At 63.6% G+C, this 112,681-nt stretch carries 101 protein-coding genes, 2 tRNA genes, 1 pseudogene and 1 riboswitch (1 of these 105 running past the window's edge); of the genes and pseudogenes, 56 read left to right on the forward strand and 48 right to left on the reverse strand.

The genetic code is table 11. The annotated features are described in order from the left end of the window. The first annotated feature begins 41 nt into the window (after positions 1–41). The 3 genes from cgtA (at position 42) to ABNP31_RS03615 (ending at position 2,938) form a co-directional block, all read left to right on the forward strand. Positions 42–1,268, forward strand: a complete 1,227-nt coding sequence (gene cgtA, locus ABNP31_RS03605; protein WP_025337634.1) for an Obg family GTPase CgtA — start codon at positions 42–44, stop codon at positions 1,266–1,268. Positions 1,269–1,353: 85 nt separating this feature from the next. Beyond that, complete coding sequence (gene proB, locus ABNP31_RS03610; protein ID WP_025337635.1) at positions 1,354–2,472, forward strand: glutamate 5-kinase; 1,119 nt, start codon at positions 1,354–1,356, stop codon at positions 2,470–2,472. A 22-nt stretch (positions 2,473–2,494) separates the two neighbouring features. Next, the gene (locus tag ABNP31_RS03615; RefSeq protein ID WP_085617292.1) at positions 2,495–2,938 is read left to right on the forward strand and encodes a CreA family protein; all 444 of its coding nucleotides are present in this window, start codon (positions 2,495–2,497) and stop codon (positions 2,936–2,938) included. Positions 2,939–3,064: 126 nt separating this feature from the next. Here ABNP31_RS03615 and mksF read toward each other — a convergent pair whose 3' ends face one another. The 3 genes from mksF to mksB are packed head-to-tail and all read right to left on the reverse strand — an operon-like array spanning position 3,065 to position 7,882. Further along, entirely contained in the window at positions 3,065–5,899 is a 2,835-nt protein-coding gene (mksF, locus tag ABNP31_RS03620) for an Mks condensin complex protein MksF (RefSeq protein WP_015268901.1), read from the reverse strand. Beyond that, entirely contained in the window at positions 5,896–6,603 is a 708-nt protein-coding gene (mksE, locus tag ABNP31_RS03625) for an Mks condensin complex protein MksE (protein ID WP_025337638.1), read from the reverse strand. Before mksE ends, mksF begins: the two co-directional genes overlap by 4 nt. After that, entirely contained in the window at positions 6,593–7,882 is a 1,290-nt protein-coding gene (gene mksB / locus ABNP31_RS03630) for an Mks condensin complex protein MksB (protein ID WP_024086237.1), read from the reverse strand. The genes mksE and mksB overlap by 11 nt, the downstream gene beginning before the upstream one ends. Positions 7,883–8,167: 285 nt before the next feature. On the opposite strand from mksB, the gene ABNP31_RS03635 reads away from it, so the two are divergent. From ABNP31_RS03635 to ABNP31_RS03650, 4 genes are all read left to right on the forward strand, one after another. Next, positions 8,168–8,953: an energy transducer TonB gene (locus tag ABNP31_RS03635; protein ID WP_085592576.1), complete on the forward strand. Its 786-nt coding sequence runs from the start codon at positions 8,168–8,170 to the stop codon at positions 8,951–8,953. Beyond that, a complete protein-coding gene (rimI, locus tag ABNP31_RS03640) occupies positions 8,950–9,405 on the forward strand; it encodes a ribosomal protein S18-alanine N-acetyltransferase (protein ID WP_025337640.1) in 456 nt (151 codons plus the stop codon). The genes ABNP31_RS03635 and rimI overlap by 4 nt, the downstream gene beginning before the upstream one ends. A 52-nt stretch (positions 9,406–9,457) precedes the next feature. Further along, positions 9,458–10,096: a carbonate dehydratase gene (can, locus tag ABNP31_RS03645; RefSeq protein WP_025337641.1), complete on the forward strand. Its 639-nt coding sequence runs from the start codon at positions 9,458–9,460 to the stop codon at positions 10,094–10,096. 185 nt (positions 10,097–10,281) lie between these two features. Continuing rightward, complete coding sequence (locus ABNP31_RS03650; protein WP_085592580.1) at positions 10,282–10,857, forward strand: D-Ala-D-Ala carboxypeptidase family metallohydrolase; 576 nt, start codon at positions 10,282–10,284, stop codon at positions 10,855–10,857. On the opposite strand, the gene ABNP31_RS03655 is transcribed toward ABNP31_RS03650, so the two are convergent. Then, positions 10,797–11,714: a LysR substrate-binding domain-containing protein gene (locus tag ABNP31_RS03655; protein ID WP_085665088.1), complete on the reverse strand. Its 918-nt coding sequence runs from the start codon at positions 11,712–11,714 to the stop codon at positions 10,797–10,799. The genes ABNP31_RS03650 and ABNP31_RS03655 overlap by 61 nt on opposite strands. A 246-nt stretch (positions 11,715–11,960) precedes the next feature. Here ABNP31_RS03655 and ABNP31_RS03660 point away from each other — a divergent pair, with 246 nt between their 5' ends. After that, positions 11,961–12,575, forward strand: a complete 615-nt coding sequence (locus ABNP31_RS03660) for a LysE family translocator (RefSeq protein WP_238067248.1) — start codon at positions 11,961–11,963, stop codon at positions 12,573–12,575. Between the two features lie 98 nt (positions 12,576–12,673). Here the strand turns inward: ABNP31_RS03660 and ABNP31_RS03665 are convergent. After that, positions 12,674–12,750, reverse strand: a tRNA-Met gene (locus ABNP31_RS03665). Positions 12,751–12,881: 131 nt separating this feature from the next. Then, positions 12,882–13,442 (reverse strand): annotated as a pseudogene (locus tag ABNP31_RS03670) (FecR family protein); the annotation flags it as partial. 182 nt (positions 13,443–13,624) lie between these two features. Here ABNP31_RS03670 and ABNP31_RS03675 point away from each other — a divergent pair. Then, positions 13,625–14,839 (forward strand): MFS transporter, encoded by a 1,215-nt coding sequence (locus ABNP31_RS03675; RefSeq protein WP_085665086.1) that lies wholly within the window; start codon positions 13,625–13,627, stop codon positions 14,837–14,839. 406 nt (positions 14,840–15,245) lie between these two features. After that, the gene (locus ABNP31_RS03680; protein ID WP_025337647.1) at positions 15,246–16,403 is read left to right on the forward strand and encodes an MFS transporter; all 1,158 of its coding nucleotides are present in this window, start codon (positions 15,246–15,248) and stop codon (positions 16,401–16,403) included. A gap of 173 nt (positions 16,404–16,576) precedes the next feature. Here ABNP31_RS03680 and ABNP31_RS03685 read toward each other — a convergent pair whose 3' ends face one another. From ABNP31_RS03685 to ABNP31_RS03695, 3 genes are all read right to left on the reverse strand, one after another. Further along, positions 16,577–19,045 carry a TonB-dependent siderophore receptor gene (locus tag ABNP31_RS03685; protein ID WP_085665085.1) on the reverse strand — a complete coding sequence of 823 codons (2,469 nt, stop codon included), beginning with the start codon at positions 19,043–19,045 and terminating at the stop codon, positions 16,577–16,579. A gap of 96 nt (positions 19,046–19,141) precedes the next feature. Beyond that, positions 19,142–20,098, reverse strand: coding sequence for a FecR domain-containing protein (locus tag ABNP31_RS03690; RefSeq protein WP_085665084.1), 957 nt, complete (start codon positions 20,096–20,098; stop codon positions 19,142–19,144). Beyond that, entirely contained in the window at positions 20,085–20,600 is a 516-nt protein-coding gene (locus ABNP31_RS03695) for a sigma-70 family RNA polymerase sigma factor (protein WP_085617313.1), read from the reverse strand. Before ABNP31_RS03695 ends, ABNP31_RS03690 begins: the two co-directional genes overlap by 14 nt. A 172-nt stretch (positions 20,601–20,772) precedes the next feature. Here ABNP31_RS03695 and ABNP31_RS03700 point away from each other — a divergent pair, with 172 nt between their 5' ends. The 3 genes from ABNP31_RS03700 to ABNP31_RS03710 all read left to right on the forward strand — a co-directional run bounded on the left by ABNP31_RS03700 (position 20,773) and on the right by ABNP31_RS03710 (position 25,074). Further along, complete coding sequence (locus tag ABNP31_RS03700) at positions 20,773–21,399, forward strand: DNA-3-methyladenine glycosylase family protein (protein WP_085665082.1); 627 nt, start codon at positions 20,773–20,775, stop codon at positions 21,397–21,399. A 148-nt stretch (positions 21,400–21,547) separates the two neighbouring features. Continuing rightward, positions 21,548–22,606, forward strand: coding sequence for a bifunctional DNA-binding transcriptional regulator/O6-methylguanine-DNA methyltransferase Ada (gene ada / locus ABNP31_RS03705; RefSeq protein WP_085665081.1), 1,059 nt, complete (start codon positions 21,548–21,550; stop codon positions 22,604–22,606). Between the two features lie 56 nt (positions 22,607–22,662). Next, positions 22,663–25,074 (forward strand): DUF3772 domain-containing protein, encoded by a 2,412-nt coding sequence (locus tag ABNP31_RS03710; protein WP_238067250.1) that lies wholly within the window; start codon positions 22,663–22,665, stop codon positions 25,072–25,074. A 114-nt stretch (positions 25,075–25,188) separates the two neighbouring features. Here the strand turns inward: ABNP31_RS03710 and ABNP31_RS03715 are convergent, their stop codons facing one another. The 6 genes from ABNP31_RS03715 to ABNP31_RS03740 all read right to left on the reverse strand — a co-directional run bounded on the left by ABNP31_RS03715 (position 25,189) and on the right by ABNP31_RS03740 (position 32,074). Further along, a complete protein-coding gene (locus ABNP31_RS03715) occupies positions 25,189–26,406 on the reverse strand; it encodes a DUF3422 domain-containing protein (RefSeq protein ID WP_137162964.1) in 1,218 nt (405 codons plus the stop codon). A 188-nt stretch (positions 26,407–26,594) separates the two neighbouring features. Beyond that, entirely contained in the window at positions 26,595–27,716 is a 1,122-nt protein-coding gene (gene fic / locus ABNP31_RS03720) for a protein adenylyltransferase Fic (protein ID WP_085665078.1), read from the reverse strand. A gap of 264 nt (positions 27,717–27,980) precedes the next feature. Next, positions 27,981–28,226: a hypothetical protein gene (locus ABNP31_RS03725; protein WP_024086246.1), complete on the reverse strand. Its 246-nt coding sequence runs from the start codon at positions 28,224–28,226 to the stop codon at positions 27,981–27,983. A 420-nt stretch (positions 28,227–28,646) separates the two neighbouring features. Further along, positions 28,647–30,077: an aldehyde dehydrogenase family protein gene (locus ABNP31_RS03730; RefSeq protein ID WP_238067252.1), complete on the reverse strand. Its 1,431-nt coding sequence runs from the start codon at positions 30,075–30,077 to the stop codon at positions 28,647–28,649. A gap of 13 nt (positions 30,078–30,090) precedes the next feature. Then, the gene (locus ABNP31_RS03735; RefSeq protein WP_046616768.1) at positions 30,091–31,590 is read right to left on the reverse strand and encodes a purine-cytosine permease family protein; all 1,500 of its coding nucleotides are present in this window, start codon (positions 31,588–31,590) and stop codon (positions 30,091–30,093) included. Between the two features lie 94 nt (positions 31,591–31,684). Then, positions 31,685–32,074 carry a YybH family protein gene (locus ABNP31_RS03740; RefSeq protein ID WP_085665076.1) on the reverse strand — a complete coding sequence of 130 codons (390 nt, stop codon included), beginning with the start codon at positions 32,072–32,074 and terminating at the stop codon, positions 31,685–31,687. Positions 32,075–32,553: 479 nt separating this feature from the next. Between ABNP31_RS03740 and ABNP31_RS03745 the strand changes: the two genes are divergently transcribed. Further along, positions 32,554–33,573, forward strand: coding sequence for a transporter (locus tag ABNP31_RS03745; protein WP_024086247.1), 1,020 nt, complete (start codon positions 32,554–32,556; stop codon positions 33,571–33,573). Positions 33,574–33,588: 15 nt separating this feature from the next. On the opposite strand, the gene ehuA is transcribed toward ABNP31_RS03745, so the two are convergent. From ehuA to ehuB, 4 genes are all read right to left on the reverse strand, one after another. After that, on the reverse strand, positions 33,589–34,383 hold the full coding sequence (ehuA, locus tag ABNP31_RS03750) for an ectoine/hydroxyectoine ABC transporter ATP-binding protein EhuA (protein WP_075046875.1): 795 nt from the start codon (positions 34,381–34,383) through the stop codon (positions 33,589–33,591). Between the two features lie 59 nt (positions 34,384–34,442). Next, positions 34,443–35,099, reverse strand: a complete 657-nt coding sequence (gene ehuD, locus ABNP31_RS03755; protein WP_137162968.1) for an ectoine/hydroxyectoine ABC transporter permease subunit EhuD — start codon at positions 35,097–35,099, stop codon at positions 34,443–34,445. Then, entirely contained in the window at positions 35,096–35,755 is a 660-nt protein-coding gene (gene ehuC / locus ABNP31_RS03760; RefSeq protein WP_015268921.1) for an ectoine/hydroxyectoine ABC transporter permease subunit EhuC, read from the reverse strand. The genes ehuD and ehuC overlap by 4 nt, the downstream gene beginning before the upstream one ends. A gap of 62 nt (positions 35,756–35,817) precedes the next feature. Further along, entirely contained in the window at positions 35,818–36,672 is an 855-nt protein-coding gene (ehuB, locus tag ABNP31_RS03765) for an ectoine/hydroxyectoine ABC transporter substrate-binding protein EhuB (RefSeq protein ID WP_085665074.1), read from the reverse strand. 239 nt (positions 36,673–36,911) lie between these two features. On the opposite strand from ehuB, the gene ABNP31_RS03770 reads away from it, so the two are divergent. The 14 genes from ABNP31_RS03770 (at position 36,912) to ABNP31_RS03835 (ending at position 53,470) form a co-directional block, all read left to right on the forward strand. Then, a complete protein-coding gene (locus ABNP31_RS03770) occupies positions 36,912–38,306 on the forward strand; it encodes a PLP-dependent aminotransferase family protein (RefSeq protein ID WP_350013400.1) in 1,395 nt (464 codons plus the stop codon). A 214-nt stretch (positions 38,307–38,520) separates the two neighbouring features. After that, a complete protein-coding gene (gene eutB, locus ABNP31_RS03775) occupies positions 38,521–39,492 on the forward strand; it encodes a hydroxyectoine utilization dehydratase EutB (RefSeq protein ID WP_238067254.1) in 972 nt (323 codons plus the stop codon). Between the two features lie 31 nt (positions 39,493–39,523). Beyond that, complete coding sequence (gene eutC / locus ABNP31_RS03780) at positions 39,524–40,516, forward strand: ectoine utilization protein EutC (RefSeq protein WP_137162971.1); 993 nt, start codon at positions 39,524–39,526, stop codon at positions 40,514–40,516. Positions 40,517–40,552: 36 nt separating this feature from the next. Next, the gene (gene doeA / locus ABNP31_RS03785; protein ID WP_350013015.1) at positions 40,553–41,743 is read left to right on the forward strand and encodes an ectoine hydrolase DoeA; all 1,191 of its coding nucleotides are present in this window, start codon (positions 40,553–40,555) and stop codon (positions 41,741–41,743) included. A gap of 3 nt (positions 41,744–41,746) precedes the next feature. Then, positions 41,747–42,766 (forward strand): N(2)-acetyl-L-2,4-diaminobutanoate deacetylase DoeB, encoded by a 1,020-nt coding sequence (gene doeB / locus ABNP31_RS03790; RefSeq protein WP_025337669.1) that lies wholly within the window; start codon positions 41,747–41,749, stop codon positions 42,764–42,766. Between the two features lie 36 nt (positions 42,767–42,802). Beyond that, positions 42,803–44,269, forward strand: a complete 1,467-nt coding sequence (locus tag ABNP31_RS03795) for an NAD-dependent succinate-semialdehyde dehydrogenase (RefSeq protein WP_350013016.1) — start codon at positions 42,803–42,805, stop codon at positions 44,267–44,269. 12 nt (positions 44,270–44,281) lie between these two features. Next, on the forward strand, positions 44,282–45,667 hold the full coding sequence (locus ABNP31_RS03800; protein WP_085665070.1) for an aspartate aminotransferase family protein: 1,386 nt from the start codon (positions 44,282–44,284) through the stop codon (positions 45,665–45,667). 124 nt (positions 45,668–45,791) lie between these two features. Beyond that, positions 45,792–46,412 (forward strand): isochorismate family cysteine hydrolase YcaC, encoded by a 621-nt coding sequence (gene ycaC, locus ABNP31_RS03805; protein ID WP_010951959.1) that lies wholly within the window; start codon positions 45,792–45,794, stop codon positions 46,410–46,412. Positions 46,413–46,642: 230 nt separating this feature from the next. Then, on the forward strand, positions 46,643–47,461 hold the full coding sequence (gene ppk2 / locus ABNP31_RS03810; RefSeq protein WP_350013017.1) for a polyphosphate kinase 2: 819 nt from the start codon (positions 46,643–46,645) through the stop codon (positions 47,459–47,461). 35 nt (positions 47,462–47,496) lie between these two features. Next, positions 47,497–48,693 (forward strand): monovalent cation:proton antiporter-2 (CPA2) family protein, encoded by a 1,197-nt coding sequence (locus tag ABNP31_RS03815; RefSeq protein WP_238067256.1) that lies wholly within the window; start codon positions 47,497–47,499, stop codon positions 48,691–48,693. A gap of 39 nt (positions 48,694–48,732) precedes the next feature. After that, entirely contained in the window at positions 48,733–49,830 is a 1,098-nt protein-coding gene (locus ABNP31_RS03820) for an AI-2E family transporter (protein ID WP_350013018.1), read from the forward strand. Between the two features lie 13 nt (positions 49,831–49,843). Further along, complete coding sequence (locus ABNP31_RS03825) at positions 49,844–51,364, forward strand: TolC family protein (protein ID WP_350013019.1); 1,521 nt, start codon at positions 49,844–49,846, stop codon at positions 51,362–51,364. Then, positions 51,361–52,458: an HlyD family secretion protein gene (locus ABNP31_RS03830; RefSeq protein ID WP_350013020.1), complete on the forward strand. Its 1,098-nt coding sequence runs from the start codon at positions 51,361–51,363 to the stop codon at positions 52,456–52,458. Before ABNP31_RS03825 ends, ABNP31_RS03830 begins: the two co-directional genes overlap by 4 nt. Further along, a complete protein-coding gene (locus ABNP31_RS03835; RefSeq protein ID WP_350013021.1) occupies positions 52,448–53,470 on the forward strand; it encodes a DUF2955 domain-containing protein in 1,023 nt (340 codons plus the stop codon). Before ABNP31_RS03830 ends, ABNP31_RS03835 begins: the two co-directional genes overlap by 11 nt. A gap of 89 nt (positions 53,471–53,559) precedes the next feature. On the opposite strand, the gene ABNP31_RS03840 is transcribed toward ABNP31_RS03835, so the two are convergent. The 15 genes from ABNP31_RS03840 to ABNP31_RS03910 form a co-directional block, all read right to left on the reverse strand. Next, positions 53,560–55,272 carry a SulP family inorganic anion transporter gene (locus ABNP31_RS03840; protein WP_085665064.1) on the reverse strand — a complete coding sequence of 571 codons (1,713 nt, stop codon included), beginning with the start codon at positions 55,270–55,272 and terminating at the stop codon, positions 53,560–53,562. Between the two features lie 283 nt (positions 55,273–55,555). Further along, the gene (ychF, locus tag ABNP31_RS03845) at positions 55,556–56,656 is read right to left on the reverse strand and encodes a redox-regulated ATPase YchF (RefSeq protein ID WP_013970895.1); all 1,101 of its coding nucleotides are present in this window, start codon (positions 56,654–56,656) and stop codon (positions 55,556–55,558) included. A 24-nt stretch (positions 56,657–56,680) separates the two neighbouring features. Next, the gene (gene pth / locus ABNP31_RS03850) at positions 56,681–57,265 is read right to left on the reverse strand and encodes an aminoacyl-tRNA hydrolase (protein WP_008099045.1); all 585 of its coding nucleotides are present in this window, start codon (positions 57,263–57,265) and stop codon (positions 56,681–56,683) included. A 79-nt stretch (positions 57,266–57,344) separates the two neighbouring features. Next, positions 57,345–57,938, reverse strand: a complete 594-nt coding sequence (locus ABNP31_RS03855; protein WP_013970896.1) for a 50S ribosomal protein L25/general stress protein Ctc — start codon at positions 57,936–57,938, stop codon at positions 57,345–57,347. A 121-nt stretch (positions 57,939–58,059) separates the two neighbouring features. Further along, a complete protein-coding gene (locus ABNP31_RS03860; protein WP_003247410.1) occupies positions 58,060–59,001 on the reverse strand; it encodes a ribose-phosphate pyrophosphokinase in 942 nt (313 codons plus the stop codon). 47 nt (positions 59,002–59,048) lie between these two features. After that, positions 59,049–59,123, reverse strand: a tRNA-Gln gene (locus ABNP31_RS03865). A gap of 20 nt (positions 59,124–59,143) precedes the next feature. Beyond that, positions 59,144–60,004 (reverse strand): 4-(cytidine 5'-diphospho)-2-C-methyl-D-erythritol kinase, encoded by an 861-nt coding sequence (gene ispE / locus ABNP31_RS03870; protein ID WP_075043753.1) that lies wholly within the window; start codon positions 60,002–60,004, stop codon positions 59,144–59,146. 3 nt (positions 60,005–60,007) lie between these two features. Continuing rightward, the gene (gene lolB / locus ABNP31_RS03875; protein ID WP_085617355.1) at positions 60,008–60,625 is read right to left on the reverse strand and encodes a lipoprotein insertase outer membrane protein LolB; all 618 of its coding nucleotides are present in this window, start codon (positions 60,623–60,625) and stop codon (positions 60,008–60,010) included. 4 nt (positions 60,626–60,629) lie between these two features. Beyond that, positions 60,630–62,351: a tetratricopeptide repeat protein gene (locus ABNP31_RS03880; protein ID WP_085665063.1), complete on the reverse strand. Its 1,722-nt coding sequence runs from the start codon at positions 62,349–62,351 to the stop codon at positions 60,630–60,632. Positions 62,352–62,538: 187 nt separating this feature from the next. Next, entirely contained in the window at positions 62,539–63,264 is a 726-nt protein-coding gene (locus ABNP31_RS03885) for a phosphocholine cytidylyltransferase family protein (protein WP_085665062.1), read from the reverse strand. Then, on the reverse strand, positions 63,261–63,863 hold the full coding sequence (locus ABNP31_RS03890) for a type 1 glutamine amidotransferase (protein WP_024086258.1): 603 nt from the start codon (positions 63,861–63,863) through the stop codon (positions 63,261–63,263). Before ABNP31_RS03890 ends, ABNP31_RS03885 begins: the two co-directional genes overlap by 4 nt. Further along, on the reverse strand, positions 63,860–66,220 hold the full coding sequence (locus tag ABNP31_RS03895) for a PEP/pyruvate-binding domain-containing protein (protein WP_350013022.1): 2,361 nt from the start codon (positions 66,218–66,220) through the stop codon (positions 63,860–63,862). The genes ABNP31_RS03890 and ABNP31_RS03895 overlap by 4 nt, the downstream gene beginning before the upstream one ends. Positions 66,221–66,279: 59 nt before the next feature. Then, a complete protein-coding gene (locus ABNP31_RS03900) occupies positions 66,280–67,590 on the reverse strand; it encodes an ATP-grasp domain-containing protein (RefSeq protein WP_350013023.1) in 1,311 nt (436 codons plus the stop codon). 12 nt (positions 67,591–67,602) lie between these two features. After that, positions 67,603–68,220 carry a CDP-alcohol phosphatidyltransferase family protein gene (locus ABNP31_RS03905; RefSeq protein WP_085665060.1) on the reverse strand — a complete coding sequence of 206 codons (618 nt, stop codon included), beginning with the start codon at positions 68,218–68,220 and terminating at the stop codon, positions 67,603–67,605. Positions 68,221–68,243: 23 nt separating this feature from the next. Next, positions 68,244–69,437: a hypothetical protein gene (locus tag ABNP31_RS03910; protein ID WP_350013024.1), complete on the reverse strand. Its 1,194-nt coding sequence runs from the start codon at positions 69,435–69,437 to the stop codon at positions 68,244–68,246. An 804-nt stretch (positions 69,438–70,241) separates the two neighbouring features. Here ABNP31_RS03910 and hemA point away from each other — a divergent pair. The 6 genes from hemA to ABNP31_RS03940 all read left to right on the forward strand — a co-directional run bounded on the left by hemA (position 70,242) and on the right by ABNP31_RS03940 (position 75,587). Further along, the gene (gene hemA, locus ABNP31_RS03915; protein WP_085587332.1) at positions 70,242–71,519 is read left to right on the forward strand and encodes a glutamyl-tRNA reductase; all 1,278 of its coding nucleotides are present in this window, start codon (positions 70,242–70,244) and stop codon (positions 71,517–71,519) included. Further along, positions 71,516–72,598 (forward strand): peptide chain release factor 1, encoded by a 1,083-nt coding sequence (prfA, locus tag ABNP31_RS03920; RefSeq protein WP_013970909.1) that lies wholly within the window; start codon positions 71,516–71,518, stop codon positions 72,596–72,598. The genes hemA and prfA overlap by 4 nt, the downstream gene beginning before the upstream one ends. Further along, positions 72,598–73,428 (forward strand): peptide chain release factor N(5)-glutamine methyltransferase, encoded by an 831-nt coding sequence (gene prmC, locus ABNP31_RS03925; protein ID WP_350013025.1) that lies wholly within the window; start codon positions 72,598–72,600, stop codon positions 73,426–73,428. The genes prfA and prmC overlap by 1 nt, the downstream gene beginning before the upstream one ends. Then, positions 73,422–74,177 carry a molybdopterin-synthase adenylyltransferase MoeB gene (locus ABNP31_RS03930; protein ID WP_025337684.1) on the forward strand — a complete coding sequence of 252 codons (756 nt, stop codon included), beginning with the start codon at positions 73,422–73,424 and terminating at the stop codon, positions 74,175–74,177. The genes prmC and ABNP31_RS03930 overlap by 7 nt, the downstream gene beginning before the upstream one ends. After that, positions 74,170–74,967: a glutamate racemase gene (murI, locus tag ABNP31_RS03935; protein ID WP_025337685.1), complete on the forward strand. Its 798-nt coding sequence runs from the start codon at positions 74,170–74,172 to the stop codon at positions 74,965–74,967. The genes ABNP31_RS03930 and murI overlap by 8 nt, the downstream gene beginning before the upstream one ends. A gap of 101 nt (positions 74,968–75,068) precedes the next feature. Then, positions 75,069–75,587: an acyloxyacyl hydrolase gene (locus ABNP31_RS03940; protein ID WP_025337686.1), complete on the forward strand. Its 519-nt coding sequence runs from the start codon at positions 75,069–75,071 to the stop codon at positions 75,585–75,587. Positions 75,588–75,710: 123 nt separating this feature from the next. Here the strand turns inward: ABNP31_RS03940 and ABNP31_RS03945 are convergent, their stop codons facing one another. The 5 genes from ABNP31_RS03945 to ABNP31_RS03965 all read right to left on the reverse strand — a co-directional run bounded on the left by ABNP31_RS03945 (position 75,711) and on the right by ABNP31_RS03965 (position 80,783). Next, complete coding sequence (locus ABNP31_RS03945; protein ID WP_085665057.1) at positions 75,711–76,409, reverse strand: SDR family oxidoreductase; 699 nt, start codon at positions 76,407–76,409, stop codon at positions 75,711–75,713. Next, positions 76,406–77,848, reverse strand: a complete 1,443-nt coding sequence (gene phrB / locus ABNP31_RS03950; protein ID WP_238067263.1) for a deoxyribodipyrimidine photo-lyase — start codon at positions 77,846–77,848, stop codon at positions 76,406–76,408. The genes ABNP31_RS03945 and phrB overlap by 4 nt, the downstream gene beginning before the upstream one ends. After that, the gene (locus ABNP31_RS03955; protein ID WP_085665056.1) at positions 77,839–78,738 is read right to left on the reverse strand and encodes a MerR family transcriptional regulator; all 900 of its coding nucleotides are present in this window, start codon (positions 78,736–78,738) and stop codon (positions 77,839–77,841) included. The genes phrB and ABNP31_RS03955 overlap by 10 nt, the downstream gene beginning before the upstream one ends. Next, entirely contained in the window at positions 78,728–79,696 is a 969-nt protein-coding gene (locus ABNP31_RS03960; protein WP_025337690.1) for a YbgA family protein, read from the reverse strand. The genes ABNP31_RS03955 and ABNP31_RS03960 overlap by 11 nt, the downstream gene beginning before the upstream one ends. Positions 79,697–79,796: 100 nt before the next feature. Beyond that, positions 79,797–80,783: an NAD(P)/FAD-dependent oxidoreductase gene (locus tag ABNP31_RS03965; RefSeq protein WP_025337691.1), complete on the reverse strand. Its 987-nt coding sequence runs from the start codon at positions 80,781–80,783 to the stop codon at positions 79,797–79,799. A 187-nt stretch (positions 80,784–80,970) separates the two neighbouring features. Between ABNP31_RS03965 and ABNP31_RS03970 the strand changes: the two genes are divergently transcribed. Then, complete coding sequence (locus ABNP31_RS03970; protein ID WP_085665055.1) at positions 80,971–81,876, forward strand: TIGR01777 family oxidoreductase; 906 nt, start codon at positions 80,971–80,973, stop codon at positions 81,874–81,876. Between the two features lie 13 nt (positions 81,877–81,889). Beyond that, positions 81,890–82,903 (forward strand): ferrochelatase, encoded by a 1,014-nt coding sequence (gene hemH, locus ABNP31_RS03975; protein WP_085587348.1) that lies wholly within the window; start codon positions 81,890–81,892, stop codon positions 82,901–82,903. Positions 82,904–83,020: 117 nt separating this feature from the next. On the opposite strand, the gene ABNP31_RS03980 is transcribed toward hemH, so the two are convergent. Both ABNP31_RS03980 and upp read right to left on the reverse strand, forming a co-directional pair. Further along, positions 83,021–84,295, reverse strand: a complete 1,275-nt coding sequence (locus ABNP31_RS03980; protein WP_025337694.1) for a uracil-xanthine permease family protein — start codon at positions 84,293–84,295, stop codon at positions 83,021–83,023. A 2-nt stretch (positions 84,296–84,297) separates the two neighbouring features. Continuing rightward, on the reverse strand, positions 84,298–84,936 hold the full coding sequence (upp, locus tag ABNP31_RS03985; RefSeq protein WP_011532223.1) for a uracil phosphoribosyltransferase: 639 nt from the start codon (positions 84,934–84,936) through the stop codon (positions 84,298–84,300). Between the two features lie 161 nt (positions 84,937–85,097). Between upp and ABNP31_RS03990 the strand changes: the two genes are divergently transcribed. From ABNP31_RS03990 to ABNP31_RS04005, 4 genes are all read left to right on the forward strand, one after another. Beyond that, positions 85,098–85,655 carry a hypoxanthine-guanine phosphoribosyltransferase gene (locus tag ABNP31_RS03990; RefSeq protein WP_003256346.1) on the forward strand — a complete coding sequence of 186 codons (558 nt, stop codon included), beginning with the start codon at positions 85,098–85,100 and terminating at the stop codon, positions 85,653–85,655. A gap of 2 nt (positions 85,656–85,657) precedes the next feature. After that, a complete protein-coding gene (locus ABNP31_RS03995; protein ID WP_025337695.1) occupies positions 85,658–86,131 on the forward strand; it encodes a WbuC family cupin fold metalloprotein in 474 nt (157 codons plus the stop codon). Positions 86,132–86,318: 187 nt separating this feature from the next. Beyond that, positions 86,319–86,789, forward strand: a complete 471-nt coding sequence (locus ABNP31_RS04000) for a hypothetical protein (protein WP_025337696.1) — start codon at positions 86,319–86,321, stop codon at positions 86,787–86,789. Between the two features lie 68 nt (positions 86,790–86,857). Continuing rightward, complete coding sequence (locus ABNP31_RS04005; protein ID WP_015268954.1) at positions 86,858–87,148, forward strand: PA4642 family protein; 291 nt, start codon at positions 86,858–86,860, stop codon at positions 87,146–87,148. A 177-nt stretch (positions 87,149–87,325) separates the two neighbouring features. On the opposite strand, the gene mqo is transcribed toward ABNP31_RS04005, so the two are convergent. Beyond that, entirely contained in the window at positions 87,326–88,834 is a 1,509-nt protein-coding gene (mqo, locus tag ABNP31_RS04010) for a malate dehydrogenase (quinone) (protein WP_025337698.1), read from the reverse strand. A gap of 600 nt (positions 88,835–89,434) precedes the next feature. After that, on the reverse strand, positions 89,435–89,668 hold the full coding sequence (locus tag ABNP31_RS04015) for a hypothetical protein (protein WP_238067265.1): 234 nt from the start codon (positions 89,666–89,668) through the stop codon (positions 89,435–89,437). 146 nt (positions 89,669–89,814) lie between these two features. On the opposite strand from ABNP31_RS04015, the gene ABNP31_RS04020 reads away from it, so the two are divergent. Together ABNP31_RS04020 and ABNP31_RS04025 are read left to right on the forward strand one after the other, a co-directional pair. After that, complete coding sequence (locus tag ABNP31_RS04020; RefSeq protein ID WP_013970929.1) at positions 89,815–90,399, forward strand: YajG family lipoprotein; 585 nt, start codon at positions 89,815–89,817, stop codon at positions 90,397–90,399. Between the two features lie 197 nt (positions 90,400–90,596). Then, positions 90,597–90,857 (forward strand): hypothetical protein, encoded by a 261-nt coding sequence (locus ABNP31_RS04025; protein WP_013970930.1) that lies wholly within the window; start codon positions 90,597–90,599, stop codon positions 90,855–90,857. Positions 90,858–90,973: 116 nt separating this feature from the next. Here the strand turns inward: ABNP31_RS04025 and ABNP31_RS04030 are convergent, their stop codons facing one another. Further along, complete coding sequence (locus ABNP31_RS04030) at positions 90,974–92,140, reverse strand: 1-acyl-sn-glycerol-3-phosphate acyltransferase (RefSeq protein ID WP_085665052.1); 1,167 nt, start codon at positions 92,138–92,140, stop codon at positions 90,974–90,976. 125 nt (positions 92,141–92,265) lie between these two features. On the opposite strand from ABNP31_RS04030, the gene ABNP31_RS04035 reads away from it, so the two are divergent. The 4 genes from ABNP31_RS04035 (at position 92,266) to ABNP31_RS04050 (ending at position 94,339) form a co-directional block, all read left to right on the forward strand. Further along, positions 92,266–92,448: a CPXCG motif-containing cysteine-rich protein gene (locus tag ABNP31_RS04035; RefSeq protein WP_012270508.1), complete on the forward strand. Its 183-nt coding sequence runs from the start codon at positions 92,266–92,268 to the stop codon at positions 92,446–92,448. After that, positions 92,448–92,708, forward strand: a complete 261-nt coding sequence (locus ABNP31_RS04040) for a putative signal transducing protein (protein WP_025337701.1) — start codon at positions 92,448–92,450, stop codon at positions 92,706–92,708. Before ABNP31_RS04035 ends, ABNP31_RS04040 begins: the two co-directional genes overlap by 1 nt. A gap of 15 nt (positions 92,709–92,723) precedes the next feature. Further along, a complete protein-coding gene (locus ABNP31_RS04045) occupies positions 92,724–93,344 on the forward strand; it encodes an SOS response-associated peptidase (protein WP_350013026.1) in 621 nt (206 codons plus the stop codon). Between the two features lie 179 nt (positions 93,345–93,523). Further along, positions 93,524–94,339: a M48 family metallopeptidase gene (locus tag ABNP31_RS04050; RefSeq protein WP_350013027.1), complete on the forward strand. Its 816-nt coding sequence runs from the start codon at positions 93,524–93,526 to the stop codon at positions 94,337–94,339. A gap of 126 nt (positions 94,340–94,465) precedes the next feature. On the opposite strand, the gene ABNP31_RS04055 is transcribed toward ABNP31_RS04050, so the two are convergent. The 3 genes from ABNP31_RS04055 to ABNP31_RS04065 all read right to left on the reverse strand — a co-directional run bounded on the left by ABNP31_RS04055 (position 94,466) and on the right by ABNP31_RS04065 (position 97,336). Then, positions 94,466–95,050, reverse strand: a complete 585-nt coding sequence (locus ABNP31_RS04055) for a TMEM165/GDT1 family protein (protein WP_013970934.1) — start codon at positions 95,048–95,050, stop codon at positions 94,466–94,468. A gap of 87 nt (positions 95,051–95,137) precedes the next feature. Then, positions 95,138–95,278: riboswitch (yybP-ykoY riboswitch) on the reverse strand. A 39-nt stretch (positions 95,279–95,317) separates the two neighbouring features. Continuing rightward, entirely contained in the window at positions 95,318–96,316 is a 999-nt protein-coding gene (locus ABNP31_RS04060; protein WP_085617379.1) for a class I SAM-dependent methyltransferase, read from the reverse strand. Positions 96,317–96,370: 54 nt separating this feature from the next. Continuing rightward, the gene (locus tag ABNP31_RS04065) at positions 96,371–97,336 is read right to left on the reverse strand and encodes a 2-hydroxyacid dehydrogenase (protein ID WP_085665049.1); all 966 of its coding nucleotides are present in this window, start codon (positions 97,334–97,336) and stop codon (positions 96,371–96,373) included. 312 nt (positions 97,337–97,648) lie between these two features. Here ABNP31_RS04065 and ABNP31_RS04070 point away from each other — a divergent pair, with 312 nt between their 5' ends. The 10 genes from ABNP31_RS04070 to ABNP31_RS04115 all read left to right on the forward strand — a co-directional run bounded on the left by ABNP31_RS04070 (position 97,649) and on the right by ABNP31_RS04115 (position 110,732). After that, the gene (locus tag ABNP31_RS04070) at positions 97,649–99,331 is read left to right on the forward strand and encodes a fatty acid--CoA ligase (RefSeq protein ID WP_085665048.1); all 1,683 of its coding nucleotides are present in this window, start codon (positions 97,649–97,651) and stop codon (positions 99,329–99,331) included. 331 nt (positions 99,332–99,662) lie between these two features. Further along, on the forward strand, positions 99,663–101,549 hold the full coding sequence (locus ABNP31_RS04075; protein WP_085665047.1) for a DUF1302 domain-containing protein: 1,887 nt from the start codon (positions 99,663–99,665) through the stop codon (positions 101,547–101,549). A 25-nt stretch (positions 101,550–101,574) separates the two neighbouring features. Further along, positions 101,575–102,939, forward strand: a complete 1,365-nt coding sequence (locus ABNP31_RS04080) for a DUF1329 domain-containing protein (RefSeq protein ID WP_075043774.1) — start codon at positions 101,575–101,577, stop codon at positions 102,937–102,939. Positions 102,940–103,277: 338 nt separating this feature from the next. Further along, on the forward strand, positions 103,278–105,995 hold the full coding sequence (locus ABNP31_RS04085; RefSeq protein WP_085665045.1) for a LuxR C-terminal-related transcriptional regulator: 2,718 nt from the start codon (positions 103,278–103,280) through the stop codon (positions 105,993–105,995). Positions 105,996–106,153: 158 nt separating this feature from the next. Then, on the forward strand, positions 106,154–107,761 hold the full coding sequence (locus tag ABNP31_RS04090) for a response regulator (RefSeq protein WP_025337710.1): 1,608 nt from the start codon (positions 106,154–106,156) through the stop codon (positions 107,759–107,761). Continuing rightward, a complete protein-coding gene (locus ABNP31_RS04095) occupies positions 107,758–108,450 on the forward strand; it encodes a sensor histidine kinase (protein WP_025337711.1) in 693 nt (230 codons plus the stop codon). Before ABNP31_RS04090 ends, ABNP31_RS04095 begins: the two co-directional genes overlap by 4 nt. A gap of 168 nt (positions 108,451–108,618) precedes the next feature. Then, a complete protein-coding gene (locus tag ABNP31_RS04100) occupies positions 108,619–108,897 on the forward strand; it encodes an AbrB/MazE/SpoVT family DNA-binding domain-containing protein (protein ID WP_003259615.1) in 279 nt (92 codons plus the stop codon). Then, a complete protein-coding gene (locus tag ABNP31_RS04105; RefSeq protein ID WP_075043777.1) occupies positions 108,894–109,241 on the forward strand; it encodes a type II toxin-antitoxin system ChpB family toxin in 348 nt (115 codons plus the stop codon). The genes ABNP31_RS04100 and ABNP31_RS04105 overlap by 4 nt, the downstream gene beginning before the upstream one ends. A gap of 18 nt (positions 109,242–109,259) precedes the next feature. After that, positions 109,260–109,904: an MBL fold metallo-hydrolase gene (locus tag ABNP31_RS04110; protein ID WP_085665044.1), complete on the forward strand. Its 645-nt coding sequence runs from the start codon at positions 109,260–109,262 to the stop codon at positions 109,902–109,904. 108 nt (positions 109,905–110,012) lie between these two features. Then, entirely contained in the window at positions 110,013–110,732 is a 720-nt protein-coding gene (locus ABNP31_RS04115; RefSeq protein WP_013970946.1) for an OmpA family protein, read from the forward strand. Positions 110,733–110,857: 125 nt separating this feature from the next. Here ABNP31_RS04115 and pta read toward each other — a convergent pair whose 3' ends face one another. Beyond that, positions 110,858–112,681: the 3' portion of a phosphate acetyltransferase gene (gene pta / locus ABNP31_RS04120; protein WP_085617390.1), read on the reverse strand. Its footprint extends 264 nt past the window's final position; 1,824 of the gene's 2,088 nt are visible here — the last part of the coding sequence; its start codon lies beyond the right edge, outside the window; its stop codon occupies positions 110,858–110,860.

A 112,681-nucleotide genomic window follows, 5' to 3' on the forward strand; every position in this document is an offset into this window, starting at 1 on the left:
TTCAGGTATTCAACTCGCCAGTAGGCGAGAGGCGGTTTTGAATGAAGTTTGTTGACGAAGTATCCATTCGGGTCAAGGCCGGTGACGGTGGCAACGGTTGCATGAGCTTCCGTCGCGAGAAGTTCATCGAGAACGGTGGCCCCAACGGTGGTGACGGTGGCGACGGTGGTTCGGTGTACATGATCGCCGACGAAAACCTCAACACCCTGGTCGACTATCGCTACACCCGTCACCACGAGGCCCAGCGTGGCGCCAACGGCGGCAGCACCGACTGCACCGGCAAGAAAGGCGACGACCTGTTCCTGCGTGTGCCGGTCGGTACCACCGTGATCGACGCTTCCACCCAGGAAGTGATCGGTGACCTGGTCACCCCGGGCCAGAAGCTGATGGTCGCCCAGGGCGGCTGGCACGGCCTGGGCAACACCCGCTTCAAGTCCAGCACCAACCGTGCACCGCGCCAGACCACCCCGGGCAAGCCAGGTGACCAGCGTGACCTGAAGATGGAAATGAAAGTGCTGGCCGACGTCGGCCTGCTGGGCCTGCCGAACGCCGGCAAGAGCACCTTCATTCGCTCGGTTTCGGCCGCCAAGCCGAAAGTGGCCGACTACCCGTTCACCACCCTGGTGCCGAACCTGGGCGTGGTCAGCGTCGACCGCTGGAAGAGCTTCGTCATCGCCGACATCCCCGGCCTGATCGAAGGTGCTTCCGAAGGCGCCGGCCTGGGTATCCGCTTCCTCAAGCACCTGGCGCGTACCCGCGTGCTGCTGCACCTGGTGGACATGGCGCCGCTGGACGAAAGCAGCCCGGCTGATGCCGCCGAAGTCATCGTCAACGAGCTGACCCGCTTCAGCCCGTCGCTGGCCGAGCGTGAGCGCTGGCTGGTGCTGAACAAGGCCGACATGGTCATGGAAGACGAGCGCGACGAGCGGGTCAAGGAAGTGGTCGAGCGCCTGCAGTGGGAAGGCCCGGTCTACGTGATTTCGGCCATCTCCAAGCAGGGCACCGAAAAGCTCAGCCACGACCTGATGCGCTACCTCGAAGACCGCGCCGACCGCCTGGCCAACGACCCGGCCTACGCCGAAGAGCTGGCCGACCTCGACCAGCGTATCGAAGACGAAGCCCGTGCCCAGCTGCAGGCCCTGGACGACGCCCGTACCCTGCGCCGTACCGGCGTCAAGAGCGTGCACGACATCGGCGACGATGACGGTTGGGACGATGATTTCGAGGACGACGAAGACGGCCCGGAAATCATTTACGTGCGCGACTGACCGGTTGCAGTACACTAAACGCCGCTCTTTGGAGCGGCGTTTTTGTATCCACGGTATCTACAGATTCGACATAGGTTGGAAGAAGATGCGAAGCAAGGTGACGGGCGCCAAGCGCTGGGTCGTGAAGATTGGCAGTGCTCTGCTGACCGCCGATGGCAAAGGCCTCGACCGCGGTGCCATGGCCGTTTGGGTCGAGCAGATGGTCGCGCTGCGTGAGGCAGGCGTGGAGTTGGTACTGGTCTCCTCCGGGGCCGTGGCTGCCGGCATGAGCCAGCTGGGCTGGACGTCGCGACCGAGTGCGATGAACGAGCTGCAGGCGGCTGCCTCGATCGGCCAGATGCGCCTGGTGCAGGCCTGGGAGTCGAGCTTCGGCGAGCACGGCAAGCACACCGCGCAGATCCTGCTGACCCATGACGACCTGTCCGATCGCAAGCGCTACCTGAACGCCCGCAGCACCCTGCGCACGCTGGTCGACCTGGGCGTGGTGCCGGTGATCAACGAAAACGATACCGTGGTTACCGACGAGATCCGCTTCGGCGACAACGACACCCTGGCGGCGCTGGTGGCCAACCTGGTCGAGGCTGACCTGCTGGTGATTCTCACCGACCGCGATGGCATGTTCGATGCCGACCCGCGCAACAACCCCGACGCCCAGCTGATCTACGAGGCCCGCGCCGACGACCCGGCACTGGACGCCGTGGCCGGCGGTACCGGTGGCGCCCTGGGCCGTGGCGGCATGCAGACCAAGCTGCGCGCCGCGCGCCTGGCAGCCCGTTCCGGTGCTCACACCATCATCATCGGTGGCCGCATCGAGCGCGTGCTGGATCGCCTCAAGGCTGGCGAGCGTCTGGGTACCTTGCTGTCGCCCGAGCGCGGCATGCTTGCCGCGCGCAAGCAGTGGCTTGCCGGCCACCTGCAGACCCGTGGCACCCTGGTGCTGGACGCCGGTGCCGTGCAGGCGCTGCGCCAGGCCAACAAGAGCCTGCTGCCGGTTGGCGTGAAAACCGTGCAGGGCAGCTTCCGCCGTGGCGAGATGGTGGTGTGCGTCGGCCCGGACGGCCATGAAGTGGCGCGCGGCCTGGCCAACTACAGCGCCCTGGAGGCGCAGAAGATCATTGGTCAGCCGTCGGATGCCATCGAAAGCATCCTGGGCTATATCGCGGAGCCTGAGCTGGTGCACCGCGACAACCTGGTTCTGGTCTGAGGGCGCGCACGTGCTGAAAAGGATGATTGCCGTGGCGGCACTGGCGTTGCCGATGCTGGCCGGGGCCGAGGAAATCGGCCAGGTGTCCACCGTGTTCAAGTTCCTCGGGCCAAATGACCGTATTGTGGTCGAGGCGTTCGACGACCCCAAGGTCGAGGGCGTGACCTGCTACCTGTCGCGGGCCAAGACTGGCGGCGTGAAGGGTGGGTTGGGGCTTGCGGAGGACCGGGCGGAGGCATCGATTGCCTGTCGTCAGGTCGGGCCGATCAACTTCAAGGGTGAGCTGAAGGATGGCGAGGAAGTGTTCAAGGAACGCACCTCGCTGGTGTTCAAGACCATGCAGGTGGTGCGCTTTCTCGACAAGAAGCGCAATACGCTGGTGTACCTGGTGTACAGCGACCGCATGATCGAAGGCAGCCCGCAGAATGCGGTGACCGCGATTCCGATTCTGCCTTGGGCTCATTGATAGCCTGGTAGATCCTGGGAGGCCTTTGGCCTCCATCGCGACACAAGGCCGCTCCTACAGGGGGACGCGAATCCCTGTAGGAGCGGCCTTGTGTCGCGATAGGGCCGCAAAGCGGCCCCAATTACCTCAGGCCAATTCCTCGGCCTGATGATCCTCACGCACAACCGCCTTCACCTCATCCCGACGGCTGATGAACTTCCAGTCCGCCTCGTCGATGTAAATGCCATTCGGCCCGCTGCCACCTTCCAGGTCGATCGCCACGCGCGCAGACACCTGCGGCTTCACGCTCGCCAGGATCGGCACGAAGCCCAGCTGCAGGCTGGTTTCCAGCAGCGCAGCCTGGTTGCGTTCGTCGATGTCCGCCGCTTCGTCCAGGTAGTACGGCAGGCGGATGCGCCCGGCCAGGTCGCGGTCCATCAGGTGCAGCAACAGGTACATGTTGGTCAGCGCCTTGATGGTCATGGTGGTGCCGTTGGATGCCGCGCCGTCGATGTCGGCATGGATCACTGGCTGGCCGTTGACCTTGGTGATCTCGAACGCCAGCTCGAACAGGTCCTTCAGGCCCAGCTGGTTGTGGTTGGCTGCCACCAACCGTGCCAGGTATTCCTTGGCCTCTTCGTTCTTGTTGTCCTGCTCGGCGCTCTGGGTCAGGTCGAACACCGACAGGGTTTCGCCTTCTTCGTACTGACCGGCGCTGTGGATGATCTGGTCGATGTGCTTGAGCGCTTCCTTGTTCGGCGCCAGCACCACGCGGAAGCTCTCCAGGTTGGATACCTGGCGCTTGTTGATCTCGCGGTTGAACAGGGCCAGCTGGTGCTCGAGGCTGTCGTAGTCGCTGCGGATGTTGCGCAGGGTCCGGGCGATGTCGGTGACCGCGGCGCGGCGGGCCTTGGCCAAGGTCAGGGCTTCGTCGGTGCGGTGCGCGTAGGCATTCACCAGCAACTGCAGGCGGCGTTCCATGTCGTCTTCGCTGTCGAACTTGGCCACGCCTTTCAGGCGCACCTGGGCGTACAGCGCCTCGATCTGGTTGTCCACCCGCTGCAGGCTCTGCCAGCTGTCCTGGTAGTCGTTGAGCAGTGGCAGCAGGTTGTCCATCGAGTCGTCGATGGCTTCCATGTACGGCGTGCCGTAGGGCAGGTCGGCCGGCAGCAGCTGGCGACGGCGCAGGGCGTCTTCCAGGGTGCGCTGCTTGGCCTCGAGGTCGCCGATCTGCCGGCCGACCAGTTGCAGCTTGGCCGACAGCTGCTGGACGCGTTCGGTGAAGGCGTCGCTGGAGCGCTTGAGTTCGTCCTGCGCGGCTTCGAGCTGCGACAGCTGCTCCAGCTTCTCGGGCTCTTCGGCGGCCAGGGTTTCGCTGCGGCGGAAGTCTTCCAGCGCTTTCTGCGCGTCCAGTACTTCCTGGTACAGGGCCTCGGTCTGCGCCTTGGAGGCGGAGCGGTCGGCAGCCACGGCTTGCTGGGTCTTGAGCTGCTTCAGCTCTTTTTCCAAGCGCTCTTTCTGGTCACGCAGGGCCGCACGGTCGGCCAGGGCCTGCAGCGCCGGTGGGTCGATGTGCGACAGGTCGATGGACAGGCCCGGGGCTTCGAAGCGTTCGCCCTTGAAGCCGTCGAGTACCGCTTCCAGCGATTTTACCCACAGGTCGCTGTCGTCCAGTTCGATACCGCGGTCACCCAGCGGCAGGCTGAACAGCGCGCCATTGAACAGGCGCATCAGACGGTCGACGTCCTGCTGCGAGAACTCTTCACGCAGGCGGGCGTAGCTGTTGTTGTCGGCGTGGTCGAGCTGCTGCTTGACCTGCTTCAGGCGCTTTTCCAGGTCGCGGACGCGTTCGTCCAGGTCTTCGGCGCTGAACTGCCGCGACTGGGCCAGGGCGCCGGCCAGTTCGTCGTGGGCGTCCTTGGCCGCCAGCAGTTGCTGCTCCAGCACCTTGACGTCATCGACCAGGGCGAAGCGGTGCTTGAGCACCGACAGCTCGCCCAGCCAGCGCTGGATACCGGTGATTTCACGCTCCAGGCGCATCAGCTCCTGAGTACCGCCACGCTGGTCGTTCTGCAGGCGGTCCTGCTCGCCACGGTAGTGCTCGGCCTGGATCACCAGCTCTTCCTTGCGCGCCATGGCGTATTCCTGCCAGGTGCCCAGCAGGGTGTCGAGCACTGGCGAAATGCGGTGCAGCTTGCCGCGCAGGATGTCGCGCTGGGCCACGCCACCGGCCAGGGCCTCGACCAGCGGGCCGGCGGCGACCAGGGCGTTGTAGTCCTGTTCCATGCGGCGCACGTCGCGGAAGGCTTCCTCGCACGCGGCGATATAGTCGACGCTGCCAGAGCGCAGGCTGTGCTCGAAAGCGTCGAGGAACAGCTGCTTGAGCTTGGCGGCGGTGATTTCGCGCATGTGCAGCAGGTTGATGAACAGCGCGCGGAAGGTTTTCAGGCTTTGCTCGCTGGTCGAGCGCAGCGGGATCATGGTCAGGTCCAGCGGCACCGAGGTGTGGCCACCGACCAGCAGACGACGCAGTTCGTCCGGCTTCAGCTCGTAGGCCTTGATCCCCAGGCGCTCGAGGTTGGTGAACAGCTCTTTCTGGCGCAGGCAGGTGTCGTTCTTCTGGTAGTGGGCCAGGTCCAGTTCGCCCTTGTAGGCAAAGAACTGGTGACCGAAACCGCCGCCCGGGCCGCGGCCGACAACGCCGATGACGTGCGGGCCGTGGGGCAGGCTCAGTTCGCAGAGAATGTACGAGGTGTCGCTGGCGAAGTAGAAGCGGCGCGACTGCTCGAGGCTGTACTTGCCGAAGCTCATGTCCGACATGCGTGCCAGGATCGGGAACTGCAGGGCGTTGATCGACGCCGATTTACCCAGGTTGTTGGCGCCGTATACCGACAGTGGGTGCTCCAGCGGGAACAGGCCAAGGCTGTAGCCGGCGGTGTTGAGCAGTGCGAAGCGGCGGATGCCGTAGCGTTCCTGGCTCATGCGTCAATCTCCTGTTGCTCTTCGCGGATCGCCCGGGCCAGGGCTTCCTCTTCGCTTTCTTCGCCCTCGAAGGGGGTGAGGTCGAGCGGGTCGTCGGTGCGGTTGAGTTCTTCGGGGCTTTCTTCCTCGACCAGTACCGGGGTCGGCAGCGGCAGGTCGCTGTGCAGGGTGGCTGCCAGGTCGCGGTCCTGCTGCACGGCCAGGCACACGTCGAGGAAGCGATGCATCGGCGGCAGGAAGCGGTAGATGCCGCCTTCCTCGAAGGCGAAGCCGAGCTGGGTCATGCGGCGCAGGATTTTTTCTTCCAGCTCGTCCACGGTCTGCACTTCGGCCTGCAGGAACAGGTCGCGGTACTTGTCCAGCAGCGAGGGCAGTTCGTCACGGCCGATGCTGCCGCCATCGAGCACGGCCATCGGGTCGCGGCCCTGGTCGGCCAGGTGTTCGACCAGGATGAAGGTGAACAGCGACAGGCGCTGCGCGGTCTTGTTGACCTGCGCGGCGGTCATGTCCGGCACGAAGTAGTAGAAGCCACGGGTGTCGCACACCAGTTCGAAGCCCAGGGCCTTGAACAGGGTGCGGTACTGGTCCTGGAAGTTCGACAGCTGGGCGTACAGCTCGGGGTCGCGGCGGCTGACGTGGAAGCCTTTGAACAGCTCGCGGAAGATCGGCGCGAGCTGGGACAGTTCGGAAAGATCAAGATGCATGGGCTGGGCTCGCGTTGGATTCGGTAGGCGCGCTGGCGGCGTCTTCGCGGCTGGAAGTCAGGGCGAACGAGCGCAGGCTGACCAGGTGTTCCTGGGTGATGTACTCGCGGCGGTCGAGGCGTTCGCGCTTGAAGCGCTTTTCCCGCGACAGGCGCGAGAACCAGTACAGCAGCTCGTCGGTGGCGCCTTCGGGTTCCTGCTCCAGCAGCCAGACCATCAGGTCGGGCAGCGGCAGGGCCTGTTCGCAGCGTTCGGCCATTTCCTTGACCGTGCGCGGTGCACGGGGCAGGGCGCCGGACTGGGTCTTGTGGGCCTTGGGGAAGCGCGCCGGCTTGGGCTCGAAGCGGGCCAGGGCGTAGACATAGGCCTCGACCTGGCTGGCGCTGCCGAGGAAAGTGCTTTGCGGGCGGGTGAACATCGGCATGGCCGCTTGCGGTACGGCGTCGATGCCCTTGCGCCGGATCACCGACAGGGCCAGTGCGGCGCCACGGGTTACGGCGTTGTGCCGGCGGGCTTCTTCACGCAGCGGCAGCAGCAGTTCGCGGGCGTGGCGCAGGGTCAGCTGGGCGCTGGTCTGCATTTCCAGGATGCGCGCGTGGGTGCGCAGCAGCATGTCGTCGTCGACCAGGTGGCCCAGGCGCGCCTGTTCGCCCAGCAGCTTCAGCAGCACGGTCTCGACCTTGCGCACGCCCTGTTCGAAGGCGCCGTCGGCGTTGACCAGCTGGATCATCGGCTCGACGTACTCGTCCCAGGTCGCCAGTACTTCGGCATAGCGCTGGCGCAGCGGGATCTGGCGGTTGCTGGTCTTGGCCCGCTCGGCCACGGCCACCAGTGCCTGTTCGTCGTTGTCGAGCTTCTTCAGTACATCGCGCACGCGCATGTCGAGCAGGCGCAGCTGGCGCGCCAGGTCGTCGCTGTCGCGGTTGTCGAAGGCGTCCTGGATATGCCCGGCCAGGCGTTCCAGGTGGCGCAGGTAGGCTTCGATCTCCAGGCACAGGCCCAGCCGGTGTTCGCGGCGCAGGTAGGCGAGGAAGTCGTGGATCTGCGCGTTGAGCTCGAAACGGTTCGGGCTCTTGGCCACCGGGACCAGGATATCCAGGCGGATCCACACGTCGAGCAGCTGGGTGATGTCCTGCGGGGTGCTCTCGACCTGCTGGCGGGCCACATGCTGACGCAATTCGACCAGGCTCAGGGTGCCCTGGTCGAAACGCTCGCACAGCGGCTCGATCAGGGCCCAGTGTTCGGCTAGGGCGCGCAGGACGCGCTTGGGTTCGATCATTGGCTTCGACTCGTTGCCAAGAAAAAGGGGGCGATTGTACTGCATCCGGGGGGGAGGTTTTCACCCCTTGGTCTGTAATGAGAGATAACCTTTGTCGTTGTAGGGGATTCACTGGCCCTTTCGCGGGTGAACCCGCTCCCACAGGGCCTTGCACAGTACCGGTGGGAGCGGGTTCACCCGCGAAAGGGCCAGTACAGGCAATAAAAATCCGCCGACCAGTTGCGGCACTCGAATGCCAACGGCGTTAGAATGGCCCTTTGTCTTCGCCCCTCGGAAACCCGCCACTTGCTCACCGAACCCCGTCGCCGCGCCTACCTTTCCGCCATGCAAGTGGTGCACTGGCTGCCGCGCGCCGAACTGCCGTTCGCCGCACCGTCGCGGCCCGAGCTGCTGCTGCCGGTGGCACCGGTCGAGGACCTCGATTTCGACGTCAGACCGGCACCGGCTGCCAACGAGGCGCCAGTCACCCCCCAGGCCCGCTCCGGCGAGCGGCCGAAAATCGAGATTCCGCGCCCGGGCAGTGCGCCCAAGCCGGCCGCCAAGCCCGCCGAGGCCGAGGAGCAGGCCGCGCCACCGCGCCCGGCCCCGGTGCCACCCCCGCGCTTCTCGTTGCAGTTGCTGCGAGCCGGCAGCTGCCTGCTGCTGGTGGAGTTGGCCACCGGCCAGCCGTTCCAGAGCCGCGACCCGTCCTACCTGCTGCTCAAGGACATGCTGCGCGCCGCCGGCCTGCCCGACGCCCCGCAGATCATCGGCGAGCCGGTACGCTGGCCGCTGCTGGTGCGCGGCAACATGGACCAGGGCCCGGAGGCGGCGCGCGATTTCGTCCAGGGCTTTGTCCAGGCGCGCCTGGAAGACGCCCCGTGCACCTGCCTGTGGCTGGTCGGCCTGCCGGCGCTGCGCTTTGCCGCCAATGTCGACGGCGAAGCCTATTACCAAACCCTGAAGCTCGAGGGCCTGGGCGAAGCCTGGGCCTTGCCGGGCCTTGAACTGTTGATGGACGAGCCGCAGCGCAAGGCGGACGTCTGGAAAGCCATGCGCCAGCTGATGGCGCGCTGGAAGAGCGTTGAATGAGTGACTCGATCAGCTTCCGCCCGATGACCGAGGCGGATCTGGATGCCGTACTTAAGATCGAATATGCCGCGTTCAGTCATCCCTGGACCCGCGGGATCTTTCAGGATGCGCTCAAGTCGTACGAAGTCTGGCTGATGTTCGACGGCCAGCAGCAGGTGGGCCATGGCGTGATCAACGTTATCATCGACGAGGCGCACCTGCTCAACATTACCGTCAAGCCGGAAAACCAGGGCTGCGGCCTGGGCCTGCGCCTGCTCGAGCACCTGATGGCCCGGGCCTACCAGCTCAATGGCAGGGAGTGCTTCCTGGAAGTGCGCGCCAGCAACCAGTCGGCCTATCGTTTGTACGAGCGCTACGGTTTCAACGAAATCGGCCGCCGCCGCGACTATTACCCGGTTGCCGGTGGCCGTGAAGACGCCCTGGTGATGGCCTGCACCCTGCTCGAGGACTGACCTTGCAGGGGCTGGCGCTGTCACGCAGGCAAACCCTGATGAGGCAACGACCATGCACGACCTGCAGGAACTGATCGACAACAACGCCCGTTGGGCTGACGCGATCAACCAGCGCGACCCCGACTTCTTCGCCAAGCTGGCCCGCCAGCAGACTCCGGAATTCCTCTGGATCGGCTGCTCCGACGCCCGCGTGCCGGCCAACGAAATCGTCGGCATGCTACCGGGTGATCTGTTCGTCCACCGCAACGTTGCCAACGTGGTGCTGCACACTGACCTCAACTGCCTGTCGGTGATCCAGTACGCGGTGGAAGTACTGAAAGTGCGGCACATCCTGGTCACCGGCCACTACGGTTGCGGTGGCGTGCGCGCCGCCATGCAGGACCGTCAGCTGGGCCTGATCGACGGCTGGCTGCGCTCGATTCGCGACCTGTATTACGAAAAGCGCGCCGAGCTGGCCAAGCTGGACAACGAAGAGGCCAGGGTCGACCGCCTGTGCGAACTGAACGTCATCCAGCAGGTGGCCAACGTGGCTCACACCAGCATCGTGCAGAACGCCTGGCACCGTGGTCAGGAGCTGTCGGTGCATGGCTGCATCTATGGCATCAAGGATGGCCGGTGGAAGAGCCTGGACACCACCATCAGCGGCTTCGCCCAGCTGCCGCCGCAGTATCGGTTGCGGGCGTTGGAGTAGTAACGTTTACCAGTTTGACGCGGCCCCTTGTAGGAGCGGCCTTGTGTCGCGAGCGGGCTGCGCAGCAGCCCCGGCAATATCAGCAGCGAAGCTGAAAATCTGGGGCCGCTTCGCAGCCCGTTCGCGACACAAGGCCGCTCCTACAAGGGGGCGTATAGCAGTCTCCATGCAGGGATGGTCAAGGAATGAAAAAACTGCTTCTGGCTGCAAGCCTCCTGATAACGGCCACTGCCCACGCCGACGAACGCGACCTGTGGATGTTCGCCCAGTGGGCTGGCGACCATCACACCCGTCCCTTCCGTGAAATGCTGGTGGATGCCCGCCTTTACGGCATAGTGCCTATCCATCAGCTGCTGCGTTCGGCTTCGGACTGGAAGCTGTGCCACGCGTCCCCCTTCGCCGTGCCGCCTGCCAGCAACTGGCCGGCAGTGCGTTCTACGCTCTCGCTGATCAAGGCGCTCGACGACCAGGGCATCCTGCGCCAGTTCGAGGTGGTTTCGGCCTATCGAGACCCACGCCTGAACGTCTGCGCCGGCGGGGCTGCCAACAGCGCCCATACCCGGGCCTTCGCCGTCGATATCTTGCTACCCGACTGGGCGGACCCCAACCCGCTGTGCCGTTTCTGGCAGCAGTATGGCCAGGCCTGGAACATGGGCCTGGGGCGCTATCCGTCCGGGCGGATTCATGTGGATACCGCGGGTTACCGCACCTGGGGTGGTGACGGCCGTGCAGGTTCGTCGTTCTGTATCAAGCCCAGATGAGCCAGGCAGCTCCTGCATTCGCCCATCACCCACGTGGCGAAGCGCTGGCGCTTGCCTTCGTCTTCCAGCGGCTGAGGGCTGAGCAGGTGGTAGGCCGAGCCGTCACGCACAAAGCCGAACGGCGCCTGCAACTGACCGCTGTCGAGTTCGTCGCGCACCATGAGGGCTGAGGCCATGGCCAGGCCCAGGCCGGCGCTGGCGGCCTGAATCGACAGGTAGAAGTGCTCGTAGTCGCTGCGCTCGGTATGCCGGGCCTGCTGGCCGCTCAGGCGCAGCCAGTCGGGCCAGGCGCCGGGGCGGGTGGCGCTGTGCAGCAGGCGTTGGCCTTCAAGTTGGATGGGGGCGGTGGGATGGCAGACCGGGCCGATCCATTCGTCGCAGATCTTCTGGTTGTACAGCTGCTTGTCCCAGTGGAAGTCATCGCGGCGAATTGCCAGGTCGACACCACTGCGGGCGAAGTCCAGTGGCCCGCCTGCGGCCACCAGGTGCAACTGCAGGTCGGGATGGGCGGCATGAAAGCGGGGCAGGCGCGGGATCAGCCAGCGCATGGCGATGGTCGGCTCGCACGACAACACCAGAACGTTGTCGCGGGCCTGTTGTTGCAAGCGCTGCACGGCGCCTTCGAGCTGCTCGAAAATCGCCTGGGTGGTGCCCTGCAAGGCACGGCCGGCAGGGGTGAGGAAAATGGCCCGGTTGCGGCGCTCGAACAACTCCACACCAAGGCTTTCTTCAAGCAGGCGCACCTGGCGGCTGACTGCGCCATGGGTGACGTGCAGGTGCTCGGCGGCGCGCACGAAGCTTTCGGTTTCGGCGGCGATGTCGAAGTAGCGGAAGGCATTGAGTGGCGGCAGTTTCATGGCATCCCTGTTTGCCTGTACTGGCCTCTTCGCGGGTAAACCCGCTCCCACAAGGACTTCACCAAACCTGAGGGCGGCGCATCACCTGTGGGAGCGGGTTTACCCGCGAAGAGGCCAGCACAGGCGCTATGTATCTGTGAAGAAAACTATCAGATTTGCCTCACTATAAATCGATTTTTCCTTGGCTATAAGCTCTCGATAATTACATGGTCTGTGCATTTCCATCGCCTATCGAGAGCCACCAGCATGAGCGAACTCATTGCCGTCGCCCTGTTCACCCTGCTTGCCGTCATCAGCCCCGGTGCCGACTTCGCCATGGTCACCCGCAGCAGTTATGCACAGGGCCGCAAGGCCGGGCTGGCTGCTGCCGTGGGCATTGCCCTGGGAGTGCAGGTGCACGTTCTGTACACGGTGCTGGGCATCGCGGTGATCATCAGCCAGAGCCCGGCTCTGTTCCTGGGCATGAAAGTGCTGGGCGCGGGTTACCTGGTCTACCTGGGTTACCAGTCGCTGACCAACACCCGGCGCATCAGCCTCGACGGGGTTGCCGCATCCGCAGCCAGCGTAACACAGGCCCTGCGCACGGGCTTTCTGACCAACGCCCTCAACCCCAAGACCATGCTGTTCGTCATCAGTGCCTTCACCCAGGTGGTGCAGCCTGGCAGCTCGCTGGCGCTGGATTTTGCCTACGGCGCTTTCATGTCCGTTGCCCACTGGCTGTGGTTCAGTCTGGTGGCGGTGTTTTTCTCCAGCACGGCATTGCGCAAGGCGATGATCGAGCGGCAAAGGCTGGTGGACCGGGTAATCGGCCTGGCGCTGATCGGGTTGGGCCTGGCTGTGGCGGTGACCGGCATGCGTTGAGGTAGCGATTGCATGCCCTGTGGGGGAGGGGCGGGCCTGTGGTATTTTTCGCAGGCAAAGAAAAAGGGCTTACCTTGCGGTAAGCCCTTCGTCTTGTTTGGTGGCTACACAGGGACTTGAACCCCGGACCCCAGCATTATGAATGCTATGCTCTAACCAACTGAGCTATGTAGCCGATGGCGCGCATTATTCTCTTGAACGGCCCCCCTGTCAACACTCATTTCAAAAAAAATTTGCACGCTTTCAAAAACTTAGCGGCCAGGCCCCCGGTTCTGCTTTGCCCAACGGCATGTCGTCGGCTTTCTACTGCCCGTTGCGCCAGCCATCGGTGCCCTTGAGGTCGGCTTTCTGTAACGGGCCGATACGCCCGCCATCGAAGGTTACCCGCTCGCCCGCCGATACAAGGCGCTGTTCGCCACCCTGGATAACCATGGCCTTGCCACTGAACACCACCAGTTCGTCATGCCCGGCATGGCGGGCGACCTGCAGGCGGGTACCGAACACCTGGATGCGCGCATCGCCCACTGTCACCTCCATGGCCCGGCCGTCGAGCATCACTTCCAGGTATACCCGGCCCTGCACCAGCTGCAGCTGGCGCGTGCGGCCGCGCAGGTTGGCGTTCATCGCGCTGGCGCTGCCCAGGTGCAGGGTGGTGCCATCGGCCAGGCGGATGCTGCGGCGTTCACCTGCATCAGTGTGCAATTCGCTGCCCAGGCGCTGCATCAGCGGCCAGTACAGGTAGGCTGCAGCGCCTAACCCCAGCAGGAATAGCAGCGCCAGCCATTTGCCCATGTGGCTGCGGCGCGTGTTGATCTGCCGAGGGCGGGGGCGGTCAGGCTGCAGCTGATTGGCGAGCATCTGGCTCATGGGTTCGATCTGCTCGCGATAGGGGCCGTTTCGCCCAACGATGACAGGGGTATGGGCTAAGGATGCTAATTATATTGATAACCATTTTCAAGTGCGTCACGACAGAGAGATAAAAAAGGTAGCTATGTATCTATTTGTTTCCCGATAATCGGATCCCAAACTGCTGACGGAGATTCAGGCACATGGCTATCAGTAGCGCCTCCACGGCGCCCACCAGTGCGGCGGCGAGCCAAGCCACGCCGCTGGTGATGCGTATCATCGGTTTCTGCGCCCTGGCGCACCTGATCAATGACCTGATCCAGTCGGTGCTGCCGGCGATCTACCCGATGCTCAAGGCCAACTACGACCTGAGCTTCGCCCAGATCGGCATGATTACCCTGACGTTCCAGATCACCGCCTCGCTGCTGCAGCCTTGGGTCGGCTTTTTCACCGATCGCCGACCGGCGCCGAACCTGCTGCCGCTGGGCACCCTGTGTACTCTGGTGGGTATAGTGATGCTGGCCTTCGTCGGCAGCTTCCCCATGATTCTGCTGGCCTCGGCGCTGGTGGGGATCGGTTCGTCGACCTTCCACCCGGAAACCTCGCGTATTGCGCGCCTGGCCTCGGGCGGGCGCTTCGGCCTGGCCCAGTCGACCTTCCAGGTCGGCGGCAACACCGGCTCTGCGCTGGGCCCACTGCTGGCGGCGGCCATTGTCATTCCGTTCGGCCAGAGCCACGTGGCCTGGTTCGGCCTGGCTGCGCTGTTCTTCCTCGGCGTCACCCTGATGCTGCGTAGCTGGTACAAGGAGCACCTCAACCAGGCCAAGGCGCGCAAGGCAGTGCAGGCGACCCACGGCATTTCCCGCGGGCGGGTGGTCGCGGCGCTGATCGTGCTGGGCCTGCTGGTGTTCTCCAAGTACTTCTACATGGCCAGCTTTACCAGCTACTTCACCTTCTACCTGATCGAGAAGTTCGATGTGTCGGTGGCCAGCTCGCAGCTGCACCTGTTCCTGTTCCTTGGTGCGGTGGCGGCAGGTACCTTCTTTGGCGGGCCGATCGGTGACCGCATCGGGCGCAAGGCGGTGATCTGGTTCTCGATCCTCGGCGTGGCGCCGTTCACCCTGGTACTGCCGTATGCCGACCTGTTCTGGACCACTGTGTTGAGCGTGGTGATCGGCTTTATCCTGGCTTCGGCGTTTTCCGCGATCGTGGTGTATGCGCAGGAGCTCGTGCCGGGCAGCGTGGGCATGATTGCCGGGATCTTCTTCGGGCTGATGTTCGGCTTTGGTGGCATCGGTGCAGCCTTGCTGGGGTATGTGGCGGACCTGCGTGGCATCGAGTACGTGTACGAGCTGTGTTCGTTCCTGCCGTTGTTCGGATTGCTGGCGGTGTTCTTGCCAAGTACCTGCAAGCGCTGAGGTTGCCGGGGCTGCTTTGCAGCCCATCGCGACACAAGGCCGCTCCTACAGGGGACTGCGTACTGTTGTAGGAGCGGCCTTGTGTCGTGAAAGGGCCTCGTAGAGGCCCCCAGGGCAATTGACGAGCCAACCTGCGGTGGCCTAGAGTCCGCTTTTTCCCAACCACCTGCGTAGTAGTCAAAGCGATGTGCCGTAACCAGTCCCTGCCAAACGCCCGCCAGCCTGCCTTCCAGGCCCTGCGTCGAGCGTGGCCGAGCGATACGGTGCTCAAGCGTCGCCGCAGCGTGCTGTTTGCCTTCACCTTCTCGCCACACCTCGCCTGAACTGATCTGCGCTTTCGCGTCGCTCGCCACCCTGGCGTGCGCGCCTGTGTCTGCACGTCTTTTCGGTTTGCAAGGAGTGGTACATGAACATGCGTTTGCTGGCGGGCCTGTTGTTCGCCGTTTCGGTCGTGGGTTTCAGTTTGGGGGCCAGCCTGCCGCTGGTGTCGTTGCGCCTGCATGAAGCCGGTGCGAGCACTCTGGAAATCGGCATCATCTCGGCCATCCCCGCTGCGGGCATGATGCTCTCGGCGTTCCTGGTCGACGCCTGCTGTCGCCACCTCACCCGGCGCACCATCTACCTGCTGTGCTTCAGCCTGTGCACGCTCAGCATTGGCTTGCTCGAGTCGGCGTTCGGCTCGCTGTGGCTGCTGGCGTTGTTGCGCCTGGGCCTGGGGCTGGGCATGGGTATCGCCATCATCCTCGGCGAGTCGTGGGTCAACGAACTGTGCCCGGAGCACAACCGCGGCAAGATCATGGCCCTGTACGCCACCAGCTTCACCGGCTTCCAGGTGCTCGGCCCGGCCATGCTGGCGGTGCTGGGCGCCGACAGCCCGTGGATCACCGGTGTGGTCACCGCCTGCTATGGCCTGGCGCTGCTGTGCATCGTGCTGACCGTGCCCAACGACCATGTGGAACATGAAGAGGGTGAAAAGAGCTTCGGCCTGGCCGGTTTCTTCCGTGTGGCGCCGGCGTTGTGCGTGGCGGTGCTGTTTTTCTCGTTCTTCGATGCCGTGGTGCTGTCGCTGCTGCCGGTGTATGCCACCAGCCATGGCTTTGCCGTGGGCGTGGCGGCGCTGATGGTGACCGTGGTGTTTGCCGGTGACATGTTGTTCCAGTTGCCGCTTGGCTGGTTGGCCGACCGGGTGGAGCGCACCGGGCTGCACCTGGTATGCGGGCTGCTGGCGATGGCGATCGGTATCGGCCTGCCCTGGCTGCTGAACCTGACCTGGCTGCTGTGGCCGCTGCTGGTGCTGCTGGGCGCCGTGGCAGGGGGCATCTATACGCTGGCGCTGGTGCTGATCGGGCAGCGTTTCAAGGGGCAGGACCTGGTTACCGCCAATGCCAGCGTGGGCTTGCTGTGGGGTGTGGGTAGCCTGGTCGGGCCGCTGGTCAGCGGTGCGGCGATGGATGTGGCGCCGCATGGTCTGCCCATCGCGCTGGCGCTGATGGCCGGGTTGTTCGTGTGCTTTGCCCGGCAGTCGTACCGGCGCGCGGGGCGGTTGCGGGCGGTGGCGGACTGACGTCCTCCAGGGCTGCGCGGTCCCTGTAGGAGCGGCCTTGTGTCGCGATAGGGCTGCAAGGCAGCCCCGGCGATGTCTGCGGCGCTGCTGAGTCCCGGGGGCCGCTTTGCGGCCCTATCGCGACACAAGGCCGCTCCTACAGGAATGGTGCCAGCCGGTCAGGCAAATGCCTGTCAGAAACTCCCGCGCAAGGTCACCGACACATTGCGCGGCTCCCCCCAGTAGTACCCCGTCGCCGTGGTACCGATCTGCCGGTAGTACTTCTTGTCGAAGATGTTGTTGGCGTTCAGTTGCACTGAGTAGTTGTCGTTGATGCGATAACCGAGCATGCCGTTGTACACCGCATACCCCGCCTGGGTCGCCTTGGCCGTGCCGCTTTCGGAATAGATGTCGCTCTGCGCCTGCACGCCGCCGCCAATGGTCCAGGCATCCAGCGTGCCTGGCAGGCGGTAGCTGGTGAACAGCCGCAGCATGTGCTCCGGGTCGGTGGTGCGGATCGCGTTGCCATTGGTGGCTGCCGAGTTCTTCAGGTACTCGGTGGTGTTGTAGGTGTAGCCACCGGTGACCTGCCAGCCCGGCAGCACTTCGCCGGAAATCTCCAGGTCGATGCCCTCGCTGCGGCTCTTGCCCGAGGCGATCTTGCAGCGGCCGGTGGTGCCGTTGCAGCCGATCTCCGTGGACATGTCATCCACCGGCGTACCCACCTGGTTGATACGGAAAAACGCCAGGCTGGTGTTCAACCGGCCATCGTAGAACTCGCCCTTGATGCCCGTTTCGTAGGCTTCGCCGATGATCGGGTCGAGCACCGAGTTGTTCTTGTCCACCACTGTCTGCGGGCTGAATATCTCGGTGTAGCTGGCGTACACGCTGAAGTTGTCATTCAGGTCGTAGATCAGCGCCGCGTACGGCACGATCTTCTCATCGACGCTGAACTTGCCGTTGGCTCCGGTGTTGTTTTCCTGCTCGTAGTCATACCAGTTGGCTCGCGCGCCGATGATCGCGGTCAGCGGTTCGGCCAGCGAAATGCGCCAGGTGGCGTGCGCGGCTTGCTGGGTGGTACGGGTGCGCACCGGGTGTGCGGTGATGTCGATGTCCGGCTCGGGCAGGCTGGTTTTCGGGTCCCAGTAGCGGATGTCGTACAGCCCGGAAATTACCCGGTTGGTGGCCGAAGCGTAGGAATCGTTGCGAATCCGTTCGACGCCGACCATCAGCTCGTGGGTGCGGCCAAACAGGTCGAACGGGCCGTTGAGGGTGGCGCTCAGGTTGTTCTGCAGGCTCTCGCCGCCGTCGCCTTCGGTAACCTGGTATTGCATCAGGTACGGGTTGCCGGTGGGGTTCAGGTTGGCCGGTGCGCGCTCCATGTAGGTTTGCTTGAAACCATGGTCGTCCAGCTCGAAGTGGGTACGCAGGGCCATCAGCTTCAGCGTCCAGTCGTTGTCGAAGCGGTGTTCCAGTTCGGCAAAGGTGTTCAGGTTGCTGCGGTCCCAGCGGTTCCAGTCGGCGCCCAGGTAGGTGCTGCGGCCGAAGGGCAGGGGGGCGCCGCTGGCATCGGCGGGCAGGTTGCCCCAGGCGCCGGTGGCGTCGAGCTTGGTCCACTCGACACCGGTGGTCAGCGTGGTGCTGTCGTCCAGGTCGAAGGCCAGCGAGCCGCCGAACGCTTCCTTGCGCTCCATGCGCGAGTCCTGGAACAGGTCGCGGTCGTCATGCACGGCGATCACCCGCCCGCGTACGTTGCCGGTTTCGGTCAGCGGGCCGGAGATATCGGCCACATAGCGCTGGGCATTCCATGAGCCCAGGGTCACGCTGCCCGTAGCCTGGAAGTCATGGGTCGGGCGCTTGCGCACCAGGTTCACCGTGCCCGACGGGTTGCCGGCGCCACGCAGCATGCCGGTGGCGCCGCGCAGCACTTCGGCGCGGTCGATGAACGCCGAGTCGGTCTGGATGAACGAACCGCCACCGCTGCTCTGCACCACGGTGGCGCCGTCATACTGGATGGCATCGATGGCAAAGCCACGCGAGTAGTACTGCACCCGCTCGCTGTCGGTGTAGTTGACCACCACGCCGGGTGTCTGCTCCAGCAGGTTGGTCAGGTTGGTGATGTTCTGGTCATCGATGCGCTGGCGGGTTATCACACTGACCGATTGCGGGGTATGGCGCAGGGTTTGCGGCATCTTGCCGATGGTCACTTCGCCGGTAGTGTAGGAGCCGGTGTGCTCGGTGGTTTCGCCCAGGCGGTCGCTGGAAATGCTGGTCGCACCTAGCTCAAGGGCGTTTCCCACATCCAGCGCCGGGATCAGCAGGAAGCTGGTTGCGCTTTCCTGCTGGACCTGCACGTTGCTGCCCTGCAACAGGATCGATAGTGCCCCTGCACTGTCATGCCGGCCCTGCACGCCGCGGGTGGTCTTGCCCTGCAGGCTGTTCGCGTCGAACGACAGGCTCAGGCCGCCCTGGCGGGCCAACTGGTCCAGCGCCGGGGCCAGCGGGCCGGCCGGGATGTTCCAGTCGGTCTGCTGGCTCTGGCTGGCCACTGCAGCCTGGGCCATGGCCGGGAAGGCACCACCAGCTGCCAGGCCAAGGCCGAACACGGCCGCGCGCACGGCACGGCGCAGCCTGTCGTTGCGAGGGGAACACGGGGCAATCATGAAGCGCTCCTGAAGGTTGTGAAGACCACTTTTCGGGTTTTGTTCCTTCAGGCCGGACGAGAATGAGATTCCACCTCATTTATTTTCGGAAATTTTTCAGGCCGCACCGATGCTCACCCAATAACGCGTGCGGTAGTCGACCCGTACCGGCAGGCTGCGGGTGAGCAGCTGCAGGATCTGCGCGGTGTCAGCCAGCTGGTAGGTACCGGACACCTTCAGGTCTGCCACTTCCGGGGCACAGCGCAGCAGGCCCGGGCGGTAACGCGCCAGCTCGGCGATGAACTCGCCCAGCGGCATCTGTTGCACGCTGAGCACGCCGTCGGTCCAGCCCCAGGGGTCGCCGTGCAGCGTCACCGCCTGGAAGCTGCCGCTGGCCCACACTTGCAAGGTTTCGCCTGGCAGCACCCGACGTGGCGAGGCCGAGGTGGGGAACAGCGTGACCTCGCCCCGGCGTACCGCCAGCAACAGGCCCTGGTCGTTCTCGCGCAGCAGCAGTTGGCCGTCGAGGGTGGCCAGTTGGCCAATGCGGGTGCCGATGCGGAACGGGCGGTTATCGTTGGGGTTGCTGTCCAGGCTCACCTCGCCACGCACCAGTTGCAGCCGGCGCTGCTCGGCGCTGTAACGCAGGTCGATGGCGCTGGCGGTATTGAGCTGGATGCGGCTGCCATCGCTGCCTTGCAGCTGGCGGCGTTCGCCGGTGGCAGTGCTGCTGTCGGCCAGCAGCTGGGGTATGCCCAACGGTTCGCGCGCGGCCCAGCCCAGGCTGCCGCCCACGGCCAGCACGGCCAGCAGCTTGAGGTGGTCGCGGCGGCTGATGCGCTGGCGCTGGCTGCTATCCAGAGTGCGGCGGCTCAGGCCCTTGGGCAGCCCGGCCAGTTCGTCACTGAGGTGGCTGACCCGCTGCCAGGCCAAGGGGTTGTGCGGATGGCTGGCCAGCCAGTGCTGGAACTGCTGCTCGATACGCGGGCAGGGGCTGTCGAAGCGCAACTTCACCAGCCAGTCGATGGCCTGGTCGACCTGCGCCTGCGCGGGCGCGTTGTCAGGCGTCGGCATAGCGCAACCGGTAGCAGACGCCCAGGGCCTTGGCCAGGTCCCGCTCGACGGTGGCCCGCGACACACCCAGGCGCAGGGCGATCTGCACGATGCTCAAACCATCGAGCTGAGCCAGCAGGAATGCCTGGCGGGCACGCGGTTTCAGCTGGTGCAGGGCACGGTCGAGGCGCGCCAGGGTATCCAGGATGACCAGTCGATCTTCTTCGCTGGGCACTTCGGCTTCGGGGAGGTGAGCCAGGCTTTCCTGGTAGGCCCTCTCCAGCGCGCGGCGGCGGAACTGGTCGATCATCAGGCCACGGGCGATGCTGCTGAGGTAGGCGCGTGGCTCCTTCAGCGGCGAAAGCTGGCGGGCCCGCAACAGCCGCACGAAGGTATCCTGGGCCAGGTCGGCGGCGTGCTCGCTGCAACCTACCCGGCTGCGCAGCCAGCCGCTGAGCCAACGGTGGTGGGCCTGGTAGAGCAGAGCGACCTCGGTCGGCTTGAGCGTGTCGTTGATCTGCATCTTGGCGAAGGCCCGGTCCTGTGGATATATGCGATTGTGAATAGTTCTCAATTCTATGCGGGGACGATGGCGCGGAGCAATGGCACGCCAGGAATTAGCCGCGCAAGAACCGGCGTTTGCCCGATGAACGGCTGCGCTAAGCTGGACCTGCAATCGACTTGATGGAGGTGCCATGATCCGGGCCGACCTTTCGCCTGACGCGTACCGCGAGGCCACCGAATACCTGGCGGCGCTCGACCCGGACTGGTCGCGGCATATCGCGGCGACCGGGCCTTGCCTGCACCAGGCTACTCCGGGGCGTGAGCCTTACGAAGTGCTGGTACGGGCGATTGCCTACCAGCAACTGCATGCCCGTGCTGCCGAGGCAATTCTTGGGCGCTTGCTGGCGTTGTTCCCGGAGGCTGCGTTCCCAGGGCCGGAGCAGTTGTTGGCGGTTACACCAGAAACCATGCGCGCCTGTGGTTTTTCCGCGAGCAAGATGGCGACGATCCAGGGTATTGCCCAGGGCCGGCTGGATGGCCTGGTGCCGAGCCGGGACGAGGCACTGGCCATGGCTGACGACGCGTTGATCGAACGGCTGGTGGCATTGCGCGGGGTAGGGCGGTGGACGGTGGAGATGTTGCTGATCTACAGCCTGGCGCGTTCGGACGTTCTGCCGGTCGACGATTTTGGCGTGCGCGAGGGGTATCGGCGGCTGAAGGGGCTGGACAAGGCGCCGACGCCGGCGCAAATGCGTTCGCTGGGTGGCGGCTGGCGGCCATACCGTACCGTGGCGGCCTGGTATCTGTGGCGGGCCTGAGGTCTTGCACCGCCTGTGCCGGCCTCTTCGCGGGTAAACCCGCTCCCACAGGTACTGCATAGACTTACAAAGCTGTGGAAGTACCTGTGGGAGCGGGTTTACCCGCGAAGAGGCCGGCACAGGCAACAACCTATCTGGACATTTACCAATGAACCCCTACACCACCCCCGACCAACGCTGGCAAGCCGTAGAATCCCGCGACACTACCGCCACCGGCCATTTCGTCTACGCCGTGCGCACCACCGGCATCTACTGCCACCCCGGTTGCAAATCGCGCCTGGCCAAGCGAACCAACGTCGAGTTCTACGACACCCCAGCCGCCGCCGAAGCCGCCGGCTACCGCGCCTGCAAACGTTGCACCGCCACCACCAGCGCCAGCGCCACCCGCCACAGCCAGCTGGTCACCCGCGCCTGCCGGCTGATCGAAGCCAGCGACCCCGCGCCCAGCCTCGATCAACTCAGCGCCCAACTGGCCGTCAGCCCTTTCCACCTGCACCGCCTGTTCAAAGCCGAAACCGGCCTCACCCCCAAGGCCTACGCAACCGCTTTCCGTGCCCGGCGCCTGCGCGCGCACCTGGAAGATGGCCAGCGCTCTGTCACCGATGCCATCTATGACGCCGGCTACAACTCCAACAGCCGTTTCTACGAAAGCGCCGACCAGCGCCTGGGCATGCGCCCGCGGCAATACCGCGCCGGCGGCGCCGGGGCAACCATCCACTTCGCCCTCGGCCAGTGCTCTCTGGGCGCGATCCTGGTGGCCCAGAGCGAGAAGGGCATTTGCGCGATCCTGCTGGGCGACGACCCCGAGGCCCTGCTGCGCGACCTGCAGGACCAGTTCCCCAGGGCCCACCTGGTCGGTGGCGACAGTGCCTACGAACGATTGGTCGCCGAGGTGGTGGGCTTCGTCGAAGCCCCGGCGCTGGGCCTGGCCTTGCCCCTGGATGTGCAAGGCACTGCGTTCCAGGAGCGGGTGTGGCAGGCCCTGCGCGAGGTGCCGGCCGGCAGCCGGGTCAGCTACACCGACATCGCCGAGCGCATCGGCGCGCCCAAGGCAGTGCGTGCGGTGGCCATGGCCTGCGCGGCCAACCACATCGCTGTGGCCATCCCTTGTCATCGGGTGGTGCGCCGCGACGGCGACATCAGCGGCTACCGCTGGGGCGTCGAGCGCAAACAGCAACTGCTCAAACGAGAAACGGCACTCTCCTGATTGCCTGAAGCCGCGTAGAATCCCCCGCCAAATCGAATTGTAAAGAGGAATATTCGATGAGGCGTGTCAGCCTTGCCCGTTTTTGCCCAGGCCTGATGGTTTTCATGGCCTTGATGCTGGCCATTGCCAGCCCGGCCTGGTCGGCCCCGGCCACGCCGCTGTCCAATCTGGCGGTTGCCGAAGCGAACGTGCTGGATGAAAACGCCAGCATCGAGCAGTTGAGCGATCGACTGGACCAGATCCGCCAGGGTGTCACCAGCGAGGCCAACGACGATCTGCTGTCGCAACTGCGCCTGGGCGCCATGCAGGTCCAGCGCCAGGCCGATGCGTTAAGTGCCCTGCGCACCACGGATGTGGAGAAAGTCGACGACAAGCTCAAGGTCATCGGGCCGCTCCAGCCGGACGAGGCCGCCACCCTGACCCAGCAGCGCAAGGAGCTGGAGGCCGAGAAGAAGGCCTTGGTAGCCCAACGGGACCAGGCGACCAAGCTGACCCAGTCGGCCCGCGACCTGTCCACGCAAATCGTCAACCTGCGCCGCAGCCAGTTCAACTCGCAGATCACCAGCCGCGCGGCCTCACCGCTGAGCCCGGCGTTCTGGCAGAGCATCATTCGCCCCACCCAGGACGACGTGGCACGCCTGCGTGACCTGCGTGGCGAGACGGCCGATGCCATCGGCAGTGCCTTCAGCGCCGAAAATCGCTGGCTGTTCATTACCAGCCTGGTGGCGGCAATCCTGGTCTGGACCTTGGTGCGCCGCGTGCTCGAGCGCCTGCTGGCCGACGCCATGGTCAGCTGGCTACCCGAAGGCCGCCTGCGCCGCAGCGCTTTGGCGCTGGGCGTGAGCCTGGCAACCCTGGGTACCATCGCCGGTTCGGTCTCGCTGCTGCGATGGGGGCTGGAGAGCAGCGCCGAGCTGGGCGCCGATATCGCCAGCCTGGCCAACCATGTACTTGCCCTGGTGGTGTTCAGCGCCTTCATCACCGGCCTGGGCCGCGCCATGCTGATGCTGCAACGCCCGTCCTGGCGCCTGCCGCCGATTCACGACGAAGTCGCCAGCGCCCTGGGCTGGTTCCCCAAGGTGCTGGCGTTGGCGCTGATGGTCATGATGACCATGGAACGCATCAACAGCGTGATCGGTGCCAGCCTGGCGCTGACCGTGGCGGTCAACGGCCTGACCGCGCTGGTAGTGGCGGTTACCTTCGCCGGTGCGCTGCTGCGTTACCGCCGCACCCTGCGCAAGCATGACCTGGAGCGCCCCACGGGCCTGGCCGGGCTGATCCCGTTCGTGATGGTAATCTGGCTGACGCTGATCCTGCTGGCCCTGCTCGCCGGTTACCTGACACTCGCCTACTTCCTCACTGCCAAGCTGCTATGGGTCAGCCTGGTGATCACCTGTGCCTACCTGCTGACCACGTTCTTTGGCGACCTCTGCGAAACCCTGCTGTCGCCCCGCCAACCCGGCGGCCTGGCGCTGGCCTCGACCCTGGGCCTGGCGCCGCGTCACCAGGCCCAGGCCAGCACTATCCTGGCCGGCATCGGCCGCACCGTGGTGCTGTTCCTGGCGTTGTTGCTGGCACTGATGCCATCGGGCACCAGCCCCAGCGAGCTGCTACTGAGCCTGGGTGATTGGGACGAGACCGGCGGCAAGCTGCTGGGCAACATGAACATTGTCCCCCAGGACATCCTGTTGGCGGTGGTGATGTTCCTCGGCGGCCTGTTCGCCATCCGCGTGGTCAAGCGCTGGCTGAGCGATCGCCTGCTGCCGGAAACCGACATGGACGCCGGCATGCGTGCCTCGCTGGTGACCCTGGTGGGTTACCTGGGCTTCATCTTCCTGGCCATGCTGGTGATGTCGACCCTGCGCATCAACCTCACCAGCCTGACCTGGGTGGTCAGTGCCCTGTCGGTGGGTATCGGTTTCGGCTTGCAGCAGATCGTACAGAACTTCATCTCCGGCCTGATCCTGCTGACCGAGCGCCCGGTCAAGGTGGGCGACTGGGTCAGCCTGGCGGGCGTCGAGGGCGACATTCGCCGTATCAACGTGCGCGCCACCGAGATCCAGATGTCCGACCGCTCGACGGTTATCGTGCCCAACTCGCAGTTCATCTCGCAGAACGTGCGCAACGTGACCATGGGCAATGCCCTTGGCGTGGTCGGCATTACCCTGACCATGCCGCTGGAGACCGATGCCAACCGCGTGCGTGAACTGCTGCTGGCGGCTTACCAGGAGCACGAGGCGATTCTGGATGCGCCGGCCACCTCGGTCACCTTCAAGGACCTGACCAGCAGCGGCATGGTGATAGGTGTGAGTGGTTACGTGGCGGGGCCGCGGCAGGTGTCCGGTACGCGCAGTGACCTGTTGTTCACCATTCTTGGGCGCCTGCGTGATGAAGGTATTGCCCTGTCGTCGCCGCAGAGCATGGTGTTGGTGCAAGAGAATGCACGGCCGGCTGACGAGCCGGTGTGAGCATCGGGGGCTGCGTTGCAGCCCATCGCGACACAAGGCCGCTCCTACAGGAAATGTGCAGTCCCTGTAGGAGCGGCATTGTGTCGCGATAGGGGCGCAAGGCGCCCCCAACCCTCAATGCTGCTTGGCCTGCCTGATCCTCAGCAAAATCACCAGCAACACCAACAGCACAGGCGGCGCCATGGCCAACAGCCCATCCCGCGCCGTCAGCCCCAACCCCAGCACATTCAGCCCGCCATACAGCAGCTTGAACAGGTTCAGCAGGTAGTAGGTGATGGCGATGATCGACAGTCCCTCCACCGCCCGCTGGATCTTCACCTGGGCATCGGCCCGGGCGTTGAGGCTGCGCAGGATCTCGGCGTTCTGTTCTTCCATCTCCACTTGTACCCGTGCCTGCAACAGGTCGCCCAGGTTGGCCACATTCTTCGCCAACTGCTCCAGGCGCTGCTCGGTGGCCGCGCAGTAGCGCACGGTCGGTTTGAACCGGCGTTCGATGAACACCCCCAGGCGCTGGCAGTCGCCCACATGGCTTTCCCGCAGCTCGCCCAGGCGCTCGAACACCAGTTGCGCATAGGCTTGCGTGGCGCCGAAGCGGTGGCGGGTCTTCACCGTGCGGCTGACCACCTGGCGTGACAGGTGGGCAATGGCCTCCAACAACCCTTTGGAATCATGGCCATCGACCCCGGCACTGCGCTCCGAGAGGCTGACCAGGGTCTTGTCGAAGGCATCCAATTCCTGGCTCAGGTCCTTGGCCGTGGTCAGCGTCAGCGAGGCCATCATGCGGTAGGTCTCGATCTCCAGCAGACGGCGGATCATGCGGCCCTGGCGGTAGGCATTGAGGCGACGGTTGATGAACAGGAAGCGGTTGGTGCCGTCCTCGGTCAGGCGAAAATCGCTCCACACCACCGCATCGCCACCGCCGACGCAGGAGCCGCACGGGTCCTTGAAACCGTAGTGGGGCAGGTCCAGTTCCTGTTCGTCACGGACCAGCACCTGCACCGCGTTGATCACCTGCGCCGCTTGCGGGGCGATAGCCTCGGCCAGCACCGGCGGCAGCGTTTGCCACTCGGTGTCGGCGGCAGTGCAGGGCACCACCAGGGTCAGGGTGAAGAACTCGGTGTGCCGTTCCCACTTGAACGGATGGCCATCCAGGCGGGTGATGCCTTGGGCGGCAGCAGTGTCCAGGGCATCCGGGCAGCAGCGTTGCAGCAGTGCCGCACAGGCAGCATCGCCGCCGAGCAAGGCCAGGTGGAAGACATGCGCCGGGCCGTCGAAATACAGCGACGGGCGGGCGTGCAGTTCGTTGTGCAAGGCGGTGCGTTGAGGGTGCATGGGTGGTCCGGCCTGGTGTTGTGATTGTGGGGGTACCAGGAAGTGGGACTTTGCGGGGGGAGGGGAAAGTCACGCGGGTGCAGAGTTTTGTGTCGCTTGTGCCAGCTCTTCGCGGGCTTGCCCGCGAAGAGCCGCAAAGTGGCCCCGGTATCCCGCCTTACTACCCAATCCAATATCGGATGGGGTGATCATTCGTAATATCTGAATTCGTTGCTGTCACGGACCAGCAGCTGCATCAGCTTTGGATGAATGAACAGCTTTTCTCTGCCTACTTGCATCTCCTGCAAGACGCCTATTCCCGCCAGATCTTGTAGATAGCGTGATGCGGCCTGTCGCTGAGCGATCTGCTTTTCAACGATGTTGCCAATACGGCAATAGGGCTGTTCAAAAATGACATCGACCAGCTCGCGCGAGTAGATTTTAGGCAATCGCTCGCGTACATATTGAGTGGTGTGCTCGGCAAGGCTGCGGATAGCGGTGATCTTGGCGCTTGTCCATCTAGCGGTTTGCTCGACCGCACTCAACATGTACAACAACCAAGGCTCCCAGGCTTGTTCTCGCGTAACATCAAGTAGCAGTCGATAATAGTCGTTGCGATTGGCGATGATAAAACGGCTCAGGTAAAGGATGGGCAGGTTCAACAGACCTTGCTCAATGAGAAACAGAATATTGAGCACGCGACCGGTACGACCGTTGCCGTCGGAGAATGGGTGAATAGCTTCGAACTGATAGTGCCCCACGGCCATGCGCACCAGAGGGTCCAGCTCGGTTTCGTTGTGCAGGAAACGCTCCCAATTTGCGAGCAAGTCGCGTAGATGGCTTTCACCTTCTGGCGGCGTATAGATGACTTCGCCCGTGCGGTCATTGGCGAGCTGTGTGCCTGGAACACGGCGTACGTCCATGTTCACGCCTTTCAGCGTACGACAGATCTCGACTGCTGTCCCAGTGGACAGGGGGCGTTCGGAAAGTGACTGGAAACCACGATACAGAGCGGTTCGGTAGCGCAGCGCTTCCTTGGTGGCGGGGTCTGCATGTCCGTCACTATCTTGTGCGTGTTGAAACAACATGTCAGTCGTTGTGACGATACTTTCGATTTCCGAGCTGTCTTTGGCCTCCAGTAACGGTAGGGTGTTGATCAACATCGTCTGGTTCGGGATCAGTTCAGCGGCCTGTTTCAGCTCCCCCAAGGCTGTACGTGCTTCGATGCAGCGTTTGAGCACTGCCCGTGTTTCCAGTTCAGCGGCTGGTGGCAAGGCAGGAAGCTGATTGAACGGTTTGCCGGCCTGCCAGGGTAGGTGGGAAGCAGTCATACACGAGCGCCTGATCGGAAATGAATGTGTCGCTATTTTGTGATTTCAGCGACACGTTTTGTCAATGTGTCGCTGCCAGCGACATGTTTACCAAACGTGTTCTCGAAATGGTATTTTTGCGACATATCCTGTGAAGCCTGTACCGGCCTCTTCGCGGGCAAGCCCGCTCCCACAGGTACGGTGCTGCCCTTCAGGCCTGCGCTATCCCTGTGGGAGCGGGTTTACCCGCGAAGAGGCCGGTGAGCCCGGCATCAATTCCAGGCCTTACTCGCGGTTCAACAGCAACTGGTTGAGCGCCCGGGTCATTTGCACGTTATGCACGGTATTGACCAACAACCCGATGCCCGGTTCGCCAGCGTTGGCGCAGATGTATTCGTCGAGGGTGTCCTCGATGCCAAGCAGCAACTGCGAGACGTATCGCAGTGCCTCGGGTGAGGGCAAGTCGTTGTTGATGGTGTAGAACGGGCGGGAGCCAGGTTTTACAGGTGGATCGGGCACAAGTTTATTCATTGCGTTTCCCTAGGTCGGTCAGGAGCTACCACCCCATTCCCTCTCACAGGATCGGGTGGCAGCCGTACGCGGGGTGAGAGACCGGAGACCTAGGAACCCGGCCAGGACCAAGCCTGCCCGCGCACAGCTACCGTTGAGGTTGCAACCAGATCAGCACGGGCTCTCACACCCGGTCGCCATTTGTGACGACCCAGGGAAATTAGCCCTGATGCACCTGTTCAACAACAGAGAAACGGCTGCGGCGCGGGTAGGATAATTCCCAAGCTACTTCCAGCTGAAGCATTTGGTTTCAGGTTGGGAAAAGTCTTACATCTGAGGGGGGCAAGGCGAGGGCTTCGCCCTCGATCGCCGGCAAGCCAGCTCCCACAGGGATGGCACATGGCTTGCCGGCGAAAGGGCCGCAAAGCGGCCCCGGAAATCTCAACCCAGACAACGCGTCACATGCTTGACCGATTGGTAGGCCGACAACCCCCAAGGCCCCAGCTCACGCCCGATTCCGCTACCCTTGGTGCCACCCCACGAGGTCTCGACGAACACCGCCTGCACCGAGTTGATCCACACATGGCCAACCTCCAGCGCATCGGCCACCCGCTCGGCGCGCTCCAGGTCGGCGGAGCACACCGTAGCCACCAGCCCGAAGCGGCTATCGTTGGCCTCGGCAATCGCCTGTTCCTCGGTCCCAAAGCGACGCGCGCACAGCACCGGGCCAAAGATTTCCTCGGTCCACAGGCGGCTGTCTTTCGGCACATCGGCATACAGCGTCGGGCTGACGAACCAGCCATCACGGTCCAGCGCCTTGCCACCGGCCAGGCACTGCAGGCCTTCTTCCCGCGCCGTGGCAAAGTAGCCGGCCACCTTCAGCCACTGCGCCTGGCTGGTCAGCGGCCCCATGTCGACCTCTTCGGTCAATGGATTACCGACCCGTAGCTGTTCCAGTGCGGCCTGCAAACGCGGCAGCAATGCATCGGCAATGCCGTCCTGCACCAGCAGCCGCGAAGTGGCCGAGCACATCTGCCCGGCGTTCCAGGTAATGCCGGCGACGATCCACTCCACCGCCTGGCCCACGTCGCAATCATCGAACACCACGATCGCCGACTTGCCGCCCAGCTCCAGCGTCACCGGCCGGCACTGCGCCGAAGCGCTGCGCATTACCTGGCTACCGACACTGTTGCTGCCGGTGAACGACAGCTTGTCCAGGCCATTGTGGTTGCTCAGCGCAGCACCGGTCTCGGCCTTGCCGTTGACGATGTTCAGCACCCCGGGCGGCAGCCCCAGGGCATCGGCGATCTGGCCGTAGGCCTGTTCGATCAGCGGGGTGACTTCCGATGGCTTGAGCACCACGGTGCAACCGGCGGCCAGGGCCGGGGCGAGCTTCCAGGCGCTGGTCACCAGCGGGAAATTCCACGGCACGATCAGGCCGACCACGCCCACCGGTTCCAGGCGGGTGCGAGCGCTGAAACCCGGTGCAGCCAACGGCACATCGCGGTTCTTCGATGGCAGTTGCTCGGCCAGTTCGGCGTAGTAGCCGAAGGTGGCGATGGCATCGTCCAGGTCGATTTCCGCCTCGTGACGTGGCTTGCCGTTGTTGCGCATCTGCAAGGCGATCAACGCTTCGCGGCGCTGCCCGAGCTGTTCGGCAAAGCCGCGCAGGTAGGCGGCGCGTTCGCTGGCGCTGGTGTTTTTCCAGGCGGGCAGGGCGCCACGGGCAGCGGTCACTGCCTGGTCTACCTGGGCGACGCTGGCGGCCATCAGTTCGGCAAACGGTTGCCCAAGGGCCGGGTCATTGACGCTGATGCAGTCGCTGCCCTGGCCTTCGACCCAGCGGCCGGCAATGTAGTGGGAAGTGGTCATGGTCGTTTTCCAGTCAGGCCATTTCGGCGGTGGTTACCGGCGTGTGCGCGGTACTTTTGCAACGCACCCAACGCGGGCCCTGGGGGCCATACACGCCGGCAGGTTCGGGGAACAGGTTGAGCAGCAGCAGGTACAGCACGCCGGCCAGCCCCAGGGTGACCGGCAGGCTCAGGTCGATGCCGCCGGCCAGGTCGCCCAGCGGGCCGACGAACTGCCCTGGCAGGTTGACGAAGCACAGGCCCACCGCCGCGCTGGGGATCCACGCCCCCATGCCGCGCCAGTTCCAGCCATGCAGGAACCAGTAGTGGCCGCCACGCTGGCCGCGGGTGAACACCTGCAGGTCGTCGGCATGGTAGAAGCCGCGGCGGGTGATCAGGCCGAGGATCATGATCACCATCCACGGGCTGGTGCAGGTGATGATCAGCACGGCGAAAGTTGACACGCTCTGCACCAGGTTGAAGGTGAAGCGGCCGACGAAGATGAAGCCGATCGCCAGCACGCCGATCAGCAGTGTGGCGCCGGCACGGCTGAGCAGGCGTGGGAACACGCTGGACATGTCCAGGCCGGTGCCGTACAGCGCCGTGGTACCGGTGGACATGCCGCCGATCACCGCAATCAGGCACACCGGCAGGAAGAACCAGCTTGGCGCCACCGCCAGCAGGCCACCGACGTAGTTGTTGGCGGCGATGTAGTCCGGCGCCTGGGTGGCCACCAGGGTGGCGGTGCACAGGCCGAACAGGAACGGGATCAGTGTCGCGCCCTGGGCCGCGATCACCGCCAGCATGATGCGCGCCTTGGGCGTTTCACGCGGGATGTAGCGCGACCAGTCGCCGAGGAACGCACCGAATGACACCGGGTTGCTCATGGCCAGGATCGCCGCACCGACGAATGCCGCCCAGAAGCCCGCCTGGCCGAGGTTTACGCTGCCCGCATAACCGGCGTCGAACGGCCCGGCAAAGGCAACGATGCCCAGCAGGAACAGCAGGCTCGAGGCCCACACGGCAATCTTGTTGACCCACAGCATGAAGCGGAAGCCGAAGATGCACACCACCAGCACCAGCACCGCGAACAGGCCATAGGCCAGGCCCAGGGTCAGGTCGGTTTCCGGCAGGCCGGCCAGGCGTTTGGCGCCGCCGACCAGGGCGTCGCCCGAGCTCCACACCGACAGCGAAAAGAACGCCACCGCGGTGAGCAGCGACAGGAACGAACCGACGATGCGCCCGTGCACGCCAAAGTGCGCCCCAGACGACACCGCGTTGTTGGTGCCGTTGAGCGCGCCGAACAGGCCCATGGGCGCAAGGATCAGCGCGCCCACGCCGACGCCGAGCAGGATCGCCCACACACCGGCCTGGAACGACAGCCCGAACAGCACCGGGAAGCTGCCCAGCACGGCCGTGGCGAAGGTATTGGCGCCGCCGAAGATCAGGCGGAACAGGTCCAGCGGGGAGGCGTCGCGTTGATCGTCGGGGATCTGTTCGACGCCGTTGGTCTCGATACCGGTCGAGTGGCTCATGGTGATGCTCCAGCGCGGTTGTTGTGGGCCGGCGCAGTACGCGGGCCTTATTGTGGGTGCGATGGCAGGGCGGCAGGGCCGCGTAAATGGATGATCAGGCCGGCGATACGACCGACAGGTGCTCGTGGCAGGCCAGCCACCTTTCGCCGTGGCGGCGGAAGACGATGGTCTCGCGCTCGCTCAACTGGTGTTCTTCGCCGGCGATGCGGATGTGCGTGGCCACATCATGCATGAAGATCGCCACGTCACCTTGCAGGCTCACCTGGACATTGCCCGATTCGCAGGCGAGCACCGCAAACCCGTCGGCCTGCCACTGGGCCCAGAGTTGCTCGTAGGCATGGCGCGACAGCAGCGGTTGCGGCAGGGTGTGGAAAAGGAAGGTGGCGTCTTCGCTGAAGCAGGCGAAATAGCGAGCAGTGTCGTTGCTGGCGAACGCCGCAACGAGGTCGGCGGCGGCTTGCCGTACCTGGAGTGTCTGGTCCACGGGAGTGGCCTCACGGTTCTTGTGATTGTGGTGAAGCGATTCTGGTGGCGGTTGGCGAGGGGAAAAATCGCTGCGGGCAAATAATCAGTTCAGGAATTTGTGAAGTGATGGCTGCGCTTTCTCAGGTTTCGCGCCGCGCATCATGTGGGAGCGGGCGTGCCCGTTCTCATAAGGCTGCACATAACTCATTGAATTAGCAGGGACCCTGTGGGAGCGGCTTTAGCCGCGAACACCGGCGCAGCCGGTGCCAGGCACCGCGTTGGATTCTTCGCGGCTAAAGCCGCTCCCACAGGGGATTGCGCCAACTTTTAGAATTTGAGCAAGACAGTTGCTCCCACAGGGTATGCGGACCGCTTGTGAATTCGGCTCTCTACGCGACAGCGCAGCCCAAAGGGCTTTCAGCTATCCAGCTGTCATCTGACTGCAACGAATATTCCGCAACCTTTCTGCCATCTCCCCGTGCCTCATTGCGAGTTCGAATGGGCCATCCCGCGCTGCATCTGCCACAGGACCACGACCTGTTCGGCCTGCTCTACGCCTTCGCCTTCCGCCCTGGCCAGCCGGGGCGCGAAATCGATTCGGCGCAGTTGTTGCGCACGCTCGGCCAGCCGCTGGAACCTGGCGAGTTTCTGTGGGTGCACCTGAACCTGGCCCACGCTGCCTGCGAACGCTGGCTGCGCACCCACCTGCAGTTGCCCGAAGCCTTCTTCGAAACCCTGCGCGAAGGTTCGCGCTCGACCCGTATCGAACACGCCGACTCGGCGCTGCTGGCAGTGGTCAACGATGTGGTGTTCAACTTCGGCCTGGTGTCCTCGGACATCTCCACGCTGTGGGCCTGCGCCAGCAGCCAGTTGCTGGTGAGCGCGCGGTTGCAGCCGCTGCATTCGGTGGACAAGCTGCGCTCGTCGGTGAAGCATGGCGAGCGCTTTCATTCATCCATCGAGTTGCTGGTCCATCTGTTGCGCGACCAGGGCGATGTGCTGACCCAGATCGTGCGTGAAACCACCACCAGCGTCGACCGCATCGAAGACCAGTTGCTGTCCCAGCGCCTGAGCGACAACCGCGCCGAACTGGGCAGCATGCGCCGGGTGCTGGTGCGCCTGCAGCGCCTGCTGGCGCTGGAGCCGGGGGCGCTGCTGCGCCTGCTCAACCGGCCGCCCGACTGGCTGCAGGAACAGGACATACGCCAGCTGCGCGCGGCCACAGAAGAGTTCACCCTGGTGATCAGCGACCTCACCGCCCTCGGTGAGCGGATCAAGCTGCTGCAGGAAGAAATCGCCGCCAAGCTCAACGAGCAGACCAACCGCACCCTGTTCACCCTGACCGTGGTGACCGTGCTGGCGCTGCCCATCAACATCATCGCCGGTTTCTTCGGCATGAACGTCGGGGGTGTGCCGCTGGCGGAAAACCCCCACGGCTTCTGGGTGCTGGTGGCGCTGGTGGCGACCTTCACCGTGCTGGTGGGGCGCTGGGCGTTTCGCAAGCGGCGCGAGTACTGACGCGACAATCGTCGGTCAGTTCGCCTCCCGCACTGCACTGAGGAACGCCCGGGTCCGCTCCTGTTGCGGGTTTTCGTAGATCTGCGCCGGCGTCCCCTGTTCGTGGATCTGCCCCTTGTAGAAGAAGCACACCCGATCCGCGAACTCCCTGGCAAAGCCCATCTGATGCGTCACCATCAGCATGGTCAGGTTGTGCTCGCTGCCCAACCGGCGGATCACGTTCAGCACCTCGCCACACAATTCCGGGTCCAGCGCCGAGGTCACTTCGTCGAACAGCATCACCTTGGGCCGCATCGCCAGCGCCCGGGCAATCGCCACGCGCTGTTGCTGGCCACCGGACAACTGCGACGGGTAATGCTCGAACTTGTTGCCCAGGCCAACCATCTCCAGCAGCTCGGCAGCCCGTTCGCGCGCCTCGGCCGGCTTCACGCCCAACACCTGGACCGGGGCCTCGATCACGTTCTGCAAGGCACTCATGTGCGGGAACAGGTTGAAGCTCTGGAACACCATGCCGATCTTCGCCCGCACTTTGCGTACATGGCGCTCGTTGGCGATGAGCTGCGCGCCGTTGCGCCCGGGCATGTGGGTGAGCGATTCGCCATCGACTTCGATCATGCCCTGGTCGATGCCCTCAAGCGTCATCAGTACCCGCAGCAACGTCGACTTGCCCGAGCCGCTGGGGCCGATGATCGCCACCTTTTCGCCGGGGGCGACATCGAGGTTGAGGCCGTCGAGCACGGTGAAGCTGCCGTAGCGTTTGGTCACGTCCTTGAAGCTGACGATCGGTTGGGCAATGGCCGGTGTGGGCATGTGGGTGTCCAGCGGCTGAGTGGCGGTGGCAGTGGCGAAGTGGGTCACAGGGGCGATCATCAGCGGAGCTCCAGGCGCACTTCAAGGCGCCGAACGAGGTAGGCCAGAGCGACGCTCAAGGCCAGGAAGAACAGACCGACCAGGGTGATCGGCTCGAGGTAGCGGAAGCTTTCGGAGCCGATGTTCTTGGCCTGCTGCATGATTTCCACCACGGTGATGGCCGACAGCACCGGGGTGTCCTTGAGCATGGCGATCAGGTAGTTGCCCAACGGCGGCAGGATCGGCCGAATCGCCTGGGGCAGGATGACTGCCCGGTAGGCGGTCCACGGCGCGAAGTTGAGGGCGACCACCGCTTCCCACTGGCTGCGCGCTACCGAGTCGAGGCCGCCGCGGTAAACCTCGGCCAGGTAACAGGCGTAGTGCACGCCGATACCGATGATGCCGGCCTGCATGGCCGTCATGTTGACCCCGTAGTTGGGCAGCACGTAGTAGAGGAAATACACCTGGATCAGCAGCGGCGTACTGCGGATGAACTCGATCAGCAATGCCACCGGCCACGACAGCCAGGCCTGGCGGCTGCGTCGGGCGATGGCCAGGAACAGGCCCAGCACCACTGCGATCAGGAAGCCAACCAAGGTGATGCCCAGGGTTTTCAGCGACGCCTGCAGCAAGTCGGGCAGGATTTGCGCGACGTAGTTCCAGTCCCAGAAATTCATGACAGGCTCCCCCGCAGGCGACCGCGGCTCAGGCGCCGTTCGACCCGACGCATGAGGAAGTTGATGACCTGCGCCAGGACGAAGTAGAGCAGCAGGGTGAGGCTGAAGATTTCCAGGGTCTGGAAGGTCGCCTGGTCCAGTTGACGGGCGCGGAAGCTAAGGTCCGACAGGGTGATCAGCGACACCAGCGAGGTGTTCTTCAGCAGTTCGATCAGCAGGTTGGTGCCAGGTGCGATGGCCGCCAGCAATGCCTGCGGCAGGATGATCCGCCGGAAGCGGGTGGTGGCGGGCATGTTCAGCGCGGTGCAGGCTTCGTACTGCCCCTTGGCCACCGAGCTGATCGCCCCGCGCATCACTTCGGCACCGTAGGCACCGATATGCAGCCCGAGGCCGACGATGGCCACGGTGTAGGCGCTGAGTTCGAGGTTGAACGGTGGCAGCGGCAATACGAAGAACAGCCAGAACAACTGCACCAGCAACGAGGTGCCGCGGAACAGCTCGATGTAGGCCACGCACAGCCAGCTCAATGGCCGCCATGACGAACGCCGGCCGAGGGCGGCGAGGATCGCGGCGACGATGGCCAGCAGCGAGCCGAAGAAGGTGACCTGGATGGTGATCCAGGCGCCTTGCAGTAACAACGGTATCAATTCACCCATGGTTCGACCTGAATAATCGGATTACACAGGGAATGGCACGGCAAGCGCCATGCCACCTCGATTCACTGCTGGGCACAGAGCTCGGCGGCGGTCTTGTCAGTCACGTTGCTGCGGTCGAAGCCGAACGGCGCGACGGTCTTCAGATGCTCCTCGCTGCCCAGCCACTTCTTCATCTCGGCGTTGACCGCGTCGCGCAGGGCCTTGTCCTCGGGGCGGAAGGCCAGGGCACCGTAGCCGGTGTGGGCCGGGTCATCGGTGAAGTCGCTGATCGCCTCGACCTTGTCGCCCCCCTTTTTTGCCAGGCCCTTCATGGTCAGCTGGGTGCCCACGGCAGCATCGGCGCGGCCGGCGCGCACGGCCTGCAACTGGGCGGTGGTGTCCGGCACCTGAAGGATCTGCGCATCCGTGATGCCGGAGTCGCGGGCATAGGCGAGGTTGACCGTGCCGGCCATGATCGCCAGCTTCACGTCCGGGTTCCTGGCGATGTCGGCGTAGCTGTGCAGGTTCTTCGGATTGCCCTGTGCCACCAGCAGGGTGTCGGGCAGGGCGTACTGCGGGTCGGTGAAGATCACCTGCTTGCAGCGTGCCGGGGTGATGTACATGCCGGCGGCAATCACATCGAAGCGCCCGGCGCGCAAGCCCGGGATCAACGAACCCCACTCGGTGAGCACGCCATCGACCTGTTTGATGCCCATTTTCCCGAAGATGATCTTGGCGATTTCCGGTGACTCCCCGGTTACCCGGCCATCGGTCTCGGTGAAGGCAAACGGGGTTTCGTTGGCGTAGCCGATGCGGATGTGGCTGGTTTCCTTGATTTCGTCCAGGCTGGCGGCCTGGGCGCTGGCAAGCACACCGAAGGTGGCACAGGCCATCAGCAGGCGTTGAAAGGGGCGTGGAACGTTGAAAGGCTGGCTCATCAATGAAGCTCCTGTTTGTTATAAAAACCGTCGTCGACGGCTCTGTGTTAGGAGGCAGTGGAGCAAAACAGCGAAAACAGGTCGGTCTTTTGTTCGAAGCTGCCGGGCAGCGGGAGTTCGACCTTGGGCCGAGCATACAAAAGCTGAAACGGCCATTGCATTGCACTAGGACAATTGCCCGAAGCACTTGTACGGGGGATGCTGTGACCCTGGCCCCGGCAAGTGAAGCGAACATCATGATGCACAGTTGGAAGGCAGCCCTGGACGCCGCCCGCATCGGCGAGTCCAAATACAAGATCCTGGTCCAGGCCGTCACCGGCGAGATCGAGCGCGGCGTATTGGTACATGACCAGCGCCTGCCACCGCAGCGCCAGGTAGCCGATGCCCTGGGCATCAGCGTGCAGACCGTGACCAATGCCTACAAGGAACTGGAGCGCCAAGGCCTGGTGCGTTGCGAGATCGGCCGTGGCAGTTTCGTCAGCCGGCGCATGAGCGACCGTGTGTCGGATGACATCATCGACCTGCCCGAGCGTACCCTGGTCGACTTCTCCATCACCCGCATCCTGCACACCCAGGTGCATGAGCGCATCTGGCGCGACACCTGCGCCGAGCTGGCCGTGGAAGAGGAGCAGCCGTGGATCCATGCCTACCGGCCCATCGCCGGTTTCGAGAGCCACCGCGAGGCGGCGGTGCGCTGGCTTGCCGGCCTGGGCATGCAGGTCGAGCGTGACGATGTGCTGGTCACCAACGGCGCCGCCCACGCCATCTTCCTGGCCCTGGCCTCGCTGGCCGGGCCGGATGATGTGGTGCTGTGCGAGGGGTTGACCGACCATGGCGTGATCGGTAATTCACAGGTGCTCGGTTTCACCCTCAAAGGCCTGGAGATGGACCGCGAGGGTATCAACCCGGAGCATTTCGAGGACATCTGCAGCAACGAGCGGGTGACCGCGCTGGTGTGCACACCCAACCTCAACAACCCGACCGTCAGCCTGATGCCCGACAGCCGTCGCCAGGAGATTGCCGAAATTGCCCGGCGCTTTGGCGTGCATATCATCGAAGATGACGTTTACGGGCCGCTACTGGGTGGCAGCCATGCCAGGCCACTCAGTTCCTATGCGCCGGAGCTGTCGTTCTACTGCACCAGCATGACCAAGTCGGTGCTTACCGGCCTGCGCGTGGGCTACCTGGCCATGCCCAAGCGCCTGGCGCTGCGCACCGAGAGCATCTTGCGGGTCAACAGCTGGATGGCCACGCCCTTGGTGGCGGAAATTGCATCGCGCTGGATCAACGATGGGCGCGCGGCGCAGCTGGTGGCGCTGCAGCGCACCTTGCTGGGCGAGCGTCAGGTGTTGTTGCGTGAGTACCTGGGGGATTATGTGCGTGGTCAGCACGCGCATGCCCTGGGGGCGTGGCTGAACATTCCCGAGCGCTGGGAAGTGGACAGCCTGGTGCGTGCCTTGCGCCGCCGGCAGATTGCGGTGACGCCGCCGGAGCCGTTCCTGGTGCGCGGTACACCGCGGCCACGGGCCGTGCGCTTGTGCGTGGGCGCCGAGTGTTCCGAGGCAAAGCTGCGCCAGGCCTTTGGCGATATGCGGGAGTTGTTCGGGCAGTATCCGCAGATCCACGAGCTTTGAGCGGCCTGTACCGGCCTCTTCGCGGGTAAACCCGCTCCCACAGGTTCCGTGCGAGGTTCAGGAAATGCGCGATTCCTGTGGGAGCGGGTTTACCCGCGAAGAGGCCGGTACAGGCAAAAACAAATTCCCCGGCAAATTGCCCTAGTACATTCATCACGACAATTTTCGCCTCATACACTCCGCCCAACATCAGCTCACTTGTTGGGTCCCGGTCATGTCAGCGCTCTCGCTTCACGATCTCTACCTCGCCCGCCAGCGTATCCACGGCCTGGTGCGCAGCACGCCGCTGGAACTTTCCCCCAGCCTGTCACGGCACCTGGGCACGCCGGTCTACCTGAAGCTCGAAGCCCTGCAGACCACCGGCAGCTTCAAGCTGCGCGGCGCCAGCAATGCCATCGCCGCACTCAGCGCGGAACAACGCGCTTGCGGCGTGGTTACGGCCTCCACCGGCAATCACGGCCGGGCGGTGGCCCACGCTGCTGCGCAACTGGGCGTGAAGGCAACCGTGTTTCTTTCGCAACTGGTGCCAGCCAACAAGGTCCAGGCCATCCGCGACCTGGGCGCCGAAGTGTGCATCGTCGGCCACTCCCAGGACGATGCCCAACAGGCCGCGCAACAACATGCCGGGCAACAGGGTGCAACGCTGATTCCACCTTTCGATCACCCCCAGGTCATCGCCGGCCAGGGCACGCTGGGCCTGGAAATCATCGAGCAGTTGCCCGAGGTGGAGCAGGTGCTGATTCCGCTCTCCGGTGGTGGCCTGTTCGCGGGTGTGGCGTTGGCCATGAAAAGCATAAAGCCGGCGATCACCACCCATGGCATCAGCATGCAGCGCGGCGCGGCGATGTACGCCAGCCTGCAGGCCGGCAGGCCAGTCGAGGTAGAGGAGCTGCCGACACTCGCCGACTCGCTTGGTGGCGGCATCGGCCTGGGCAACCAGCACACCCTGAGCATGACCCAGCGCCTGCTCGACCAACTCCACCTGCTGCCGGAAGCGTCGATCGCCAATGGCATGCGCCACGCCTACCAGCACGAGCGGTTGGTACTCGAAGGTGCCGGCGCAGTCGGCATCGCCGCGCTGCTCGACGGCCTGGTGACGGCCCGCGGCCCGGTCGTGGTGGTGGTCAGCGGGCGCAACGTTGACAGCGCACAGCATCAGCGCGTCCTCAACGGCGGCGACGCCTGAAATTCACGTTTCCTTCACTGGAGGTATTCGAATGCCGGCCATCACCTTGCTCAGCGAAGCCGACCTGCGTAGCTGCATCACCCTCGACCGCAACGCGATCGATGCCATCGAGCAGGCCTTTGCCCTGCTTGCCACGGCCAAGGTGGCGATGCCGCCGATCCTGCGCCTGGATGTGCCCGAGCACAACGGTGAGGTGGACGTGAAAACCGCCTACCTGCCAGGGCTGGAGCGTTTCGCGATCAAGGTCAGCCCGGGCTTTTTCGACAACCCCAAGCTTGGCCTGCCCAGCCTCAACGGCATGATGATGCTGCTGTCGGCCCGCACTGGCCTGCTCGATGCCTTGCTCCTCGACAATGGCTACCTCACCGCCGTGCGCACCGCTGCAGCCGGTGCGGTAGCTGCACGCTGGCTGTCGCGGCAGGACAGCCGCAGCGTGGCCTTGATCGGCAGTGGCGAACAGGCACGCCTGCAGCTGCAGGCACTGCGCCTGGTGCGGCCGATCGAGCAGGTCAAGGTGTGGGGGCGCGATGCGCAGAGAACCGCAGCGTTATGTGACGACCTGGGGCGTGATGGGCAACTGCAGGTACAGGCCTGCGACAGTGTCGACCAGGCCATGCAGGCGGTCGATATCGCCATCACCTGCACCCCCAGCCGCGAGCCGCTGATCCAGCCGCATCACCTGCAACCGGGGCTGCACATCACTGCCATGGGCTCGGATGCCGAGCACAAGAACGAGATCGCGCCCACGGCCCTGGCCCGGCTTGATCGTTATGTCGCCGACCGCCTGAGCCAGACCCGCGTGCTGGGCGAACTGCACCACGCCTTGCGCGCTGGCGCGGTCAGCGAGCAGGCCATTCATTCCGAGCTGGGCCAGATCATCGCCGGCCTGCACCCGGGCCGTGTGCAGGCCGAAGAGGTCACCCTGTGCGACCTGACCGGCACCGGGGCCCAGGACACCGCCATCGCCAACCTTGCCTTCGAACGCGCAATCGCCGCCCACAAAGGCCTGGCGTTTCACAGCTGACAGTTTTCACAACCCACTCACAAGAAGGGCATCCGTATGTCACAGACAGTGGTCAACCTGCCATTCGGTCGGCAGGAGTACGCCCAGCGCCTGGCCAAGACCCGCGCGGCCATGCAGGCACAGGGCCTGGAGCTTTTGCTGGTTACCGATCCATCGAACATGGCCTGGCTCACCGGCTATGACGGCTGGTCGTTCTACGTGCACCAGTGCGTGCTGCTGGCGCTCGATGGCGAGCCGATCTGGTTTGGCCGCGGCCAGGACGCCAATGGCGCAAGGCGCACGGTGTTCATGCAGCACGACAACATCGTCGGCTACCCGGACATCTATGTGCAGTCACGCGAGCGCCACCCGATGGACTACCTGTGCCAGGAGGTGATTCTGGCCAAGGGCTGGGGCGGCCTGAGCATCGGCGTGGAGATGGACAACTACTACTTCAGCGCGGCGGCCTACCAGGCGCTGTGCAAGCACCTGCCACAGGCGCGTTTCAGCGATGCCGCCGGGCTGGTCAACTGGCAGCGGGCGGTCAAGTCGCCGCAGGAAATCGAATACATGCGTATCGCCGCGCGCATCGTCAAACAGATGCACGGGTGCATCCTCGAACGCATCGAGCCCGGCATGCGCAAGAACGAGCTGGTGGCCGAGATCTACCGCAGCGGCATCCTCGGTGTCGATGGCCATGGCGGCGACTACCCGGCCATCGTGCCGTTGCTGCCGACTGGCGCTGATGCCAGCGCGCCGCACCTTACCTGGGACGATTCCCCGTTCACCCGCGGCGCCGGCACGTTCTTCGAGATTGCCGGCTGCTACAAGCGCTACCACTGCCCGCTGTCGCGCACCGTGTACCTGGGCAAGCCGCCGCAACACTTTCTCGATGGCGAAAAGGCGGTGGTCGAAGGTATCGCGGCCGGCCTCGATGCCGCGCGGCCAGGCAACACCACCGGTGACATCGCCAGGGCGTTCTTCCGCGTACTGGAGAAGTTCGGCATACACAAGGACAGCCGCTGTGGTTACCCGATCGGTATCAGCTACCCGCCAGATTGGGGCGAGCGCACCATGAGCCTGCGCCCGAGCGACACCAGCGTGCTGCAACCGGGCATGACCTTCCACTTCATGCCGGGGCTGTGGATGGATGACTGGGGCCTGGAGATCACCGAAAGCATCCTCATCACCGAGACCGGGGTCGAGACCCTGTGCAACGTGCCGCGCCAGCTGTTCGTGAAGGACTGACCCATGAATGCGATCGCACAGGCCGCCGCCACGGTGGCCAACCCCATCACCTGTACCTTGGATTTCGAGCAGGATGGCGTGCAGCACGGCTTCCTCAAGCTGCCGTACTCGCGTGACGACTCGGCCTGGGGGGCGGTGATGATTCCGCTGACGGTGGTCAGGAACGGCAATGGCCCGACAGCCTTGCTCACGGGGGGCAATCACGGTGACGAATACGAAGGCCCGGTGGCGCTGAGCAAGCTGGCCCAGCAGCTGCAGGCCGGGCAGGTAAGCGGGCGGGTGATCATCGTGCCGTTCATGAACACACCGGCGTTCCAGGCGGGCACCCGCACCTCGCCGATCGACCGGGGCAACCTCAACCGCAGCTTCCCTGGCCGGCCTGATGGCAGCGTGACGGAAAAGATCGCCGACTATTTCCGCCGCACCTTGCTGCCGTTGGCCGATATTGTCCTGGACATCCACTCCGGTGGTCGCACCCTCGATTTCCTGCCGTTCGCTGCATGCCATGTGCTGCCCGACAAGGCCCAGCAGGCCCGTTGTGAAGCCGGCATGCAGGCCTTCGCCGCGCCCTACAGCATGCGCATGCTCGAGCTGGATGCGCAGGCGATGTACGACACCGCGGCAGAAGAGCAGGGCAAGGTGTTCATCACCACCGAACTGGGCGGTGGTGGCACCTCCACGGCGAAAAGCGTGGCCCTGGCGGAGCGCGGCGTGCGCAATGTGCTGATCCACGCCGGCATCCTCGCCGGCGAAGTGGAGCAGGGCGAGACAACCCTGCTGGACATGCCCGATGGCGATTGCTTCATCGCCAGCGAGCACGACGGATTGCTGGAGATGTGCCGCGACCTGGGCGAAACGGTCAGCCAGGGCGAAGTGATCGCCCGTATCCATGACATCCGCCGCACCGGCAGCGCCCCGGTCGAGTACCGCGCCCGACGCAATGGCTTGCTCGCAGCCCGGCACTTTCCCGGCCTGGTGCAGTGCGGCGACACCCTGGCGGTGATCGCCGACGTACTGGCCTGAACCTGGCGTCACGACAACGAGGTATGGAGAACAGTCATGTCACACCACTACCCATTCAACAGCCTGTGCCACGTCGATGGCCAATGGCTGCACAGCCACAGTGGCAACAGCGTCGCCGTGCATGACCCGGCCAACCGCCAGGTCATCGGCCATGTGCCGCTGCTCGACCATGAGCAGATCGTCGCCGCGGTGGATGCCGCCCAGCGGGCTTTCCCGGCCTGGCGCCAGCAGAGCCTGGACAGCCGCGCTGCGCTGTTGCGGCGCTGGGCCGAATTGATGCTCGAGCACCAGGAGGCTCTGGCGCGCATTCTCAGCGAGGAGCAGGGCAAGCCGCTGGCCGAAGCACGCGGTGAAATCGCCTATGCGGCAAGCTTCATCCCCTGGTTTGCCGAGGAGGCCCGGCGCCTCAACGGGCAGACCATCCCCAGCCATATTCCGGGTGCCCAGCTGAGTACGCTGAAGGAGCCCGTCGGGGTCTGCGCGCTGCTCACCCCGTGGAACTTCCCCAGCGCCATGATCACCCGCAAGGCGGCTGCGGCGTTGGCGGCCGGCTGCACGGTGGTGGTCAAGCCGGCCCACGAAACACCGTTCTCGGCGCTGGCCCTGGCCCAGCTGGCAGAGGACGCCGGCTTCCCGCCGGGGGTGTTCAACGTGGTGATTGGCGAGCCGCAGATGGCCATGGAAACCCTGGTGCGCGACAGCCGCGTGCGGGCGGTCAGCTTCACCGGCTCGACCCGGGTCGGCAAGCTGGTGCTGCAAGCCGCGGCTCAGGATGTGAAGAAAGTGGCGCTGGAGCTGGGCGGCAACGCGCCGTTCATCGTCTGCGCCGATGCCGACCTGGAGCTGGCCGTGCGGGTGGCCGTGGCCGCCAAGTTCCAGACGTCTGGCCAGGACTGCTGCGCGGCCAACCGGATCATGGTGCAGCGGCCGTTGTACGAAGCATTCCTGGCGCGCTTCGCCGAAGCGGTGCGGGCGCTGAAGGTTGGCCCGGCGATGGTCGATAGTGAGGAGACGGCCGCAGAGGTCGGCCCGTTGATGCACCAGGCCGCCTTCGATGCCACCCAGGCCCGGGTCGAGGACGCCCTGCAGCGTGGCGCCCGGCGCCTGGTCGGTGGCGAGGGCCATGCGCTGGGTGGCTGGTTCTTCCAGCCGACGGTGCTTGCCGATGTCACGCCGGCGATGCGCATCTACCAGGAAGAAAACTTCGCGCCGATTGCCGGGGTCATGCCGTTCGACACGCTGGAGCAGGCCATCACCATGGCCAATGACACCGAGTACGGCCTGGCTGCCTACATCGTCGGCAACCGCCTCGATGTCGTGCACCCGCTGGTGCGCCGGCTCGACCACGCGATGGTGGCGATCAACGGCGTCAAGTTCACCGGCCACCCCATCCCGTTCGGCGGCATGAAGGCCTCGGGCCTGGGCCGCGAAGGCGGCAGCGAGGGCTTCGAACCCTTCGTCGAAACCAAATACGTTTGCTTGCACCACCACGGTCAGTTCTAAGGAGTGTTTGCCATGAGCCAAGATTTCAGCCAGCTGTTCGAACAGGACCGCGCCCACTTCATGCACCCCTCGACCCACGCCCATGACCACGCCAGCGGCGCGCTCAAGGGCCGGATCATCACCGGTGCCGAGGGCATCCGCCTGCGTGACCATGAAGGCCGCGAACTGATCGACGCATTCGCCGGCCTGTACTGCGTGAACATCGGTTACGGGCGTACCGAGGTCGCTGACGCCATCCATCGCCAGGCCAAGGAGCTGGCGTATTACCACACCTACGTCGGCCACTCGACCGAGGCGATCATCGAGCTTTCCAGCCGCATCATCGACTGGGCGCCGGCCGGGATGAAAAAGGTCTATTACGGCCTGTCGGGGTCCGATGCCAACGAGACCCAGGTCAAGCTGGTGCGCTACTACAACAACATCCTCGGTCGCCCACTCAAGAAGAAGATCATCTCTCGCGACCGCGGCTATCACGGCTCGGGCATCATGACCGGCAGCCTTACCGGCCTGCCCAGCTTCCACCAGCATTTCGACCTGCCGGTGGAGGGCGTCAAGCATACGGTCTGCCCGCACTGGTACCGCAAGGCACCGGCCGGCATGGATGAGCAGGCCTTCGTGCGCTATTGCGCCGACGAGCTGGAGCAACTGATCCTGGCCGAAGGGCCCGACACCGTCGCCGCGTTCATTGGCGAGCCGCTGATGGGCACTGGTGGCATCATCGTGCCGCCGAAGGGCTACTGGAAGGCGATCCAGGCTGTGCTCGATCGCTACGACGTGCTGCTGATCGCCGACGAAGTGGTGTGCGCCTTCGGCCGCCTGGGCTCGAAGATGGGCAGCCAGCGCTACGACATCCGCCCGGACCTGATCACCACGGCCAAGGGCCTGACCAGCGCCTATGCGCCGCTGTCGGCAGTGATCGTTGGTGAGAAGGTGTGGAACGTGATCGAAGAGGGCTCGCAGAAGGCCGGCCCGATGGGCCACGGCTGGACCTACTCCGGGCACCCGATCTGCGCGGCGGCGGCGCTGGCCAACCTGGATATTCTCGAGCGCGAGAACCTGACCGAGAATGCCGAAGTGGTGGGGGCATACCTGAACCGGCGCATGCGCGAAACCTTCGAAGGCCACCCGCTGGTAGGTGAAGTACGGGGTGACGGCATGCTTTGCGCGGTCGAATTCATGGCCGATCGCGAGGCGCGCACGGCGTTCGACCCGGCGTTGAAAGTCGGGCCACAGGTATCGGCAGCGTGTCTTGAGCGCGGGATGATCGCCCGGGCCATGCCGCATGGTGACATTCTCGGCTTTGCACCGCCGTTGGTGCTGGACCAGGAGGATGCCGAAAAGATCGTCGCCATCACCAGGGCGGCGGTCGATGAGGTGGCTGGCAAGGTGCTCGGCTGAGCATTGCAGGGGCTGCCATGCGGCCCCATCCCCGGCCTCGGCAGGCGAACCGACTGACGGTCCCACCCATCCCGCATCCTTGCCTACGCTGATATTCCAACCCGCTGAGGCAAGGAGAACCGTCATGGCCTTCCAATACAAGCGTCTGGACAAGAACAACGCCGCCGTGCTGCTGGTCGACCACCAGACCGGCCTGCTCTCGCTGGTAAGGGACATCGACCCCGACCGCTTCAAGAACAACGTCCTGGCCCTGTCGGACCTGGCCAAGTACTTCAAGCTGCCGACCATTCTCACCACCAGTTTCGAGACCGGCCCCAACGGGCCGCTGGTGCCCGAACTGAAAGAGCAGTTCCCCGACGCCCCGTACATCGCCCGGCCTGGCAACATCAACGCCTGGGACAACGAGGACTTCGTCAAGGCCGTCAAGGCCACCGGCAAGAAGCAGTTGCTGATCGCCGGCGTGGTGACCGAAGTGTGCGTGGCCTTCCCGGCACTGTCGGCGCTGGAGGAGGGCTTCGAGGTATTCGTCGTCACCGATGCCTCCGGCACCTTCAACGAACTGACCCGTGACTCGGCCTGGCGGCGCATGGAGGCCGCCGGGGCGCAACTGATGACCTGGTTCGGCGTGGCCTGCGAACTGCACCGTGACTGGCGCAACGACATCGAAGGGCTGGGGACCCTGTTCTCCAACCATATTCCGGACTACCGCAACCTGATGACCAGCTACAACAAACTGGCCAAGTAATCCGGCCTCGAAGGCACCCCCGTGCCTTGTGGGAGCGGGTTCACCCGCGAATGCGTCGGTAGCTTCAATGACGCATTCGCGGGTAAACCCGCTCCCACACCCTCCCTGGAACACTCACCAGCACTCGCAGAATCAATGAGATAGAAGCAAGCCTGCGAAATCCACAAGCGAAGCGGCAAACTGCCATGGATCGACCATACTGACTCTTCATTCGCCCTCAGGAGAGTGCCATGTCGAAGTCGTCCAGGAAAAAAGACACCAAGGACCAGCCGGAGAAACTGGGCGGCAAGGCGTACGAGAAGGCACTCAAGCAGCTGCATGTGGAGCTGGTGAAGCTGCAGGAATGGGTGGTGGCCAAGGGCCTGAAGGTGTGCATTGTCTTCGAGGGCCGCGATGGCGCCGGCAAGGGCGGTACCATCAAGGCCATTACCGAGCGCGTCAGCCCGCGAGTATTCCGCGTGGTGGCGCTGCCGGCGCCAACCGAGCGGGAAAAGAGCCAGATGTATGTGCAACGCTACCTGGGCCACCTGCCTGCCGCGGGCGAGGTAGTGATCTTCGACCGCAGCTGGTACAACCGCGCCGGTGTCGAGCGAGTGATGGGCTTCTGCAGTGAAGAGCAGAGCAGCAAGTTTCTCACCGTGGTGCCGCTGTTCGAAAAGATGATGGTCGAGTCGGGGATCATCCTCATCAAGTACTGGCTGGAGGTCAGCGCCGAAGAGCAGACCCGCCGCCTGCAGGACCGCATCAACGATGGCCGCAAGCTGTGGAAGCTATCGCCGATGGACCTCAAGTCGTACACCCGCTGGGATGAATACACCCGGGCCCGCGACGACATGTTCGCCGCCTCCGATTCGTCCTGGGCACCGTGGTTCATGGCCCATTCCAACGACAAGCGCCGTGCCCGGCTGAACATCATCAGCCATCTGCTGACGCGCATTCCCTACAAGGACATTACCCGCGACGGGCTGGTGAAGTTGCCCAAGCGCGGCAAGATCGGCAAATACAAGGCCGTCAACTACCCGTTCAAAGTCGTCGAAGAGCGTTTCTGATCTCTCCCCACGGGGGGCAGCGAGGGTGCGAGCCTATGCCGCATGATGGCAGCCTGTTGCAGGCGACGGTGGTGTTCCTGTTGGCCGTGGTGCTTCTGGTACCGCTGGCGCAGCGTTTGAAAATGGGGGCGGTGCCCGGCTATCTGCTGGCGGGCATCCTGATAGGGCCATCGGTGTTTGGCCTGCTGAACAACCCGGATAACGTGGCACGCCTGTCGGAGATGGGTGTGGTGATGCTGCTGTTCGTCATCGGCCTGGAGCTGTCGCCGCGGCGTTTGTGGAGCATGCGCCGGGCGCTGTTTGGCGTCGGCTCGCTACAAGTGGGCCTGAGCGCTGTGCTGCTTGGCCTGCTGGCGTACTGGCTGTTCGGCCAGTCGAAGCCGGCTGCCATCGTGCTGGGCCTGGGCCTGGCGCTGTCGTCCACCGCGTTTGGCCTGCAGGTACTGGCCGAGCGCAAGGACCTGGGCAAGCCGCACGGCCGCCTGGCCGTTGCGATCCTGCTGTTCCAGGACATTGCCGCGATCCCGCTGATTGCCGTGGTGCCGCTGCTCGGTGGTGATGTCAGCACCGCCGACGAAGGTGCCTGGCCGGTGCTGGCGGTGGTGGTTGGCATAGGTGTGCTGATCATCTTTGGCCGCTACCTGTTGACCCCTGTCTTCAAATGGACAGTCGGTTCGGGCCTGCCCGAGCTGTCGACCGCTACTGCCTTGCTGGTGGTGCTGGGCACCGCCTGGGTGATGGAGCACGTGGGCGTGTCGATGGCGCTGGGGGCATTTCTGGCGGGCGTGTTGATGGCCGAGTCGCCTTTTCGCCACGAACTGGAAACCCAGATCGAGCCCATCAAAGGTTTGCTGCTGGGGCTGTTCTTCGTTGGCGTAGGGATGAGCGCCGACCTGCGCTTGCTGTTCGGCATGCCGTTAATGGTGCTGGGGCTGACCCTGCTGCTGGTGGTCATCAAGTTGCCGCTGCTGTATGGCCTGGGCCGCACGGCGGGTGGGCTGAACCAGGCCCAGGCGTTGTGCCTGGGCGTGGTGCTGGCCTCTGGCGGCGAGTTTGCCTTCGTGGTGTTCAAGCTGGCGCTGGACCATCAGGTGCTGGCGCAGCAGGTGCATGACCTGCTGGTGCTGGCCATCACCTTGTCGATGGCGGTAGTGCCGTTGGTAATGATGGCCCTGGCGCGGCAGTTGCGTGACGACAGCCCCACACAGGCAACCCCTGAAGCGGGCCACTGAATCGCGCCACATGGCGCGCGTATAGTTCGGAGGTGAAGCATGCAACCGGGTATCAAGCTGGACAGCCGCCTGTCGCGGGGCTTGCTCGATGTGCTCATCAAGGCCGGCCTGGTGGCTGCCCTGGTGATATTCGCCTTCCAGACGTTCCAGCCGTTCCTGGAGCTGATGCTGTGGTCGGTGATCCTGGCGGTGACCTTGTACCCGTTGTATTGCCGCATCCAGCGCCGCACAGGGCTCAAGGACGGGCTTTCGGCGACGCTGGTAGTTCTGCTGGTACTGGTCGTGCTGCTGGTGCCGATCTACCTGGTGGTGATGTCTATCGGCGAATCGGTGGACAGCCTGGTGACGTTGCTGAAAAGCGGGGCCTGGAGCGTGCCGGCACCTCCCGATTCGGTGGCGGCCTGGCCGCTGATCGGGCCGAAGGTGCATGCCCTGTGGCTGGCAGCCTCGGAAAACATGGCCGGTGTGCTGAACCAGTGGATGCCCCAGCTCAAGGATGCCGGGCGCACGGTGCTGGGGGCTGCAGCCAGCGCAGGCGGCGCGTTCCTGTTGTTCATCGCGGCGATCATCGTCTCGGGCATCATCATGGCGTTCGGTGACCGCGGCGAAATCGCGGCGCAGCGCATAGCCATGCGGGTGTCGGGCGAGGAGCGCGGCAAGCCACTGGCCAAACTGTGCACCGCCACCATTCGCGCGGTGGCCCAGGGCGTGATCGGCATTGCCTTCATCCAGATGCTGCTGATCGGTGTCGGCTTCGTCATCAAAGGGGTACCGGGGGCCGGGATGCTGGCCATCGTCATCCTCATGCTGGGGATTGCCCAGGCACCGGCCACGTTGATCACGGTGCCGGTGATCATCTACATCTTCAACGTCGAAGGCTTTACCGTGGCGACCATCATCTTCGCCATCTACAGCTTCGTCGCCGGGCTTGCCGACAACGTGCTCAAGCCGCTGCTGCTGGGGCGCGGGGTGGATGTGCCGATGCCGGTGGTGCTGATCGGGGCACTGGGCGGCATGGTGGTCAAAGGCATCATCGGCCTGTTCATCGGCCCGGTGATCCTGGGCGTCACTTATGTACTGTTCTGGCAATGGGTGGCGCTGCAGGTGCCGGAAAACCCCGTCAAGCCGTCGGCGTGAGTCAAGGCCTGCCATGCCCGGACGCTTCTGTGGTTGTGCACTGAGCCTGGCTGCCATGTTGGTGGGCTGTACCCAGGTCGGCCCGGATTTCCAGCCGCCGCAGGACCCGTGGCTGAGCACCTGGAACACCCCGCTGCTGGAGCAAGCCGGGCAGCAGGCCGCGGCGCCCGACCTGCGCCAGTGGTGGGCCGTGTTCGCCGACCCGGCCCTGGATGCCTTGATCGCCGAGGCCGATGCCAACAACAGCAACCTGAGCGTGGCCGGCTTGCGCATTGCCGAAGCCCGCGCCCAGTTGGCCATCGTGCAGACCGGGCGTTATCCACAGCTGCAGCAGCTGCGAGCCCAGAGCCTGTACCTCAAGCAGGACCAGTCCGGCACTGCCACCGCGCGTGATTCGGTGTTCTGGCAATCCAGCGCGGGCTTCGACATCGGCTGGGAAATCGACTTCTGGGGGCGCTTCAGCCGCGCCATCGAAAGCGCCGACGCCGTCTACTTCGCCTCCCAGGCCAATTACGCCGATGCCATGCTGCTGTTGCGTGCGCAGGTGGCCGACACCTACTTTGCCCTGCGCACCACCGAGGCGCGGCTGGATATCGCCGAAGAAAACGCCCGCCGCCAGGCGCGCAGCCTGGAGATAACCGAGCGGCTGTTCCGTCATGGCGAAAACGACGAACTCGACTGGCAACAGGCGCGCACCCAGTACCTGGCTACCCAGGCCACCATCCCCGAGTTTCAGAACCAGCTCAATGCCCTGCGCAATGTGCTGTGCTCGCTGCTGGGCCGGCCGCCCGGGCCGCTGCCACAGCTGGATGCCGGCCACGGCCAGTTGCCGTTGCCGGACCGTGCCGTGCTGCAGGGCGTGCCCGCCAGCCTGCTGCAGCGCCGCCCGGACATCCGCGCCGCCGAGCAGGCGGTGGCGGCGCAGTCGGCGCTGGTCGGGGTGGCCGAGGCCGACCTTTATCCACAGCTGAGCCTGCTGGGCAGCATCGGCTGGAGCTTCGTCACGTCCAATCACCTGCCCGATACCTTCGACATCGCCGCCGGGCCCAGCCTGATCTGGAACCCGTTCGACTACGGCCGGCGCAAGAACGCCGTGCGCGTGGAAGATGCCCGCTTGCAGCAGCTGATCGAGCTGTACCACCAGGGCGTGCGCGAAGCCGCCCGCGAGGCCGACGATGCCGCCAGCGGGCTGGTGCGCTCGCTGCAGAGCGCAAGCATCCGCGACCAGGCCTCGCAGGCCGCGCAGCGCTCGCTGAGCCTGGCCAGCTCGCAGTACCGCGAAGGCTTTGCCGACTTCCAGCGCGTGCTCGACGCCCAGCAACTGCTGCTGCAGCAACAGGACGGCTACCTGGTCAGCCGCGGCAATGCCGTCAGCAGCCTGGTGACGCTGTACAAGGCCCTGGGCGGCGGCTGGGACGCCAGCCGCGCACCGATCGACCCGGCCACCCGCCAGCAGATGCAGCAACGCACAGATTGGGGCGAACTGCTCGACGAGCCAGCCCCCAGCGCACATGAACAAGGTGAAACGAAATGAGCGACGCCACGCCGACGTCCCCTCCGCCAGCCCCCGATCGCGGCATGCGCTGGGTGCTGCTGCTGATTGCCGTGAGCCTGCTGTGGTACCTGCTGGCCGACCGTTTCACGCCCTATACCCAGCAGGCCCGCCTGCAGGCCTACGTGGTGCCGGTGAGTGCCGAGGTGGCCGGGCAGGTGAAGCGTGTGGCGGTGGGCAACAACCAGGAAGTACGCAAGGGCGATGTGCTGTTCGAACTGGACCAGGAACAGTACCGCATCGCCCTGGCCCGCGCCGAAGCCGACCTGGACACGGTACGCCGGCAGATCGGCGCCCACACCGCTGGCATCGACTCGGCCCAGGCGGCGCTGGTGGCGGCCCAGGCCAACGAGCGCAAGGCGCGGCAGGACGCCGAGCGGCTCAAGCGCCTGATCGATGAAGACCCGGGCACGGTGTCGGTGCGCCGCCTGGAGGGCGCCCAGGCCAACCGCGACCAGGCCATCAGCCAGGTCGCGGCAGCCCGTGCCGAAGTGGAGCGGGCCCGTGAGCAGCAGGGCGGGGCGCAGGACGACAACGCCCAACTGCGCAGCGCGGCGGCCAATGTGGAAAAAGCCCGGCTGGACCTGGCGCGCACCGTGGTACGCGCCGATGCAAACGGGTTGATCACCGACCTGCGCACCGACGTTGGCCACTATGTCGGCGCCGGCAGCCCGATGATGACCCTGATCGCCATCCATGACGTGTGGATAAGTGCCGACATGACCGAAAACAACCTCGGTCGGCTGCGCCCAGAAACCCCGGTGCTGGTAGTGCTCGATGCGCTGCCTGGCACGGTGTTGAAGGGGCGCATTCGCAGCATCGGCTACGGCGTGAGCGTGGGCCAGAGCAACCCGCCGGGCACGTTGCCGACCGTGCAGAACAGCCGCGAGTGGCTGCGCTCGGCGCAACGCTTCCCGGTGATCGTCGAACTGGAGCGTGACCAGTTGCAGGACAAGAGCGGTTTGCGGGTCGGCGGCCAGGCCGAAGTCATGGCCCTGCCAACCGAGGGCAACCCCTTGAACCTGCTGGGCCGGCTGTTCATGTGGCTGATGAGCTGGCTGTCGTATGCCTATTGAGCTGCGCCGCCTGCGCGCCCTGCGCCTGGCCTGGGGCGTGGCGCTGTGCCTGGCGGTGAGTTTTGGCATCGGCCTGCCGGTGCCGATCCTGGCGCCGGTGTTCGCGGTGCTGTTGCTGGCCATGCGCAGCCAGCCCTTGCCCCTGCGTGCGGCCCCGGCCCTGGCGGTGCTGGTGCTGCTTGCCTGCGGTAGCGGGCTGCTGCTGATTCCGCTGCTGCGCCATGCCCCGGTGAGTGGGGTGTTGCTGGTGGGGGTGGGGGTTTTCCTGACCTTGCGTTATGCGCTGAAGGGCGGCAACGGCCTGCTGGCCAATTTGCTGGTGATCGGCCTGACCATGATCGCTGCTGCCGGCACCAGCGACTTCAGCCTGGCGCTGTCGGTGGTCGAAGCGCTGGCCAAAGGCATGCTGCTGGCGGTGCTGGGTACCGCGGCAGCGCATGTGCTGTTTCCCGAACCGGCCGATGCGCCGGCGCAACCGGCACCGCCTCTGCTCGACAGTGACCAGGTGAGCTGGGTCGCCTTGCGTGCCACGCTGATCGTCATGCCGGCCTTCTTGCTGGCGCTGATCGCCCCGGACCAGTACATGCCGCTGATCATGAAGGCAGTGAGCCTGGGGCAGCAGGCCGGCGAAACCCGCGCGCGGCATGCCAGCCGCGAGCTGATCGGCTCGACCTTGCTTGCCGGGTTGCTGGCGATACTGATGTGGGGCGCGTTGAGCCTGTTCGTGCACCTGTGGATGTTTTTCCTGTGGGTGCTGCTGTTCGTTCTCTGGCAGGGGCGCAGGCTTTACCGTGCAGTGGATACCAGGCAAAGCCCGGCGTACTGGGTGAGTTGCCTGACGACCATGCTGATCTTGCTGGGGCAGTCGGTGCAGGACAGCGCGGGCGGGCAGGATGTGTACCGCGCCTTTGCCGTGCGCATGGCGCTGTTTCTGGCGGTGTCGGTGTATGCCAGTGTCATGCTGATCTGGATAGACCGGCTTCGGATGCGGCGTGGGCTTCTTCGCGGGTGAACCCGCTCCCACAGGTATCGCGTTGCCCATGGGATCACGCAATTCTTGTGGGAGCGGGTTTACCCGCGAAGAGGCCAGCCCAGGAAAACCTAGGGCTTCCAGTCAACCCCACTCTCTTCCAGGTAGGCATCCACCGCTGCCCCAACAGTGGGATGAAACGCCGACTCCCCCATATGCTCGAACAACTCGAACTGCCGCATCTTGTCCTTTACCGGGTCCTTCATCTCGGCAAACTGCAACTCCACCCCCCGCGCCTCCAGCGCCCGGTCCAATTCGGCCAGCATGTCCGCCGAGGTGATATCGATGCTTGTCACCGGCTCTGCCGCGATCACCAGCCGTTGAACCGGGGTAGGCGATGCATCCACCGCCGCCATCACCGTGCTCTGGAACTGTTCGGCATTGGCAAAGAACAGCGGCGCATCCCAACGCAGCAGCACCAGCCCCGGAATGCGTCGGGCCTGTGGATAACGCTGCACATCATGGTAACCGCGGGTGCCATCCACCCGTCCCAGCACCGCATGATGCGGCCGCCAGCCGTCCCACAGGAACTCGATCACCGATATCGCCACGGCAATGCAGATGCCGGGAATGGCCCCGAATACCGCTACGCCGACGAAGCAGGTGAACGACAGCCAGAACTCCCATTGCTGCATGCGGAAGATGCGCTTGAGGTCGGCAAACTCGAACAGGCCCAACGCTGCGGCAATCACCACCGCCGCCAGGGCGCTGTTAGGCAGGTGTTGCATCAGGTTGGGCGCCACCAGCAGCAACAGCGTCACCGCCAGCGCGCCGATGATGCCGGTGAGCTGGGTCTGCGAGCCGGCCGCCTCGGCCACGGGGGTGCGTGACGAGCTGCTGCTGATGGGGATGCCCTGGAACAGCCCCGAGGCCAGGTTGGCCACGCCCAGGCCGAACATTTCCTGGTTGGGGTTGACCGGGGTCTTCATGCGCGCGGCGTAGGAACGTGACAGCACGCTGGTATCGGCGAACGACACCAGTGCCACCGCGATGCCGCCGAGCAGTACCTCCACCAGGTCGATATCGCTGACCCAGGGGAACACGAAGCTGGGCAGCCCCTGGGGCAGTTCGCCGAGCACTTTCACACCTTGCTGGTCGAGCCCCAGCAGGCTCACCGCAAGCGTGGCCAGCACCACTGCAATGAGAATGCCCGGCAAGCGCTTGAACGGCTTGAGCAGCAGGATCAGCGCCAGGCTACCGCCACCGACCACGAAGCTTGGCCAATGGCCTTCGCCGGCGAGCAAGGCCTGGATCAGGTTCCAGGTATCCCGCAGAGGGCCCTGGCTGTCGACCGACAGGCCGAACAGTTTGGGCAACTGGCTGATCAGCACCGTGAGGGCGATGCCATTCATGTAGCCATAGCGGATCGGCTTGGACAGCAACTCTGTGATGAAGCCCAGGCGCAGCAGACCGGCGATCACGCAGAACGCCCCGGCCACCAGGGCCATCATGCTGGCGATGGCGATTGCCCGTTGCGGGTCGCTGGCGGCGTACTGCACCACCACCGCCAGGATCGGTGCGGCCAATGCCGAGTCCGGGCCCAGCACCAGGATGCGGCTGGGGCCGAACAGGGCATAGGCCAGCAGCGGGATGATGGTGGCGTACAGCCCGTAGATGCCGGGTACGCCAGACGCTTCGGCATAGGCGATGCCCACCGGCACCAGCATGGTGGTGAGCACCAGGCCGGCGGCGATGTCTTTGGGCAGCCAGGCGGGTTGGTAGTGGAGCAGGGTGACCAGGCCGGGTAACCAGCGTTGCCAGTCGAGGCGGGGTTTTTCAGGCATGGGGCGTGCGTCCGGGGGAGGGTGCTGAATCACAGCTTAGATGCTGAATTCCGGGGCCGCTCTGCGGCCCTTTCGCTTTGATGCGAGGTCCGGAAAATGCGTGGTACCTGTGGGAGCGGGCATGCCCGCGAACACCGGCGCAGCCGGTGCCATGCACCGCGTTGGATTCTTCGCGGCTAAAGCCGCTCCCACAGTGGGCGCGTGCTGCTTGCCAGATGCCAGAAAAAACAAAACCCCTTGAGGCGTTGGCCTCAAGGGGTTCGTGGGTACTGCAGTCTGCCGCTTAAACGTTGAAGCGGAAGTGCATCACGTCACCGTCCTTGACGATGTAGTCCTTGCCTTCCAAACGCCATTTACCGGCTTCCTTGGCACCGCTCTCACCCTTGAACTGGATGAAGTCGTCATAGGCCACCACTTCAGCGCGGATGAAGCCTTTTTCGAAGTCGGTGTGGATCACGCCAGCGGCTTGTGGTGCAGTGGCACCGACGCGCACGGTCCAGGCACGTACTTCCTGCACGCCGGCAGTGAAGTAGGTCTGCAGGTTCAGCAGCTCGTAACCGGCGCGGATAACGCGGTTCAGGCCAGGTTCTTCCAGGCCCAGGGCCTCGAGGAACATGTCCTTCTCTTCACCGTCTTCCAGCTCGGCGATTTCCGCTTCGATCTTGTTGCACACCGGCACCACTACCGCGCCTTCTTCCTCGGCGATGGCCTTGACCACGTCCAGGTGCGGGTTGTTGTCGAAGCCGTCTTCGGCCACGTTGGCGATGTACATGACCGGCTTGCTGGTCAGCAGGTGGAAGCCGCGGATGACCGCCTTGTCTTCGGCGCTCATGTTCTTCATCAGGCTGCGCGCAGGCTTGCCTTCGGTGAAGTGCGGGATCAGCTGTTCGAGGATGGCCTTCTGCGCCAGGGCTTCCTTGTCGCCGCCCTTGGCGTTGCGGGCAACCTTCTGCAGTTGCTTCTCGCAGCTGTCGAGGTCGGCGAAGATCAGCTCGAGGTCGATGATCTCGATGTCACGCTTGGGGTCGACGCTGTTGGAAACGTGGATCACGTTCTCGTCTTCGAAGCAGCGCACCACGTGGGCAATGGCGTCGGTCTCGCGGATGTTGGCGAGGAACTTGTTGCCCAGGCCTTCGCCTTTCGAGGCACCAGCCACCAGGCCGGCGATGTCGACGAACTCCATGGTGGTCGGCAGGATGCGGTTTGGCTTGACGATCTCAGCCAAGGCATTCAAGCGCGCATCGGGCATCGGCACGATGCCGCTGTTAGGCTCGATAGTGCAGAAGGGGAAGTTCTCCGCCGCGATGCCAGACTTGGTCAGGGCGTTGAACAGGGTGGACTTGCCGACGTTGGGCAGGCCGACGATGCCGCAATTGAAACCCATGGGTATTCCCCTCTCTAAAGGAAATCAGGCCTTCTGGCTGTGCAGCTCGCGCATCGCCTTGGCGAAGTCGCCGGCAAGCACGTCCGGCAGCACGCCGAGGGCAAAATCGATGCTGGCGTCGAGCTTCTCCTGCTCGGCGCGCGGCGCGCGGCCCAGGACGAAGTTGGAGACCAGTTTGGCGTCGCCCGGGTGGCCGATGCCAAGCCGCAGGCGGTGGAAGTCGTTCTGGTTGCCGAGCTGCGCGATGATGTCGCGCAGGCCGTTGTGCCCACCATGGCCACCGCCGCGCTTGAGCTTGGCGACGCCCGGGGGCAGGTCGAGTTCGTCATGCGCCACCAGGATCGCTTCCGGCTTGATGCGGAAGAAATTGGCCAAGGCCGCCACGGACTGGCCGCTACGGTTCATGTAGGTGGTGGGGATGAGCAGACGAACGTCGTTGCCCTGATGGCTGAACTTAGCCGTCAGGCCGAAATATTTGCGGTCAGCGGTCAACGAGACGCGCTGGGCGCTGGCAATGCGTTCAACGAAAAGAGCCCCTGCGTTATGCCGGGTCTGTTCGTATTCGGGGCCGGGGTTACCCAGGCCGACGATCAACTGGATGGCGGTCACGTCAGGGGCTCTTCCTTGGAGTTGGTGGGTTACAGGGCGCGCGGCACTGTAACCCGATCAACGCCGGCGTGCGAGTGGATTACTCGGCAGCGCCTTCTGCTTCTGGAGCAACGCGTGGAGCGTGAACGTTGGCAACAGCTTTGTCATCACCGTGGGCCAGAGCTACGAACTCTACGCCTTTCGGAGCTTTCAGGTCCGACAGGTGGATGATGGTGCCGATTTCAGCGTTGGCCAGGTCGACTTCGATGAACTCAGGCAGGTCTTTGGCTTCGCAGGAAACTTCGATCTCGGCTTCTACGTGGGAGATCTCGCCGCCTTTCTTGACCGGGGCTTCTTCGTTGATGAAGTGAACCGGTACCTTGGCGGTCAGTTTCTGGCCAGCAACGACGCGAACGAAGTCGGCGTGCATGATGAAGCCTTTGGCCGGGTGGCGCTGCAGAGCCTTGACCACGACGTTTTGCTTGGCGCCGTCGACGTTCAGTTCCAGAACGTGGCTGAAGGCAGCCTCGTTTTCGAACAGCTTGGTGATTTCCTTGGCCAGGATGGTCAGGGACTGGGCGTCCTGGTTACCACCGTAGACAACGGCTGGGATGTTCGCGGAGTGACGCAGGCGGCGGCTCGCACCTTTCCCCAGGTCAGTACGCGCTTGGGCGTTCAGAGTGAATTCGGTCATTTTGTTTCTCCAAAATAGCCCCCCGAGGGCGTTTGCGACCAGCGCCAACGGGGATGGCAAAAAAGCCCCGCCCCAACAACCAGTGTTGGGGCGGGGCGCTTTTCGTCAGCGTGTGTTCCGCTTAGCGGAACATCGCACTGATCGATTCTTCGTTGCTGATGCGGCGGACCGCTTCAGCGACAACCGGTGCGATATCCAGCTGGCGGATACGGTCACAGGCTTGAGCAGCGGCGGACAGCGGAACGGTGTTGGTCACCACCAGCTCGTCCAGTACCGACTTCTCGATGTTCTCGATCGCGCGGCCCGACAGGACAGGGTGCGTGCAGTAGGCGTAAACCTTGGCAGCGCCGTGTTCTTTCAGGGCTTTGGCCGCGTGGCACAGGGTGCCGGCGGTGTCGACCATGTCGTCTACCAGGATGCAGGTGCGCCCTTCGACGTCGCCGATGATGTGCATCACCTCGGAGTGGTTAGCCTTCTCGCGGCGCTTGTCGATGATACCCAGGTCGACGCCCAGGGACTTGGCGACGGCACGTGCGCGCACGACACCACCGATGTCCGGGGAGACGATCATCAGGTTCTCGAAACGCTGGTCCTCGATATCGTCGACCAGTACGGGCGAGCCGTAGATGTTGTCGACCGGGATATCGAAGAAACCCTGGATCTGGTCAGCGTGCAGGTCGACGGTGAGTACACGGTCGATACCTACGACAGTGAGCATGTCAGCGACGACTTTGGCGCTGATGGCTACACGTGCCGAACGCGGACGGCGGTCCTGGCGGGCGTATCCGAAGTAAGGAATCACGGCGGTGATTCGGGATGCTGAGGAGCGGCGGAAGGCGTCGGCCATCACTACCAGTTCCATCAGGTTATCGTTGGTCGGGGCACAGGTCGGCTGAATAATGAAGACGTCTTTACCGCGGACATTTTCATTGATCTCAGTGCTGATCTCGCCGTCGGAGAACTTACCGACAGAGACGTCACCGAGAGGGATATGCAGCTGACGTACGACACGCCGAGCCAGATCGGGGTTGGCATTCCCCGTAAAGACCATCATCTTGGACACGCGCAGTACCTGAAGGCTGAGGGTAACCTGGATGAGTATAAGGAAAATGGCAGGGGCGGCTGGATTCGAACCAACGCATGGCAGGATCAAAACCTGCTGCCTTACCGCTTGGCGACGCCCCTGTATCTGTTGCTGCGAACGCTTATGCGCTCGACTTCTTGACCAGACTTTGCAGCTTGCGATGCAACATCGAAACGTTGCTTCCTTTCGCCACAAACCCTGTTTGGGTCGCTGAAAGAAGGGCCAGAACTTTATCAGCTTCGGCTTTGCTTGGGAAGGCCCCAAACACACAACTTCCAGTACCGGTCAGTCGAGCCTCAGTGAATTTACCCAGTGAATTCAACGCATTGCGAACTTCCGGGTAACTCTGCTCTACCACCGGTTGGCAGTCATTTCGACTGTTTCCCTCGGGAACGGGGCGCATCTTAAGGGGGAGTGAATCACGTGTCAACTGTGGATGTGAAAAAATTTCTACTGTGCTGACAGACACTTGCGGCACCAGCACGACATACCACGGCTCTTCCGGGTCGACCGGGGTCAGTTGTTCACCCACGCCCTGGGCGAACGCCGCGTGGCCGCGCACGAATACCGGTACGTCGGCGCCCAGGCTCAGGCCCAGTGCTGCCAGGCGGTCTTCGTCCCAGTCCAGTTGCCACAGGTGGGCGAGGGCCAACAGGGTAGTGGCGGCATCCGAGCTGCCACCGCCGATGCCGCCGCCCATGGGCAGCACCTTGCTCAGCCAGATGTCGGCGCCCATCGTCGTGCCGGATTGTTCCTGCAGCTTGCGCGCGGCACGCACGATCAGGTTGCTGTCGTGCGGCACCGCCTCGATCTCGGTATGCAGGCGGATCACGCCGTCATCACGCACGGCAAAGCTGAGTTCGTCGCCGTGATCGAGAAACTGGAACACGGTTTCCAGCTCGTGATAGCCGTCCGCGCGGCGGCCGATGATGTGCAGCCACAGGTTGAGCTTGGCCGGGGCGGGCAGGGTAAGGGTTTGCATGTATCAGTGCCCCAGCTGGCGCGGCTGCCAGTCCTTGACCACCAGGGTCACGTCGAGGTTTTTGCCGTGCAGCTTCAGGCGCTCGGGCAGCCAGTAGCCGTTCTGCTCGGTGTAGCTCAGGTACTGCACCTGCCAGCCATCCTGGTCGAGGCTGGCCAGCCGGCTGTCGCCGTCCAGGGTCAGCTTGCTCTTGCTGTCGGGGGCGGGCAGGCCGCGTACCCACCAGACCAGGTGCGAGACCGGCAACTGCCAGCCCAGTTGTTCTTCCAGCAGCGCTTCGGGGCTGGGTGCCTCGTAGCGGCCCTGGTTGGCCACTTCCAGTACCACGCCGCCGGGGCGGCCGGTCAGGCGTGCGGCGCCACGGCCCAGCGGGCCGGCCAGGCGAATGTCGTAGTAGTCCTGGCGTTGCAGCCAGAACAGCGTGCCGCTGCCCGACTCGCGCGGGGCACGGATGCCGACCTTGCCGTTGATCTGCCAGCCATCGAGGCTGCTCAGCTGCTCTTTATGGGCGCGCCACTGCTGCGGGTCGCCGTGGCCCTGCAGGGCCTCGCGGCTACCGAAGCCGGCACAGCCGGCCAGCAGGGCGATCAGGGTGAAGGTAATGCAATGGCGCAGGAACATGGCGTTAGAGAGTCTCGGATCCGGTCAGGCGCAGAATGGTCTTGCGCAGGATGGGGCTGTCGGCCTGGGCTTCGAAGCCCTTGGCCCAGACCTGGCGGGCTTCGCGGCGCTTGCCGTTGGCCCATAGCACTTCGCCCAGGTGGGCGGCCACTTCGTGGTCGGGGAAGCTGGCAAAGGCCTTGCGCAGGTAGGTTTCAGCCTCGTCGAGGTTGCCCAGGCGGTAATTGACCCAGCCCAGGCTGTCGAGTACCGCCGGGTCGTCCGGGGTCAGCTGATGGGCTTTGTCGATCAGCGCCTTGGCTTCGCTGTAGCGGGTGGTGCGGTCGGCCAGGGTGTAGCCGAGGGCGTTCAGGGCCATGGCGTTTTCCGGTTCGCGGGCGATGATGGCGCGCAGGTCTTTTTCCATCTGCGGCAGGTCGTCACGCTTTTCCGCCAGCATGGCGCGGGTGTAAAGCAGGTTGAGGTCGTCCGGGTAGCGCTGGATGGCTTGCTGCAGCACCTGGCTGGCCTGGGCGTCCTTGTTGTTGTTGCTGTAGCTTTCCGATTCGATCAGGAACAGCTGGATGGTGTAGTCCGGCTGGGCTTCGCGGGCATCGGCGAGCAGGCGTGAGGCTTCGGTACCACGGCCGTTGGCGATCAGGATGTCAGCCTGGCGCAGTTGCGCCGGCAGGTAGTCGGGGCCCGGGCCGACCAGGGCGTATTCACGCAGGGCGCCTGCAGGGTCGTGGCGCTCCTCGCGGATGCGGCCCAGGTTCAGGTGCGCGGCGTCGACGTTGCTGTCGCGTTCGATCAGCTCCTGCAGGTAGCCCTCGGCTTCATCCCAGTCCTTGTTCTCCAGGCACACCAGGGCCAGCGAATAGCGCAGCTCGTCGTCCTCGGGGTATTGCTGGACCAGGCTGAGGAACTCGCCCTTGGCATCGGCGATGCGGTCCTGTTCGACCAGGGTGCGGGCGTAGGTCAGGCGCAGGCGCTTGTCGTCCGGGTTGTCGCGAATCGCCCCGCGCAGCAGTGGCAGGGCCTCCGGGCCGCGATCCAGGGCTTGCAGCAGGCGCGCGCGCAGCAGGATCGGGGCGATTTCGCCGTTTTGCGGCGGGTGCGACTCGAGCAGTTCCAAGGCTTCTTCGGCCTTGCCGTCCTGGTTCAGCAGCAGGGCCTTGCCGAACACCAGTTGACCGTTGTCCGGGTACTTCACCAGCAGGCGTTCGAAGCTTTGCAGCAGGCCGTCGCGGGTGCTCTGGTCGGTTTCGGCGGCGGACAGGGCGAGGAAATCGAAATGGGTGTCGCCCTGGCCCTGCAGGACCTTTTCCATGTACGTCATGGAGTCGTCATAGCGGCCGGCGCGGGCAAGCTGGATGGCGGCGGCGCGCTGGGCATCGAGGTTCTGCGGGTCGTTGCGGGCCCAGACCAGGGCGTTGTCCAGTGCCGGTTCATCGGCGCCGAGGTATTCGGCAATGCGGTAGGCGCGCTCGGAAACCCCGGGGTCCTGGGTTTTCGCGGCCTGGTCGGTGTAGTTGGCCAGGGCGATGTCGAAGCGGTTGCGCTGGCCGGCCAGTTCTGCCACCAGCAGGCTATAGAGCGTGTCCTGCTTGAACGAGCCATACACCACGGGCTTTTCCGCCTCGCTCTTGCCGGCCTCGGCGACGGGGGGCTCGGCCTTTTGCGGGGCCAGGCTCTGGCAGCCCTGGAGCAGGGCGAAGGCAAGCAGCAATGCGTATGGTTTGTTCATAGAAGGCTTTAAGAGGACTCACCGGCGGTCGGAGCATGATGACACAAGCGCGGGGGCAAACCCACCTGCGAAGGTCGTGGTTTACAGGCTGGGTGGTGCAGAGTGGGACAGCGGGGTGGGGGAGAGGTTCGAAGGGGCTTCTGACACAATGACCCAGCCCCTGCCTGCACCGACAATTTTGTCGAGATCACAGGTCAGGATAGATCCGCTCGTATAGTGCCACGTCGCTGGGGCAGTCAATTTCTCCCCAGGGAGCGTGCGTCGCCACGCCGGCGACTGGAAAACCTTCGCTGACTAGTGCCCCTAATAGCGATGTCATGTCAGTCTGGTCGCGTGCCTGAGGCGTGAGCCCTTGCAATTGCCTTTTCAACGCCTGCCAACCCGCTGGCGTGACTTTGAACAAGCCTATGTACTGGCCCTGAATGACCTCAAGACTGGTAGCGGTCTGTCCAATAGCGCTCACCAATCCATCGACTAAGCGGAAGTTCTCCAGGTCTGGTAGCGGATCGTTGAAGCGTTGCTGCCAGAGACGCACTGCAGCGGGATCGTAGCCCAGGACAATATCGGCTGGATGGTTAATTAGCTCGGATACTAGGGTGCTGTCGTAGAAGATGTCACCGTAGCTAACAAGGCAAGGCTCTGCGCTCAACCAACCGCTGGCGCAATTTAGAGAGCTGAAAATACCGGAGCTGTGCCAGCGGTGGTTGTGAAACAAAGTGTCGGCGAATGGTGCAAGCATTTCGCTTCGATAGCCTGCAACGATGCCAACCTCGCTGACATCGCATCGACGGAGCGTTTCAATCGCGCGCTGTAGCAGTGGCACACCATTAAAGGGTACCAAGGCCTTGGGGCGTTCATCGGTCAGGGCTTGTAAGCGACTCCCGCGACCTGCAGCAAGAATAATGGCTTTCATGAAAAAGCTCCAAAGGCATGTCGCACGCGTTGAATATCCAATGGATCGGCAGGTAGTTCTCGCTCGGGGTGCCACATGATCCCGGTATGCCGACGGTGGTCGTCATACACAGCCTCGATCACGCCGTCGTCGGCCAGGGCTAGTACGCGGTAGCCGTCGGGCGCCTCCCGAAAGCCGTATTCATGATAGGAATTCACTCGCCGCCGTTGTTCTTGCATGTTGATCATGTGTTCGCCTACATGGCCGGCCAAGCGTTCCAAAGTGCCGCCAGCTCGCGTCAACATTACCTGCATGCCGCGGCATACACCGAGCACCGGAAGCCGTAGATTTTCCGCAAGATCAAGCAAGACCCTCTCAGTGGCGTCGCGTGTGTCGGCTGTCCCACTCAGGGCCTGGCAGCTCCCTCCACCAGTAAGCAAGAGGCCCTGAGGGCGCAATGATTGGACTAGCGCCATGCTGACTCTCGGATCGTTTGGAAGGTACAGCGGGGTCAGCCCACATTGGTCTAAGAATTCAACCCAGCGTTGGTCGAGCGCGTCCCGCCATTCCTGGCGTTCGGCGTTGAACTGCCTGAGCATGGTCATCCCAACCAAAATCATGCCAGCACCTGTATACGCCGCTCGGCGCAGTCGAGCAGCAGGCTTGTCGCCGCCAATAGGGTTTTGAATCGAGTATCGCCCACGCCGATAGCTGCGGGAATGGCAAACTCTCGGGCTCGGATCGACATATGCGAGTTCTCGCCTCCGTAGGCGGTGATGAAACCAGCAATGCGGTGGGTAAAAATCCAATCAAAACCCGGATCAGCGTTTTCGATTAAGACAATGCAATCCTCAATGTCCGGTGCCAATTGCCCAGGAAGCACTAGGGCCACCCGCGCGTGAGTGGCACGTCGAGTGATGAAGTTGGGATTGCACCAGTGCACTCGATGGCCGAATAGATCTTGCGGCTGACAGATGATGCTTGGCGTACGGACTAACTGCGTTTCATGCCAGCGGCTGCGGTTGTGGGCAATCGCTTGATGCAAACGTTTGCGATCGATGTCGGCGTAAACGCTGGTAAATTCGGTGATTTGCGCAAAGCTGAGTTGGTCGCGGTCAAAACCATGTACCTCACCCCAATCGCATAGTGAGCGCAAAACATCCGAAACAAACGCTGCATAGAGGTATTTGAGCTTCTCGCGCGATGCAATAGCGGCCTGAGCAAATTGCAGGAACTGCTCGGCGGAAACGTTAAGACCGCACTGGTCAAAAGCTTGCTGAATGGCGTTGACCTGGGCCCGAGATACAGTTAGCCCGTTCATAGATTTTTGGGGCCGCTGTAATGGGCGCTGCCAGTCAAAATAACGCTCCGGAGTCTCGTCGTAGCGTGACACACGTATATCGTAGGTACCCGGCCGGACATGACCGTGCAGCTTTAGGAAATCGTCCTTATGCAACGTCTGGAAATCGCTGGCCATCTCGCGACCGATACTATTGACCCCTCCGGTCACATGATCGATGAAACCGGCAGATACTACCCCCGCTGTTTCCAGCGATTTAATTATTGCGGTACCTATGAACGCTGCACGGGCAGCGCCAGCGAATATTTCAGCGACCACGTTGGCCGCCGATAGGCCATTCCTCATACGTTGCAAGGACTCGCGCCGAGGTTCCCCCGCCATTAAACTCTGCACCTTGTCAGTAATACTCGGTAGGCGTGTCAGGTCGGAGAAGAACGGGCCGCTGGGGGAGATAATGTGCTCGGTCAACTGGCGTAGCTCGTTCAAGTAGCATTCGTGCTGCTCGGTACTAAGAGTCCGGAGCGCCGGCAGCGCGGCAGCGGCACCGGGGCTAGTAAGCTCTGGCGTGAAGCAAGTAGGAATGATCGCGAACTCGATCTTGTCATGCAGATGAGGATGCATGGCCAAATAGTCGCCGCACTGTTCGACTACGCGCTCGGCAACATCTTGAGGTACCGAGGCAGGGATGAATGACTCGATGCTGTGGGCAATGCAGATGTAAGGAGAGCCACCCACCTGGTACATCAGCGGTTTGCGCCGCAGATCCCGGTAGCCGTATCGGAACCTGGCAGAGGCCCAATTAAGGTCAGTGATCAGCTCCTTATATAGCGAGTAGGCTAGCGCCCGCGGCTTGGTACCGATCATTTCCGCCGGGTTCCAGTCCGGCATAAGGCCAAGGAAGGCGGTCGACGCAGGACGCGGATGGCGTTGCTTGCAGATCAGCTCTTCGAGCTGAGAGGCCTCGTGCTCCAAAACTTTGCGTAGTTGGGCGTCGGCAAGTGCGCTGGCATTACGGGGCCCATCCGCGGTCATGGGACGCACTTGGAATAGCAGAGGGCCATCGACAGTGATCGCGAACTCTATGTCCAAGGCATCGTGCCCGGTTAGAACTTGTACCTCTTCGAGCAACGAAAACAGCCCTGGTAATTCCGCAGGCTCGCTTGCCGCCTCGCTGCCAAGGGAGACGAAAGCGTGCACAGTCTCGTTGCCGGCAGTGACACCGTCGGTGCTGGCACCTAGTACATAGTCAACTACGTAATATGGCAAACCCGTCTCTGGATCACGGGTCATCGCCACTCCGCTGGCCAATACACCTCTCGCCATCTGCTGCACCAGCACCTCATCGCGCTCGCGAGCTAGGCCGTAGGATGCGATCACCGTCTTGATGGCTTCGCCGAGTGCCTGGCCGCCACATACATCTAGAATTGACGCGTACATCCCTGCACCGGAATGGCCGTCGCGGTCTTCGGCTAGACAGCTGGATCTTACAATCAGCGGCTCATCGCCAAAGAACGCCTGACAGTGCGCGATCACTGCCTGCCAGTCCTCCCGCCACTGTGCCACGGTGAATCGATGAAGGGGCAACACTTGCCCGGTGCTCAGAAGTGGTGCCAGTTGCTGCAGGGTATCGGCCTTGCCGGAAAAAGTGAACACGGGAGAAGGATTTACCGAGTGCATATGTCTTCCCTAATCAGTCCAATCAGTCCTTCGCAGGGGGCTGTCAGTTTGTGTCAGGTTTAAGCCAACTCGGCGCCGGTATAAGTCGCGAGTTCAAGGCCGTAAAGTGAGGACAGCTCGCGCAGGAAGCGATTGCCCTTTTTCGCCGCAGCGTAGGGGCAGTCGTCCTCAACGATGACGTGGCCAATTGTGCCGATGTTGCCGCTATAGACGTTTACCGCCTGGCCAGGCGCAACGTGGGCGGTGCAAAACCGGATGTTGTACTTGTCCAGTAATGGCTGTAGGGAGTCGGGGGCGTAGTCGTTGGCGATATGACCGCCATTGCGGGAGGCGACAGTTACGACGCTACCTGCGCGCTGAAGCACTGAGTCGTCAATTAGAATGGGCTCGCCTAGGTGCAGACGGACTAGCAGTTCGAACGGGTCGATGCCGGTCAGCATCCGGTACATCTGCGGCGCTACGCTACCCATCATGCGTGCGTTGATCTCCACTAGACAGGGCCCTTTGGCATCGCGCAACAGTTCAACATGATAAAGGCCAACATCCAGCCCCAGAGCGCTGAACACTGCCTGCACATATGCTTTGATCTCGTCGCGCTGTGCTGCGTCAAGGCCTGACGGCATGGTCGCGGTCATTTCTAATATTTCGCTATGGTCGGCGCGGAAACGGATGGTGGTCGCAAAGCAGGAGACCTTGGCGTCTTGGACGATGACTTCCGCTGAATGCAATGTACCGTCGATGTATTGCTCGACCAGATAGTCGCTGCTTATCAAGTGGTCGATCATAGGATCAGCACCCTTGCGACTCTGGCGCAGCTCGGCGAGAAAGGCGTCAAAGTCGGCCTGGCTATGGCAAATGGCGGAAAACTGCTTGGCGAATCCGCGGGTCGGCTTGACAACGAATGGCAGCGACAAACTCGGAGCGACCCCGTTGATCAGTTGCTCTTCGCTCAGTACTTCAAAATCAGGAGAGCGTAGTCCGTGTGCCCGCAGCGTCTCGCGCAATCGACTCTTGTATACCGCCCCGCACAGAGCTTCGTACCTCGGGTAGAGGGTGCCGATACGCTGGGCCTCACGCGCCACCGGTACTATGGCTGCTTCTGAGGTAGAGATGAGGGCGTCAATAGGACGCTCTGCGTGCAGGTTGGCCAACAACTGGCTGAGTTCGCCGTCTTCCAGATTATCGATACGCAAATAAGTATCCACATATCGCAGGTAAGGCTCGAGACGGGAGGTGTCGTCCTTGATCGAGATCGTCAGGAACGAGGCGTCGCGCTGATGAATGAAGGTGACATGGCAGCCAAGCCGTTTGGCTGCCTCAAAAGCCAGCAGGCCGCTTACGGTGCTGTCGACGAAAACCACGTGTTTCATTGGAACCTCGGATTACCAGGGATGAAAGTAAATGGTGCTGAGCCCGAACAGCATTGCGAAGCAAGCGACCGTCGAAAGTGCGCCATACTTGGGAATTCTCAAGCTGGTGACCTGGAGGATGCCGACCAGGGCCACCAGGCCGACGATCACACCGGCACCGTAATGCCCGGCCGATAGCCCCATCAGCGCCAGCGCAAAGACAAATCCTGAATATGTGGTGGGTAGTCCCTGATATCCCCCGTCAGCCGATGTGCTGGGCATGCCAAACAGCGATAACCGCAAAATGGCCGTGAAAACCAGAGTTGCTGCGGCCAGCGTGGCCGAAAGAGACTGGTCGAGGATTAGGATGACAAGGGCTGGCGTGATGCTGAAATTGAGCAAGTCGGCAAAACTGTCTAGATGCTTGCCGAAGGCCCGTTGCGCGTTGTTCGCCGCCAGGTAGCGTCGGGCTATGTGGCCGTCAAGGAAATCGAGCATCGCGGCCAGGCAAATCACCGTTGCCGCCAGAACGAACCGTCCTTGCAACGCAAAATAAACAGTACCGAAGGCCAAGCCGATATTGAACATTGTTAATATGTTCGCCAAATCCAAAAGGCGGACGAACGGAAATACACGCGCCAATGTGGGCATATTGTTCTCCTTGAAGAAGCTATTTAGACAGGCTGTTTTCCCTTGATCGCAACTGTCTTTCGAAGGGCGTTGGTTGCGACGAAATAGAAAGCAACGAAGATAGCGCTCGTGCTGAACAGGCCTGCATACTTAACCAGAATTGAACCGACGAAGATGGTAATTATCATGCCTAAGTACACCCCGGCATACTGGACAGATGCCATCAACGGCATGGCACTGGTAGGTGTGCTCCTGACAAGATCGGCTTGCAACTTGAAAAATGTCAATTCGAAAAAGAATATGTATAAAAAATACGCGATGTAACTGGACTGAATATCATGGCCGAACGCTGCGAGCATCATGAACAGGCCGCTGACTACAGCCATCGGCATAGGTAGCGGTCGCAAATTACACTTGTCCAAACGATAGAACAGTACTGCGCCCACCAAAGCTGCCACACTATTGACGGCCTGCAACAAGCCGACATACACCTCTCCCAAGCCCAGCACATGTGCCGGTAACAGCACCCTGGACACATTGAAGAAACCCTGAAAAAGGCTGACGAAGACGATGAACTGATAGAGGCTGAGGCGTAGCGCGGGATACTCCTGCAAAAGCGAACCAAGGGCAGTCAATAGTCTTGGTGCGACCTGCACGGTGATCGGAGGCTTTGTTGGCGCAGGTAGTAGATAGCCCGCCAAAGCCGCGATGGAAAAAAGACTGACAGTAATGAGCAGGGCTAACCCAGGCGTCATGTTGGCTTTGAACAGTACCAGACTGATGCCTGCCAGGCCGCCGGCAATGAATTGTGCGGTGAGTGTCAGAGGCACTGAGCTGGCGATTTGCGCACTCGGGAAATAACACTTGATGGCAACAATACGTCCTACCCGTTGCAGCGCATCCAGGGCGCCAATGACTACCGCGCCTAACACGGCGACTTCCACATGATGTGGCAGGATCTTGTAGGTGACCGCCGCGCAGCCCAGCGACAGCAAGTTGGCACTCCACAGCAAGGTGCGTGGCGCTAGATAGTCAGCCAGGCGGTAGATAGGAGCGACAAGAATTACCGGTAGAACCATTGGCGCAAACAGCACCACTTGGGAAAGTATTAGGCTGGCAGTATTAGCATAAATATAGTAGGAAAGATAAATATAACTCAGCGTAGAGGCCGAAATGGCACACAAGTTAACGCCCCAAAGGAGCACTGAGTGCCTACGAGATGCAGCAAATTCTTCCATTGCTCGCGCCTATTATATAGCTTCCTGCCATGCATGAAGCATACCCTGCATAGAAAATCGTTTTGAGATAGTTAAACAAGAATTAAAAAAATGCTTGTTTTGGGCGCGTCACCAAGTAAGTGTGCATCATTGCAGTCCGTCAACATCTTTACTAACCCTCACCAACATAGCTTCTAATCATCAGCAAAATTAGTAGATAGAAATAAACCGACTGACTGATAAAGCCATGCTATCCCACTCGTATCGCTGTCTCGGTGAGGAATATCGATGTGGCGGCGTCAAGACTAGGTGCGGAAGGAGGGTAGGGCAACAGCTGGGCATGTATTTGGGAAATGGACTACAAGACTGTGGATAAGTCTTATGGACATATGTCAAAAGTCTTCTCGACCCGGTCGGCGTAGTTGGCTAGGGCGATGTCGAGCCGATGGCTCTGGCTTTTGCTGTGACTGTTGCTTCTAAGCGCGCGGTAGATCAGGTGCTGCAGATTGTGACTTCAGGAGGCCGAGCGTAGGGCTTGCTCCCGGGAGGGCTGCGCTGCAGGCCTCATCCTGGGGCCCAGCGCTTGACGGGCATCCATGCCCGTCACCTCTATGCGCAAGGCCTGCGTTCGGCCTCCTGAGGTCGCGAAGATCAAGATCAGGATCAAAAGCCAGATCAAAAGCCGGCAAGACCTGAAAACACCGCTAGATCAGGCTACGAAAAGGCGATAGCCGCACGACTATCAGCGCAATAGCGAACGGTGGTTGTCCAAAAACCTGCGAAAGAGGACAATTATCGGCTTCCCGTCACAACCAGCGACCTTGCATGGCCTTTCTTGCACTTGGTATCAACCATAAGACTGCCTCGGTAGACGTACGCGAGCGCGTGGCGTTTACCCCAGAGCAGCTGGTAGACGCCCTGCAGCAGCTCTGCCGGCTGACATCCAGCCGCGAAGCGGCGATTCTGTCGACCTGCAACCGTAGCGAGCTCTATATCGAGCAGGACCACCTGTCCGCCGATGTGGTGCTGCAATGGCTCGCCGACTACCACCGCCTCAGCCTGGACGAGCTGCGCGCCAGCGCCTACGTGCACGAAGAGCACGAGGCGGTGAAGCACATGATGCGGGTGGCCTCCGGCCTGGACTCGCTGGTGCTCGGCGAGCCGCAGATCCTCGGCCAGATGAAGTCCGCCTACGCCGTGGCGCGCGAGGCTGGCACCGTCGGCCCATTGCTCGGGCGCCTGTTCCAGGCCACTTTCAGCGCCGCCAAGCAGGTGCGCACTGACACCGCCATCGGCGAAAACCCGGTGTCGGTGGCGTTTGCCGCGGTCAGCCTGGCCAAGCAGATCTTCAGCGACCTGGGCCGCAGCCAGGCCCTGCTGATCGGCGCCGGCGAAACCATCACCCTGGTCGCCCGCCACCTGCATGAGCAGGGCGTGCGCCGCATTGTCGTGGCCAACCGTACCCTTGAGCGGGCCAGCATCCTGGCCGAGCAGTTCGGTGCGCACGCCGTTCTGCTGGCCGACATCCCCCAGGAACTGGCCAACAGCGACATCGTCATCAGCTCCACCGCCAGCCAGTTGCCGATCCTCGGCAAGGGCGCGGTCGAGAGCGCGCTGAAACAGCGCCGGCACAAGCCGATTTTCATGGTCGACATTGCTGTACCGCGCGATATCGAAACCGAAGTCGGCGAACTCGACGACGTCTACCTGTACACTGTCGATGACCTGCACGACGTGGTGGCGGAAAACCTCAAGAGTCGCCAGGGCGCGGCCCAGGCCGCCGAAGAGCTGGTGTCGGTGGGGGCCGAAGACTTCATGCTGCGCCTGCGCGAGCTGGCCGCGGTGGATGTGCTCAAGGCCTATCGCCAGCAAAGCGAGCGCCTGCGCGACGAAGAACTGCAAAAGGCCCAGCGACTGCTGGCCAACGGCGGCAACCCCGAAGAGGTACTGGCCCAACTGGCCCGGGGGCTGACCAACAAACTCCTGCACGCGCCCAGCGTGCAATTGAAAAGGCTCTCGGCCGAGGGCCGCCTCGATGCGCTGGCCATGGCCCAGGAACTCTTTGCCCTCAACGAGGGCTCGACGGACAAATCCCCGCAATGAAAGCGTCGCTGCTGAACAAACTGGAAATCCTCCAGGACCGCTTCGAAGAACTCACCGCACTGCTCGGTGATGCCGAGGTCATTTCCGACCAGACGCGCTTTCGCGCCTATTCCCGTGAATACGCCGAAGTCGAGCCGGTCTACGCTGCTTATAAAGAGTGGCGCAAAGTCCAGGACGACCTCGAAGGTGCCCAGGCGCTGCTCAAGGACAGTGACCCGGACCTGCGCGAAATGGCCGTGGAAGAAGTGCGTGAAGCCAAGGAACAACTGCTGACGCTGGAGTCGCAGCTGCAACGCATGCTGTTGCCCAAGGACCCCAACGACGGCCGCAACGTGTTCCTCGAAATCCGTGCCGGCACCGGTGGCGACGAGGCGGCGATCTTCTCCGGCGACCTGTTCCGCATGTATTCGCGCTACGCCGAAAAGCGTGGCTGGCGCCTGGAAATCCTCTCCGAGAACGAAGGCGAGCACGGCGGCTACAAGGAAATCATCGCCCGCGTCGAGGGTGAGAGCGTGTACGGCAAGCTCAAGTTCGAGTCCGGCGCACACCGCGTACAGCGCGTGCCCGAAACAGAATCCCAGGGCCGTATCCACACCTCCGCGTGCACCGTGGCGGTACTGCCCGAGCCGGACGAACAGGCGGCCATCGAGATCAACCCGGCCGACCTGCGCGTGGACACCTACCGCGCATCCGGTGCCGGTGGCCAGCACGTCAACAAGACCGACTCGGCGATCCGGATCACCCACTTGCCCACCGGTATCGTGGTCGAGTGCCAGGAAGAGCGCTCGCAGCACAAGAACCGTGCTCGCGCCATGTCCTGGCTGTCGGCCAAGCTCAACGACATGCAGACCAGCGCCGCGCAGAACGCCATCGCCACCGAGCGCAAGCTGCTGGTCGGCTCGGGTGACCGTTCGGAGCGCATCCGTACGTACAATTATCCACAGGGCCGGGTGACCGACCACCGCATCAACCTGACCCTGTACTCGCTGGACGACATCCTCGCCGGCGGCGTGGAGGCGGTGATCGAACCGCTGCTGGCCGAATACCAGGCCGATCAACTGGCTGCCCTGGGGGACTGATGACCATCATCGCCAGCCTGCTGCGCAACGCGCAGTTGCCAGAATCGCCCACCGAGCGGCTGGATGCCGAGCTGCTGTTGGCCGCGGCCATCGGCAAGTCGCGCAGCTACCTGCACACCTGGCCCGAGCGAATCGTCAGCAGCGAAGATGCCGAGACCTATGCCGGCTACCTGCAGCGCCGCCGTGGCGGCGAACCGGTCGCCTACATTCTCGGGCTGCAGGGCTTCTGGAAGATCGACCTGGAGGTGGCGCCGCATACCCTGATCCCGCGGCCGGATACCGAGCTGCTGGTCGAAGCCGCGCTTGAACTGCAACCCGCCACGCCGGCCAAGGTCCTTGACCTGGGCACCGGCACCGGCGCGATTGCCCTGGCCCTGGCCAGCGATCGCCCGGCCTGGCAGGTAACTGCAGTGGACCGGGTGGAGGAGGCCGCCGCCCTGGCCGAGCGCAATCGCCAGCGCCTGGGCCTGGCGAACGCCCAGGTACGGCTCAGCCACTGGTTCGACAGCCTGGCCGGCGAGCGTTTCGACCTGATTGTCAGCAACCCGCCCTACATCGCCGCCGCAGACCCGCACCTGGTCGCCGGTGATGTACGCTTCGAACCCAGCAGCGCGCTGGTGGCCGGCGATGATGGCCTGGACGACTTGCGCGTGATCGCTGCCCAGGCCCCCGCGCACCTGGTGCCGGGTGGCTGGTTGCTGCTGGAGCACGGCTACGATCAGGCAGTGGCGGTGCGCGCCTTGCTGGCTGAACAAGGCTTCATCGAGGTCGCCAGCCGCACGGACCTGGGCGGCCATGAACGCATTACCCTGGGGCGCCTGCCATGCTGAGTGATCAGGAACTGCTGCGTTACAGCCGGCAGGTATTGCTGGCCCAGATCGACATCGACGGCCAGTTGCGGCTCAAGCAGAGCAAGGCGCTGATCGTCGGGCTCGGTGGCCTTGGCTCGCCAGTCGCCTTGTACCTGGCCGCTGCCGGGGTGGGTGAGCTGCACCTGGCCGACTTCGACACCGTCGACCTGACCAACCTGCAACGCCAGGTGATCCACGACAGTGCGAGCGTCGGCATGAGCAAGGTCGATTCGGCCTTGCAGCGCTTGCAGGCGATCAACCCGGAAATCAGCCTGGTTGCCCATCGCCAGGCTCTGGACGAGGACTCGCTGGCGGCAGCGGTGGCAGCAGTGGACCTGGTGCTGGACTGCTCTGACAATTTCGGTACCCGCGAGGCGGTCAACGTCGCCTGTGTCGCGGCTGGCAAGCCGCTGGTCAGCGGTGCGGCGATCCGCCTGGAAGGGCAGTTGTCGGTATTCGACCCACGGCGTGACTACAGCCCTTGCTACCACTGCCTGTACGGCCATGGTAGCGAAGCCGAACTGACCTGCAGCGAAGCCGGTGTGATCGGCCCGCTGGTGGGCCTGGTGGGCAGCCTGCAGGCGCTGGAGGCGATGAAGCTGCTGGCCGGGTTCGGCGAGCCGCTGGTCGGCCGCCTGCTGCTGATCGATGCTCTCGGCACTCGTATCCGCGAGCTACGGGTCAAGCGCGACCCGGCCTGTGCGGTCTGCGGCAAGCGCGATGGCTGAGCGCTCGGCGCCGGTCGGCGTGATGGATTCCGGAGTCGGCGGCTTGTCGGTGCTCGCAGAGATCCAGCGCCTGCTGCCCAACGAGACGCTGCTGTACGTGGCCGATTGCGGGCACATACCCTACGGCGAGAAGTCGCCCGACTATATCCGTGAGCGTCTCCGACGCATTGCTGCGTTCTTCCATGAACAGGGTGCCAAGGCCATGGTACTGGCCTGCAATACCGCCACGGTGGCGGCGGTGGCCGACCTGCGCGAGTTGTACCCGACCTGGCCGCTGGTGGGCATGGAGCCGGCGGTGAAGCCTGCTGCCGCCGCCACGCGCTCGGGCGTGGTCGGTGTGCTGGCCACCACCGGTACCCTGCAGAGCGCCAAGTTCGCCGCCTTGCTCGACCGCTTTGCCAATGACGTGCAGGTCATCACCCAACCTTGCCCGGGGCTGGTCGAGCTGATCGAGACCGGCGACCTGGCCAGCCCGGCGCTGCGCCAGCTGCTGCAAGGTTATGTGCAGCCGTTGCTGGCCGCTGGCTGCGACACGTTGATCCTCGGCTGTACCCATTACCCCTTCCTGCGCCCGTTGCTGGCCGGCATGGTGCCAGCCGACGTGGCCATCATCGACACCGGTGCCGCAGTGGCGCGCCAACTGCAGCGGCTGCTGGGCGCGGATGACCTGCTGGCCGATGGGCCAGCCCGGGATACCCGCTTCTGGACCAGTGCCGATCCGCAATCACTCAGACAAATCCTACCTTTGCTGTGGCATAAGTCCGACAGTGTGCAAAGCTTTTCATTGTGAAAAAAATGTGAAAAGAAGCTGAACTATCGTACCACTGCCGTTTTCTATCGCTTTGCCTGACATGAGGCGGATACCAATAACAGCAAAGAAGGATGTTGCTCATGAAGAAGCTGCTTGGCTTGGCGGCGGCTGCCGTCTTCACCCTGGGGCACTCACTGGCGGCGCAGGCTGCCGACGTTTCGTTTTCGGTGGGGCAGACCGGTGACTCGACCATGGTCTACCGATTGGGGCTGCAATCGAATTGGGACGCGAGCTGGTGGCAGACCAGCGTCGGGCGCCTGACGGGGTACTGGGATGGGGCCTACACCTATTGGGATGGTGACGAGACCGCGAGCAACCATAGCCTGTCGTTCGCGCCGGTGTTCGTCTACGAGTTTGCCGGGGAGTCGGTGAAGCCTTATATAGAGGCGGGGATTGGCGTGGCGGCATTCTCCAGCACCGAGCTGGAAGACAACGAGCTGGGCTCGGCATTCCAGTTCGAGGACCGTATCGGCTTTGGATTGCGCTTTGCCGGTGGGCATGAGATTGGCGTGCGGGCGATTCACTATTCCAACGCAGGCATCAAGCAGCCCAACGATGGGGTGGAGAGCTATAGCCTGCATTACCGCATGGCGCTCTGAGCTCTCCTGTGCCGGCCTCTTCGCGGGTGAACCCGCTCCCACAGCACCCCCTATATCTTGAGTGCAGTGGTGTACCTGTGGGAGCGGGTTTACCCGCGAAGAAGGCAGTGCCGATGCCAGGCTCTAGCGCGTCAACGGCCACAGGCTATTGAGATCCAAAGCCTCCAGCACAAGCTCGGGCTCCCTCTGCGGCCACCGCCGCAGCAGTTCTTCTGCCGCATTCTGCGGCGTCCACGCCTCCGGTATCGCCTGCGCCGGTGTCACAGGTGTCTTCAACGACTGCGGCCCCACCACGGTCAGCTCAACCCCCTGCGCCTTCAACGCCTGACGCTGCTCGCGCATCCACTGCGGCATGTTGTTCCAGCCCGCAGGCGCCTGCGTCGGTGCATGCAGCTGCAGCGCCGAATAACGGTTGAACACCGCCATCACCTGCGGTGAGTCACCCTTCGCCAGCAAAGGCAGCGCTTTGGCCAGGCAATGCTCGCCGGCCAACTGGTTGTCAGTGACGATCGCCTCGAACAACTCGCTGTCCGCCACATCGTCCGCCAGGTAATCACTGGTACCGGCATTGATGATCAAACCGTCCAGCGCGCACCAGGCATGGCATATCTGCTGGCTGGCCTGGGCCGCCTGGTGTTCTTCGTGCAACTGCCACGGCAAGCGCAACAGCTGGCTGCCATAGCGTGCAGCCAAGGCATCCAGTGCCTCGCCATGCCTGCCGCTTGCAGCTACCCGGTGTCCTTGCTCGAGTAACCCCTCCACTAATGCCAGGCCTAGTCCATTGCCTGCTCCCGTCACCCAGATACTGCGTGCGTTGTTCAAGATGCTGCCCTCTGATCCTGCCGGCGCGGGAGGTTCTTGAATGCCTCCAGTGCGCGCTGACGACTGCTGTCGAGATCGACAATTGGACTGTGATAGGAATATCTAGCAAAAAGATCGGCCGACTTCACGGGGAAATGAATGGCTTTTTCATCCAGCCCCTGCAATTCCGGCAGCCAGTGCCGAATGAAACGCCCCTGCGGGTCGAAACGCTGCGACTGTGAAACCGGGTTGAAGATGCGGAAATAGGGCACTGCGTCGGTGCCAGTGGACGCGCTCCACTGCCAGCCACCGTTGTTGGCGGCCAGGTCGCCGTCTATCAGGTGGCGCATGAAATGCCGCTCGCCCTTGCGCCAGTCGATCAACAGGTTCTTGCTGAGGAACATGGCCACGATCATGCGCAGGCGGTTGTGCATCCACCCGGTATCCAGCAGTTGGCGCATGGCGGCGTCGATGATCGGGAAGCCGGTCCGGCCCTGTTCCCAGGCTTCGAGGTCGGCCGGTGCATCGCGCCAGGGCAGGGCTTCGGTCTGGGCGCGGAAGGCGCGGTGACGCGAGACCTGTGGATAACCGGTCAGGATGTGTTTGTAGAATTCGCGCCAGAGCAGCTCGTTGATCCAGGTTTGCACGCCGCTGCTGCCGCTGTCGAACTCGCCGCGGTTGCTGGCCAGGGCGCCGTGCAGGCACTGGCGCGGTGAAATCACGCCTGCGGCCAGGTAGGCCGAGAGCTGGCTGGTGCCGGGCTTGGCAGGCAAGTCGCGCAGCTGTTGGTAGTCGTCGATGGTTTCGTCGAGAAAACGGGTCAGCCGCGCCTGCGCTTCGGCTTCGCCGGCCGGCCAGTGGTCGCGCAGTGCTTGCGCGGGTTTTTCGAAACCGTCCACGTGCTGGGGGATCGGGTCGCTGCTGACCTGCAGCGGTGCCTGGCGTTTCACCCGCTGGGCCAGCGCGGGGAGGCCGCGGTGCAGGTGCTCCAGGCAGTTCTTCTTGAACTGGCTGAACACCTGGAAGTAGTCGCCGCTGCGGGTAAGGATGGTGCCAGGGCGGAACAACAGCTGGTCGAGGTGGCTGTGGGCCTGGATGGACGACTTTTCCAGCAGCGCGCGGGTGGCCTCGTCGCGACGTTGCTCGTTGATGCCGTACTCCTCGTTCCAGTGCACGCTTTGCACCTGATGCTGGCGGCAGACATCGAGTACGGCCTGTGGCGCCTGGTCCCAGGTGTCGATCCTGCGGATCAGCAGGGGGATGTTCAGGCGCTCCAGCGCCTGGCGCAGGTCGCGCAGGTTGCGCAGCCAGAAGTCGACTTTGCAGGCGGCGTCGTCGTGGGCCAGCCATTGCCCGGGGCTGACCAGCCACAGGGCGAGGGCCGGGCCGCGTTCGCTGGCGGCGCTTAGCGCGGTGTTGTCATCGATGCGCAGGTCGCTGCGCAGCCAGGTCAGGTGCATGGTGCGGTCATCTCTCCAGGCTGGCGGTCATGGGCTTGCAGCAAACGCAATGCCGCCTGTGGGGTATCGAACAGGGCAAGGTTGGGCAGCCTGAGGGCACGCAGCCGGGCTTCGTGCAGCGCCAGCATCGGCCCGCCGGCAAGGGTCGGTACGCGCAGGTTGGACAGGGTGCGTTGCAGCGCCTTGTCATCGATGCGTGGCCCCAGGTGCAGCAGCACGGCGCGCGGCTTGAGCATGGTGACGGCGCGTTGCAGGTGCGCGCCGGCAATGGTGTGCTCCAGTACTTCGACCGGCAGGCCGTTACTGGTGAACAGCCAGGCGCACAACCACAAACCGGGGCTGAAGGTGTGTTCGCTGTCTTCGGTCAGCAAGATGGCAGGGCCTTGCAGCAACTGGTTGTCGTGGTAGACCCGGGCGCCCAGCTTGCTGCGCAGCCAGCTGTGGAAAAACACCTGCTCCAGCCGTGCATTGAAATAGTTGCGCCAGCGCAGGTCGAGGAGGTCGAGCAGCGGCAACAGCAATTGCTCGCACAGGGTGACAGCCGGGTACAGGGCCATCGCCTGGTTGAGCTGCTGGTCGAGGGCGCGCTGCGACAGCGTGGCGATGGCCTCGACCAGTTGGAACTGCCGGGCTTGCCAGTCGCCTTTCGGTGGCGTGCTGGCCGGTTTGTCGAGCAGCTCGCGTACCTGGCCGACGGAGGCGCCGCGTTGCAGCCAGGCGAGGATCGCCTCGACGCGTTCGACCTGCTCCAGCGGATACAGGCGATGGCCCTTGGCGGTACGCTGGGGCTTGAGCAGGCCGTAGCGGCGCTCCCAGGCGCGCAGGGTGACGGGATTGACGCCCGTGCGGCGAGCCAGTTCGCCGATGGGCAACAGGATTTCAGACGGCATTGCGCAGGCCCAGGCGCTCGGGGTGCGGCTGCAGGTAGGCCTGCTGCTGCAGATACGGGTCGGGGTGCTTGCGCAAATGGTGCTTGAGCAGGGTCAGCGGCACTACCAGCGGTACCACGCCTTGCTGGTATTGGCCGATGATGGCTTGCAGCTCGGCTTTGTCCTGCTGTGTGAGGGTGTCCTTGAAGTAGCCGCTCAGATGCTGCAGCACGTTGCAATGAGTGCCACGGCTGGCACAGCGACGCAGGGCCTGCATCAGCTGGCTGAAATAGCGCGGGCCGATGCTTTGCGGGTCATCATCCTTGCTCATGCTGCCGAGCAGGCGCCCAAGGCTGCGGTAGGCCTGCGGGTTGTTGGCCATCAGCAGGTACTTGTAGCGCGAGTGGAACCGCACCAGGGCGCCACGGCTCAGGCCTTCGGCCAGCAGGCGCTGCCAGTCGGCATAGGCGTACACACGGCTGATGAAGTTCTCGCGCAGCACAGGGTCGTGCAGGCGGCCTTCTTCTTCCACCGGCAGATCCGGGCGCCGTGCGCAGAACGCCTGGGCATACACGCCCCGCCCACCGTGGAAGGCCGGGTGGCCATTGTCCTGGTACACCTTGACCCGCTCCAGGCCACAGGAAGGCGATTTCTGCATGAAGATGTAGCCGCAGATATCGTCGAGTTCGGCTGCCATTTGCTCGCCGTAGTTGCGCAGCGGGCCGGTCAGGTCCATGCCGGGGTTACGGGTGCCTACCACTTCCGGCTGCTCGGGGTTGCCGACCAGTCGGATCGGGTCGCGCGGCACGCCCAGGCCGATGGCCACTTCCGGGCACACCGGCAACCAGTCGAAATGTTCCTCGAGTTGCATACGGCACAGGTCGGAGGCCTTGTGGCCACCGTTATAGCGCACGCTGTGCCCGGTCAGGCAGGCGCTGATGGCGATACGCGGCTTGCTGTGGGCAAATGAGTCGTGCATGGGCTGCCTCCAAAAACCTGTACGAGACTAAAAAATTGTACAGGTTCATTCCAGCACAGCCCGGAAGTTATGCAAACCAGTTTTTTTGTATAACCCTACATCACTCGAGGTGTTCGAGCAGCCGACGCGCCGCTTCCTGGCCACTGAGCCAGGCGCCCTCGACACGGCCGGACAGGCACCAGTCGCCGCAGGCGTACAAGCCCTGGTCAGCATCGGCCAGTGCGCCCCATTCATGGTTGCTGCTCGGGCGGGCATAAAGCCAGCGGTGGGCCAAGGCAAAAGTAGGTGCCGGCACCACGCAGCCGACCAGTTCGGCGAACTCGCCCCACAGCTGTTCGATCACTTCTTCCTTGGGCAGGTCGATGTGTTGCCGGCTCCAGTCCGAGGTGGCGTGCAGTACCCAGGTGTCGAGCTGCTCGTCACGCCCGGGCTTGCTGCGGTTGCGCGCCAGCCAGTCGAGCGGGTTGTCCTGCACGAAGCAGCCTTGCATCGGGGTGTCCAGCGGGGTCTGGAAGGCCAGGGCGACGGCCCAGGTGGGCTCCATCTGCACACCGGCGGCCACGGCAGCGAGCTTCGGGGTCGCGGCCAGCAGCGGCGTGGCCTGTGGCGCCGGCACGGCGATCACCACGCGGCTGTAGGGGCCGTGGCTGCAGCCTTCGGTGTCCTGCAGGTGCCAGTACTGCTTGCCGCGGAACACTTCGGCGATGCGGCAGCCGAAGTTGACCGTCACATCCTTGAGCAGGCCGCGGGTGATTGCACTCATGCGCGGCACGCCCACCCAGCGCGTCTGCTCGTCGGGTGAAGGGGTGAGTTCACCATCGCGGTAATTGTACAGCTGCGGCTTCCATTGCTCGGCCCAACCAGCGGCAACCCACTGCTGTACCTGCTCGACAAAGCGCCGGTCACGGGCGGTGAAATACTGGGCGCCGAGGTCCAGCGCGCCAGCTTCGCTGCGCTTGCTGGCCATGCGACCGCCACTGCCGTGGCCCTTGTCGAACAAATGCACGGATTGCCCGGCCTTCTGCAAGGCCTGGGCGGCTGACAGACCGGCGATACCGGCCCCGATGATGGCAATAGGTACTGTCATGATGGCCTCTTCAAACCTTGCTGTAAGCAGACTACGCTGTCAGGCAAACCTGTACAATGCTCAAATGTTGTATAAGGTTATTCCGTGTTGGCAGGCAGGTTGGCCTATGTTTATCCGAGAGCGTCGGGTCAAAAAAGTGCCTTGATGTTAAAAATAGACCACCGCCGCATTCTGCGAGGACACAGCCATGCATATATTGCTGACAGGCGGCACCGGGTTGATTGGCAAGCACCTGTGCCAGTACTGGCTCGGCCAGGGTCATCGCCTGACGGTATGGAGCCGGCGACCTGAGCAGGTGCCCCAAATTTGTGGGAACGGCGTGCGTGGCATTGCCCGCCTGGAGCAACTGGAGGCGGATGATCATCTGGACGCAGTGATCAACCTGGCCGGTGCGCCGATTGCCGATCGGCCCTGGACGGCGGCCCGGCGCAACCTGCTGTGGGCCAGCCGCGTCACCCTTACCGAGCAGTTGCTGGCTTGGCTGGGCAGCCGCGAGCAGCGCCCGGAAGTGCTGATCTCCGGCTCTGCGGTGGGCTGGTATGGAGACGGTGGCGAACGCGAGCTGACCGAGGCTTCACCGCCGGTGCGCGAAGATTTTGCCAGCCAGCTGTGCATTGCCTGGGAAGAGACAGCGCTGCGTTCCCAGGCCCAGGGCATTCGCGTGGTGCTGGTGCGTACCGGGTTGGTTCTGGCCAGTGATGGCGGCTTTTTGTCGCGCCTGCGCCTGCCCTTCAAACTGGGGCTGGGCGGGCCTTTGGGCGACGGGCGGCAGTGGATGCCTTGGGTCCATATAGAAGACCAGGTCGCCCTGATTGATTTTCTCTTGCAGCACAAGGATGCCAGCGGTCCTTATAATGCCTGCGCCCCGGAGCCGGTGCGCAACCGCGAGTTCGCCAGGCGCCTTGGCCGCACCTTGCACCGGCCGGCGCTGCTGCCAGTGCCGGCACTGCTGCTCAAGGCCGGGCTGGGTGAGCTGTCGACCCTGCTGCTCGGCGGGCAGCGCGCCCGCCCGTTACGCTTGCTGGCGGCAGGCTTCACTTTCCGCTTCAACGATTTGCAATCGGCCCTGGACAACCTGTCCAGTCGCCTCTGACATAGGACGCTGCATGACCGATCACGCCCTGCTGCTGGTCAACCTAGGTTCCCCGGCCTCCACCTCGGTGGCCGATGTGCGCCGCTACCTCAACCAGTTCCTCATGGACCCGTACGTGATCGACCTGCCCTGGCCGGTGCGGCGCCTGCTGGTGTCGCTGATCCTGGTCAAGCGCCCGGAGCAGTCGGCGCACGCCTATGGCTCGATCTGGTGGGAGGAGGGCTCGCCGCTGGTGGTGCTGACCCGTCGCCTGCAGGCGGCGATGGTCGAGCACTGGCCCCATGGCCCGGTGGAGATTGCCATGCGCTATGGCCAGCCGGCCTTGCCCGAGGTACTGGAGCGCCTGGTGGCACAGGGTGTGCGCAAGGTGACCCTTGCGCCGCTGTACCCGCAGTTCGCCGACAGCACGGTGACCACTGTGGTGGAACTGGCCAGGCAGACGGTCAATGAACGCCAGTTGCCGTTGCAGCTGCGCGTGCTGCAGCCGTTCTACGAGCACCCGGACTACATCGAGGCACTGGTCGCCAGCGCCCGGCCTTACCTGGAGCAGGATTACGATCACCTGTTGCTGAGCTTCCATGGCTTGCCGGAGCGGCACCTGAAGAAGCTGGACCCGACCGGCAAGCATGACTTCCAGGCGGCCGACTGCTGCAAGGATGCCAGTGCCGATATGCGCGCGGTGTGCTACCGCGGGCAGTGCCTGGCAACGGCCAGGGCCTTTGCGCAGAAAATGGGCATACCCGATGGCAAATGGTCGGTGTCGTTCCAGTCACGGCTGGGGCGGGCCAAGTGGATCGAACCCTATACCGAGGCGCGGCTGGACGAGCTGGCCAAGGCCGGGGTGAAGAAGCTGCTGGTAATGTGCCCGGCGTTCGTGGCCGATTGCATCGAAACCCTGGAAGAGATCGGCATGCGCGGGAGCGAGCAGTTTGTCGAGGCCGGCGGGCAGGAGCTGGTGCTGGTGCCTTGCCTGAATGATCACCCGGAGTGGGTGAAGGCGCTGGCGGGAATGTGCGAAAAGGCCTGATTTGCCGGGGCTGCTTTGCAGCCCTGTCGCGACACAAGGCCGCTCCTACAGGGGACCGCGATCTCTTTGTAGGAGCGGCCTTGTGTCGCGACAGGGCCGCAAAGCGGCCCCAGGATCTCAAGGCAACTGATCATCCAGCTTCTTGTGCTTCCAGCCATCATTGCCCGGCAAGATCAGGTTCAGGGCGATAGCCACGATGGCGCACAGGGCGATGCCCTTCAGGCCCCAGTCATCCGGGCCATCACCGCTGCCGATCAGCACGCCGCCAATACCGAACACCAGGGTCACCGACACGATCACCAGGTTGCGCGCTTCGGCCAGGTCGATCTTGTGGCGGATCATGGTGTTCATGCCCACCGCCGCGATCGAGCCGAACAGCAGGCACAGGATGCCACCCATCACCGGTACCGGGATGCTTTGCAGCAGTGCGCCGAACTTGCCGATGAAGGCCAGGGTGATGGCGAAGACCGCCGCCCAGGTCATGATCTTCGGGTTGTAGTTCTTGGTCAGCATCACCGCGCCGGTCACTTCGGCATAGGTGGTGTTGGGCGGGCCGCCGAACAGGCCGGCTGCGGTGGTGGCCAGGCCGTCGCCCAGCAGGGTGCGGTGCAGGCCGGGCTTCTTCAGGTAGTCGCGGCCGGTCACGCTGCCGACCGCGATCACGCCGCCGATGTGCTCGATCGCCGGTGCCAGGGCAACCGGGACGATGAACAGGATGGCCTGCCAGTTGAACGCTGGCGCGGTGAAGTTGGGCAGCTCCAGCCACGGTGCGGCGGCGATCTTGGCAGTGTCGACCACGCCAAAGGCGAACGACAGGGCAAAGCCTACCAGCACGCCGGCAATGATCGGCACCAGACGGAAGATGCCCTTGCCGAACACGGCGACGATCAGCGTTGTCAGCAGGGCCGGCATCGAGATCATCATGGCGGTCTTGTAGGGCAGCAGCACACTGCCGTCACCGGCCTTGCCCATCGCCATGTTGGCGGCGATCGGCGCCATGGCCAGGCCGATGGAGATGATCACCGGGCCGATCACCACCGGCGGCAGCATGCGGTCGATGAAACCGGTGCCTTTGATTTTCACCATCAGGCCCATGAAGGTGTACACGAAACCTGCGGCCATCACGCCGCCCATGGTCTCGGCCAGGCCGAACTGGCCCTTGGCGAGGATGATCGGGGTGATGAAGGCAAAGCTCGAGGCCAGGAACACGGGTACCTGGCGGCCGGTGACCAGCTGGAACAGCAGGGTGCCGATGCCGGCGGTGAACAGCGCGACGTTCGGATCGAGGCCGGTGATCAGTGGCATCAGCACCAGCGCGCCAAATGCCACGAAGAGCATCTGCGCGCCCGAAACGACCTGGCGCCAGAGCGGGTCGTTGAAGCCGTCCTGCATGGTCAGGCGTCCTTTTGCTTGGTGCCGAAGATCTTGTCACCGGCATCGCCCAGGCCCGGCACGATGTAGCCGTGTTCGTTCAGGCGCTGGTCGATCGAGGCGGTGTAGATCTGCACGTCCGGGTGGGCTTTTTCCACCACTTCGATGCCTTCTGGCGCGGCGACCAGAACCATGGCGCGGATCTCTTTGCAGCCGGCCTTCTTCAGCAGGTCGATGGTGGCGACCATCGAACCGCCGGTGGCCAGCATCGGGTCGATGATCAGGGCCAGGCGCTGGTTGATGTCCGGCGCGAGCTTTTCCAGGTAGGTGTGGGCTTCGAGGGTTTCCTCGTTGCGGGCAACGCCGACGGCGCTGACCTTGGCACCCGGGATCAGGCTGAGCACGCCGTCGAGCATGCCGATGCCGGCACGCAGGATCGGCACCACGGTAATCTTCTTGCCGGCGATTTTTTCAACTTGCACCTTGCCGCACCAGCCGTCGATCTCGTAGGTTTCGAGCGGCAGGTCCTGGGTGGCTTCGTAGGTCAGGAGCGCGCCGACTTCCTGGGCAAGTTCGCGAAAATTCTTGGTGCTGATATCGGCACGGCGCATCAGGCCGAGCTTGTGGCGGATCAGCGGATGGCGGATCTCACGAGTGGGCATAGGGGGGCTCCGAAAGGCGGGCAAAAAAACCGCGCTAGATTAATCTATTCAGCCTGTGCTGTCGTCTGGTCATTCTGGACGTTAGTCCATAAATGCTTGATCTGTGACGAGCGGATGCGTACCTTTGCCCGCTTTTCCAAAATGCACCCCCGGAGAGCGCCATGTCCGCCGATCTCGAGCATATCCGTCAAGTCATGCGTGAAGCTGACTGCCTGTACACCGAAGCCGAAGTCGAAGCGGCCATCGCCAAAGTCGGCGAGCAGATCTGCAAGGACCTGCACGACAAGAACCCGGTTGTGTTCTGCGTGATGAACGGCGGCCTGATCTTCTCCGGCAAACTGCTGACCCACCTGCAGTTCCCACTGGAAGCCAGCTACCTGCACGCCACCCGCTACCGCAACCAGACCAGCGGCGGCGAGCTGTTCTGGAAGGCCAAGCCCGAAGTGTCGTTCATCGACCGTGACGTACTGATCGTCGATGACATCCTCGACGAAGGCCACACCCTCAGCGCCATCATCGAGTTCTGCAAGCATGCCGGCGCGCGCTCGGTGCACACCGCGGTACTGATCGACAAGGACCATGACCGCAAGGCCAGCCCGGAGCTCAAGGCCAACTACGTGGGCCTGCCCTGCGTCGACCGCTACATCTTCGGTTATGGCATGGATTACAAAGGCTACTGGCGCAACGCCAACGGCATCTTCGCCGTAAAGGGGCTGTGATCATGCGCCAGCCTGCGTTCATCGACCAATCGCTGTTCGCCGGGCTGGCCGCACAGGCTGCCGCCAACCCACGCGGGCGGCAGCATCACAATTTCCATGAGATGGAAGAGCCTTGCCACCGCATGGCGGTCGGGCTGCAACCGAGCACCTACATCCCTCCGCATCGGCACCTCCGCGATGACAAAGCCGAAACGCTGGTCGTGCTTAAGGGTTGCCTGGGCCTGCTGCTCTTCGACGAGCAGGGGGCGGTGACCGACAAGCGAGTGCTGAAGGCGGGGGGTGACTGCCTGGGTGTGGACCTGGCACCTGGTATTTATCATGGGCTGGTGGTGCTGGAGCCGGACAGCATCATGTTCGAGTGCAAGGCCGGGCCGTATCGGCCGGTGGGTGAAGGCGAGCATGCGCACTGGGCTCCGCGCGAAGGTGAAGAAGGCGTGGCCGAGTACCAGGCCTGGATGCGCGCGCAGTTCGATTGATGTCGGGCCGGCGCACTCAACTGTAGGAGCGGCCTTGTGTCGCGATCGGGCTGCGCAGCAGCCCCTCGATTGAAGCTTCGCCACCAACATGGCCGGGGCCGCTTTGCGGCCCATCGCGACACAAGGCCGCTCCTACAAGAGCCTGTGCAGGCCGTGCTAGAGTGCTCCTTCATTCAAGGAGCCTCACATGCGTGCGTTTCTTCCCCTCCTGCTGGCGGTCAGCCTGCCACTCGCCGCCGCACCGCTGCACAGCCAGTTCCTGCCACCTGACGACCAGTCCCTGCGCCAGGAAGCGCCGACTGGCCAGCAATTGCTGCAAGTGACCGACTACTCGGTGGTAGTGGGTACCCAGCGCCAGTCCGACCAGCAGCCGATCCCGATCACCTCGTCGTTGCAGGTGCGCCTCAAGGGCAAGCCGCTGAGCAAGGGAGCGACCATAGCCCAGGTGCTGCTGACTTTTGACGGTGAAGCGGCCAAGAGCCTGAAGAAACCCGTATACGACGACAAAACCCGCACCCTGAGCCTGAATTACCCGCTCAGCGACTACCGCGTGATCATGGACCTGCTGCGCAACGAGACGCTTTATGTGCAGTTTCTCACGTACGGCAACGGCCACGTCTGGGCCGACCTGCACACCGGTACCGTACGTACGCGTTGAGGCGCCCGGCCTGCGGGGGGTACACTGCCGGCCTTCGAAATTTCGTGATGGTCCAGTTGGAGTCGGCAATGCGTAAAGACAAGAAACAGGTAATCGGTGACGAGATCAGCGACGACTACATCAAGTCGTTCCTTCAGTTCGAGCCGGCCGATGGCGTGACATCGCCGTCGCTGCACAAGCTGGTCAAGGCCTACCGCGGCCTGCGCATCGACGATTTCGAGCGTTTTGTCGGCTTCTTCGTCGAGGCTGGGCTGGACCTGGATGGCAAGGACGAGCACGGCAAGACCTTTGTCGAGCAGATTGCCGACCAGCGCAATGCGTCGGATTACATCGAGATCATCGCCAAGGCCCGTGGCTGATTTGTAAACCTGCTCCGGCCTCTTCGCGGGTAAACCCGCTCCCACAGGTACAGCACAGCCCTTAGCTGTGGTGCGGTCCTTGTGGGAGCGGGTTTACCCGCGAAAGGGCCGGAACAGGCTTACTAGGATCCAGGCACAAAAAAACGCCCCGAGGGGCGTTTTTTCGTACCGACCGAATCAGGCGTAATGCTTGGCCGCCGGGCTGCTTTCCACCAGGTCCAGCGCAACGTCGTTGTCGGCACTGATCTTGTGGTACAGGGCAGCATCGGTCGCCAGGGTCTTCTCGCGAGCCGGGAAGATTTCCTTGAGCTTGGCAGCCCAGGCACCTTTGGCCTGCTCGGGGAAGCAGCGCTCAATCAGTTCCAGCATGATCGACACGGTCACCGAAGCACCCGGCGATGCGCCGAGCAGTGCAGCCAGGCTGCCGTCCTGGGCCGAGACCAGCTCGGTACCGAACTGCAGAACGCCGCCTTTCTTCGGGTCTTTCTTGATGATCTGCACGCGCTGACCAGCCACTTCCAGGCGCCAGTCTTCGGCCTTGGCCTGCGGGTAGAAGCGACGCAGGGCTTCCAGGCGCTGCTCCATCGACTGCATCACTTCGCTGACCAGGTACTTGGTCAGGTCCATGTTGTCACGGGCCACGGCCAGCATCGGGCCGATGTTGCCCATGCGCACCGACAGCGGCAGGTCCATCAGCGAACCGTGCTTGAGGAACTTGGTGGTAAAGCCGGCATAGGGGCCGAACAGCAGCGATTTCTTGCCATCGACCACGCGGGTATCCAGGTGCGGTACCGACATCGGTGGGGCGCCGACCGCAGCCTGGCTGTAGACCTTGGCCTGGTGCTGCTTGACGATTTCCGGGTTGTCGCAACGCAGCCACTGGCCGCTGACCGGGAAGCCGCCGAAACCTTTGCTTTCCGGGATGCCCGACAGCTGCAGCAGCGGCAGGGCCGCGCCACCGGCGCCGAGGAAGACGAAGCGGGCGTCCACTTCACGGCTGCCGCCGCTGTTGACGTCCTTGATGCTCACGGTCCAGCCCTTGCCGTTACGGCGCAGGCCGACGACCTTCTTGCTGTACTTGACCTGAGCATCCTGCGAGTCGCCCAGCAGCTTCAGCAGCTTGTTGGTCAGGGCGCCGAAGTTGACGTCGGTGCCCTTGAGCACGCGGGTGGCGGCGATGTGCTGGTCGGCCGGGCGGCCTGGCATCATCAGCGGCATCCAGTCATTCATCACGGCCTTGTCTTCGGTGTATTCCATGTCCGCGAAGGCATGGTGCTGCTTGAGCAACTCATAGCGCTTCTTGAGGAAGGAAACACCCTTGTCACCCTCGACGTAGCTCAGGTGCGGGACAGGGTTGATGAAGGCACGTGCCGAGCCGAAGTTGCCCTTCTTGCTCAGGTAGGCCCAGAACTGGCGCGAAACCTCGAACTGGGTGTTGATGTGCACGGCCTTCTTGATGTCGATGCTGCCATCGGCGGCCTGGGGCGTATAGTTAAGCTCGCACAGGCCGGCGTGGCCGGTGCCTGCGTTGTTCCAGGGGTTGGAGCTTTCCGCGGCTCCGGAGTCCATCGCCTCCACGACCTCAAGCTTCAGGGTCGGGTCGAGCTCCTTGAGCAGTACGGCCAGGGTGGCACTCATGATGCCCGCGCCTACCAGTACCACATCAACCGATTCGTTCTGCGCCATTTAACGCGTCTCCACAATCTACAGCTACCTAATTGACAGCATAGGACCTGGGTTCGCCAGGGTCGCCATGTCCGACTTTTCGCAGTTCTTGCAACTTCCGCGGACACCGCCAATCAGTCTTCGGGTTCGCGTATTGAACGCGGTTTGCCACGGGTGCGGCAATTCGACTTATGGTCAAGGTGTCGTGCGTGCGTTATGGAACGGCTCAGACACTCATACGGTATGAGCGCATTTGCCGCCTGTTCAGGGCTGTTCGGGACACATCTGCCGCTTTTGCACATGCCAGACTGTTCATTTGCTCGCCACACTCTTGTGAAGTTGTGAAAACCGTTTTTTCACGCTCTTTTGGAGACGTGAACCTCAAAAGGGGACTGCGCGATGGCAACCCGCAGGTTCATGCAGTGTGAAGGGCCGGAAAAGCAGGCACGACAGCCGATGCAAGACCTGAGTGGAAGGCTCTCTGTGGGCGAAGCGTTGAAGTTGCCGGGGTCAATCGGCGAGTGCGGGGCCCGATCAGGAGACGTCCTTATAATCGGGGGGAGATTATAGCGATGTCGCGGGCAGAAATGTCGCCATTCGTGGTTTTTATTGCAGCGTTTGTCAGGCCGCGAGGATGCGCTGGTGCCAGCGGCGGCTTGCGCGGGCGCAAACCCGGGCACTGGCGGGCAGTTCGCCGCCCAGCCAGGCGAGCTGGATTTCGCCGATCTGGACCCAGCCGCTGCCGCTGGGCGCCTGGCTGCATTGCTTGAAGGCCAGGCATTTGCCGTTCGCGTCGAGGCGGGCATAGGTGTTGTGGCGCGGGCGTTGGAAGAGCAGGGTCCAGAGCGAGGCCATGGCAGCGAGTCCTGTGCGTTAGGGCTTGGCGCAAGGATAAGGGCGCGGCGATGAAACGATTGTGACAAGCGGGCCAGGCCGATGACTGGTCGATGCGTGGCTAGGTATACTGTGGGCCTTCGCCGCTTTTTTCTGGAGTAACGCGCATGTTGCAACGTCTGTTGTTCGGTTTGATCGCCGTGGCCAGCCTCAGCCTGGTCGGTTGTGCCCACAGCCCGCAACAACTCAATCCGCAACCCACGCTCAAGGCCCAGCTCGCCCCGGTCGGCCATGGCCAGCCGGTAGTGGTCCGTGTGGTTGACGGCCGGGCCTCGCAGTCCCTGGGCACTCGCGGTGGCATGTACCCCGAGACCAGCACCATCAGCGTCAGCGGTAACGACATCGTGCCCAAGCTGCAGGCCCAGGCCGAAGCTGCCGTGCGCCTGCTCGGCTTCACCCCGACGCCGAACGCCTACAACGCGCCGCAGCTGACCGTGACCCTGGCCGAGCTGAAGTACCAGTCGCCGAAAGACAACCTGTACGTGACCGAGGCTACCATCGGCGCCACCTTCCGTGCCGACGTGTCCAATGGCGGCCGCCGCTACAGTGGCCGTTACGGCGCTTCGCTGGACCAGCGTTTCGGCATGGCGCCGAACCAGGAAACCAACACCCAGCTGGTGGGCGATGTGCTGAGCGATGCCCTGACCCGCATGTTCAAGGACCCGACCATCGGTCAAGTGCTGGGGCAGTAAGCCTTCAGCTGTAAAACAAAGCCCGCTGCCTGTGTTCCAGGCAGCGGGTTTTTTGTTGTCTGTGCCCGCGAAGAGGCCGGCAAATCTTCATGCCATGCCAGATGAAATTTGATGACACTTTGTCGCCTGGGCCGGGCGTCTGGGCATGACTTGGGTAGAATGCCGGCCTTTGCCGTCGCTCATACCGAGGTTGCGTGATGTCCTTGCAAGTGCTCTGGGGGTTCCTGGCCGCCCACCCGACCAAGCTGATCAATCTGCTGGCGTTGCTGCTGACCTGCCCGGGCGGGTTGCTGCTGCACAGTGCACGGCGGCGCGAGGCCGAGACCCGCGAATACATGGCGGTGGACGAGGGGGTGGTGGACGCGTTCGACCTGCGGGTGCCGCGCTACTTCTACATTCTCGGTTTTTCGTGCCTGGCGATGGCGCTGCTGTTGTCCTGGTTCAGTACCTGGATTTGAGATTTCAGGGCCGCTTTGCGGCCCATCGCGACACAAGGCCGCTCCTACAGGTATGCGCGATCCCTTGTAGGAGCGGCCTTGTGTCGCGATGGGCTGCAAGGCTGCCCTAGGATCACTCAGGCAACCGGTGTCTGCTGCCTGACCTGGTACTGGTTGCGCACCGGTGTCGCATACTGCAACACCAGGTACGGCCGCTGCTCCTCGGGGCAGGCATCCAGGCGGCGTTGCCATTCTTCCTTGGCCCGGGCCAGCTCATCAGCCGGGAACACCTTCTCGGCGCTCGGCACCTGCAGCGCCTCATCCTTGCCATCCCACATCGCATAGGCCAGGTAGTGCACCGGGAACAGCCGGTAGCCACCGAGGATCTGCCGGTCGATTTCCACTGCCAGCTGCTTGGTGTCCTCGTGGTACTCGGTCACCGGCGGGGCGAAGTTGATGTGCACCCGGCCCTTGTAGCCGGTAATGCCCTTGGCGATGCTGTTGTCGTCCTCGCCCGGCGCCTTCTTGTAGGTGCCGGTGGTGGCGCGGATGTACAGCTCGCGGGCCTTGGCCTGGTCGCACGGGTCATATTCGTAGCTGATCGAAACCGGTGTCAGGTTCAGGCTCTGGATCACCGCGCCGAACGGCTCGTCCTTGCGGCTCATGTGGAACATCTTGAGGATCGCCGAATCGGTGCGGTCGTCACCGTCCTTGGCCCGGCCTTCGGCCTGGGCGATCCAGATCGATGTGGCGTCGTTGCGGATCGAATGGTTGATGTAGGCCGAGAGCAGCTGGTAGGCCGCCAGCTTTTCGCGGCGCCCACTGATCGAGCGGTGCACGATGAAGCTCTTGTTCAGGCGCATCATGTCGCTGACAAACGGCTTTTGCAGCAGGTTGTCGCCAATCGCGATGCGCGGCGTGGGCAGGCCGGCGTGGTACACCGCGTAGTTGACGAAGGCCGGGTCCATGACGATGTCACGGTGGTTGGCCAGGAACAGGTAGGCGGTGCCGGCCTTGAGCTGCTCCACGCCCGAATAGGTGACGCCGTCGGTGGCGCGGTCGATGGTCTGGTCGACGTAGTACTCGACTTTGTCCTGCAAGGTCGAGACACAGGTGACACCGGCGAATTCCTTGCGCAGGCGGCGGGCGATCAGCGGTTTGAGCAACCAGCCGAGAGCACCGGCCGCACGCGGGAAGCGGAAGTGGGTGAGGATATCGAGGAATGCCGGGTCGCTGAGCAGGCGTGCCAGAACGGCAGGGACCTCAGCGTCGTCGTACGGTCGGATGGCATCGAATTCGCCCATCATGCTCTCTTGTTGGAAACGGCTAGGGTAATAAGGTAGGGACGGGCTCCGAAAAACGGCTCGGACACACACAGGCCCTGTAAACAGACCGGCAATTATACGCATAAGTCACCCCGGAGGCCGCGATGCTGGAAACTGCTATCTACGATTGCCCTTATTGTGGCGAAGAAGTCGAAACCACGGTGGACCTGTCCGGTGGCGATCAGGAGTACATCGAGGACTGCCAGGTATGCTGCAAGCCTATCCGCTTCGTGCTGCAAGTTCATGGCGAGGAGTGGATGCTGGATGTATTCGGTGAGAATGACTGATGCAGCGCATCTACGAACCGGAAAGCCTGCTCGAGGCTGAAATGCTGGCGGGCATGCTTGCCAGCGAGGGGATCGAGGCACACCTGGTTGGCCGTGACCTGGTCGGTGCTGCCGGTGAGCTGCCGATGCAGGGTTTGCTGGGGCTTGCCGTGGCTGATGAGCAGGCCGAGTACGCACGGCAGCTGATCGATGCGTACAATGACGCCCAGCCACTGGTTGGCGACGAACCGGAGAGTTTCCCCGGTACCTTGATCTGCTAGGTTCTGAATTCGCCCATGTGTGGACGTTACGCCCTGTTTCGCTGGCCCCAGGCTCTTGCCAGTCTGCCGGGCTTTCCCGTTGGCCAGCCCGCCCAATGGAACATCTCGCCCGGGGCTTCGGTGCTGATCCAGCGCCAGCTCGGCGGCCAGCTGCAACTGGCCAGGGCGCGCTGGGGGCTGACTCCGGCGTGGCTCACCGACCTGTCCCGTACCCCCGCCCATGCCCGCGCCGAAACCCTGGCCGAGCAGCCGATGTTTCGCGACGCGTTTCGCCAGCGCCGCTGCCTGATGCCGGCCAACGGCTTTTACGAATGGCGCGGTAGCGTGCGCAAGCGCCCGTACTGGCTGACCCCGGGGGAGGGCGCATCGCTGTACTTCGCCGCCGTGTGGGAGGCCTACCCGGTGCAGGACCAGGTTTGGCTGAGTTGTGCGGTGGTGACCCAGGCGGCGATGAGCCAGCGTCGACCGCTGATACTGGACGAGGCGGGGCAGGCGGCCTGGCTTGACCAGGACACGCCGCTGGCCCGCCTGCATGAGTTGCTGGCCAGCCCGCCGGCGACGTTGCGCGAGCGGGCACTGGCGCATTTCGTCAATGACCCGAAGCTGGATGCGCCGGAGTGCCTGACCCCGGCCTGATGTATGGCTGTGCCGGCCTCTTCGCGGCTGAAGCCGCTCCTACAACGATCGCATTATCCCTGTAGGAGCGGGTTCACCCGCGAAGGGGCCGGCACAGGCGACGAAAATCTTCCCTGCGGCTATGGCGGCCCCAAGCGACTCGGCCTACGATACGGCGCATGTAGAAAGGGAGTGTTTTCATGCGTAAGTCTTTTGTCGTCAGCCTGTTGAGCGCTGGCATCCTGCTAGCCGGCTGCCAGGCGGTGAATACCACCAGCGGCGGCGCTGTCGGCGTCGAGCGCCAGCAGTACATGTTCAGCATGCTCTCGACCGATGAGGTCAACCAGATGTACGCCCAGTCGTACCAGCAGACCCTGGGTGAAGCATCGAACAAAGGCGTGCTCGACAAGTCCAGCGCTGTTGCCAAGCGTGTGCAGGTAATTGCCAACCGCCTGATCGCCCAGACCCCCAAGTTCCGCCCGGATGCCGCGCAATGGGACTGGGAAGTGAACGTGATCAAGAGCGACGAGCTCAACGCCAACTGCGGCCCTGGCGGCAAGATCATCGTCTACACCGGGCTGATCGATCAGCTCAAGCTCAACGATGCGGAAATTGCTGCGGTGGTGGGCCACGAGATCGCCCACGCCCTGCGTGAGCACAGCCGCGAGGCGATGTCCAAGGCGTATGGCGTGGAAATGGCGCGCCAGGGCGCCGGTGCCCTCTTTGGCCTCGGCCAGGGTAGCATGGCCATGGCCGATACCGTGGTGAACTATGCCATGACCCTGCCCAACAGCCGGGCCAACGAGAACGAAGCCGACCTGATCGGCCTGGAACTCTCGGCGCGTGCCGGTTACGACCCGAATGCCGCGATCACCCTGTGGAACAAGATGAGCCAGGCTTCCGAAGGCGCACCGCCTGAGTTCATGAGCACTCACCCGGCGTCCCAGAGCCGCATTGCTTCGTTGCAGGCGGCCATTCCGAAGGTGATGCCGCTGTATCAGGCGGCCAAGAAGTAGTTGCTGAAAATGGGGCCGCTTTGCGGCCCTGTCGCGACACAAGGCCGCTCCTACAAGGGATAGCGTATTCCTTGTAGGAGCGGCCTTGTGTCGCGACGGGCTGCGCAGCAGCCCCCGCTTTCCGGGTTAGCCCACCCAGCCACTGGCTTTCATCGCCGAGTACACGGCCACGATCGCCAGCACGAAGAACGCCGTGGCCGCCAGGCGACGGATCAGCGTCAGCGGCAGTTTGTCCGCCGCGAAGTTACCCGCCAAAACCACCGGCACGTTGGCAATCAGCATGCCCAGGGTGGTACCGATAATTACCATGATCAGGTACGGATACTGTGCTGCCAGCATCACCGTGGCGACCTGGGTCTTGTCACCGATTTCAGCCAGGAAGAACGCGATCAGCGTGGTCAGGAACGGCCCGAAGCGGCGCGCCGGGTTCTCGTCGTCATCCATCTTGTCCGGAACCAGGGTCCACAGCGCAGTGGCGGTGAAGCTCGCCGCCAGGATCCAGTGCAGTGCCGAGTCGCTGAAGAAGCTGCCGACCCACGCGCCCACGGCACCGGCCGCAGCATGGTTGGCCAGGGTGGCGGCGATGATGCCGGCGATGATCGGCCAGGGCTTGCGGAAGCGGGCAGCGAGTATGAGCGCGAGCAATTGCGTCTTGTCGCCAATTTCGGCGAGGGCAACGATGGCGGTGGGGACCAACAGAGATTCCAGCATCAGGATTCCTACGGGGGCGGGTCGACACGGCTATGACACGTACAGCCTCCCCGCCCCGGGTAAGGTGTGCGTGTCATAGGTCTTGTCAAACCCTGGATCCGTCTATGCGGATCTCGCCATGCAGGCTGGCATGGTGGGTCGCACGCGCCATGGTCTGTGGACCAAGTATGTTGACGCGTACCGGGCGAGCTGGGCGCTCGCGGGAGACTACTCCCCTAGGACGGTGCGGATTTTGCCTAGGCAAAACGCTTTCGGCAAGCGCTGTTTTTATCCGTGTGTTGCCTGGTAGATGCGGAAACCGTCCGCCTCGTCGCGTACCTGGCAGTTGCCCAGCGCCCCTTCGATCAGTGGCTGGTAGCGCAGGAAGCTGTTGGCAACCAGGCGCATTTCGCCACCTTTTCGCAGATGAACGGCCGATTTTTTCAGCAAGTTTTCCGATGCCTGATAGTTGGTGTGCACCCCGGTGTGGAACGGCGGGTTGCTCAGGATCAGGCTCAGCTCGGTCGGCGCCGCGTCGATGCCGTCGCCGCTGATCACTTCGCCTTCCAGACCATTAGCGGCCAAGGTCAGGCGGCTGGCGGCCACGGCGAAGGCATCCACGTCCAGCAGGGTCACCCGGTTTTGTGGATAACGGCGCTTGACCGTGGCGCCCAGCACCCCGGCACCGCAGCCGAAGTCCAGCACATGCCCGCTCGGCAGGCCGTCGAGGTGCTTGAGCAGCAGGGCGGTACCGCGATCGAGGCGGCCATGGCTGAACACACCGGGCAGGCTGACCACTTGCAGTGGGCCGTCTTCCAGGCTGAGCTCGAAGCGTTCGGCCAGGCTTTCCAGGGGCTTGGCTTCTGGCGCGTGCTCGATGGTCACCTGCCACAGCTGGCAATGGCGGGCGCTGTCGAGCTTGCGCGGCTTGCCAAAGGCCTGCAGCTGCTTGGCCGCGCCCTCGATGCCACCACGTTTCTCGCCAACCAGGTACAGCTCGCGGCCAGCCAGGCGCGAGGCCAGGGCATTGAGCAGGTAGGCGGCCAGTTCGCGGGACTTGGGCAGGAACAGCACGGCGCTGTCGAAAGCCACTTCAGGGGGCTCCACTGCATAGTGGCTGCGCCCGGCGAAGCGGCTTTCGAGCATGGCCTGGTCGCCCGCATGCCAGGTCCAGGCCCGGGCCTGGGGCAACTGGCCAAGCAGGCCGTCGGCGGGGGCGCCGGCGAGCAGCAGCGGGCCCTGGAACAGCTCTGCCTGGCGGAGCAACACTTCACTGCGCGGGTCCATGGACGACGCCTCCTGGAAAAAAGTGGCGCAGTGTAGCAGAGGCGGGCCTCGGGCTCAGCTGACCACGCGGCGTGGCTGCCCGGCGAAGAAGGCCTGGGCGTTCTCGCTGAGCTGGCCGACGATACGCTGGCGGGACTCTACCGCGCCCCAGGCGCTGTGCGGGGTGATGATCAGGCGCGGGATGCCGGGTTCGAGCAGCGGGTTGCCATTGACCGGCGGCTCCACGCTCAGCACGTCGGTGGCGGCGCCGCCGAGGTGGCCACTGCGCAGGGCGGTGGCCAGCGCTTGCTCGTCGATCAGGCCGCCGCGGGCGGTGTTGACCACCAGCGCGTTGGGCTTGAGCAGGGCCAGTTCGCGGGCCCCGAGCATGTGTCGGGTGTGCTCGTTCAGCGGGCAGTGCAGGGTCAGGGCGTCGACTTGCGGCAGCAACTCGTCCAGCGGCAACCGGTCGGCGCGGTCCGGGCGGCCGGGGATCTGCCCGCTGAGCACGCGCATGCCAAAGGCTTCGGCCAGTCGCGCCACCGCGCCGCCCAGTTCACCGTGGCCGAGCAGGCCAAGGGTCTTGCCCTCCAGCTCGACGATGGGGAAGTCCAGCAGGCAGAACTGGCTGGCCTTGGCCCACTGGCCGTCGGCTACCGCCTGGTTGTAGTCGCACAGGCGGGTGGCCAGGGCCAGCAGCAGGGCGAGGGTGTGCTGGGCGACGGACGGTGTGCCGTAGCCCTGGCAGTTGCACACGGTGATGCCCTGAGCGCGCGCGGCCGCCAGGTCGACATTGTTGGTGCCGGTGGCGGCCACCAGGATCAGCTTCAGTTGCGGGTTGGCGGCCAGGGTCGCGGCGTCGAGCATGACCTTGTTGCTGACTACCGCCACCGCGCCCTGCAGGCGTTCGGCGACCTGCTCCGGGCGGGTGGCGGCGAACAGTTCGAACTCGTCGAACTGCTGCTTCAGGGGCGAGAGGTCGAGATCGCCCAGGTCCAGGGACTGGTGATCGAGAAACACGGCGCGACGCGGGCTGGGCATGAAGTTCTCCGAGGCTGGGCGGGATTTCGGTGTCGCGGCCATTCGCGGGTAAACCCGCTCCCACAGGTACTGCACCATTGCAAAGGCTGGTGCAGTACCTGTGGGAGCGGGTTTACCCGCGAATAGGCCATCAGCTTCACCACATAACCTGAAGCTGCCGCCGCAGTGTCTAGTTCAACCTTGCCGCCCGTCAACGCCCCCCACTCATACCTCCACCATGCAAATCATTCCTTCGGCTGATTTAGCCGTCACATTGGCGAACTACAGTAGTTCCCAGACTTGTCCGGCCCGCTTTTCAGAAAAGGGATACCCATGTTGCAGACCCGCATCATCAAGCCCGCCGAGGGCGCCTACGCCTACCCCCTGCTGATCAAGCGCCTGCTGATGTCTGGCAGCCGCTATGAAAAGACCCGCGAAATCGTCTACCGCGACCAGTTGCGGCTGACCTACCCGCAACTCAACGAGCGCATCGCGCGCCTGGCCAACGTGCTGAGCGAAGCCGGGGTAAAGGCCGGTGACACCGTGGCGGTGATGGACTGGGACAGCCACCGCTATCTGGAATGCATGTTCGCCATCCCGATGATCGGCGCGGTGGTGCACACCATCAACGTGCGCCTGTCGCCCGAGCAGATTCTCTACACCATGAACCACGCCGAAGACCGCGTGGTGCTGGTCAACAGCGACTTCGTCGGCCTGTACCAGGGCATCGCGGGGCAACTGACCACTGTCGACAAGACCGTGCTGCTGACCGACGGCCCGGACAAGACAGCCGAGCTGCCCAACCTGGTGGGCGAGTACGAACAACTGCTGGCCGCTGCCAGCCCGCGCTACGACTTCCCGGACTTCGACGAGAACTCGGTGGCCACCACTTTCTACACCACCGGCACCACCGGCAACCCCAAGGGGGTGTACTTCACCCACCGGCAACTGGTGCTGCATACCCTGGCCGAAGCTTCGGTTACCGGCAGCATCGACAGCGTGCGCCTGCTGGGCAGCAACGACGTGTACATGCCCATCACGCCGATGTTCCATGTGCACGCCTGGGGCATTCCCTACGCCGCCACCATGCTCGGCATGAAGCAGGTGTATCCGGGGCGCTACGAGCCGGACATGCTGGTCAAGCTGTGGCGCGAAGAGAAGGTCACCTTCTCCCATTGCGTGCCGACCATCCTGCAGATGCTGCTCAACTGCCCGACCTCCCAAGGTCAGGACTTCGGCGGCTGGAAGATCATCATCGGCGGCAGCGCACTCAACCGCTCGTTGTACCAGGCCGCCCTGGCACGCGGCATCCAGCTGACCGCCGCGTATGGCATGTCCGAGACCTGCCCGCTGATTTCCGCCGCCCACCTGAACGACGAACTGCAGGCCGGCAGCGAGGATGAGCGCGTCACCTACCGCATCAAGGCCGGCGTGCCGGTGCCGCTGGTCGAGGCGGCCATCGTCGACGGCGACGGCAACTTCCTGCCCGCCGATGGTGAAACTCAGGGCGAGCTGGTGCTGCGTGCGCCGTGGCTGACCATGGGCTACTTCAAGGAACCGGAGAAGAGCGAGGAGCTGTGGCAGGGGGGCTGGTTGCACACCGGCGATGTCGCCACGCTCGACGGCATGGGCTACATCGACATCCGCGACCGCATCAAGGATGTGATCAAGACCGGTGGCGAATGGATTTCCTCGCTCGACCTCGAAGACCTGATCAGCCGTCACCCGGCCGTGCGCGAAGTGGCGGTGGTAGGGGTGGCCGACCCGCAGTGGGGTGAACGCCCGTTTGCCCTGCTGGTTGTGCGCGAAGGCCAGGTCATCGACGCCAAGGCGCTGAAGGAACATCTCAAGCCGTTCGTCGAGCAAGGGCACATCAACAAGTGGGCGATTCCAAGCCAGATCGCCGTTGTTACCGAAATTCCCAAGACCAGTGTCGGCAAGCTGGACAAGAAACGCATCCGCCAGGACATCGTCCAGTGGCAGGCCAGCAACAGCGCGTTCCTCTCCACGCTGTAACCGCCATGCGGGTCGCGTACCGCAGCACGCGACCCGCATGCTAGAGGGGTGGAGCCTTGCCAAACGGCAGAAATACGCCATCCTTTAGCACTGCCAGCGCGCAGCCGGGGCAACATGGCAGCGAGTTGGCCGCACGGAGCGCAAATCACACTTTAGAGGGATCAAGCGCCTGTGCCTTGCTGGCTATAGTCGGGGCCAGGGGATTTTCAGGAATGGGGGAGGCGACATGCGCAAGCCGTGTCGCCGCGGGCGCAAGCCTGCAAACCGGTCGCTCGGGCCGTTCTTGAAAGGACTCACTGCCATAACAAAAAAAGTACATGGAGTAGCGTCGATGAAATCTGCAAACCTGTTCTGGCGCCGGGCCAAGTTGCCCCTGGCTGTCAGCCTTGCTTCCACGCTCGCAAGTCCTGCTTTCGCTGTCAGTTTCAACATTGGTGAAATCGAAGGCCAGTTCGACTCGTCGCTCTCCATCGGCGCCAGCTGGTCGACGGCCAACCCCAACAAGAACCTGATCGGGGTGAACAACGGCGGCAAGGGCCTGTCGCAGACATCCGACGATGGCCACCTGAACTTCAAGAAGGGCGAAACCTTCTCCAAGATCTTCAAGGGCATCCATGACCTGGAGCTCAAGTACGGCGACACCGGCGTGTTCGTCCGCGGCAAGTACTGGTACGACTTCGAACTGAAGGACGAAGGCCGCGAGTTCAAGGACATCAGCGACTCCAACCGCAAGGAAGGCGCCAAATCGTCCGGTGCCGAGCTGCTCGACGCGTTCGTCTATCACAACTACTCCATCGGCGATCAGCCAGGCTCGGTGCGCCTGGGCAAGCAGGTGGTGAGCTGGGGTGAAAGTACCTTCATCGGTGGCGGTATCAACTCGATCAACCCGATCGACGTAGCTGCCTTCCGCCGTCCGGGGGCCGAGATCAAGGAAGGCCTGATTCCGGTCAACATGTTCTACATCTCGCAAAGCCTGACCGACAACCTGTCGGCCGAGGCCTTCTACCAGATCGAATGGGACCAGACGGTCGTCGACAACTGCGGCACCTTCTTCTCCCAGCCGGACATCATTGCCGACGGCTGTACCAATAACCTGCGTGTGCTCAACAGCAGCCGCACAGTGCCGGGGGCGGCGCAGCAGTTCCTTGCCACCCGTGGCGTGGACATCAACGAGGAAGGGGTGATGGTGCGCCGTGGCGCCGACCGCGATGCACGTGACAGCGGCCAGTTCGGTGTGGCCATGCGCTACATGTTCGAGCCGCTGGACACCGAGTTCGGTGCCTACTTCATGAACTATCACAGCCGTGCGCCGATCTTCAGCGCTACAGGGGCTGCGCCTTCTGTGTTCGCCGGGTTGAGCGCCCTGCCTGCACAGCTGCGCGCTCTGGCACCCCTGATCGTGGCGGGTAATTCCGAGTACTTTGTCGAATATCCCGAGGATATCCGCCTCTATGGCTTGAGTTTCTCCACCACGCTGCCTACAGGGACAGCCTGGAGCGGTGAACTCAGCTACCGCCCCAACGCGCCAGTGCAACTCAATACCACTGATATCTTGTTCGCCGGGGTCCGCCCCATTGGCGGCGCTTTGAGCAATGCTTCGCTGCTGACCGGTACGCCGGGGCAGGACCTGCACGGGTATCGTCGCAAGGAAATCACTCAATTCCAGACCACCCTGACGCACTTCTTCGACCAGGTGATGGGCGCCAGCCGCATGACCGTGGTGGGCGAGGTGGGTGTCACCCATGTGGGTGGCCTCGAAAACGCACACGACACTCGCTACGGTCGCGATCCAGTGTTCGGCCCTGGCCCACTGCCTTCCACCGGTGGTGCCGATACCTGCCAGGCACTCAACGCCAGCACCATCGCAGGCGCCGGCGCCGGTGCATCCACTGCCAACCTGAACCGCAACTGCGAGAACGACGGCTACACCACCAGTACTTCCTGGGGTTACCGCGCCCGTGTCATCTGGGACTACAACGACGTCTTCGCCGGGGTCAACCTGAAGCCGAGCGTGGCCTGGTCGCATGATGTCTCCGGCTATTCGCCCGGCCCTGGCGCCAACTTCGAGGAAGGCCGCAAGGCCGTCAGCCTGGGCCTCGACGCCGAGTACCAGAACACCTACACGGCAAGCCTGTCGTACACCAACTTCTTCGATGGCAAGTACACCACCGTGGATGACCGCGACTTCGTCGCCCTCAGCTTCGGCGTGAACTTCTAAGCATACAGATCCAGGACGACACGACATGAACAAGACCAGAAGTCTGCTGCAAGCCGGTGTGCTGGGCCTGTCCCTGCTGGCGACCAGCGTCATGGCTGCAGTATCCGCCGACGAGGCGGCCAAGCTGGGCAGTACCCTGACCCCGATGGGCGCCGAAAAGGCCGGCAACGCCGATGGCTCGATCGGCCCGTGGGAGCCGCTGTCGAAGAGCGCGGGCAGTGCCGACGGCAAGGGCTTCCTGTCCGACCCGTACGGCAGCGACAAGCCGCTGTTCACCATCACCGCGCAGAACGCCGACCAGTACAAGGACAAGCTCTCGCCGGGCCAGCTGGCCATGCTCAAGCGCTACCCGGACACCTTCAAGATCCCGGTATTCAAGACCCATCGCGGTTCCACGGTGCCGGCCGACGTGTTCGCCGCCATCAAGGAGAACGCCACCAAGACCACCCTGGTCGAAGGCGGCAACGGCCTGAGCAACTTCCGCACGGCTGTACCGTTCCCGATCCCCAAAAGCGGCCTGGAGGTGATCTGGAACCACATCACCCGCTACCGGGGTGGCAGCGTCAGCCGCCTGGTGACCCAGGCCACGCCACAGCAGAACGGCTCCTTCAACCCTGTGTACTTCTCCGACCAGTTCGTCTTCCGCGACAAGATGAAGGATTACGACCCGAACAACCCGGGCAACATCCTGTTCTACTTCAAGCAGGAGGTGACCGCGCCCGCGCGCCTGGCCGGTACCGTGCTGCTGGTACACGAAACCCTCGACCAGGTGAAGGAACCGCGCAAGGCGTGGATCTACAACGCAGGCCAACGCCGCGTGCGCCAGGCACCGCAAGTGTCGTACGACGGCCCGGGTACCGCCGCCGACGGTTTGCGCACCTCGGACAACCTGGACATGTTCAACGGTGCGCCGGACCGCTATGACTGGAAGCTGGAAGGCAAGAAGGAGATGTACATCGCGTCCAACGCCTTCAAGCTCGACGACCCCAAGCTCAAGTACACCGACATCATCAAGGCCGGGCACATCAACCAGGACCTTTCCCGTTACGAGCTGCGCCGCGTGTGGCACGTGGTCGCGACCCTCAAGCCAGGCCAGCGGCACATCTATGCCAAGCGTGACTTCTACATCGACGAGGACACCTGGCAGGCTGCGGTGATCGACCAGTACGACGGCCGTGGCCAGCTGTGGCGCGTGTCCGAGGCACATGCCCAGCCGTACTACAACGTGGAAGTGCCGTGGTACACCCTGGAGACTATCTACGACCTGCAGTCGGGCCGTTACCTGGCCCTGGGCATGAAGAACGAAGAGAAGCGCGCCTACGACTTCGGCTTCAGCGCCAGCAAGGCGGACTTCCAGCCAGCGGCACTGCGCCAGTCGGGTATTCGCTAAGTATCGCGTAACCTCGGAGCGCCCCGGCTTGACCGGGGCGTTTCATTTTCCTGTACCGGCCTCTTCGCGGGTGAACCCGCTCCCACAGGTACTGCACTGGACTTGAAACCTGTGCAATCCCTGTGGGAGCGGGTTCACCCGCGAAGGGGCCGGTACAGCAATAAAGCTGGTGAATACCTCAGCAAACCCCCGCCCCAGCCCCTGTCCATCAACCATGTTGCTTTTTGTCGCAGTCTTTTCCAGGGGAATTGCGCCCATCATCTTCAAATACGCAGCGTTACCCGCTAGTCTCGCAAGCATCCATACCGCCGTAGTCTTCCAACCAGAACGAGCCGGCCATGACAGATCTGTCCCGTACGCATGGATTCGCCAGCCAGGCCCTGGGCCTGCTGGACGGGCGTTTCTTCCGGCCGCCCTTGCCGGACGGCCATGTGCCGCGCCTGCGCCTTTGCCAGCGGCTGCAAGCCGGCCTCGGCGGGCGGCTGTTGCTGGTCAATGCCCCGGCGGGTTTCGGCAAAAGCTCCCTGGCCATCGAATTTTGCGAAGCGCTGCCCGAGCACTGGCGTAGCCTGTGGCTGGGCCTGAGCCAACGGGATGCCGACCCTGGCCGCTTCCTCGAACGCCTGCTCGAAGGCCTGCAGCAGTACTGTCCGGCGCTGGGCGGCCAGGCCATGGGCCTGCTGAAAATGCGCCAGCGCCACCAGCCGTTCGCCTTCGAGGAATGGCTCGACGGTCTGCTCGACGAGCTGGCGCTGTACCTGCAAGCCGATACGCCCTTGTTGCTGGTGCTGGACGACTATCACCTGGCCCAGGGGCCGGTGCTCGACCGTTGCCTGCAGTTCTTCCTCAATCACCTGCCCCCCGGCCTGGTGCTGCTGGTCACCAGCCGCCAGCGCCCGGACTGGCACCTGGCGCGCCTGCGCCTGTCGCGGCAATTGGTCGAGCTCAACGAACAGGACTTGCGCCTTACCGCCGAAGAGTCGCTGGCGGTGATCGGTCGCCAACCCACCGGGCTGCGTGGCCAGGCCCTGGACAACCTGATCCAGCGCAGCGACGGTTGGGTGGCCGGGTTGCGTTTCTGGCAACTGGCGGCCAGCGAGTCCGCAGATGAGCAGGCCTTGCCCCAGGCCTTGCACGGCGGCGAGGGCCTGATCCGCGACTATCTGCTGGAAGAAGTCATCGACATGCTGCCCGCCGATGTGCAGGCCTTCCTGTACGAAACGGCCTGCCAGGAGCGTTTCTGCGCCCCGTTGTGCGATGCCGTGCGCGGCCGCCACGACAGCGCCGCGATCCTGCGCTTCTTGCAGGCGCACCAGGTGTTCCTGGTGCCGCTGGACGAGCATGGCCACTGGTTCCGCTATCACCACCTGTTCTCCGACCTGCTGCGCAGCCGCCAGGCCAGCGAGCCGCTGGCCGGCCTGCAGTTGCGTGCCTGCCGCTGGTTCGAAAGCCAGGGCCTGCTGGACGAAGCGGTGGAGCAGGCGCTGCGGGCCGGTCACCTCGATGTCGCCGCCGACCTGGTGCAGAGCCTGTCCGAGGAGCAACTGCTGGCCGAACAGAACGTCGGCATGTTGCTGCGCTGGAAGATGGACCTGCCCGACAGCCTGCTGATCAGCACGCCGCGGCTGATCGTGCTGTACAGCTGGGCGTTGGGCCTGGCGTGCCAGCTGGACGCGGCCGAGGAGCTGGCGGGTTATCTCAGCCGCTTCCTGCCCGCGCCCTCGGCGACCGCGCAAAAGTCCATGCTGGCCCAGTGGCTGGCGCTGAGTGGTGTGATCGCCCGTGGCCGTGGCGACCGCGAGCGCACCCTGGCCTATTGCGGCGAAGCGCTGCAGAGCCTGCCGAGCAAGCGTTATGGCCAACGCCTGGTGTGCCTGTCGACGCTGTCCAACCTGGCGATTGCCGATGGCGATTTCTGGCGGGCCCGCGGCTGGAACCGTGAGGCCCTGGAGCTGGCCCAGCGCGTTGGCAACCCATTGTTCGAGGCCCTGGCCCATTACGACCGGGCGCGGGTGCTGCATGCCCGTGGCGAGGTGTTGCGCGCACTGGACGAAGTGCGCGAGGGGCTGCAACGCCTGCAAGGGCTGTCGGCACAGCGGCTGTATGCCGTGCGCGCCCGCCTGACGCTTTACGAAGGCTACCTGCTGGTATCGCGCCTGCAGCCGTCCCAGGGCCGTGCACGCTTGCGTGCGGGGCTGGGCGAGGCGCGGGCCTGTCGCGATATCAGCGTGCTCATCGGCCACTGCGTGATCGCTACGCTCGATGGCCGGGAAGGGCACTTTGCCGAGGCTTTTGCCGAACTGGCCGAGGCCGAGCGGCTGATGCACATCTGGGATGTGCCGCCGGTCTACTACCTGGCCATGATCACCCTGGTCAAATGCGAGTTGTGGCTGGCACAGGGGCGCATCGACCTGGCCGAGTCCTGGCTGCTGCGCCTGGGCCAGACCTATGGTGGCGAGCAACCGGCGGCGGCCCCGGAGTTCCACCCGTTGCTGCCGTTGCACATCGCCTTGCAGCAGGCATCGCTCGAACGTATCCAGTCGCGTAGCGACGACGCGGCGCAACGCCTGGCCAGCCTGGTCGAGCGCGGCCAGGCTAGTGGCGGCATGATGCTCAGCGTCAGTGCCCTGTGCCAGTGGCTTGGCTTGTTGCTGGGCGAAGGCCGGGAAGAGCAGGCCGCCCAGTTGTTGCCACGGTTGCTGGAGGCAGCCCAAGGCGGCGTGCTGCAACCGTTCCAGCCTTTGCTGGAGCAGCACCCGCAGTGGCTTTTCGAACAGCTGCAGGCAGTTGCCGCCTGCTCGGTGCAGGGCGAACTGCTCAAGCGCCTGCCACCGCTGCCGAGCGTCAGCACCGGCAGCGGCGAAGCCCTGAGTAGCCGCGAGCTGGCCGTGCTCGAGCTGATTGCCCAAGGCTGTTCCAACCAGCAGATCAGCGAGCGGCTGTTCATTTCCCTGCACACGGTGAAAACCCACGCCAGCCATATCAACAGCAAGCTGGGGGTGGAGCGGCGTACCCAGGCGGTGGCCAAGGCCAAGTCCCTGGGAATGCTGGCGTGAAATAGCCCTGCAGAGCCTTGTTCGCTAAAGTGATGGCGCCAGGCCATCGTTCGTGGCCGCCAACGCTCTACCCTCATCTTTCCCGACCAGCTGCCGATACAGCTATCGGTGGCATCGCCTCGCGCGATTTTTCAATCATTCCAAGGCAGGTCGTGTTGATGCTGCAGTACGGGCAAAAGAGCTTTCTGATCGTCGACGACTTTACCGACTTTCGCACGTCGACCCGTTCCATGCTGCGCGAGCTGGGCGTACGTGACGTGGACACCGCCGACAGCGGCGAGCAGGCGCTGCGCATGTGCGCGCAAAAGCGCTATGACGTCATCCTGCAGGACTTCCACCTGGGCGACGGCAAGAAGAACGGCCAGCAGGTGCTCGAAGACCTGATCCTCGACAAGCACATCAGCCATGAGTGCATATTCATCATGGTCACGGCCGAGAGCAGCCAGGCCATTGTCCTCAGCGCCATCGAGCACGAGCCTGATGCCTACCTGACCAAGCCGTTCAACCGGGTTGGCCTGGCCCAGCGCGTGGAGAAGCTGTACCAGCGCAAGACCTTGCTCAAGCCGATCCTGCAGGCCCTGGACCGCAATCGCCCGGCCGAAGTGCTGGCGGCCTGCGCCGAGCTGTGCAAGCGCGACCCACGCCTGGCCCCGCTGTGCCTGCGCTATCGGGCCGATGCCTTGCGCAACCTCAACCGTTTCGAGGAGCTGGAAAAGTTCCTCAAGGCCATCCTGGCCAGCCGCCCGCAGCCGTGGGTGTACTCGGCGCTGGGCAGCCTGATGCACAAGCGCGGCCAGAATGCCCAGGCCCAGGGCGTGTACGAGCAGGCGCTCAAGGCCTTCCCGATCATGCCAGGCCTGTACGATGGCATGGCCGAGGTGCTGGTGGCCCAAGGCGAAACCAGGCGTGCGCAGAACATGCTTGAAGAAGCCGTGCGCCTGTCGCCGCTGTCGGTGCGCCGGCAGTCGACGCTGGGCAAGCTGGCGTTGGAAAACGAAGACTTCGAGAGTGCTTCGAAAGCGTTCCGCCATGCGGTGAACCAGGGCCAGAGCTCACGCTACAAGGACCCCGAGAACAACCTGGGGCTGGTGCAGGCGCTGATGAGCAGGAATGCCGGCTTTGGCCTGGATGCGCGCACCCGGGTCGAGATCAACAGCACGCTCAGCGAAGTAGCCAAGGAAAACCCCGAGGACCAGGGCCTGCAGGTGCGTGCCCGCATGATGAAGGCCGCCAGCCTGCAGCAGGCCGGCGACCCTGAAACGGCTGCCAAGCTGACCGAACAGGCGATCCAGCGCCTGGACAAGATGAACCAGTTCTTTTCGGTCGATTCGGCCCTGACCGTTGCCGCGCAGTTGCAGGCCATGGGGCAGGAAGCCGCCGCCATCGGCGTGCTGAGGAGCTGTGTGGAAAGTTATGGCGACGACCCCAAGGTCATGGAGAGGGTCGGCAAGCTGACGGACGACCCCAGCGTGCTCAACGCCATTACCGAAGCGGTCACCCTCAATCGCCAGGGTGTGCGCAGTTACCAGGGTGGGCAGCTCGGCGAGGCGTTGCAGCTGTTCCGCAAGGCGCTGGGTTTGCAGCCGAAGAACATCAGCATCGCCCTCAACACTGCCCAGGCGCTGCTGCGCATCGGCGGAGACAGCCCTCAGCCCGCGATCATGCAGGAGTGCCGCGACGCCCTGACCAGCGTGGCCGGCATCCCCGCCAGCGACAACCGCTACGACCGCTACCGCAAACTGCACATCCGAGTGTTCGGCGCATGAATCAAGACAACCAGGGGCTGGATTTTTCCACGGTGATCGCCTCCACCGTGCACGACCTGAAGAATTCCCTGTCGGCGCTGATCCAGTCCCACAACCAGTGGATGCAGCGCTTGCCCGAGGAACTGCGCGGTGGTGCCGAGCAGGGGGTGATGGAGCATGAGTTTCGCCACCTCAATGGCATGCTGGTGCAGTTGCTGGGGTTGTACAAACTGGGCGTGAACCAGTTGCCGGTGTGCCCGGACTACCACGAACTGGACGACTTCATCGAAGCCCAGTTGGCCGCGCACGAGGAAGTGCTCAAGCACAAGGACATCCTTGCCACCTGGCGCATCGACACCGACAACCCGCTGGGCTTCTTCGACCGCGAGCTGGTGGCCTCGGTGATCGCCAACGTGATCACCAACGCCACCCGCTTTGCCGCGCATGCCTTGTTGATCACCATCGAAGAGGCAGACAACCAGCTGGCCATCTGCGTCAACGATGACGGCCCGGGTTATCCACAGCGCATGCTCGAACGCCAGGAAGAATTCATCCAGGGTATCGACTCGACCAGTGGCAGTACCGGCCTGGGCCTGTATTTTGCGGCGCGGATCGCGGCACTGCATGAAAGCGGCGGGGTGCGCGGGCGGATCGAGATCTCCAATGGCGGGGCGCTTGGGGGTGGGTTGTTCAGGTTGTTCTTGCCTTGAAACTGACAACGATTGCGTTTCAAATTTTTGCATGTGGAAAGTAGGTTCCCAAGTTGATGTAGGGCATTTCCTTCTTGAGGTTGCAGGGCTTTTGTCCATACCGGGCAAATGACAGTGTAGATACGACGTCTCTACATTTCGCTTGCAATCATTTGGAGGGTTTCTACTATGTATCTACCTTGGGAGATACTCATGCAGATCAAGATTCAACAGTGGGGTAACAGCGCCGCGATTCGCTTGCCGGCTGCAGTGCTCAAACAGATGCGTCTCGGTGTCGGCTCTACCTTGAGCCTGGACACCGCGGGTGAGACCATGGTGCTCAAACCCGTCAGGTCGAAACCCAAATACACCCTTGAAGAGCTGATGGCCCAGTGCGATCTGGATGCACCGGAGCCAGAGGACATGGCCGACTGGAACGCGATGCCACCAGTAGGGCGTGAAGTGTGAAACGGGTGAAGTTCGCCAGGGGCGATATCGTTCGCGTCAATCTCGATCCGACTGTTGGACGGGAGCAGCAGGGGGCCGGGCGACCTGCGCTGGTGCTCACTCCAGCTGCGTTCAATGCGTCAGGCCTGGCTGTGGTAGTGCCGATCACTCAAGGTGGCGATTTTGCCAGGCATGCGGGTTTCGCCGTCACGCTCAGCGGTGCGGGTACGCAGACTCAGGGCGTGATGCTCTGCAATCAGGTGCGCACAGTCGACCTTGAAGCCAGATTTGCCAAACGCATAGAGTCGGTACCCGAGGTCGTCATCCTTGATGCACTGGCTCGCGTACAGACCCTCTTCGATTAACCGGTTCCCGTATTCCCTATGCAGAATCCATCGTCAGCGCTCATCCGCGAAACCTTCCCCGTAGGCCCCCTGCAATGCAACTGCACCCTGATCGGCGACCCGCTTACCAAAAAGGCCATCGTCGTCGACCCGGGCGGTGACCCGGACAAGATCCTTGCCCGCCTGCAGGCCCACGGGCTGACGCTGGTGAGCATCATCCACACTCACGCTCACTTCGATCACTTCCTTGCCTCGGGCAAGCTCAAGGAACTGACCGGCGCAACGCTGCACCTGCACAAGGACGACCAGGCGCTGTGGGACAACCTGGAAATGCAGTGCCAGATGTTCGGCGTGCCCTACACCCCGGTACCTGCGCCAGACCGCTGGCTGGGGGATGACGAGGAGCTGGCCTGCGGTTGTGGCGTGGCCCTGCATACGCCAGGCCACACGCCGGGCTCGATGAGCTTCTGGTTTGCCGACGCCAAGCTGCTGATCGCCGGCGATACCCTGTTCCGCCGTGGCATTGGCCGTACCGATTTGTGGGGTGGCGACCAGCGGGCCATCGTCCGTTCGATCAAGGAGCGGCTGTACCGGCTGGACGAGGAGGCCGTCGTGGTGACCGGCCACGGGCCTGATACCCGCCTGGGCGACGAAATGCGCGAAAACCCCTTCGTGCGTGCCTGATGGCACATGAAGGCACTTTCATGGAATTTTTCGTTGCCGTTGCAATCCAAGGCTGGCATAGATCCCTTTATGATCTGCCGCATTCATGAATTCAGTAGGAGCTTGTCCATGTTCACCATGCGTCGTCTGATTATCGTCGCAACCGCCGCTGCCCTGATGACCGGCTGTGCCGGGCAGAACCCTTATGACAGCCAAGGGCAGGCGCAGGGCTCCACAGGGATGAGCAAGACCGCCAAGTACGGCGGCCTGGGCGCGCTGGCCGGTGCTATCGCCGGTGCCGCCATCGACCACAACAACCGTGGCAAGGGTGCACTGATCGGTGCCGCCGCCGTAGGTGCCGCCGCAGCCGGTTATGGCTACTACGCCGACAAGCAGGAAGCCGAGCTGCGCGCGCAGATGGCCAACACCGGCGTGGAAGTGCAGCGCCAGGGTGACCAGATCAAGCTGATCATGCCGGGCAATATCACCTTCGCCACCGACTCGGCCAACATCGCGCCAAGCTTCTACTCGCCGCTGAACAACCTGGCCGGCTCGTTCAAGCAGTTCAACCAGAACACCATCGAAGTGGTCGGTTTCACCGACAGCACTGGCAGCCGCCAGCACAACATGGACCTGTCCCAGCGCCGTGCGCAGGCGGTCAGCACCTACCTGACCTCGCAGGGTGTGGATGCCTCGCGTATCACCGTACGTGGCATGGGCCCGGACCAGCCGATCGCCAGCAACGCCGACGCCAATGGCCGCGCGCAGAACCGCCGGGTGGAAGTGAACCTGAAGCCGATTCCGGGTCAGCAGTATGACCAGCAAGGTCAGGTTCAGCAGTATCCCTGATCGATCAGAGTGACCCTGTGGGAGCGGGTTCACCCGCGAACACCGGCGTAGCCGGTGCCAAACACCGCGTCGCATTCTTCGCGGGTGAACCCGCTCCCACAGGGGCTGCAAAGCAGCCCCAGCTTTTAGCCTGCCACGCTGGCCTGAATCGCCGTCAGGGCAATGGTATGCACGATATCGTCAACCTGAGCCCCGCGCGGCAAGTCGTTCACCGGCTTGCGCAACCCTTGCAGCATCGGCCCCAGGCTGACCCCGTCGGTGCTGCGTTGCACCGCCTTGTGGGTCGTGTTGCCGGTATTCAGGTCAGGGAACACGAATACCGTCGCCCGCCCGGCTACCGGGCTGCCCGGCGCCAGCTCCCGTGCAATCGCCGGGTTGGCCGCCGCGTCATACTGCAACGGCCCGTCGATCAGCAGCTCCTGCGCCGCGCCCTGTGCCAGGCGGGTCGCTTCGCGCACTTTCTCGACTTCCTCGTCGCTGGCCGAATCGCTTGAATAACTGATCATCGCCACCCGCGGCGCGATGCCGAAGGCCTGCGCCGATTCGGCACTCTGCCGGGCGATCTCGGCCAGTTCGACAGCACTCGGGTGCGGGTTCATCACGCAGTCGCCGTACACCAGCACCTGCTCGGGGAACAGCATGAAGAACACCGACGACACCAGGCTCGAACCCGGCGCGGTCTTGATCAGCTGCAGGGCCGGGCGGATGGTGTTGGCGGTGGAGTGCACCAGGCCCGAGACCAGGCCGTCCACTTCGTCCAGGGCCAGCATCATGGTACCGATCACCACCGGGTCTTCCAGTTGCTGCTCGGCCATTGGGGCATTGAGGTTCTTGCTCTTGCGCAGCTCGACCATCGGTTCCACATAGCGCCCGCGAATCACCTCGGGGTCCAGGATTTCCAGGCCCGGCGGCAAGGTAATGCCCTGGGCGCGCGCCACGGCATCGACATCCTCGGGCTTGGCCAGCAGCACGCAGCGGGCAATGCCGCGGGCCTGGCAGATGGCCGCTGCCTGCACCAGCAGCGGCTCGGCGCCTTCCGGCAGGACGATGCGCTTGTTGGCCTGCTGCGCCCGCTGGATCAGCTGGTAGCGGAACACTGCAGGCGACAGGCGCAGTTCGCGCGGGGTGCCGCAACGCTGGTGCAACCAGGCGGCGTCGAGGTGGCTGGCGACGAAGTCGGTGATGAATTCGGCGCGCTCGCGGTCGTCCACCGGGATTTCGCGGTTCAGCGAGTTGAGCTGGTTGGCGGTATCGTACGAGCCGGTACTGACCGACAGGATCGGCAGGCCGGCCTGCAGGGCGCCGCGGCACAAGCCCAGGATGCGTGGGTCTGGCTTGCCGTCACTGGTCAGCAGCAGGCCGGCCAGCGGTACGCCGTTGATCGCTGCCAGGCTGACGGCGAGGATGATGTCGTCGCGGTCACCCGGGGTCACCACCAGGGTACCCGAGGTAAGCAGCGGCACCGTGTTGGCCACGGTACGCGCGCAGATGATGATCTTGCTCATGCGCCGCTGCTCGTAGTCACCGGCATTGAGCACCTGGGCACCGAGCAGGTCGGCCACGTCACGGGTGCGCGGGGCGTTCAGTTCGGGCTGGTAGGGGATGCAGCCCAGCAGGCGGAAGTCGTTGCCGCGCAGCAGCGGCGAGTGTTCGCGCAGGCGGGTGGAAAAGTCCGCCATGCTTTCGTCGGTGCGCACCTTGTTGAGGATTACCCCGAGCACCTTCGGGTCGCGCGGGCCGCCGAACAGCTGGGCCTGTAGTTCGACCCGGCCGGACAACTCGCTGAGCACTTCGTTTTCCGGTGCAGATACCAGTATCACCTCGGCATCCAGACTCTTGGCCAGGTGCAGGTTGACCCGCGCCGCATAGCTGGCGTGGCGTGTGGGCACCATGCCCTCGACCACCACCACGTCGTTGCCGATGCAGGCTTGCTGGTACAGGCGGATGAT

Source organism: Pseudomonas asiatica (assembly GCF_040214835.1).
Lineage (GTDB): Bacteria > Pseudomonadota > Gammaproteobacteria > Pseudomonadales > Pseudomonadaceae > Aquipseudomonas > Aquipseudomonas putida_Z.

Bases quoted from the DNA above. Each gene is read 5' to 3' on its own strand.
- ychF (WP_013970895.1), bottom strand. From the start codon at position 56,656: ATGGGTTTCAATTGCGGCATCGTCGGCCTGCCCAACGTCGGCAAGTCC.
- ABNP31_RS04000 (WP_025337696.1), top strand. From the start codon at position 86,319: ATGCGTGCGTTTCTTCCCCTCCTGCTGGCGGTCAGCCTGCCACTCGCC.
- ABNP31_RS03885 (WP_085665062.1), bottom strand. From the start codon at position 63,264: ATGAAAGCCATTATTCTTGCTGCAGGTCGCGGGAGTCGCTTACAAGCC.
- ABNP31_RS03890 (WP_024086258.1), bottom strand. From the start codon at position 63,863: ATGATTTTGGTTGGGATGACCATGCTCAGGCAGTTCAACGCCGAACGC.
- eutB (WP_238067254.1), top strand. From the start codon at position 38,521: ATGTCAGCGCTCTCGCTTCACGATCTCTACCTCGCCCGCCAGCGTATC.
- ehuA (WP_075046875.1), bottom strand. From the start codon at position 34,383: ATGCCCACACCGGCCATTGCCCAACCGATCGTCAGCTTCAAGGACGTG.
- ABNP31_RS04030 (WP_085665052.1), bottom strand. From the start codon at position 92,140: ATGGGCGAATTCGATGCCATCCGACCGTACGACGACGCTGAGGTCCCT.
- ABNP31_RS03615 (WP_085617292.1), top strand. From the start codon at position 2,495: ATGATTGCCGTGGCGGCACTGGCGTTGCCGATGCTGGCCGGGGCCGAG.
- ABNP31_RS03855 (WP_013970896.1), bottom strand. From the start codon at position 57,938: ATGACCGAATTCACTCTGAACGCCCAAGCGCGTACTGACCTGGGGAAA.
- phrB (WP_238067263.1), bottom strand. From the start codon at position 77,848: ATGCACCTGACCTGGCTGCGCAGCGACCTGCGCATCGATGACAACACC.
- ABNP31_RS04080 (WP_075043774.1), top strand. From the start codon at position 101,575: ATGAACAAGACCAGAAGTCTGCTGCAAGCCGGTGTGCTGGGCCTGTCC.
- ABNP31_RS03825 (WP_350013019.1), top strand. From the start codon at position 49,844: ATGCCCGGACGCTTCTGTGGTTGTGCACTGAGCCTGGCTGCCATGTTG.
- ABNP31_RS04100 (WP_003259615.1), top strand. From the start codon at position 108,619: ATGTATCTACCTTGGGAGATACTCATGCAGATCAAGATTCAACAGTGG.
- ABNP31_RS04045 (WP_350013026.1), top strand. From the start codon at position 92,724: ATGTGTGGACGTTACGCCCTGTTTCGCTGGCCCCAGGCTCTTGCCAGT.
- mqo (WP_025337698.1), bottom strand. From the start codon at position 88,834: ATGGCGCAGAACGAATCGGTTGATGTGGTACTGGTAGGCGCGGGCATC.
- ABNP31_RS04085 (WP_085665045.1), top strand. From the start codon at position 103,278: ATGACAGATCTGTCCCGTACGCATGGATTCGCCAGCCAGGCCCTGGGC.
- ABNP31_RS04110 (WP_085665044.1), top strand. From the start codon at position 109,260: ATGCAGAATCCATCGTCAGCGCTCATCCGCGAAACCTTCCCCGTAGGC.
- ABNP31_RS03795 (WP_350013016.1), top strand. From the start codon at position 42,803: ATGTCACACCACTACCCATTCAACAGCCTGTGCCACGTCGATGGCCAA.
- ABNP31_RS04075 (WP_085665047.1), top strand. From the start codon at position 99,663: ATGAAATCTGCAAACCTGTTCTGGCGCCGGGCCAAGTTGCCCCTGGCT.
- cgtA (WP_025337634.1), top strand. From the start codon at position 42: ATGAAGTTTGTTGACGAAGTATCCATTCGGGTCAAGGCCGGTGACGGT.
- ABNP31_RS03965 (WP_025337691.1), bottom strand. From the start codon at position 80,783: ATGACAGTACCTATTGCCATCATCGGGGCCGGTATCGCCGGTCTGTCA.
- fic (WP_085665078.1), bottom strand. From the start codon at position 27,716: ATGACTGCTTCCCACCTACCCTGGCAGGCCGGCAAACCGTTCAATCAG.
- ehuD (WP_137162968.1), bottom strand. From the start codon at position 35,099: ATGAATTTCTGGGACTGGAACTACGTCGCGCAAATCCTGCCCGACTTG.
- ABNP31_RS03990 (WP_003256346.1), top strand. From the start codon at position 85,098: ATGTCCGCCGATCTCGAGCATATCCGTCAAGTCATGCGTGAAGCTGAC.
- ABNP31_RS04070 (WP_085665048.1), top strand. From the start codon at position 97,649: ATGTTGCAGACCCGCATCATCAAGCCCGCCGAGGGCGCCTACGCCTAC.
- ABNP31_RS04025 (WP_013970930.1), top strand. From the start codon at position 90,597: ATGTCCTTGCAAGTGCTCTGGGGGTTCCTGGCCGCCCACCCGACCAAG.
- ABNP31_RS03770 (WP_350013400.1), top strand. From the start codon at position 36,912: ATGCACAGTTGGAAGGCAGCCCTGGACGCCGCCCGCATCGGCGAGTCC.
- ABNP31_RS04095 (WP_025337711.1), top strand. From the start codon at position 107,758: ATGAATCAAGACAACCAGGGGCTGGATTTTTCCACGGTGATCGCCTCC.
- ABNP31_RS04035 (WP_012270508.1), top strand. From the start codon at position 92,266: ATGCTGGAAACTGCTATCTACGATTGCCCTTATTGTGGCGAAGAAGTC.
- ABNP31_RS03690 (WP_085665084.1), bottom strand. From the start codon at position 20,098: ATGCCGACGCCTGACAACGCGCCCGCGCAGGCGCAGGTCGACCAGGCC.
- mksE (WP_025337638.1), bottom strand. From the start codon at position 6,603: ATGCATCTTGATCTTTCCGAACTGTCCCAGCTCGCGCCGATCTTCCGC.
- ABNP31_RS04020 (WP_013970929.1), top strand. From the start codon at position 89,815: ATGTTGCAACGTCTGTTGTTCGGTTTGATCGCCGTGGCCAGCCTCAGC.
- doeA (WP_350013015.1), top strand. From the start codon at position 40,553: ATGTCACAGACAGTGGTCAACCTGCCATTCGGTCGGCAGGAGTACGCC.
- ABNP31_RS03900 (WP_350013023.1), bottom strand. From the start codon at position 67,590: ATGAAACACGTGGTTTTCGTCGACAGCACCGTAAGCGGCCTGCTGGCT.
- lolB (WP_085617355.1), bottom strand. From the start codon at position 60,625: ATGTTCCTGCGCCATTGCATTACCTTCACCCTGATCGCCCTGCTGGCC.
- ABNP31_RS03745 (WP_024086247.1), top strand. From the start codon at position 32,554: ATGGGCCATCCCGCGCTGCATCTGCCACAGGACCACGACCTGTTCGGC.
- ABNP31_RS03820 (WP_350013018.1), top strand. From the start codon at position 48,733: ATGCAACCGGGTATCAAGCTGGACAGCCGCCTGTCGCGGGGCTTGCTC.
- ispE (WP_075043753.1), bottom strand. From the start codon at position 60,004: ATGCAAACCCTTACCCTGCCCGCCCCGGCCAAGCTCAACCTGTGGCTG.
- upp (WP_011532223.1), bottom strand. From the start codon at position 84,936: ATGCCCACTCGTGAGATCCGCCATCCGCTGATCCGCCACAAGCTCGGC.
- rimI (WP_025337640.1), top strand. From the start codon at position 8,950: ATGAGTGACTCGATCAGCTTCCGCCCGATGACCGAGGCGGATCTGGAT.
- prmC (WP_350013025.1), top strand. From the start codon at position 72,598: ATGACCATCATCGCCAGCCTGCTGCGCAACGCGCAGTTGCCAGAATCG.
- ABNP31_RS04065 (WP_085665049.1), bottom strand. From the start codon at position 97,336: ATGCCCAGCCCGCGTCGCGCCGTGTTTCTCGATCACCAGTCCCTGGAC.
- ABNP31_RS03650 (WP_085592580.1), top strand. From the start codon at position 10,282: ATGAAAAAACTGCTTCTGGCTGCAAGCCTCCTGATAACGGCCACTGCC.
- ehuB (WP_085665074.1), bottom strand. From the start codon at position 36,672: ATGAGCCAGCCTTTCAACGTTCCACGCCCCTTTCAACGCCTGCTGATG.
- murI (WP_025337685.1), top strand. From the start codon at position 74,170: ATGGCTGAGCGCTCGGCGCCGGTCGGCGTGATGGATTCCGGAGTCGGC.
- ABNP31_RS03695 (WP_085617313.1), bottom strand. From the start codon at position 20,600: ATGCAGATCAACGACACGCTCAAGCCGACCGAGGTCGCTCTGCTCTAC.
- ABNP31_RS04005 (WP_015268954.1), top strand. From the start codon at position 86,858: ATGCGTAAAGACAAGAAACAGGTAATCGGTGACGAGATCAGCGACGAC.
- ABNP31_RS03960 (WP_025337690.1), bottom strand. From the start codon at position 79,696: ATGCACGACTCATTTGCCCACAGCAAGCCGCGTATCGCCATCAGCGCC.
- ABNP31_RS04040 (WP_025337701.1), top strand. From the start codon at position 92,448: ATGCAGCGCATCTACGAACCGGAAAGCCTGCTCGAGGCTGAAATGCTG.
- ABNP31_RS03880 (WP_085665063.1), bottom strand. From the start codon at position 62,351: ATGAACAAACCATACGCATTGCTGCTTGCCTTCGCCCTGCTCCAGGGC.
- hemA (WP_085587332.1), top strand. From the start codon at position 70,242: ATGGCCTTTCTTGCACTTGGTATCAACCATAAGACTGCCTCGGTAGAC.
- eutC (WP_137162971.1), top strand. From the start codon at position 39,524: ATGCCGGCCATCACCTTGCTCAGCGAAGCCGACCTGCGTAGCTGCATC.
- mksF (WP_015268901.1), bottom strand. From the start codon at position 5,899: ATGAGCCAGGAACGCTACGGCATCCGCCGCTTCGCACTGCTCAACACC.
- ABNP31_RS03730 (WP_238067252.1), bottom strand. From the start codon at position 30,077: ATGACCACTTCCCACTACATTGCCGGCCGCTGGGTCGAAGGCCAGGGC.
- hemH (WP_085587348.1), top strand. From the start codon at position 81,890: ATGACCGATCACGCCCTGCTGCTGGTCAACCTAGGTTCCCCGGCCTCC.
- ABNP31_RS03955 (WP_085665056.1), bottom strand. From the start codon at position 78,738: ATGCCGTCTGAAATCCTGTTGCCCATCGGCGAACTGGCTCGCCGCACG.
- ABNP31_RS03905 (WP_085665060.1), bottom strand. From the start codon at position 68,220: ATGCCCACATTGGCGCGTGTATTTCCGTTCGTCCGCCTTTTGGATTTG.
- prfA (WP_013970909.1), top strand. From the start codon at position 71,516: ATGAAAGCGTCGCTGCTGAACAAACTGGAAATCCTCCAGGACCGCTTC.
- ABNP31_RS03980 (WP_025337694.1), bottom strand. From the start codon at position 84,295: ATGCAGGACGGCTTCAACGACCCGCTCTGGCGCCAGGTCGTTTCGGGC.
- ABNP31_RS03995 (WP_025337695.1), top strand. From the start codon at position 85,658: ATGCGCCAGCCTGCGTTCATCGACCAATCGCTGTTCGCCGGGCTGGCC.
- ABNP31_RS03735 (WP_046616768.1), bottom strand. From the start codon at position 31,590: ATGAGCCACTCGACCGGTATCGAGACCAACGGCGTCGAACAGATCCCC.
- ABNP31_RS03715 (WP_137162964.1), bottom strand. From the start codon at position 26,406: ATGCACCCTCAACGCACCGCCTTGCACAACGAACTGCACGCCCGCCCG.
- ABNP31_RS04060 (WP_085617379.1), bottom strand. From the start codon at position 96,316: ATGGACCCGCGCAGTGAAGTGTTGCTCCGCCAGGCAGAGCTGTTCCAG.
- can (WP_025337641.1), top strand. From the start codon at position 9,458: ATGCACGACCTGCAGGAACTGATCGACAACAACGCCCGTTGGGCTGAC.
- ABNP31_RS03840 (WP_085665064.1), bottom strand. From the start codon at position 55,272: ATGCCTGAAAAACCCCGCCTCGACTGGCAACGCTGGTTACCCGGCCTG.
- ABNP31_RS03835 (WP_350013021.1), top strand. From the start codon at position 52,448: ATGCCTATTGAGCTGCGCCGCCTGCGCGCCCTGCGCCTGGCCTGGGGC.
- doeB (WP_025337669.1), top strand. From the start codon at position 41,747: ATGAATGCGATCGCACAGGCCGCCGCCACGGTGGCCAACCCCATCACC.
- ABNP31_RS03675 (WP_085665086.1), top strand. From the start codon at position 13,625: ATGGCTATCAGTAGCGCCTCCACGGCGCCCACCAGTGCGGCGGCGAGC.
- ABNP31_RS04015 (WP_238067265.1), bottom strand. From the start codon at position 89,668: ATGGCCTCGCTCTGGACCCTGCTCTTCCAACGCCCGCGCCACAACACC.
- ABNP31_RS03815 (WP_238067256.1), top strand. From the start codon at position 47,497: ATGCCGCATGATGGCAGCCTGTTGCAGGCGACGGTGGTGTTCCTGTTG.
- ABNP31_RS03910 (WP_350013024.1), bottom strand. From the start codon at position 69,437: ATGGAAGAATTTGCTGCATCTCGTAGGCACTCAGTGCTCCTTTGGGGC.
- ABNP31_RS04115 (WP_013970946.1), top strand. From the start codon at position 110,013: ATGTTCACCATGCGTCGTCTGATTATCGTCGCAACCGCCGCTGCCCTG.
- ABNP31_RS03830 (WP_350013020.1), top strand. From the start codon at position 51,361: ATGAGCGACGCCACGCCGACGTCCCCTCCGCCAGCCCCCGATCGCGGC.
- ABNP31_RS03930 (WP_025337684.1), top strand. From the start codon at position 73,422: ATGCTGAGTGATCAGGAACTGCTGCGTTACAGCCGGCAGGTATTGCTG.
- ABNP31_RS03685 (WP_085665085.1), bottom strand. From the start codon at position 19,045: ATGATTGCCCCGTGTTCCCCTCGCAACGACAGGCTGCGCCGTGCCGTG.
- mksB (WP_024086237.1), bottom strand. From the start codon at position 7,882: ATGATCGAACCCAAGCGCGTCCTGCGCGCCCTAGCCGAACACTGGGCC.
- ada (WP_085665081.1), top strand. From the start codon at position 21,548: ATGAACCCCTACACCACCCCCGACCAACGCTGGCAAGCCGTAGAATCC.
- ABNP31_RS03725 (WP_024086246.1), bottom strand. From the start codon at position 28,226: ATGAATAAACTTGTGCCCGATCCACCTGTAAAACCTGGCTCCCGCCCG.
- ehuC (WP_015268921.1), bottom strand. From the start codon at position 35,755: ATGGGTGAATTGATACCGTTGTTACTGCAAGGCGCCTGGATCACCATC.
- ABNP31_RS04090 (WP_025337710.1), top strand. From the start codon at position 106,154: ATGCTGCAGTACGGGCAAAAGAGCTTTCTGATCGTCGACGACTTTACC.
- ABNP31_RS03710 (WP_238067250.1), top strand. From the start codon at position 22,663: ATGAGGCGTGTCAGCCTTGCCCGTTTTTGCCCAGGCCTGATGGTTTTC.
- ABNP31_RS03660 (WP_238067248.1), top strand. From the start codon at position 11,961: ATGAGCGAACTCATTGCCGTCGCCCTGTTCACCCTGCTTGCCGTCATC.
- ABNP31_RS03895 (WP_350013022.1), bottom strand. From the start codon at position 66,220: ATGCACTCGGTAAATCCTTCTCCCGTGTTCACTTTTTCCGGCAAGGCC.
- ABNP31_RS03655 (WP_085665088.1), bottom strand. From the start codon at position 11,714: ATGAAACTGCCGCCACTCAATGCCTTCCGCTACTTCGACATCGCCGCC.
- ycaC (WP_010951959.1), top strand. From the start codon at position 45,792: ATGGCCTTCCAATACAAGCGTCTGGACAAGAACAACGCCGCCGTGCTG.
- ABNP31_RS03970 (WP_085665055.1), top strand. From the start codon at position 80,971: ATGCATATATTGCTGACAGGCGGCACCGGGTTGATTGGCAAGCACCTG.
- ABNP31_RS04050 (WP_350013027.1), top strand. From the start codon at position 93,524: ATGCGTAAGTCTTTTGTCGTCAGCCTGTTGAGCGCTGGCATCCTGCTA.
- ABNP31_RS03700 (WP_085665082.1), top strand. From the start codon at position 20,773: ATGATCCGGGCCGACCTTTCGCCTGACGCGTACCGCGAGGCCACCGAA.
- ABNP31_RS04055 (WP_013970934.1), bottom strand. From the start codon at position 95,050: ATGCTGGAATCTCTGTTGGTCCCCACCGCCATCGTTGCCCTCGCCGAA.
- ABNP31_RS03800 (WP_085665070.1), top strand. From the start codon at position 44,282: ATGAGCCAAGATTTCAGCCAGCTGTTCGAACAGGACCGCGCCCACTTC.
- proB (WP_025337635.1), top strand. From the start codon at position 1,354: ATGCGAAGCAAGGTGACGGGCGCCAAGCGCTGGGTCGTGAAGATTGGC.
- ppk2 (WP_350013017.1), top strand. From the start codon at position 46,643: ATGTCGAAGTCGTCCAGGAAAAAAGACACCAAGGACCAGCCGGAGAAA.
- ABNP31_RS03680 (WP_025337647.1), top strand. From the start codon at position 15,246: ATGAACATGCGTTTGCTGGCGGGCCTGTTGTTCGCCGTTTCGGTCGTG.
- ABNP31_RS03940 (WP_025337686.1), top strand. From the start codon at position 75,069: ATGAAGAAGCTGCTTGGCTTGGCGGCGGCTGCCGTCTTCACCCTGGGG.